The sequence below is a fragment of the Ensifer soli genome, assembly GCF_041928815.1.
Lineage (GTDB): Bacteria > Pseudomonadota > Alphaproteobacteria > Rhizobiales > Rhizobiaceae > JBHFEI01.
Window position 1 is genome coordinate 1 of the sequence record NZ_JBHFEI010000006.1, and the last position, 112347, is coordinate 112347.

The following is a 112347-nucleotide window of genomic DNA, read 5'->3' on the forward strand; positions in this document are numbered from 1 at the left end:
TCACCAGGACCAGTGAATCAGACAAGCCCGACCGCGTGAATCATCAATCCGACTCCGCGTTCATCGAAGACGCTCTAGTCCATCCGTAGTCAGGTCATCTGACGCCATCATCGCGCGGCAGGGTTAACGGACGGTTAACGCGATGGTGTCGTGACGAATGAAACGCATCGCTCCCGCTTGTGGATCGCCGTCGCGGATGCTTGACGGGTCGGGGGCGGCGGGTGTTCAACCGGGCATGGCCCTTCATCTCATCAAACTCTGCGTCGGCGCCGACTCGATCGAGGACCTGCGCGAATGGGTGGCGGAGCGCGCCCTGACGGCGATCGCGGCCGGCCTCGAACCGCATTCGGTACACACGACCCGCATGGTGCCGAAGCGTTGCGACGAACTGCTCGACGGCGGATCGCTCTACTGGGTGATCAAGGGTCAGGTGCAGGCGCGCCAGAGGCTGATATCGATCGAGCCCTTCACCGGCGGCGACGGCATCGGCCGCTGCCATCTGGTGCTCGGGCCGGAAGTGGTGGAAACCTTCCGCCAGCCCCGCCGTGCCTTCCAGGGCTGGCGCTATCTCATGGAGAAGGAGGCGCCGGCCGATCTCGGCGGCAGCGGCGGCGACGGCGAGATGCCGCCGGATCTGCGCCTCACCCTCGCCGAACTCGGGCTGCTCTGACCGGCGCGGTCTCAGCCGATATGCAGCCGGACGGGCAGGCGGCGGCCGGAGCAGGTGACATGGAGATGGATCGCCGCGCGCGGCTGGCCGTGGCGCCAGGCACGGGCGCCGTGGGCGAGCAGCATGACCACGAGATCGCGCGTCTTGGCACGCGGCCGGTTCAGGCCGATATCCGCGAGCCTCAGGGCGGCCTCGTGCAGCGGATGCAGGTGAAAGCGCGGCAATGGCAGCCGCGGCTCCGGCGGCGCCGGCGCGCCGGGCGCATTTTCATTCGTTGCCATGTCTGTCCCCGTGACGCAAAACAAACCGAGGGAGGGGCATCGACCGTCAGGCCGGTGCCGGAAGACGTTGAGAAAGTGGTCTTACCGAAAGGAAGGCGTGCGGGACCGATGCCGAAGGCACCGGCCACTTAAGGTCACTGCTGGGTCGCCCAGCAGGAAAAGCCGCGTTTTGTCAGGGCCTTGCAGGCCGTCGTCGCTTGGGACTGGCTGCCGAAGCCGCCGAAACGGGCGCGGTAGATGTCGCCGAAGGCAACCGCGAAGGGCTTTGCCTCGTTCAGCGTCCCGCCCGCCTTCTTCTGGGCGACGGCGAGCAGCGCCATGGCCTGTCCTTCGGTCGGCGTGGCGCCGATCTGGATCACCCAGCCGCCCACCGCACCGGACGGTGCCGCCTTCGCCACCGAATTGGTGATCTGCGCGTCGACGGAGGGCGCCATTGCCTCGATCGCTTCGTGCTGCGCATCGAGCGTGCCGGCGGGCGCGGGCTTGCGCTTCACCAGCGGATTTTCCGAGCGCGGCGCCGCCGAGGCATAGGCAACCTCGACCTCGGCGCTCTCGCCAACATAGCGGGCGCCCGGCACGGGGCCGTTTTCCGGCAGGGAGAAGCCGGCGACCGCTGCGGTCTCGGTTTCGACGATCTCCTCGACCGGAGCCTGCCGTGCGGACACCATCTCGACCGGCGGCGCCTGGATCTTGACGCCGGACTTGCCGCGCGTCGAGGCGGCCGGCATGTAGGTCGCGACCAGCTTGCGCATCTGCGCGTCGCGGGCACCGCCCGAGGTTCCGCCGAGCACGACCGCGACGATGCTGCGTCCGTCCGCTTCCGCCGAGGTGGCGAGGTTGAAGCCGGAGGCGCGGGTGTAGCCGGTCTTGATGCCGTCGACGCCGCGGACATTGCCGAGCAGACGGTTGTGGTTGCCGATCACGTTCTTGCCGAAGCGGAAGCTGCGGGTGGAGAAATAGTCGTAATATTGCGGGAAATGCTGGCGGAGCGCGAGCCCGAGGCGCGCCTGGTCGCGCGCGGTCGTCATCTGCGCCGGATCGGGAAGGCCGTTGGCGTTGCGGTAGGTGGTGCGCGTCATGCCGAGCGCGCGCGCCTTGTTGGTCATCATCCGGGCGAAGCGGGGTTCGGAGCCGCCGAGCATCTCGCCGAGCGCGGTGGCCGAATCATTGGCCGAGCGGGTGACGAGGGAGAGGATCGCCTCTTCGACCGTAATGGCCTTGCCCGCACCGACGCCGAGCTTGGAAGGCGGCTCGGAGGCTGCATGCTTCGAGAAGGGGACCTTCGTCGTCTTGCGGATCTTGCCGGCTTCGAGCGCCTCGAAGGTGAGGTAGAGCGTCATCATCTTCGTCAGCGAAGCGGGGTAGCGCAGCTCGTCGGCCGAATCGCCGTAGAGCACCTTGCCCGTCTTCGCATCGACGACGATGCCGGCATATTTCGGATTGGCGGCGGCGCCCGTGGCCGCCGTGACGGCGGCGATGCCGAGGAACCCGGCGATCACGAAGCGGCCAGCGACCTTTGCGATCGCGCGGCAGGACGAGGTAGCGGAGGGGAAGGGCATGGATGGGAACACTCTATTACTCTTCATGCTCACGTGAGGAGGGCCGTCCGGACGCCTCTCAAACGACCGTTGCTTCGAAACTAACCGGGATAGCGTTACCAATCGGTTTATGATGAACGGAAGGTTTCGCCCCCGGGGCATCTGACCTGCGTTCAACGGACGATCCTCGCCTCGACATAGGCAAGGATGGCGTCATCCATCGCTTTCCATTGTGGCAGCAATTGGCTGGAGAAACGGTAGAGCACGACGAGATCGTTGCCGGCATGCACGTCGCGCTGGCAGTCGGCGCTGGTGGAAAGCGCCGGCGCCTGCGGCAGCAGGCAGCGCACCGCGTAGGGCGCCTGACCCGGCCGGTCGGCGGTGAAAAAGGTTTCCCTGCCGTAACCGCTCGTCTCCTTCATCGCGTGGCGCCGCAGCCCCGAGGCGGTCGGCGCGCCCGCGTCGGCGAAGAGGTGCCGGTAGATCGGTTCGATCCGCCCGGACATGTCGCGCGACATGGTGCTTTGCGAGATCTGGACGAAGAGGAGGCGGTCGGGCCGGGAGACGTCGTTGAACGCCTCGCGCCCGTCGTCGGTATAGCCCTGCATGCCGGGCCAGGTGAAATAGAGGTCCACCCGCTCGGCGACACCGGTCGCGCGCTGCTCGGCGAAGCGGATGACGTTTCCCGGCAGCCGCAGATGGTCCTGACCGATGAAGATGTCGTGGGTCTCGGTGCTCGTCGAATGGCCGGCAAGGGCGAGCCGCTCGCCATACCAGCGGCCGGCGGCCGCGATGCCGGCGGTCGCCAGCGTCAGCGCCACCGCGATGCCGGTCAGTCTGGAGAAAAGCGCGCCGGAAAAGAACGGCGTCGAGCCGGACGTGTCGGCAAGGGCGGGCGTCGCGGACATGGTTTCCTCCGGTCGGAAGCGTCTTCGCGTGCCCCGGAACGGCACAGGGCCGAGCGGCACGGAAATTGCTCCGCGAATGACTGACAAAGAGTTACCGGATAAGGTTAATTTTTCGTGAACGACACGCTTGTGCTTGGCGCGCTTCTGGCGGGTTCGATCGTCCCATTCCTGGCACGTCTTCTCCTCTCCGCGCTCGGGGCGGAGGAGGCGATCGCGCTGACATTGCGCGGTGGCGCGCGCTTCGCACCGCTGCCGCTGCTTGCCGCCGTTCTCGCAGGCCCGGCGCTGCTCGTCGCGGCCGTCATCGGCGAGCGTCGGGCCGGCCGTCTGCCGGCGGTCGGGCTGCTGGTGTCGGTGGCGATCCTTGCGGGCTGGGCCGGATGCTACGGCATCCTCGTCCTCGAGGCGGCGGCATGGGCCGGCATCGTCACGGTGCCGCCGGGCTGACGGCAAAAAAAGGCCGGTTCCGGGGACAAGCGGAACCGGCCGACGGGCCACGATCATACGACGGGGACAAAGACAATCGGGCCTATACATCCGGCGGCCGCCGGTGGCGGCACGCCTGTTCTTGAAAGTTCGCTCCGGGCGCTTTTACTGCGACTGGACCGAACCGACGGCGCCAGCGCGGCCGTCCTGCAACTTCACCCAGCGCCCGGCATGTTCCGAAGACTGGCGCTTGATGAAGGTGTATTCCGTGTCCGACCACAGCAGCACCTTGGTGCGCATGTTGTCGAGAATGAAATCGCCCCGGTCGGTGCGCACCGTCAGCACGGCATGGCCGTCGCCGTTCGGCTGCAGCACCACGGTGATGAGCAGGTTGTTCGCCTTGAAGCCGCGCTCCATCAGGATCCTGCGCTTGAGGAGCACGTAATCCTCGCAGTCGCCGACATTGGTCGGATAGGCCCAGAGTTCCTCGACGCCGTAGATTTCCATGTCGGTCAACGGGGTGACGGTCTGGTTCACATCGTAGTTCACCTCTAGCATCGTCTTCCAGTCGTCGCGCGACAGGGCCATCGGGCCCGGATCGCTGCCGGTGCTGCGGCATTCGGATGTGTATTTCTTGCAGAATTCATAGTGCCCGATCGGCGGGTTGGTGCCGCCGGTGACCACCATGTTCGCCGGGAGGGCGAAGGCCGCCTGCATGCTTGCAAGTGACAGAAAGGCAGAGAGAATTCCGATCCTGCGTATCGATGCCGTCATCGTGTGCGTCCCCTGTGATGAGTTCACATTGCCACGAAGATTTTGACATGCCGCGAAATTCGATCGTAAAACTAAGTACAAAAAAGAACAGTTTAAGAATAAAACAAGAATAAAATTGAGCTTTCCTTTTAGTCGATTTTGACGCGCCTTTTCCTAAAATGCGAGCGATCGGCAGGCCCCGCACCGCCGGCGCGAACACCTGCCGTGACGTGATCCGGCTTGAAAAACAAGGGGATCCGACGGGGAGACGATCGGGCGACGAGGAGGTTCGTCCCTTTTCGGGACAGTCGCGCAGCCGACACTCCTGCGCCTGCCTCATCGTGAAACACTTTGCGCTACGCCGCTGCGTGCCCGTATCGAGACCGACCGCTGCAAAATAAATCTTTCGACACGTCCGAAAAACATGCCGCCGGATGGACGGATCGGACGGTCAGCGCAGGGTTTCGAGCACCCGGGTCGCCGTCTCCAGCTCGATCCAGCGCGCCTCGCGGCGCTCTGCCGCTTCTGCATCGACGCCCCAGTGCTCCGCCTGCCAGTCTTCGTCGACATGGGCGGCCTTCCAGATCTGCCCGGCGTCGAGGCGCCCCTCGGCATAGGCGAGCGCCAGGAGGGCGGAGCCCGTCAGCGTCGTGATCGTGTGCAGGCAGGCGAGCCCGAGCGGCGTCGCATAGCTGCGCAGCGCCTCGGCGAAGGCGGCGATCGCTTCGGGCGGCTGCGCCTGGTGGACGATGCCCTCCGTCACGAGGAAGCGGGCACCGAAGCGGTTTTCCGCAAAGCGCAGCACCGGGTTCCAGAAGGCGTTCTGCCGCTGGACGAGCCCTTCCGGGGCCTCGGCCCGGTAACAGACGAGGTCCGTTCCCGCAAATTTCAGGATGTCGTCGAAAACGCTGCGCACATCCTTCGCGACGCCGTCGAGCGCCGTGTTGACGATGCGGGTCGCCGGCATCCGCGCCGGATCGATCACATCGAGCTGGGCATTCCATTCGTTGGCCAGCAGATCGGCCAGCGCCCGGACGGGGACCGCGAAGGGCGTGCCCGCCGGGGTGCGCACGGTCTTGCCGTCGAGCAGCACGCGGTATCCGCCGCCCTCCGCCTCGCCGACGCTCGCCTCGGCATAGAAGCGCTTCGGCAGGGGTTTCAGCATCTGGATCTGGGCACGCCGCACGGGATCGCTATCGGTCAGGGCCGAGGTGAGGTCTTCGCGATGATCAGGCATGTTGCAACTCCAGCCAGTCGTGGATGTCCTGCGGCGTGCGGGCGATGTGGTCCGCGCCGGCCTCGACGAGGGCAGGGACGGGCGCATAGCCCCAGGCGACGCCGAGGGCAGCGGCACCCGCCGCCTTCGCCATCTGCATGTCGTAGACGGCGTCGCCGACGACCACCGTGTCGCGCGGCGCGATGCCGAGCCCCTCGCAGCATTCTATCACCATCGCCGGATGCGGCTTCGACGGGCAGTCGTCCGCGGTGCGCGAAATCGAGAACACCGTATCGAAGCCATGGCGGCCGGCGATCAGTTGAAGGCCGCGCCGCGACTTTCCCGTGACCGCGCCGATCTTCAGGCCGGGCCGCCGGGACAGCGCCGCAACCAGCGGACCGATGCCGGGAAAGAGCGCCTCCTCGAATCCCGGTTCCTGGCGCACGCCGGCGAAGATCGACTTGTAGTGGGCCGTCATCGCGAGCGCCCGGTCGTTGACATGCGGTTGCCCGAGCAGGCGGGCGATCGCGATGTCGAGCGTCAGTCCGATGATCGCCTTCGTCTCGGCGATCACCGGAGCAGCGAGATCGAAGGCGGCAAAGGTGCGGACCATCACTTCGTGGATGAGTGCGGCGCTGTCGACCAGCGTGCCGTCGCAATCGAAGAGCACGAGCCTCATGCGTCGTCCCCGCCGCCGGCGGCTTCCTCGCTGAAGCCGAGCAGGTTCCAGCTCTGCACCATGTGCGGCGGCAGCGGCGCGGTGACCTTCAGGCGTCCGCCGGACGGGTGGGGGATGTCGATATGGCGGGCATGCAGGTGCAGCCGGTTCTGCATCCCGCCGGGAAAGTTCCAGTTGATGTCGGCCTCGAAATATTTCGGATCGCCGATGATCGGATGACCGATATGGAGCGCATGGACGCGGAGCTGGTGGGTGCGTCCCGTATAGGGTTCCATCTCCAGCCAGGCGAGCGCCTGTCCCGCCTGTTCGACGATGCGGTAATAGGAGACGGCGTGGTCGGCACCGTCCTCTCCATGCCGGGCGACGCGGACGCGGTCGCCGTCCGGCGTCTGTTCCTTGACCAGCCAGGTGGAGATCTTGTCCTCGCGCTTGCGCGGCACGCCCTTCACCAGCGACCAGTAGGTCTTCTTCGTGTCGCGTTCGCGGAAGGCGGCGGTCAGCGCCTGTGCCGCGCCGCGCGTGCGGGCGACGACGAGCACGCCGGAGGTGTCGCGGTCGAGCCGATGCACGAGGCGGGGCTTTTCCCCCTTCGGGCTGGTCCAGGCCTCGAGCATCTTGTCGATATGGCGCGTCACGCCCGATCCGCCCTGCACGGCGATGCCGGCGGGCTTGTTCAGCACGATGACCTTGGCGTCCTCGTGCAGCAGCATGCGTGACAGAAGTTCGTGGTCCGGCGCGTGCTTCAGTTCATGGCCGGCGATCGCGCCGGTCGCGGGGCGCTTCGCATCGGTCTCGATCGGCGGAATGCGCACCACCTGGCCGGGCTGGACCCGCGTGTCCGATTTCGCCCGGCCGCCGTCGATGCGGATCTGGCCCGAACGCAAAAGCTTCTGCAGGGCGCCGAAGCCGAGGCCGGGGAAATGCAGCTTGAACCAGCGGTCGAGGCGCATGCCCGCTTCGTCGGCGTCAACCTGTCTGTGTTCTATTCCGGCCATCGTCCTGCAATCATCCTGTGCCTCAAAGCGGCAGGGTATTAGAGTATCGCGCGCGCAAGGGCCAGTCCGGCGAAGACGGCGGCGATCGAAACCGTGACGCTTGCCGCCACATAGGCGAAGGCCGTGGCAAGTTCGCCGCGCTCCGACAGGGCGACCGCATCGAGCGCAAAGGCGGAAAAGGTCGTGTAGCCGCCGAGGACGCCGGTGACGAGGAAGACCCGCACATCCATGGAGGCGTCGAAGGCGCGCGCGATCACTTCGACGAAAATGCCGATCATCAGCGATCCGGTCACGTTGACGAACAGCGTTCCCCAGGGAAAATGGGTGCCGAACAGCCGGAGGGCGACGATGCCGGCCTGATAGCGCAGCACCGATCCGATGGCACCACCCGCCGCGACCAACACGATCTGTTTCATGGCCCCGGCATAAACCAATGCGCGGCCGGTGAAAAGCCGACCTGCGCGTCCGGCACGCCGAAAACAACCATTCGTTAACGTGGCGGCACTAGGATTTGCCCCGGGACGGATGGATCTTCGGACGCGCGGGCATGACCAAACAGGCTATTCCTTACACGCATTACGATCTTCGCGAGCAGCGGGCCGGCGTGGCCGTCGAGATCACCCTGAGCGCCGTCGCCAATGTGCGGCTGATGACCGACGAGAATTTCAGCGCCTACAAGGAGGCGCAGAAGCATCATTTCATCGGCGGCATCGCCCGCAAGTCGCCGGTTCGTCTCGGCGTGCCGCACAGCGGCCGCTGGCATCTGGTCGTCGACATGGAAGGCCACCAGGGCGTCGCCCAGTCAAGCGTGCGCATCATCGAGCCGGTGACGGCGCCGCGCTTCCAGCCGACCTCGGGCGCCGCCTGATCGCTCTTGGCTTCAGCCGAGCCGCTCCGCGTGCCAGCGCAGGTGGTCGTTCATGAAGGTCGAGATGAAATAATAGGAGTGGTCGTAGCGTTCGTGCAGGCGCAGCGTCAGGCCGATCCCAGTGCCTTCGACGGCCTTTTCGAACAGCCAGGGTTTCAGGCCCGTCTCCAGGAAACTGTCGGCCTTGCCCTGGTCGATCAGGAATTCGGGGAAGCGCGCGCCGTCCTCGACCAGCGCGCAGGCGTCGTGCGCCCGCCAACGGGCCTCGTCGGGCCCGAGATATTTCTCGAAGGCGCCACGCGACCAGTCGGCCGAGGACGGGGCGACGATCGGCGCGAAGGCCGAGCAACTGCGGAACCGCTGCGGGTTCTTCAGCGCGATCGTCATCGCCCCGTGGCCACCCATCGAATGGCCGAAAATGCCCTGGCGTTCGGTATCGATGCGGAAATGCTCCCCGATCAGCGCCGGCAGCTCCTCGGTGACGTAGCTGTACATGCGGAAATGCGTGGCCCAGGGCATTTCCGTCGCATCGACATAGAAGCCCGCGCCCTTGCCCATCTGCCAGTTGGTGATCTCGTCCGGCACGTCGTTGCCGCGTGGGCTCGTGTCGGGGCAGACGATGATAAGGCCGAGTTCAGCGGCGAGCCGGCGGTATTCCCCCTTTTCCATCACGTTCGCATGGGTGCAGGTCAGGCCCGAAAGATACCAGAGCACCGGGCGCCGCTCTTGGATCGCCTGCGGCGGCACGAAGACGGCGAACGTCATCTCGCAGGCGCAGGCTTCCGAATCATGGGCGAACACGCCCTGCATGCCGCCGAAGGCGGTGTTCTGGGACAGAACCTTCATGAACAAAACTCCGTGATGGCTAACCGGCTAGCGACACCACGGCATTGACCGCGGCGGCGACCAGCACCGTGTTGAAGAAGAAGGACACGACCGCATGGGCGAGATTGACCCGGCGCATCGCCGTGGTGGTGAGCCCGGTGTCGGACGTCTGGGCCGTCATGCCGATGATGAACGAGAAGTAAAGGAAATCCCAGCCGCAGGGCTCCTGCGTGCCGGGAAAGTCGAGGCCGCCGGTCGGGCGCGCCGCTCCCGTCTCATCCGGGCGGTGGCGCCAAAAGCGGTGGGCATAGTGCATGGCGAACATCGTGTGCAGCGTCAGCCAGCCGCCGATCACCGAGGCGAAGGCGAGTGCGATTTCGGCAAGGTTCTGCCCGTGCGTCCGGTTCAGCGCGTTAAACAGGGCGGCGATCGCGGCCACGACGGTGAACAGCGTGACCAGAAGGATGGCGCGGGCCGGCTCGTCGTCGCGCTCAGGGCTCGCGCGCAGCCGCGCCGCCGTCAGGCCCGGGATACGCGCCGCCATCAGCGCCAGATAGGTGATGTAGAAAACGATTGCCGCGCTCTCGATCGCAAGATGCGGCACGAGAACCAGCATCACGGCGAAGCAGGGCAGGGCGGCGAGCGTCGCCATGTAGAACGGTCCGCGCCGGCGCTGCCGCCAGTTGCGAACCGTCGTCCCGCCGTGCAGGTTGTCGCGCTTCACCATCGCCGCCGGCCGTCACGAAGGCCTGACACGGCGGCAGAGCCGGTCGAGCGTCTCGAGGAATTTCGACCGGTCGCGCGGCGAGAAGGCGGCGTTGTATCCCTTGCTCTCCCCCGTCTCGCGCAGATGGGCGCCGAGATCGCGCATCGCCGTCGCCATGCCGATATTGGTGCGGTCGAAGACGCGTCCTGTCGGTCCCGTCACCTCGGCGCCGCGTTCGACGCAGCGCCCGGCGAGCGGCACGTCGGCCGTCACGACGATGTCGCCGGGACCGGCGCGCTCGGCGATCCAGTCGTCGGCGGCATCGAAGGCGCCGGGAACGATGACGTTCTTCACCCTCGGATCACGCGACGGGCGCAGGCCGGAATTGGCGACGAAGGTCACCTCGAGGCCGTGGCGTTCCGCGACCTTGAGGATTTCCGGCTTCACCGGGCAGGCATCGGCGTCGACGAAGATCATCAGTAGACGACGACGGACCGGATGCTCTTGCCTTCGTGCATCAGGTCGAAGCCCGTGTTGATGTCCTCGAGTGGCAGGAGATGGGTGATCATCGGGTCGATCTCGATCTTGCCCTCCATGTACCAGTCGACGATCTTCGGCACGTCGGTGCGGCCGCGGGCGCCGCCGAAGGCGGTGCCCATCCAGGTGCGGCCGGTGACGAGCTGGAAGGGACGGGTGGAGATCTCCTGGCCCGCCCCGGCGACGCCGATGATGACGGACTTGCCCCAGCCGCGATGGGACGATTCGAGCGCCTGGCGCATCACTTTCGTGTTGCCGGTGCAGTCGAAGGTGTAGTCGGCGCCGCCGATCTGGTCGGCGCCGCGCTTCGTCAGGTTGACGAGATAGGGAACGATGTCGCCTTCGACCTCCTTCGGGTTGACGAAATGCGTCATGCCGAAGCGCTCGCCCCAGGCCTTCTTCTCGTCGTTGAGGTCGACGCCGATGATCATGTCGGCGCCGGCAAGGCGCAGGCCCTGGATGACGTTGAGGCCGATGCCGCCGAGGCCGAAGACGATCGCGGTGGCGCCGATCTCGACCTTGGCCGTGTTGATCACCGCGCCGATCCCCGTCGTCACGCCGCAGCCGATGTAGCAGATCTTGTCGAAGGGCGCGTCAGGATTGACCTTGGCGAGCGCGATCTCGGGCAGCACCGTGTAGTTGGCGAAAGTCGAGCAGCCCATATAGTGGAAGATCTTGTCCTTGCCGATCGAGAAACGCGAGGTGCCGTCGGGCATCAGGCCCTGGCCCTGCGTGGCGCGGATGGCGGTGCAGAGGTTGGTCTTGCGCGACAGGCAGGATGGGCAGGAGCGGCATTCCGGCGTATAGAGCGGGATGACGTGATCGCCCTTCTTCAGCGAGGTGACGCCCGGACCCACATCGACGACGACGCCGGCGCCCTCATGGCCGAGAATGGCCGGGAACAGGCCTTCCGGATCGGCGCCGGACAGCGTGAACTCGTCGGTATGGCAGATGCCGGTCGCCTTGACCTCGACCAGCACCTCGCCGGCACGCGGGCCTTCAAGCTGCACGGTCATGACTTCGAGGGGTTTTCCTGCCTGAACGGCAACGGCGGCTCGGACGTCCATGGGTCTTGTGACTCCCTTGTCTTAGGATGCATTGTCTTGGAATGCTTCGTCTTCGGATGGTTCGTTCGGGCGGCACATTCGCAGAGCCGCACCCTGCGCTCAAGCGCAAATCGACGCCGGCATGGGCGCCGATGCTAGAGGCGCCGTGAGCCGGCTTCAGCCGTTTCGGGCGGCGGCGGCGATGGTTCCCGCGAGACCGGTCAGCCGCCCGTTTCCGCCAGGCGTGCGATCTCGACCTCCAGCGCGGCGATCGCCCTGCCGGTGGCGGCATGCATCCGGCGGACGTCCTCCAGAAGGTCGGCGAGGCGCGCCGTCCCGTCCTCTGCGGCAGCAGCGGGAGCCTCGCCATAGCCGGCGATCAGCCAGGCCGGCGTCACGCCGAGGACACCGGCGAGCACGAACAGCCGGCTGGTGCGCGGCTCGGACATGTCGCGCTCCCAGGCACTGATCGTCTCGACGCGAACGCCGAGCCTCTGCGCCAGATCCTTCGCCGACAGGCCGAGCGCGTCGCGCGCGCGCCAGATCCGGCCGCCGAGCGTGTCGCCATCGCTCTTCGGGCGAAGCCGGTCGATCATCTCGTCGGTGGAGTAGCGCATGGGAACCTCCTCGCTCGCTTCCGGGGATGGACGCGGCCGGGGCCGCCTTGCGCCACCTTAAGCCGCGTCGCACGAATTGACAGAGCGGCCTGCGTCAGATCCAGGTAAAAAACTGTCGCAATCCTGCCATCGGGGGCGGGCGGTGCCACCGCAGCTCCGGTTTGGCGTCCTTGTCGGGCATCTATGCCCCGGCCGCCGGAAACGCTAGTCTTCGTCGCCTTGCCACGACCGATTCACCCCCGCATACCGCCGAACCGCACCTCGCGCGGCGGCCGTGCCGACCCGCCCGGATAAAGCCCGTGACCCTGCCGTCCTCCGCCGCCCCGTCCTCGTCCAGCGTGATGGAAGGGATCGCGATCATGCTGTTCGCCATGCTGATCCTGCCCTGCATGGATGCGATCGCGAAGTATCTCGCCGTCTACCAGGGCATGTCTCCGGGGCAGGTGACGTTCTACCGCTTCTTCTTCCAGCTCGTCTCGACCCTGCCGCTGCTGATGGTCTCCGGCGGGCTTTCGGCACTGCGCGCGAGCCGGATCGGCTTCAACCTGCTGCGCGGGGTGCTTCTCGCGCTCTCCGCGCTGCTCTTCTTCATCTCGGTGAAATACATTCCGCTCGCCGACACGTTCGCGATCTATTTCGTCGAGCCCTTCATCCTCACCTGCCTGTCGGCGATCTTCCTTGGCGAGAAGGTCGGCTGGCGGCGCTGGCTTGCGATCGCCGTCGGCTTCGGCGGCGCGATGATCGTCATCCAGCCGAGCTTCGAGGCGTTCGGCGCGACATCCCTCCTGCCGCTGTTCTGCGCCTTCTTCTTCGCCTGCTACCTGCTGATGAACCGTGCGCTCGGCTCGGCCGACCGGCCGCTGACGATGCAGACCGTCGCCGGCATTGGCGGAACCCTGTTCATGACGGTGGTCATCATCGTCGCCGACGGCATCCTCGGCGCCGGCGACTTCGAGCCGTCGCTGCCCGTCAACCCGCTGAGCTGGGTGCTGGTGATCGCGCTCGGCACGATTTCCGGCTATGGCCATCTCTTGGTCGTGCGCGCCTTTCGCGCGGTCCCGGCCTCGCTTCTGGCGCCGTTCCACTATTTCGAGATCGTCTCGGCGACGGCGCTCGGCTATGCGATCTTCGGTGATTTCCCGACACCATCGAAATGGGTGGGCATCGCCATCATCGTCGCCTCCGGCCTGTTCATCATCTGGCGCGAGCGGCAGGTGCAGGCGGCGCTGGCGGCGAAGGAGGCGGGCAGGGCGCCTTAACCCTCCGCTTACCCTGCGGCTTTCCGGAAAAGAAACAGCTTCGTGCCACTCTCGGCCACGGTTTCATGAAGAAACGGAGAGAGAAAGATGGGCGAATTGCGTCTGTCTTATCCGGCATGTGTGATCGCCGGAAAGATGAAGCTGACGAGAGACGATATCGATATCCTGCGCGAGCATGTGTTTCCGAAAGGCCTGGCCTCGAGCGACGATGCCGCGACGCTTCTGGCGCTGAACACGGCCTGCCCGGAAAAATGCGCGCAATGGGCGGACTATTTCATCGGCGAGATGACCGCCTTCATCGTCCACCACTGTTTTCCGCAAGGGTCGATGGACGACATCAACACACGCTGGCTGATCGCGATGATCTCCCGTGACGGTGTCGTTTCGACACAGGTCGAGATCGAGCTGCTGCGCCGAATCATCGACGCCTCGAGATTCGTGCCCGTGGCGCTTTCCGTCTTCGCGCTGAAGCAGCTTGACGTCCCGCGGTCGGCCGCAGCCGGCACGGCGCGGCGCCGGCTGGCGACCAGCGTGATGCGGGCGCGCGGAAGCGCACTCACCGATCTCGAACGGCATCTGCTCGGACCCGTCCCGCGCCCCCGCGCCGGCGTCGACGCGCAGGGCGTCGCCGCCTGAGCCGCCGCCGCGCCATGGCGATCGAAACCGGATGGAGACGGCTGCTTTGACCCCTTATCTTTCCGTCATCCTCCTCGTCATCATCAATCTCGGCGTCATCTGGCTGCTGATCGCCATTCCCCTCGGCCACCGGACGCTGACGCTCTCGCGCCGGTTTCCGGCCGGCGTCGAGCGGGTCTGGCGGGCGGTCGATCCCGCTGGTCCGGCGGGTGACTGGCACCACGGCACGCTCGAAAGCCGCCGGATCGAGGGGGCGGAGGATCTCGTCGAACAGCGCTTCGTCCAGCCGGACCGCCACGGGGCGCCGACGCGCCGGATCCTGCGGCTCTCACCCGTCGTGGTCGCCGGTGGCCATGGCTACGAGGCGACGGTCGTCGAGGACAGCGCGCTCGACATCGGCTTCTGGCGTGCGTTCCGCGAGCGCCGCACCGTCACCGGTGACGATACCGGCGCGACCGTCACCGTCGAGCAGACCGACCGGTACAAGGGGCTCGCCGTGCTTATCCTCCGCTATTTCGCGCTGAGGCGCGAGTTGCGGGCGCTGGAGGCCTGGCTTGCCCATGGCGTGAGCACGCCCGAGCCGAACGGGCTGGAGCGCCCCGCCGCCCAGGTGGCGCTCGCCTCGGTCTCCACCCTTCTGCTCTGGCCGTTCTTCGGGATCAGCGTCGAGGGACTGACCCTTTCGGTGCTGCTGACGACCGTCATCGTGCTGCACGAGCTCGGCCATCTCGCCGCCTACCGGACCTTCGGACACCGCAGCGTGCGCATGCTGTTCATCCCGTTTCTCGGTGGCGTCGCCATCGGCGGGCGGCCTTACCATTCGCGCTTCGAGGTCGCGACCTGCGCGCTGATGGGCGCTGGCATGTCGGCCTTCCTCGTGCCGGCGACGATCGCCCTCAAGCACGCCGTGCCGCAGGCGGCGCTGGTGGCGCTGGTCTTCCTCATCATCCTCGGCGCGTTCAATCTCCTGAACCTGCTGCCGATGAACCGGTTCGACGGTGGCCAGGTGCTGGCGCAGGTGTTCGAGACCCGAAGCGCTCTCGTCGCTGCGAGCTTTGCCGTGACGCTCGCCATCCTCGCGATCGGCTGGCGCATCGGCCTGTCGACGCAGGCGCTGCTTTCGGGCCTCGCGGTCTTTTCCCTCGTCAGCCTGATGAACCGCAGCGGCGTCAAGCCGCGCGAACGACTGGTCGACATGAGCGGCTTCGAGCGGGTGCTCTGCGGCCTCGGCCTCTACGCCGCGCTCGGGCTGCACGGCTATGCGATCGTCTATGCCGCCGACCGGCTGTTTTCCGGCGGCTGAGGATCGTCGACGGTCGGGCCGAAGACCGCCTCGAACGCTTCGCGGATGCGCATGTCCACATCGGTCTCGCTGACCGGCAGGCCGAGATCCACGAGGCTCGTGACGCCGTAGTCGCGGATGCCGCAGGGCACGATGCCGCCGAAATGGTCGAGGTCAGGATCGACATTCAGCGAAAATCCGTGAAAACTCACCCACTTGCGCAGGCGGATGCCGATCGCGGCGATCTTGTCCTCGGCCGTGGCGCCGCCGGCGAGCGGCGGTTTTTCCGGCCGGCGCACCCAGACGCCGACGCGATCCTCGCGCCGCTCGCCGCGCACGTTCATCGAGGCGAGCGTCTCGATCACGACGCGCTCCAGCGCCGCGACGAAGGCGCGAACGTCCTGCCGCCGGCGCTTGAGGTCGAGCATGACATAGACGACGCGCTGGCCCGGACCGTGATAGGTATATTCGCCGCCCCGGCCGGTCGCATGCACGGGAAACCGGTCGGGGGCGATCAGGTCGGCGGGGTTGGCGCTGGTGCCGGCGGTGTAGAGCGGCGGATGCTCGACGAGCCAGGCGAGCTCTCCCGCCGTGCCGGCCGCGATCTCCGCCACCGTCGCCTCCATGACGGCGACGGCCTCGTCATAGCCGACGCGTTCCGGCGCGATCCGCCAGCGCACCGGAGGCGATCCCTCGACCGCCGGAAATCTGTCACTGAAGTCGTCGCGCTGCATGGGTAAGGCTCGCATCCGAAGCGATTGGTCGCCGCAGATATACGGTGTTGCCCGGCCGAAACCAAGGGAGAGAACCGAAGCCGCGAGCGTCATTCCGCACGCGGCGACGCGTTTCGTCGTGATTCTAAATATTCATATATTCCAGTATTTTAAGACCGCCTTTCAGCCGTTCTCCCGAAATCCTCGCTCATGCGTCAAATTTCTGTCGCGACGCCCTTGTGCACCGGAAGGGCTTTTGCTACATGCAGCCGCGCCGGAGCAATTCGGCGCCTACCACGATGCGGTCGTGGCGGAATTGGTAGACGCGCAGCGTTGAGGTCGCTGTGGGGCAACCCGTGGAAGTTCGAGTCTTCTCGACCGCACCAAGAAAACCCGCTTCGGCGGGTTTTTTCTTTTTTGCGCCGCAAAAGATCTTCGGCAGGGTGGACGCTGACGCATGGTATTCACGCGCCGGTCGCCCTAGATCTCGGGATGGGCCCGACATGGCCGTCACGCGTCGCGGTCATAAGGTTGAAGCACGCTGTCCGCGGCACGAACGGGGCGGACGGGAAACGGATTGGGACCGCGAGCACCACCGGACTGTCGGCGGGCGCCTGGCGGGGATCGAGGCGAATCGGAAAAAAGCGCGGGGTCGACGATCCACGCGGGAAAGGCGGCCCATGACCAACCCCGGCGACGACGTCCGCAACCGCGAGAAAATGTCCGGCGAAGGGTATGACGCCGCCGACATCTATGCCGAGGACGGCTCGATCCGCTCCGACTACCTGATGCATGTCGGCGCGGCCATCGCCGATCGCGACGTCCTGTTCCTGCGCCAGAACGTTGCCCGCCTGCACGCCTCCGAGCTCGGCGACCTGCTGGAGGCGATCCAGCCCGACCAGCGTCTCGGTCTCGTCCTGCTGCTCGGCGACGATTTCGACCTCTCCGCCCTGACGGAGGTCGACGAGACGATCCGCGTCGAGATCGTCGAGCACCTGCCGAACGACCGGATCGCCGCTGCGCTCGAGGACATGGATTCGGACGACGCGGTGTACATCCTCGAGGATCTCGATGCCGAGGACCAGGCCGAGATCCTCGCCAAGCTGCCCTTTACCGAGCGCGTGCGCCTGCGCCGCTCGCTCGATTATCCCGAATCGACGGCCGGGCGGCGCATGCAGACCGAGTTCGTCGCCGTGCCGCCGTTCTGGACGGTCGGCCAGACGATCGACTACATGCGCGACGACACCGATCTGCCCGACACCTTCTCTCAGATCTTCGTCATCGACCCGACCTTCCGCCTGGTCGGCGTTGTCGATCTCGACCGGATCCTGCGCACCAAGCGTTCGATCCGCATCGAAACGATCATGCGCGAGACCAACCATCCGATCCCGGCCGAGATGGACCAGGAGGAAGCCGCCCAGCTCTTCGAGCAGTACGACCTGCTGTCTGCCGCCGTCGTCGACGAGAACGGCCGCCTCGTCGGCGTGCTGACCATCGACGACGTCGTCGACGTCATCCAGGAAGAGGCGGAAGAGGACCTGATGCGCCTCGGCGGCGTCGGCGACGAGGAACTGTCGGATACGGTGCTCGGCGCGTCGCGCTCGCGCGTGCCCTGGCTCAGCGTCAACCTGATCACCGCCTTCCTCGCCGCCGCCGTGATCGGCCTGTTCGAGGCGACGATCCAGGAGATCGTCGCGCTCGCCGTGCTGATGCCGATCGTCGCCGGCATGGGCGGCAACGCGGCATCGCAGACGATGACGGTCACGGTGCGGGCGCTCGCCACACGCGACATCGACATTCACAACGCCTGGCGGGTCATCCGGCGCGAGGCGGGCGTCGGCCTGCTGAACGGCGTCATCTTCGGCCTGCTGATCGGCATCGTCGCCGGCTTCTGGTTCCAGGACGTCAATATCGGCGGCATCATCTGCGCCGCGATCCTGATCAACATGATCGCCGCCGCGCTCGGCGGCATTCTCATCCCGCTGCTGCTCGACCGTTTCGGTGCCGACCCCGCCGTGTCCTCGGCCGTGTTCGTCACCGCCGTGACCGACATCACCGGCTTCTTCGCGTTTCTGGGCCTTGCCACATGGTGGTTCGGCGGCCGCTGACCGTTTGACTTTGACGTCAAAGTCAAACAGCATGGACCGGACGGCGATAGGGCAGGGCACGTTGGACAAGTATTACACGATCACCGAACTGACGCGCGAATTCGGCGTCTCGACCCGCACACTGCGCTTCTACGAGGACGAGGGGCTGATCCAGCCCGAGCGGCGCGGGCGGACGCGTCTCTACCGCGCGATCGACCGCCGCCTGATCCAGGAAATCCTGCGCGGCCGGCGGATCGGCTTCACCGTCGCCGAGATCCGGGAGATCATCCAGGTCTATCGCGAGCCGCCGGGAGAGGCGGGGCAACTGCGCCTGATGATCCGCCGTGTCGAGGAGAAGCGCGAGGACCTGACGCGCAAGCGCAAGGATATCGAGGACACGCTTTCGGAACTCGACAATGTCGAGGAGGCCTGCCTGACCCGGCTTGCCGAACTCGGCGTCAACATCTGACGCGACCCGTTCAGATCCAGCGGCTGGTGCGCCGCGCATAGCGCTCGAACTCGAAGCCGAACCGGGCGAGCAGGTGCTGTTCCTCATGGCGCACCGCGATACCGGTCATCCAGACGACGAGGCCGATCGCCAGGACGAAGAACCACGGATTGAGCGTGATCAGCCCGAAACCGGCCATGACGAGGACGTAGCCGAGATAGATCGGATTGCGGGTGTAGCGATAGGGACCGCAGGTGACGAGATAGGACGAGCAGCGGTTGGGCAGGATGGCCGTGTGCTTGTCGACCAGCGTGCGCATCGCCCAGAGATCGAGGCAGACCGCGACGACGATCAGCGCGGATCCCGTGAACCACGCGGCAAGAGCCGTGTCGCGCGCGACGTCCAGGGGCACCTGCCGCTGGAAAAGGATCGCCGTCAGAAGGGCGGATGCATAAACGATCGGTGGCCAGGGGAAGGCCAGCGACCTGGCGCGGTATGCGTTCAAGGTCATTCCTCCGTTGCGTTCATGGTGCATTGTCGCGAGATCGCGCCGATGCGGTCGTCGCTTCCGACGTCGATCCGGCCGGCATTGAGGTCGTCGAAGAGGCTCTGTTGTTTCAGTGCGTCGAGCGTGCAGGCGCAGAAGCGGGCGCAGGACACGCCGTCGGGATTGGCGGAGCAGGCGGAGACGCAGGTCTGAAGATAGGTCGCCGACGGATCGGGCACCGGCGCCGGGTGGACGAGGCTGATGGCATAGACGGCGGCGAAGAGAACCGGCTGGTGAAGCAGATAGAAGGGCAGGCTCCAGCGCCCGAGCGTGGCGAGCCTGTCCTTCCAGGGGCGTCGAGGCTCGTTGAAGCGAGCGAGTGCCGCGACGAATCCGCGCGCGAGGCTGAGCCTGGCGGCAACCAGCCCGGCAAGGAACGGTGCGATCCACGGCAGGAGCGGCACGTAGTCGTTCGAGCGCGGCGGCGTTTCTGACAACCCGACCCACCAGAGCACCGGCATGTCGAAAAGCGGCGCGCGAAAGACGAGCGGCAGGAGGATGGCGGCGATCGCGGCAAGCGCCGCGACCGTCACCGGCAGGCGCAGGAAGGCGAGGCCAATCAGGCTGAAGGTCGCGATCGCATGCAGGATGCCGAAGAAGATCATGCCGTCCGGCATGGCGATCCAGGTGGCAAGCGTGATCACCGCGGCGGCGGCGGCGATCTTGGCGAATCGCAGCGCGAAGGCTCTCGGGTGGATCGAGGGAAGGCTCGCCAGCACCAGGCTGAAGCCGGCGACGAACAGGAAGCTGCCGGCAATGAGCCGGGCGTAAAGCCGGAACAGCCCCCGTCCCGTGGTGCCGGGATCGAGATAGCCGAAATATTCGAAATCCCAGGAAAGGTGATAGGTCGCCATGGCGATCAGCGCCAGCCCCCGTGCGACGTCGATCAGCGTCAGGCGGGGCGGCTTTTCCGGCGCGAGGGCGTCGGTCTCAAGGGCGCGGATGGGCTCGGCCATGGGCGTTCACGTTCCAGTTGAGGGGAAGACTAGGCGCAAAGGCTTGCGCGAGGCGCGCGCAAGAGTACCTATTTGAAGGAAAATCCGCGCGCCGGCTGTCGTTAACCCATGTCCCGCTAAACTGTGCAGCGGTTTTGCGGGACATGCGTCGAAACAGAGATCGAAAGCGTGGGGGCGGCTCTGAAAGATCGCGACACGCGTCAGGGGTCGGCGGATTCGATCAGCGCGGCCCGTGCCTCGGAGAAGAACTGGCGGCGGACGAGGACGAAGATGACGAGGCTCGACAGGGCGACGAAGACATAGGGGCTGACGAACCAGCCAAGATAGCCGATCGACAGGAAGATCGCCCTCAGGCCGGCATTGAAATGCTTGGCGGCGAGGATGTTCATCCGCGCGGCGCGATCGACGGCGCGCTCGGCATGGTCGCGGTCGCGCGCCGTTTCCGCCATCATCGGCACGCCGCCGAGCAGGATCGAGCAGTAGTTGAACAGGCGGTAGGACCAGCCGAACTTGAAGAAGGCGTAGCCGAAGATACAGGCGAGCCCGCCGACCTTCAGTTCGAGCGCGACGCGACCGCCATGGAAGACGAATGGCAGGTCGTTGAAGATGCGCTGGACCTGGTCGGACGAGCCGAGGAGGGCGAAGCAGCCGCCGAGCGCGAAGATCGTCGTCGAGGCGAAGAAGGCGGTGCCCGCCTGCAGCCCGGCGATGATCTGCGTGTCGATCATCTTCAGGTCGCGCGTCAGCGTGTTGCGCATCCAGGCGCGCCGTTGCCGGTTCATCAGCTGGGTCAGGCTGACGCGCCCGAGCATGCGCTCGCCGTCGGTCGCCCAGTTGAAACCGGTCCACAGCAGGGCGAAAATCGCCAGGGCAACATAATCCTCGATCGTCAGCATCGCGTCCTTCCCGTGTCGCGGGGCAAGATGGCAGGCGGTCCGGCAGTCGCGCAAGGGGCGATGTCGCATGCTAGGAACCCGATGTCGGGCGATCGCCGGAGGCCGCAGTTGCGATCGCCTAGTCTCATGTCCACATCATGACGGCGCGCCGTGCGGCCGCGCCGTCCGCATCCGGGAGCTTCACCATGTTTCTGTCCGTCTTCGACGTCTTCAAGATCGGCATCGGCCCGTCGAGCTCCCATACGATGGGCCCGATGTCGGCGGCGAACCGGTTTCTGGACCTGATCCTGTCGGACGAATGGCCGCGCCCGGCCGGTGCCTCGATCGCCGCGCTTAAGGTCAGCCTGCATGGTTCGCTCGCCCATACCGGCATCGGCCACGGCTCGGGCCGCGCCGTGATCCTCGGCCTGATGGGCGAGGAGCCGCACCGCGTCGATCCCGACCGGATGGATGCGATCGTCGAGGCGGTCGAGCGCACCGGCCGGGTGACGCCGGAAGGCCATCCTGGCTACGTCTTCCAGCCGAGGACGGATCTCGTCTTCGACAAGAAGGTGCCGCTGCCCGGCCATGCCAACGGCATGTCCTTTTCCGGCCTTGACCGCGACGGCCGGCTGCTCCTGAAGCGGATCTACTATTCGATCGGCGGCGGCTTCGTCGTCACCGATACGGAACTGGAGGCGATGAAGGCCGCCAAGACTAAGCCCGACGGCGTCAGGGTGCCGTTTCCCTTCGCCAATGCGAGGCAGATGCTGGAGATGGCGCAGCGTTCAGGCCTGACGATCGCGCAGATGAAGCGTGCCAACGAGGAATGCGCCCTCTCGCGCGAGGAGCTCGACGCCGGGCTCGACCGCATCTGGGCGGCGATGAAGAGCTGCATCGACCGCGGGCTCTCGCAGGAGGGCATCCTGCCGGGGGGCTTGAAGGTGCGCCGCCGCGCCCGCCAGATCCACGACAAGCTGCAGGACGAATGGCGGTCGAACAGGGTCAACCCGCTGCTCGCCAACGACTGGCTCAGCGTCTACGCCATGGCGGTCAACGAGGAGAACGCCGCCGGCGGTCGCGTCGTCACCTCGCCGACCAACGGGGCTGCCGGCGTCGTGCCGGCGACCATCCGCTACTACCTGCATTTCCATCCGGATGCCGATGAGGAGGGTATCCGCGATTACCTGCTGACGGCGGCGGCGATCGGCGGGATCATCAAGTTCAACGCCTCGATCTCCGGCGCCGAGGTCGGCTGTCAGGGCGAGGTCGGCTCGGCCGCCGCCATGGCCGCCGCCGGGCTCGCCGCCGTGATGGGCGGCACGCCGGAGCAGATCGAGAACGCCGCCGAGATCGCGCTCGAACACCATCTCGGCATGACCTGCGATCCGGTCGCCGGCCTCGTGCAGGTGCCCTGCATCGAACGCAACGCGCTCGGCGCGGTCAAGGCGGTGACGGCGGCCTCGCTCGCGGTCAAGGGCGACGGCCAGCACTTCGTGCCGCTCGACGCCTGCATCGAGACGATGCGCCAGACCGGCGTCGACATGAACGAGAAATACAAGGAGACGTCCACCGGCGGCCTCGCCGTCAACGTCGTCGAGTGCTGAGTGGCAGGTGCCGCCAGTGTCCCTGGGTGAGGTTCATGGAACGTTGTTGGTGAATCGCAACTCACCAAAGTTCTCTTAAATCCTGTTTTTTCGGAGTCATTCAGGATCCGACGCAATTCCCGCTTTGGCGGGAGTGCTGGCGCGATCGCCGATCCGCGTTATCCTTCGCCGCTCTCACGCAGCGTCAGCACCGCGACGGTGTCGCCGGCTTCCGCAGCCGGAGCCTCGGGTTTGCGCACGATCAGGCAATCCGCCTTGGCGAAGACCTGCATCATCGACGAATCCTGCCGGCCGAAGGGCAGGACGGCGCGGGAACCGTCCGCCAGACGCACATGCCGGGCGCGGACATAGTCCTGCCGGCGGTCGTTGGCGGCGAGTGGTGCTGCGAGGATCGAGGCACGCATCCGGTCGCGCGGCGGCAGATGCCCGAGCCTGCGGACGAGCGGCTCGAGGAAGAGCAGCGCGCAGACGAGGCTCGACACCGGATTGCCGGGAAGGCCGAGCACCTGCATGCCACCGAGCACGCCGACCATCAGCGGCTTGCCCGGACGCATGGCAATCCGCCAGAAATCGAGCGTCATGCCGATCCCGGTCAGCGCCGCCTGCACCAGATCGTGGTCGCCGACCGAGGCGCCGCCGAGCGTCACAAGCACGTCGGCGCCGGCCCCCCGCGCGCGCTGCGCCGCATCGGCGATGGCGTTCTCGTCGTCGCCGCAGATGCCGAGGTCGATGACATCGGCGCCGGCCTCGCGCGCGATCGCGGCGACGCCGTAGCTGTTGGAAGCGATGATCTGGTCGGCTCCGGGCAGGCTCCCCGGCGTGCGCAACTCGTCTCCGGTCGCAAGGATCGCGACGCGCGGCCGGCAAAACACCGGCAGGAGGGCGTGGTTCATCGCGGCGGCGACGGTCAGGCGCCCGGCGTCGAGAGCATCGCCGGCGGCAAGAACGACGTCCCCCTCGTGAAAATCCTGTCCGCTCGGGCGGATGTGGCGGCCTTTCTCGGGCACGAAGGTCGTGCGGATCCGCGCGCCGTCGAGGGGCTCGGCATCCTCTTGCATCAGCACCGTGTCGGCCCCTGCGGGCACAGGCGCGCCGGTGAAGATGCGCACGGCCTGACCCGGGCCGATCGTGCCCGCATAGGCATGCCCCGCCGCCGACTGTCCGATCACGGCGAGCTCCGCGCCTTCGGCCGCGATGTCCTGATGGCGGACCGCATAACCGTCCATCGCCGCATTGTCGAAGCCGGGATGGGTCCGGCGCGCCGCGAGATCGGCCGAGAGCACGCGGCCCTGCGCAGCGCCAAGCGGCAGCCATTCCTGTGCCTCGACCGGACGCGATGCCGAAAGCAGGCGCGCCAGCGCGTCCTCGACCGGCAGCAGTGCCATCAGACGTCTCCCACGGCGTCGCGGCGGAAATCGCCGGAGGCGCCGCCGGATTTCGAGACGAGCCGGATGCCGCCGATCTCCATCGTCCGGTCGGCAGCCTTCGCCATGTCGTAGACGGTGAGGCAGGCGACGCTGACCGCGGTCAGCGCCTCCATCTCGACGCCGGTGCGGCCGGTAAGCTTCGCCGTCGCCGTCACGCGCAGGCCGGGCAGGGCGGGGTCGGGGGCGATGTCGACCGCGACCTTGGTCAGCATCAGCGGATGGCAGAGCGGGATGAGGGTCGCCGTCTGCTTCGCCGCCATGATCCCGGCGAGCCGCGCCGTGCCGATCACGTCGCCCTTCTTTGCGTCTCCCGACAGGATCAGGTCGAGCGTTGCGGCCTGCATGCAGATCTCGCCCTCGGCGACCGCGACGCGCACCGTCTCGGCCTTGGCGCCGACATCGACCATGTTGGCGGCGCCGTCGGCGCCGATATGGGTGAGGGTCGTCATTCCGCCGCGAGCGCCGCGGTCGTGCCGGTCAGGAGCAGCCGCGTCGCCGCCGCGACGTCGTCCTGACGCATCAGGCTTTCGCCGACCAGAAAGGTTGTGATGCCGGATCCGGCGAGCCGGACGCAGTCGGCATGGGTGAAGATGCCGCTCTCGCCGACGAGCAGGCGATCGTCCGGCACCATCCGCGAGAGCCGTTCGGACACGGCAAGATCGACCTCGAAGGTGCGCAGGTTGCGGTTGTTGATGCCTAGAAGCGGCGAGGACAGCGACAGCGCCCGTTCCATCTCCGGCTCGTCATGGACCTCGACCAGCACGTCCATCCCAAGCGATAAAGCCTCCTCCTCCAGCCGGCGCGCATCGTCGTCGCTGAGCGAGGCCATGATCAGCAGGATGCAGTCCGCGCCCCAGGCGCGCGCCTCCTGCACCTGGTAGGTCTCGAACATAAAATCCTTGCGCAGCGCCGGCAGGGCGCAGGCGGCACGGGCGGCGGCAAGGAATTCCGGCGCACCCTGGAAGCTCGGCCGGTCTGTGAGCACCGAGAGGCAGGCGGCGCCACCGGCCTCGTAGGCGCCCGCGAGCGCCGGCGGATCGAAATCCGGACGGATGAGCCCCTTCGACGGGCTCGCCTTCTTGATCTCGGCGATTAGGCCGAAATGGCCCTCCGCCGCCTTGTTCCTCAGCGCGGCGAGGAAGCCGCGCGGCGCCGGCTGGTCGGCCGCCATCGCCTTGACCTCGGCGAGGGGAAGGGCCGCCTTGGCGGCGGCGATTTCCTCGCGCTTGTAGGCTTCGATCGTCCGCAGGATGTCCTTCATGACGCTTGCTCCTCGTTCGAGACGGTGACGAGCCGGTCGAGCACCGCCTTCGCCGCGCCGCTCTTCAGCGACCGGCGCCCCAGTTCCATGCCTTCCGCGACATCGGCGGCCTTGCCGGCGATGACCAGCGCGGCCGCCGCATTGGCCAGCGCCACGTCGCCATAGGGATTGTCCGCGCCCTCGAGCACGGCGGTGAGCGCGGCGGCATTGTGCGCGCCGTCGCCGCCCTTCAGCGCGTCGAGCGCCACGGTCTCAAGGCCGAAATCGGCGGGCGACAGGGTGAAGCGGCGGATCATGCCGTTTTCCAGCGCCGCCACCTCGGTGATTCCCGTCGTCGTGATCTCGTCGAGGCCCTGGCCGTGCACGACCCAGACGGTCTCGGAGCCGAGGTCGCGCATCACCTCTGCAAGCGGCTCCAGCCAGTGCGGCGAGAAGACGCCGAGCAACTGGCGCCGGACGCCGGCGGGATTGGAGAGCGGCCCGAGCAGGTTGAAGATCGTCCGCGTGCCGAGCTCGACGCGCGACGGACCGACATGGCGCATGGCCGGATGGTGCTGCTGGGCGAACATGAAGCCGAGCCCGGCCGTATCGACGCAGCGCGCGATCGCATCCGGGCCGATGTCGAGCTTCACGCCGAGACAGGACAGCGCGTCCGCCGTGCCGGATTTCGAGCTCAGCGCCCGGTTGCCGTGCTTGGCGACCCTGACGCCGGCGCCGGCCGTGATGATCGCGGCGAGCGTCGAGATGTTGTAGGTGCCGGCGCCGTCCCCGCCGGTGCCGACGATATCGATGGCGTCGGCCGGGGCCGCGACCGTCAGCATGCGCGCCCGCATCGACGAGACGGCGCCGGCGATCTCGTCGACGGTCTCGCCGCGCACCCGGAGCGCCATCAGGAAGCCGCCGATCTGCGAGGGAGTGGCGCCGCCGGACATGATGATCTCGAAGGCGGCGCGCGCATCCTCGCGGCCGAGCGCGGCGCCGGTGGCAACCTTGGCAAGGAAGGGTTTGAGGTCCGACATGGTTCGCCTCTCCGCCTCAGCGCGCCAGCGACAGCGCCGCGTCCGCCGCCTGCTGGTTGATGCGCACGCCATACCCGGCCTGCAGCTCCGACACCATCTGGTCGAGCATGTCGTCGCCGCTCGAGCGCGCGATCGCATCCACCTGCCGATCGGTGTTGTCGAGCACGTCGCCGCCGCCGGCCTCGTTGACCTCCGTCACCTTGAGGACGATCTGGCCTTCGCCATTGATTCCTTCCGCATGGGCGACGGTGCCTTCCGGACCGGAGAAGGCGGCGGTGACCGCCTCGGTGCTCAGAACCGGATCGCTGGCGGCGCGATTGAGGCCGGTCTTGGTCTCCACCGCGATGCCGAGTTCGGCGGCGATGGCGGCGAGCGTGCCGCCCTTTCGCACCGTTTCGGCCACCTCGGCGGCGCGTGCGTCGAGCGCGGTGCGCTGCTGCTCCGCCGTCCAGTCCGCCACCACCTTTTCGCGCACCTCGTCGAGCGTGCGGTCGCGCGCGGGGATGATCTCGTCCACGTCGAACCAGACATACCCATCGCGGCCGATCGAGATCGGCAGCGCATTGGCGCCGACATCGGTGCCGAAGGCCTCCCGGACGAGCGCCTGCGCCTCCGGTATGCCGCCGACCGTCTCCCCGTCCGGGCCCTCGCCCTTGGCGTCGATGGCCTCTACCGTCTGGTAGGAGAGCTTTGCCGTCGCCGCGATCTCTTTGAGGGGAATGCCGTCGGCGCGCTGCGCCTCGATGCGGTCGTGCAGGCCGAGGATATCCTCGCCCGCCGCGGCGATCGCAAGCTCCTTGCGGATCTCGTCCTTGACCTCGTCGAAGCCGCGGGTGGTGGCCGGAGCAACTTCGCTGACGCGCAGGATCACCGGTCCGAAACTGCCGGCGACCACGGGGCTGACGCCACCGGTCGCTGGCAGCGCAAAGGCGGCTTCGGCGAGCTTGGCGTCGGGAACCTGATCGCGCGTGAAGGTGCCGAGCAGGATGTCTGCCGGCGTCTTGCCTTCGCTGACGACGAGATCGTCGAAGGAGGTGCCGGCTGCAAGTTTCGCGGCGGCCGCGTCCGCGGCTGCCTGCGACGTGAAGGCGAGCTGCTCGACTTTCCGGGTCTCCGGCGTGCTGAAGCTCGAAAGGCGGCGCTCATAGTCGGCCCGCACCTGGTCCTCGGCGACCAGCGACGGATCGGCCATGTCCTCGGGCGTCAGCTTCACGTAGCTGATCTTGCGGAATTCCGGCGCGCGATAGGTCGCCTTGCGGCTTTCGAACCAGGGGGTGATGACGTCGTCGGCCGGTGCCTTAATCGGATCGATGTTGGCGTTCGACAGAAGGAGGTAGTCGATCGTGCGCGTCTCCCGCGCATAGTGCCGGAGCGCCTCCGACAGGGTCTTCGGCGGCGTATAGCCGTCGGACACCGCTTCGACGATCTGCGAACGCACGGCCACCTGGCTGCGGTTCTCGATATAGTCCTGCTCGCGCAGGCCCGCATTGCGCAGCACGGAAGAGAAGGTGTTGCGGTCGAACTGGCCGTTGACGCCGCGGAAGGCCGGATCGTCGGCGATGAGCTGCGCCAGCCTGTCCTTCGACAGGCCGAGATTCATGTCGGAGGCGAGCTGGTCGAGCGCGGCGCCGGCGACGAGCTGCGAATAGACCTGGGCCTCGGCGCCGAAGGCGCGGGCCTGTTCCGGCGTCAGCCGCGTGCCGAACTGGCGGGAAAGCTGGGCAAGCTCGCGCTCGTAGGCGAGGCGGAAATCGACGGCCGAGACCTCGACGTCGCCGACCGTGACGACCGCGCTCGAATGGGAGGTCACGATCGAGGTGGAGACGCCCCAGACGCCGAAGGAGACCACGAGAAGGATCAGCAGGCCTTTGGCGATCCAGGTCTGGGACGCCTTTCTCAGCAATTCAAGCATCGGTCTTTCACACCTCACCGCGGAAGTTGCCCGCCGCGCGGCCGGTCATTGCTGCCGGCGATGGCGTGAAGGCGGGCAAGGAACGTCGTGGACGTCCGGGAAGAGGGGCTGCGGCGGGTCGCCCGTCACGCTCCTCCGGCCGGACAGGATGTGTTGCATAGAACAAACCCGGCGCGAATAGAAGGGCATGCGGGCAAATTGCCCCGGATCAGCGGCCGGCTTGCGCAAGGTCGCTGCGCACGAAGGCGTCGAAACAGTCCGTAAGGCGGATGCGCGTGTGGTTTTTCTTCAGCATCGGCTGGTAGAGGTCGAGCAGCTTCTGCCGCGAGGTCGCCGGCGGGCAGGTCGGCAGAAGCGCCAGGTCGACGGCACCGACGGCGCCGGCGACCTGAGGGGTCGGCGGCGGCACGGCGCGGAACGGATCGGCGCCGATCGCGATGTATTTCGGCGCCTCGCGCTCCATCAGCCACGGCACGGGATTGGTGAAGTCGATGTTCATGATCGTGCGGAAATGCACGCCCTTCGCGCTCTCATAGGCGCGGATCGCGTCGATCGCCTTGTCAAGCGCCGTCAGCCAGATCACCTGGAAGTCGAAGTCGCTGAAGAGGAGGAAGGAGTGCAACTCGCCGCTGTGGGTCAGGTCCTCGTAGCTGTCGCGATGGGTCACGTAGTTCTGTTCCAGCCGGTCGGCGCGAAGCTGGATCAGCGGCCGGACGCTCGTCGCCCCCATGGTCTTCAGGTTGTGGCTTTCGATCGGCTGGTTGTTGACCGCGCCGATCCAGGCGCGGCCCGCCTTCTGCGTGACGGTGACCAGCGGAGGAAGGGCGGCGGCGAGCGCAAGGGCGAAGACGGCGATGGTGAGCGGGCGCGCGCCGCGACGCCGCCACTGATCGAGCACGATCCCGAGGAGCAGGGGCCAGAGGAAGATGAAGGCCTGGCTGCCGGTGTTCTGGCTTTCGAACAGGATGCCGGCGGCGAGGAAGGCGCCGAGCCACAGCGCCGGCCGGTCGAGCAGGCGGGAAAGGTCGGAGAGGCGGCGGCGCCGGACAAGGTCGGCGAACCGCGCGCGGATCTCGGGTATGTCGGCGACGAGGAGGACGACCGCCAGCACGACGGCGAAGAAGACGACGCCGAAATTGAGCGAGGCGGCCTGCAGGAGGCGCGGCAGCAGGCTGCCGTCGTTGACGGTCAAAAGCGCGAGGATGTCGGCGAGATAGGCCGAGGGAATGCCGGTCGACAGCTCCAGAAGCGCGATGGTCGCGAAGAACAGGATCCCTGCGACGAGCGCATGCCGCAGCGGCAGACGCCCGGTGGCGAAGGCCGCGAGGCAGAGAAGCGTGCCGGCCGCGACGCCGGTCACCTTGATGAAAAGCAGCGCCAGCATGGTCAGGACGACGATGGCCGTGCGCATGCTGCGCTGCTCGACGAAGAGCAGCCCGGCGGCGAGCACGTAGAGAAGCTGGCAGATCTGGCGGTTGTAGATGCCGAAGCCGTCGGAGCCCGGATAGGGATAGAAGTCGCCGCTGTTGAACGGCAGGATCGAGTAGAAGAGGAACGGAACGGCAAGGGCGACGGCAAGCGCCGCCGAGCGCGCCTGGACGTCGCGCACGACGAGCGCCATCAACGGCGCGCTGACGAGGAGCAGCGCCCAGCTCGACAGGAGCAGCGGATGGCCCTCGGGGAAGGCCGAGATCAGACCGTAGAAGAGATAATAGCCGAGCGGGCCGACGGGCGTGAAGAAATCGACGTTCGGGACTTGGCCCGTCGCGATCCGATTGGTCGCGTCGAGATAGATGTAGTGGTCCCAGAACATCGGGCCGATCGGCTGCGGGATCGTCACCGACAGGAGGAGCGGCAACACGGCGAGCATGACGAGAAAGGCCAGGAGCGGCACGGACCGGCCGGCGGCGGCCGGGCGGGTGAACGACGAAGGTGATGTATCGAATGCCGCCACGGCCGGCCTCCTCAAGACGGGAACGGGCCGTCACGCACGGCTCCGGGATGCTTATGCCACGCCGGCCGTTCCGGTCGCGTTAAGCCGATCGGTTCAATCTTCATCGAATGAACAAGGTTATGTTTCCTGCAACGGGTTGCTGCTAATGAAGGCCGCATGCGCCGGTCCGGCCGGCGGTGCTGCAAGCGGGAGCATGGGCGATGGAAAGACGGTGTCTGGCGGTGGTTCTGGCGGCGGGCGAAAGCTCGCGGATGAAGTCGCGGGTCTCGAAGGTGCTGCATCCGGTCGCCGGCCGGCCGATGATCGCCCATGTGATGCAGGCGCTTGCCGCGTCGGGCATCGCCGAAGCGGCGCTGGTGGTCGGCCGCGACGCCGAGGCCGTCGAGCGTGCGGCGGCGGGAACGGGCGTTTCGGCCCGCACCTTCCTCCAGACCGAGCGCCTCGGCACCGGCCATGCCGTGCTTGCCGCGCGCGCGGCGATCGCCGAGGGGTTCGACGACATCCTCGTCGTCTTCGGCGATACGCCGCTGATCACCGCAGCACCGCTGAAGGCCGCGCGCGAGGGGCTCGCCGCCGGCAACGACGTCGTCGTCATCGGCTTTCACGCCAGCGACCCGACCGGCTACGGCCGGCTGATCGTCAGGGACGGCGCCCTCGAGGCGATCCGCGAGCACAAGGATGCGAGCGAGGAGGAGCGACGCATCGCCTTCTGCAATGGCGGGCTGATGGCGATCAACGGCGCCCACGCGCTCGATCTCCTCGGCCGCATCGGCAACGCGAATGCGAAGGGCGAATATTATCTCACCGACATCGTCGAGATCGCCCGCGCCTCGGGCGGCCGGGCTATCGCCGTCGAGGCGCCGGAGGCCGAACTCACCGGCTGCAACACCCGCGCGGAACTCGCGGTGATCGAGCGGATCTGGCAGGAGAGGCGCCGGCGCGCGCTGATGCTCTCCGGCGTGTCGATGATCGCGCCGGAAACCGTGTTTCTCGCCTGGGACACCGAGATCGGCCCGGACGTGCTGATCGAGCCGAACGTGGTGTTCGGCCCGGGCGTCACCATCGAGAGCGGCGCGGTGATCCACGCCTTCTCACATATCGAGGGTGCGACGGTGAAGGCCGGCGCCACCGTCGGCCCCTTCGCGCGGCTGCGCCCCGGCGCGCGGCTGGCGGAAGGCGCGAAGGTCGGCAATTTCTGCGAGGTCAAGAACGCCGAGATCGGCGCCGACGCCAAGGTGAACCACCTCACCTATATCGGCGACGCCTTCGTCGGCGCCCGCAGCAATATCGGCGCCGGCACGATCACCTGCAACTATGACGGGGTGAACAAGCACGTGACCCGCATCGGCGCGGATGCCTTCATCGGCTCCAATTCCGCGCTGGTCGCCCCTGTCGCGATCGGCGACGGCGCGCTGGTCGCCTCCGGCAGCGTCATCACCGCGGATGTCCCGGACGATGCCGTCGCCTTCGGCCGGGCCCGGCAGGAGATAAAACCCGGTCGTGCCCGCCTGCTGAAGGAGCGCTACCTGGCGCAGAAGGCGGCGAAGAAGAAGACGTAAAGGCCGGAGAAGGCCGGTCCTATCGTTGCGGCAAGAACGGCGCCGGTTTTCGCGGCGGCTTCAACCCGGCCGAAAGGATTCCTGCATTACTCCTTGAAACCAAATGTGAGGCCGCGGACGATTGTGCGTCGCCGCGGATCGCTTAGGAAGCCTTGTGCCGTGCTTCTCAACCCGTCGGGGCCGGCAAAGATGCGGAGGCAGGAACATGTGCGGTATCGTGGGCATCGTCGGTGTCGAGCCGGTCTCGGAACGGCTGGTCGAGGCGCTGAAGCGGCTCGAATATCGCGGCTATGATTCGGCGGGGGTCGCCACCATCCATGACGGACGGCTCGACCGGCGCCGCGCCGAGGGAAAGCTCGTCAATCTCGACATCCGGCTGCGCGGCGAACCGCTGCCCGGGACGATCGGCATCGCCCATACCCGCTGGGCGACGCACGGCGCCCCGACGGAGAACAATGCGCACCCGCATTTCACCGACGGCGTCGCCGTCGTCCACAACGGCATCATCGAGAATTTTTCCGAGATCAAGGACGAGCTGATCGCGGATGGCGCAACCTTCGCCACCCAGACCGACACCGAGGTCGTCGCCCAGCTCCTGGCGAAGCTCATCCGCGAGGGCATGGACGAACGCGAAGCGATGCGGGCGATGCTGAAACGCGTCACCGGCGCCTATGCGCTCGCGGTCATGTTCCGCGAGAGGCCGGACATGATCATGGCGGCGCGCAGCGGCCCACCGCTCGCCGTCGGCCACGGACGCGGTGAGATGTTCCTCGGCTCGGACGCGATCGCGCTGTCACCCTTCACCAACGAGATCACCTATCTCGTGGACGGCGACTGGGCAATCCTGACGCCGGCGGGTGTCGAGATCCTCGGCCATGACGGCCATCCCGTGAAGCGCCAGCGGCAGGTGTCCCATGCCGCCGCCTACATGGTCGACAAGGGCAACCACCGCCATTTCATGGAGAAGGAAATCTACGAGCAGCCGGAGGTGATCTCCCACGCGCTCGGCCATTATGTCGATTTCCTCGACGGCCGCGTCAGCCTGCCGGACAGCGCCATCGACTTCTCCGCCATCCCGAGCCTCGCGATCTCCGCCTGCGGCACCGCCTATCTCGCCGGCCTGATCGGCAAGTACTGGTTCGAGCGCTACGCGCGGCTCCCGGTCGAGATCGACGTCGCCTCCGAATTCCGCTACCGCGAGATCCCGCTGTCGCCGAAGGCGGCCGCGCTCTTTATTTCCCAATCCGGTGAGACAGCCGACACGCTCGCCTCGCTGCGCTACTGCAAGGATCTCGGCCTGAAGATCGGCGCCGTCGTCAACGTCAGGGAATCGTCCATCGCCCGCGAGGCGGATGCCGTCTTCCCGATCCTTGCCGGTCCCGAGATCGGCGTCGCCTCGACCAAGGCATTCACCTGCCAGCTCGGTGTTCTCGCCGCGCTCGCGGTCGGGGCGGGAAGGGCGCGCGGCACGATCTCGGCGGAGGAGGAGAAGGCGCTGGTGCGCCACCTGATCGAGATGCCGCGCATCATGAGCCAGGTGCTGAACGCCATCCAGCCGGTGATGGAGACGCTCTCGCGCGACCTGTCGAAATGCCGCGACGTCCTCTATCTCGGGCGCGGCACCAGCTTCCCGCTCGCCATGGAGGGCGCGCTGAAGCTCAAGGAAATCTCCTACATCCATGCCGAGGGCTATGCGGCGGGCGAGCTGAAGCACGGGCCGATCGCACTGATCGACGAGAACATGCCGGTCATCGTCATCGCGCCGCATGACCGCTTCTTCGAGAAGACCATCTCCAACATGCAGGAGGTCGCCGCGCGCGGCGGGCGGATCATCTTCATCACCGACGAGGCGGGCGCCGCCGCCTCGAAACTCGAGACGATGGCGACGATCGTGCTGCCGAATGTCGACGAACTGATCGCGCCGATGATCTATTCGATCCCGATCCAGCTCCTCGCCTACCATACGGCCGTGTTCATGGGGACCGATGTCGACCAGCCGCGCAACCTGGCGAAATCGGTGACGGTCGAGTGATCGTCCGGGAGGAGCGGCCCGCCGACCGGAACGCGATCTACGTGCTGACGCGCGCCGCCTTCGCGGGCGCCCCGCACAGCGACGGAAGCGAACACCGGATCGTCGAGCGGCTGCGCGCGGCCGGCGCGCTGGTCCTCTCCCTCGTCTGCGAGGAGGACGGCGCGATCGTCGGCCATTCAGCCTTTTCCCCCGTGGCGATCGAACCGGCCGCCGACGGCTGGTTCGGCCTCGGCCCGATCTCCGTCCTGCCGGAGCGGCAGGGGCAGGGCCTCGGCCGCCGCCTCATGGAGGCCGGCATCGACGCGATGCGGCGGGCCGGGGCAAAGGGCATCGTCCTGCTCGGCGCGCCGGAATTCTACGGGAAATTCGGCTTCGCCAATATGCCCGACCTCGTGCTGCCGGATGTTGCGCCGCAGTATTTTTTGTGCCTGCCCTTGTCCGGCCCCCCTGCCTCCGGCATTGTCGCCTACCATCCGGCCTTTTACGGCGGTTAGCGGCGAAGCAGTGGACAGAGCATGACGGACAGGCCCCAGCGCGGTTTCCTCGCGACAAGGTTGCGGAACTATTTCCTGACCGGCCTGATCATCTGCGCGCCGCTGGCGATCACCGCCTGGCTGGTGCGCTCCTTCATCCAGTGGGCCGACGGCTGGGTCAAACCCTACCTTCCGACCTTCTACAATCCCGACAACTACCTGCCCTTCGCCGTGCCGGGCTTCGGTCTCCTCGTGGCGATCATCGTCATCACGCTGGTCGGATTCCTGACCGCGAACCTCGTCGGCCGCTCGATCGTCGCCTTCGGCGAATCGCTGCTGAACCGCACGCCGCTGGTGCGCACCATCTACAAGGCGCTGAAGCAGATCTTCCAGACCGTGCTGCAGGAACAGTCGACCTCGTTCAAGAAGGCGGGGCTGATCGAGTATCCGAGCCCCGGCCTGTGGTCGATCGTCTTCATCGCCAGCGACGCCAAGGGCAACATCGCCAGCAAGTTCGACGAGCGGGGGCTCGACATGGTCGCGGTCTTCCTGCCGCCGACCCCGGTGCCGACCGCAGGCTTCCTGCTCTTCGTCGAGCGGCACAAGATCGTCCTGCTCGACATGAGCGCCGAGGATGCGGCGAAACTGCTGATTTCCGGGGGGCTCGTCTATCCCGAGCCGCCGCCGCAGCGCCTGCCGAAACGCAAGGAAGCACCCGCCGAACCCGTCAGCCAGCCCTGAGGAAGCGGATCGCCTCGTCGCGCCGGTGCAGGTAGAGCAGCACGCGGATCGCCGCGCCGCGCTCCGAGGTGAGATCCGGATCGCGCTCGATCAGGTAGGCCGCATCCTTGCGCGCGGTTTCCAGCAGGTCGGCATGGTGTTCGAGGCTGGCGAAGCGGAAACCGGGCAGGCCGGACTGGCGCGTGCCGAGCAGTTCGCCCTCGCCGCGCAGCCTCAAATCCTCCTCCGCAATCAGAAACCCGTCCTCCGTCTCGCGCAGGATCGACAGCCGGGCGCGACCGTTCTCCGAGAGAGGCGGCTTGTAGATCAGCATGCAGGTCGAGGCCTCGTCGCCGCGCCCGACCCGGCCGCGCAGCTGATGGAGCTGGGCAAGGCCGAACCGTTCGGCATGCTCGATCACCATGATCGTCGCATCCGGCACGTCGACGCCGACCTCGACCACCGTCGTGGCGACGAGGAGGCGCATGTCGCCGGCCTTGAAGGCGGCCATCACCGCATCTTTCTCCGGGCCGTTCATCCGCCCGTGCACGAGGCCGACACGATCCCCGAAGACGCTCGCAAGCGTGGCGAATCGCTCCTCCGCCGAAGTGAGGTCGGTCTCCTCGGACTCCTCCACCAGCGGACAGATCCAGTAGGCCTTCTTTCCCTTCGCCAGCGCGGCGGCGAGGCGGTCGACGATCTCGTCGACCCGGTCGTTCTGGATCGTCACCGTCTGGATCGGCTTGCGCCCGGCCGGCTTTTCCGTCAGCCGCGACACGTCCATGTCGCCGAAGGCGGCAAGCACCAGCGTGCGCGGGATCGGGGTCGCCGTCATCACCAGCATGTGCGGCGAGATCCCCTTTGCCGTCAGCCGCAGCCGCTGGTGCACGCCGAAACGGTGCTGCTCGTCGACGACGGCGAGCATCAGGGAGCGGTAGGCGACGGCATCCTGGAACAGCGCATGGGTGCCGATCACCACCTGCGTCTCACCGCTTGCGATCCGTTCGAGGATCGCCTCGCGCTCGCGGCCCTTGGTGCGCCCGGTGAGCACGTCGATGGCGATGCCGGCCGGCGCCGCCATCGTCGAGAGCGTGGCGAAATGCTGGCGCGCGAGGATCTCGGTCGGCGCCATCAGCACCGCCTGGCCGCCGGCCTCGACCGCCGCCAGCATCGCCATCAGCGCCACCGCCGTCTTGCCGGAGCCGACATCGCCCTGCAGCAGCCGCAGCATCCGTTCCGTCCCCGCCATGTCGACGAGGATGTCGGCAACGGCCGCCTGCTGGCTGCCGGTCAGCGTGAAGGGCAGGGCGGCGCGCACGGGCCCGCTCAAGGCGCCGGTCGCCCGGACCGGGACGCCGGGCATGCGCCGCAGCCGCTGGCGCACCAGCGCCAGCGATACCTGGCCGGCGAGGAACTCGTCATAGGCCATGCGCGACCGCGCCGGCGCGCGCGGATCGAGGTCGAGCGCATCGCGCGGGTCGTGCAGCGCCAGGAGGCTGTCGCGGACGCTCGAAAAGCCGTGGCGTTGCATCACGCCCGGATCGATCCATTCGGGAAATTCCGGCACGCGTACCAGCGCCGCCTCGATCGAACGGCGCAGCACCTTCGCCGAAAGCCCGGCCGTCATCTCGTAGACCGGCTCGACCGGCGGCATCGCCTCGCCGTCGCCGGCCTTCACCATATGGTCGGGATGCACCATCGAGGGCCGGCCGGCGAACCAGTCGACCTTGCCGCTGACCGTGACCATCTCGTCCACCGGCAGCGCCTTTTCCAGCCAGTTGCCCTTCACCCGGAAGAAGGTGAGCGCCAGCTCGCCGCTGTCGTCCACGAGATAGACGCGGTAGGGCTGGCTCGCCGATCCGCCCGGCTGGTGGCGGTCGACGCGGGCGGTGATCGTCGAGATCTCGCCCTCGGGCGCGTCCATGATCGCCGGCTGGCGACGCCGATCGATGATCGAGCGCGGCACGTGGAAGACGAGGTCGACGACGCGGCAGTCCTCGATCGTCTCCTGGCCCAAGAGCTTCGCATAGAGCGCGCCGACCTTCGGGCCGACGCCCGGAAGCGCGGTCAGCGGCGAGAACAACGGGTCGAGCAGGGCAGGGCGCATGGTGCGGTAGGGTGATCCCCGTGGGCGCGGCCCGGGACCGCGTCGAGACAACAGGCTTGGACATCGCGACGAGTCGCGACGCGCCGCGATGCCGTTTGGCCTAGGTGAAACGGGAATTCGCCCGATGGCAAGGCTGACAATCCGCTTTCCAGCGTTTATAGAGCGCGTGCGCGGCGAAGCGCCCCGCCGCCGAAGGAACCATGCCGATGACGGGTATCTCACGCAGCAGCGCCGATCTCGACCCACGCCGCCGGCGCATCCTGTTCCGCGCCTGGCATCGCGGCATCCGCGAGATGGACCTCGTCTTCGGTCAGTTCGCTGAGGCCGAAGTCGCGTCCCTGAGCGATGCCGACCTCGACGCGCTGGAAGCGATCATGGCCGAGGAGGACAACGACCTCGTCAAATGGGTGACCGGCGAGAGGCCGGTCCCCGACCGGTTCAGGACACCGCTCTTTGCCCGCATCGCCGCCTACCGGCCCGATTTTTCTCCTCCTGCCGAAGACTGACACGCTGACGATGATCCCCGGTTTTCATGCTGCGTCCCTCGCCAAAGCCACGCGCGAGCTGACCATCGGCCCCGTGCCCGGCGGCGCCGAGCCGCTGGTGCTCGCGGAACTGGCGCGCGGCGCCGGACCCGTCGCCTACATCCTGTCCGACGGCCAGCGCATCGCCGATGTCGAACAGATGCTCGGTTTCGTCGCGCCCGACATCCCGGTGCTGAGCCTGCCCGGCTGGGACTGCCTGCCCTATGACCGCGTCTCGCCGAGCGCCGACGTTTCCGCCCGGCGCCTGTCGGCGATGACGGCGCTTGCCGCCTTTCGCAAGGCACCGCACCCGGCCATCCTCCTCGTCACCGTCAACGCCGCCCTGCAGAAGATGCCGCCGGTGGCGCTGATCGAGGCTCTCGGCTTTTCCGCCAAGGCCGGTCAGGTCGTGCGGATGGACGCCATCGCTGAGCGGCTGCAGCGCAACGGCTTCGAGCGGGTCGCGACGGTGCGCGAGGTCGGCGAATTCGCCGTGCGCGGCGGCATTCTCGACGTTTTCGTGCCCGGCGCGTCCGAACCCGTCCGCCTGGATTTCTTCGGCGATACGCTGGAAACGGTGCGCTCCTTCGATCCGGCGAGCCAGCGCACGACGGCGCAGCTCAAGGGCTTCAGCCTCAATCCGATGAGCGAGGTGTCGCTGACGCCGGAGACGATCAGCGCCTTTCGCCGGCACTATCTCGCCCTCTTCGGCGCGGCGACCCGCGACGACGCGCTCTATCAGGCGGTCTCCGAGGGACGGCGCTATGCCGGCATGGAGCACTGGCTGCCGCTCTTCTTCGAGGGGCTCGAAACGGTCTTCGACTATCTCGAGGGTTTTCGCATCGTCACCGACGGCGCGGCGCGCGAGGCGGCGTCGGAACGCTGGAAGCTGATCGAGGACTATTACGACGCACGCGCCTCGGCGCAGGCGCCGTCGAAGGCGCAAGGGTCGCAGGGCACGCCCTACAAGCCCGTGCCGCCGCAGCAGCTCTATCTGTCGGATGCCCAGTTCTCGGACGGGCTTTCAAAGGCGCATGCGATCCGCCTCTCGCCCTTCAGCGAGCAGGCCGGCGAGGTGCGCGACGTCGTCGCGCTCGACGCCCGGATGGGCGTGCGCTGGGCGAAGGCGGCGAGTGAAAACCGCAGCGAAGCCGAGCGCGTCAACGTCTTCGACCAAGCGGTGAAATACATCGCCGACCGGCGTTCGAAGGGGGCAAAGGTGCTGGTTTCGGGCTGGTCGGAAGGCTCGCTCGACCGGCTGCTGCAGGTGCTTGCCGAACACGGGCTCGGCAATGTCCGCACCGTCGCCTCGCTTGCCGAGGTGTTCAGGCTCAAGCCGGGCGAGGCCGCGGCGGGCGTGCTGTCGCTGGAAGCCGGCTTCGAGCTCGGCGACCTCGTCGTCGTCGGCGAGCAGGACATCCTCGGCGACCGCATGGTGCGGCGTTCGAAGCGGCGCAAGCGCGGCGCCGATTTCATCGCCGAGGTCGCCGGCCTTGACGAGGGCGCGATCGTCGTCCATGCCGAGCACGGCATCGGCCGCTTCGTCGGCCTCAGGACCATCGAGGCGGCCGGCGCACCGCATGCCTGCCTCGAACTCGTCTATGCCGGCGACGCGAAGCTGTTCCTGCCGGTCGAAAACATCGAACTCCTGTCGCGCTACGGGGCGGAGGGATCCGACGCCATCCTCGACAAGCTCGGCGGCGTCGCCTGGCAGGCGCGCAAGGCGAAGCTGAAGAAGCGGCTGCTCGACATGGCCGGCGGACTGATCCGCATCGCCGCCGAGCGGCTGACCCGGCACGCACCGGTGCTGACCACGCCGGAGGGCCTCTACGACGAATTCGCCGCCCGCTTCCCCTATGACGAGACCGAGGACCAGCTGACCTCGATCGAGGCCGTGCGCGACGATCTCGGCGCGGGGCGGCCGATGGACCGGCTCGTCTGCGGCGATGTCGGCTTCGGCAAGACGGAAGTGGCGCTGCGCGCCGCCTTCATCGCGGCGATGAACGGCGTGCAGGTCGCGGTCGTCGTGCCGACGACGCTGCTTGCCCGACAGCATTTCAAGAGCTTTTCCGAGCGCTTTCGCGGCCTGCCGATCCGGGTGGCGCAGGCCTCCCGCCTCGTCGGCTCGAAGGAACTGGCGCTGACGAAGAAGGAGGTCGCCGAGGGCAAGACCGACATCGTCGTCGGCACGCACGCGCTGCTCGGCAACGGCATCACCTTCGCCAATCTCGGTCTCCTGATCATCGACGAGGAGCAGCATTTCGGCGTCAAGCACAAGGAGCGGCTGAAGGAGCTGAAGAGCGACGTGCATGTGCTGACGCTCTCGGCGACGCCGATCCCGCGCACGCTGCAACTGGCGCTGACCGGCGTGCGCGAACTGTCGCTGATCACCACCCCGCCGGTCGACCGCATGGCGGTGCGCACCTTCATCTCGCCCTTCGACGCGCTGGTCATCCGCGAGACGCTGATGCGCGAGCACTATCGCGGCGGACAGAGTTTTTACGTCTGTCCGCGCCTCTCCGACCTTTCCGAGATCCAGGATTTCCTCGCTGCCAGCACGCCCGAACTCAAGGTGGCGGTCGCCCACGGACAGATGGCGGCGACCGAACTCGAGGACATCATGAACGCCTTCTACGAGGGCAGGTACGACGTTCTCCTTTCCACGACCATCGTCGAATCCGGCCTAGACGTGCCCTCGGCCAACACGCTGATCGTCCACCGCGCCGACATGTTCGGCCTCGCCCAGCTCTACCAGCTGCGCGGTCGCGTCGGCCGCTCCAAGGTGCGCGCCTTCGCGCTCTTCACCCTGCCGGTCAACAAGGTGTTGACGACGACGGCCGATCGCCGCCTCAAGGTGCTGCAGTCGCTCGACACGCTCGGTGCCGGCTTCCAGCTGGCGAGCCACGACCTCGACATCCGCGGCGCCGGCAACCTGCTCGGCGACGAACAGTCAGGCCATATCAAGGAGGTCGGCTTCGAGCTCTACCAGCAGATGCTCGAGGAAGCGGTCGCCGAACTGAAGGGCGAGGAGGAGATCCACGACAGCGGCTGGTCGCCGCAGATCTCCGTCGGTACGCCGGTGATGATCCCCGACGACTACGTGCCGGACCTGCACCTGCGCCTCGGCCTTTACCGCCGCCTTGGCGAGCTGACGGCGCTCTCCGAGATCGACGCCTTCGGCGCCGAGATGATCGACCGTTTCGGCCCGTTGCCGGTCGAGGTGCAGCACCTCCTGAAGATCGTCTACATCAAGTCGCTGTGCCGCACCGCCAATGTCGAAAAGCTCGATGCCGGGCCGAAGGGCATTGTCGTGCAGTTCCGCAACCGCGAATTCCCCAATCCGGGCAATCTCGTCGGCTACATCGCGAGGCAGGGCTCGATGGCGAAGATCCGGCCGGACCACAGCCTGTTCCTGTCGCGCGATTTCCCGACGCCGGAGAAGCGGTTGCAGGGTGCGGCGGTTGTGATGACGCAGCTCGCCGAACTGGCACGCTGACAAAAAGGGAAACGGATTCAGCCCGTTGCCCGGATCTCTCGCCATTCAGCCTCACGCACCTGACGCAAGGCGAGCCTTGCCTTGCGTCAGGGCCAGCGCACGGCCGGCGGCATCGACGAGAGGATCGACTCGACATTGCCGCCGGTCTTCAGCCCGAAGATCGTGCCGCGATCGTAGAGCAGATTGAACTCGACGTAGCGCCCGCGCCGGACAAGCTGTTCGTCGCGGTCGGCCTCGGTCCAGGGCGTGTTGAAATTCTGCCGGACGATCTTCGGGTAGACGAGGCTGAAGGCCTTGCCGACATCCTGGGTGAAGGCAAAGTCGGCATCCCAGCCCCCGGCCTCCTCCGACGAATGCAGCCAGTCGTAGAAGATGCCGCCGGTGCCGCGCGGCTCGTCGCGATGCTTCAGGAAGAAATACTCGTCGCACCAGGCCTTGAAGCGCGGATAGTCGGCGACCGCATGGCGGCCGCAGGTGATCTCCAGCGCCTTGTGGAAAAGCTGCGTGTCGGGATCGGCCTGGGTCCGGCGCCGGTCGAGCACGGGGGTGAGGTCGGCGCCGCCGCCGAACCAGCGCGATGTCGTCACCACCATCCGCGTGTTCATGTGAACGGCCGGAACGTTGGGATTAACGGGATGGGCGATCAGCGAGATGCCCGAGGCCCAGAAGCGCGGGTCCTCTTCCGCACCGGGGATCTGCGCGCGGAATTCCGGCGAGAATTCGCCGTGCACGGTCGAGGTATGAACACCCGCCTTCTCGAACACCCGGCCGGCGATCATCGACATGCGCCCGCCGCCGCCGTCCGGCCGCTCCCAGTCCTTGGCGACGAAGCGGCCCGGCGGCTCGTCCGCCATCAGGCCCGCCGCCTCGTCCTCCAGCGCTTCGAAAGCGGCGCAGATGCGGTCGCGCAGGCTCTCGAACCAGGCGCGCGCCTGCGCCTTCTTCTCCTCGATGTCGTCGGGCAGGCCGGGGGGCAGATGCGGTCGTTCCATTCTCTCAAGGTTCCCGTTGCGGCCGCCGGGGCGGCGAAAACTGACTCGCAAAACGTGTCCGCCGATCCTATCTTCAAGTGCCGCTGAATGACAGGGGCGAGCAGCGACGTGCCGGCAAGGGAGGCGAAGGATGGCAGGCAAAGTGTCGGCGAGACCGCCGGGCCCGCCGCTCGATGGTCTGAAACGGCAGATCGAGCGGCACCGGAAAGCTGCGGGCGAGGGCGCCTTCGTGCGCGAAACCTTCCGCCTCGACCGCCAGGCCGCGCGGCTGAAGGCGCGCGAATGGTTCGACCGGTGGCCGAAGGCCGCCTACTGGACCGAGGTGGAAAGCTGGCGCCCGCTCGAGGGCGACGCCATCGAGTTCACCATGCGACGACTGCCGGCGGCGGATTGAGAGGGTTTTCGCGGATCTCGCCGGATCGCCGAAAATGTCCCGGGCCTTTGTTCCTGCCGCATTGCCAGACGCCGAAGCAATGCCGTTTCGGCTGGAAATGCCCTGACGCGTGTCGCGCAAAGCTGTGCGGCGGTTTTGCGAGACACGCGTAAAAACAAAGACCTAAAGCGCATGAGCGAATCTGGAAGATCGCGACACGCTTCAGTCGCGTTCACCCGTCACGCGGATCGCCTCGCCGGCGATCATCGCGGCCGCCATCGCGACGTTGAGCGACCGCATGCCCTCCACCATCGGAACAAGAATGCGCATGTCGGCGCTGTTGTGAACATGGTCCGGCACGCCGGCACTTTCGCGGCCGAACAGCAGGATGTCATCTGCGCGGTAGTCGACCTCGGTATAGGGCATCGCCGCCTTCGTCGTGGCGAGGACGAGGCGTCGCCCCTCGCCGCCGCGCCACGCCTCGAAGCGGCTCCAGTCGATATGGCGCGTCAGCGCGACACGGGACAGGTAGTCCATGCCGGCGCGTTTCAGGTTGCGGTCGGAGACGTCGAAGCCGGCCGGCCCGATGATGTCGACGCCAAGGCCGAGGCAGGCGGCAAGGCGCAGGATCGTTCCGGTGTTTCCGGGAATGTCGGGCTGGTAGAGGGCGAGTCTCAGCATGCGGCTTCCGTTCAGCAGGTCGATCGGCCTGTGCCGAATCGGCAACAGGCGGGAGGTGAGGGCAGGGCATGTAGCTGCGTCAATCTGGCATTTGAAGCGCAAACGTCGTAAGAGCAGCCATCCGCAACGCGAATCAAAGGAGGCCCGGATGCATCATATCGCGATCTCTCGCCTCCCCGATGCCCACCGCATCCGAATGGCCTGACGCCTAGGCCCCTGCGTTTCGTTTCTTTTCCTCGATGATCTCGACATGGCCCGTGCCGCGCTGAAGGCGCACCGTCCCGTGTCGCATGCCCAACCGGGAGTGTCTCATGTTCGGCTGGTTTGAATCCCGCCTCAATCCCTATCCGCCGGAAATCCCGACGGCGCCGCCCTCCGGGCTTTTCGCCTTCTGCTGGCATTATTCGCGCCAGGCGCTGCCGTGGCTGATGATCATGTCGTTCTGCACCGTGCTGATCGCGGTCGGCGAGGTGGCGCTGTTCCAGTTCCTCGGCGACCTCGTCGACTGGCTGTCGGCGGCCGACCGGGCGACCTTCCTCGAAACGCAGGGGGCGACGCTCGTCTGGATGGGCGCGCTGATCCTCGTCGGCCTGCCGCTCGTCGTCGCGATCGATTCGCTGATGATGCACCAGGTGCTGCTCGGCAACTATCCGATGATCGCCCGCTGGCAGATGCACCGCTTCCTGCTGCGCCAGAGCGTCGGCTTCTTCGCCAACGAATTCGCGGGCCGGGTCGCGACGAAGGTGATGCAGACCTCGCTTGCCGTCCGCGAGACGGTGATGAAGATCCTCGACGTCTTCGTCTATGTCGTCAGTTATTTCATCTCGATGCTCGTCGTCGTCGCCGCGGCCGACTGGCGGCTGGTGACGCCGCTTGCCGTTTGGATCGTCGTCTATGTCGGGATCCTCGCCCATTACATCCCGAAACTGCGCCGGATCGCCAGCGAGCAGGCCGATGCCCGCTCGATGATGACTGGCCGGATCGTCGACAGCTACACCAACATCACGACGGTGAAGCTCTTTTCCCATGCCGGGCGGGAGGAGGCCTATGCCCGCTCGGGCATGCAGGAATTCCTCGACACCGTCCACCGGCAGATGCGCAAGGTAACGGCGCTGCATGTGCTCGTCTACCTCAACAACTGCGTCGCGCTCTTCGCCATCGCGGCGCTCGGCATCCATCTCTGGCTGACGAGCGCGGTGACGATCGGTGCGGTCGCGATCGCCACCGGCCTTGCCATGCGCATCAACGGCATGTCGCAATGGATCATGTGGGAAGTCTCGGCGCTCTTCGAGAACATCGGCACGGTCTATGACGGGATGGGAATGCTGACGAAGGAACACGACATCGTCGACGCGAAGGCGGCGCCGGCGCTTGCCGCGCCGAAGGGCGCGATCCGCTTCGAGAACGTCCGCTTCCACTACGGCAAGGCGAAGGGCGTCATCGACGATCTGACGCTTGACATCCGCCCCGGCGAGAAGATCGGTCTCGTCGGCCGCTCCGGCGCCGGCAAGACGACGCTGATGAACGTGCTGCTGCGCTTCTACAATCTGGAGGCCGGCCGCATCCTGATCGACGGCGTCGACATTGCGACCGTGACGCAGGACAGCCTGAGGGAGACCATCGGCGTCGTCACGCAGGACACCTCGCTGCTGCATCGTTCGATCCGCGACAACATCGCCTATGGCCGGCCGGAGGCGACCGACGCCGAGATCGAGGCGGCGGCCCGCAAGGCGAACGCCTGGGACTTCATCGTGACGCTGGAGGACAATCAGGGACGCACGGGCCTTGATGCCCAGGTCGGCGAACGCGGCGTCAAGCTCTCCGGCGGGCAGCGGCAGCGGATCGCGATCGCCCGGGTGTTCCTGAAGGATGCGCCGATCCTCGTTCTCGACGAGGCGACCTCGGCGCTCGATTCGGAAGTGGAAGCGGCGATCCAGGAAAACCTCTTCGCCCTGATGCAGGGCAAGACGGTGATCGCGATCGCCCACCGCCTGTCGACGCTGACGGAGATGGACCGGCTGGTGATCCTCGAGCGTGGGCGCATCGTCGAGAGCGGCTCGCATGGCGAGCTCGTCACGCGCGGCGGGCTCTATGCCGACCTCTGGTCACGCCAGTCCGGCGGCTTCATCGCCGACGACGCGGAGGCGGCGGCCGAGTAAGGATTTCGCCTGCGGCCCTTCGATGTCTGCGAAGCGTGTGGCAATCTTCCGGATTGGCCCTTACGCTTCAGATCTTCGTTTTCACGCATGTCCCGCAAAACCGCTGCACAGTTTTGCGGGACATGCTTTAAATCGTCTCCTCAGGCGGTGCCGTCCGACCGCCGGAGGTGTTCATTGCGGCAAGGCGCCGCAGCGTGCAGGAGAATACATCATGACGCGCCGCTACGCTCTCGACCATATGGCGCTGCTCGTCCGCGACGTCGAACGCAGCGTCGCCTTTTACCGCAACGTCCTCGGACTGGAGGAGGTCGACCGGAAAGCCGGAAGCGCGAATGTGCGCTGGATGGCACTCGGCAACGGCGACACGATCCATCTGATCGAACGGGACTTCGGCGCCACCCATGTGACGAAAGATACGCATCTGGCCCTTTCGACCCCCGATTTCGACGCGCTGGTCGCGGACCTGACCGGAAAGGGCATCGCGTTCGAGGACTGGCTCGGCGCCCGCGGCCAGGTCTACCTGCACCGGAACGGTTTTCGGCAGATCTACCTGCAGGATCCCGACGGTTACTGGATCGAGGTGAACGACAGGGTCGACGGGTGAGGAGGTGTTTGTGAGCTTTCCTATCCTGCAACAGAGACCCGTATACCGAAATGATTTCGACGCGTGATGGGATTTCAAAATCAGAGGAAATTCCGACGCGTCGTTGCGGCGAGATGACCGCGGCGGGTACTCAGGACGATGGCGACGAAGACAACGAATGCCGCTCAGATCCGGCAATTCTTTGCGCTGGCTTCAGCAGCGGCTTTTGAAATCGGGGTTTGCCAGTCAGACTTCCGCCTTCCGCCGGACTTTTCGAAAGTTCCATAATCTATCTTATGCGATTGGGATTGATAGCGATAAGCGAGCGCGATCTGCAGCTGATCAAAGTTTTGTCGAAGGTGGTCGCTGACCGTATGACTATGATAACGGCGGCACATTTGCTTGCCTTGAGTACGCGCCAGGTGCGTCGGTTGTTGACCCGGATGAGCATTGGTGGTGCCGCATCGATCCGCCACAAGGCGATCGGACGTCCGTCAAACAATCGGATCAGCGACGGCGTTCGGGATTACGCAGTGACGCTGGTCCAGGAAAGTTATGCAGACTTTGGCCCGACCCTAGCGTCTGAGATGCTGGCCGAGCGCGATAGATTGCGTGTGTCGCGCGAGACGTTGCGCCGTTGGATGATCGATTCCGGGATATGGTTGTAGCGCAAAAAACGCCGGACGTTTCATCAGCCATGGTTACGGCGCGAAGCTTATGGCGAGCTGGTGCAGATTGATGGCTCCGACCATCGCTGGTTCGAAGACCGTGGCGATCCCTGTTCGTTATTAGTGTTCATCGACGATGCGACCGGCAAGTTGATGCAATTGCGGTTTGTGCGATCGGAAAGTGCGTTTTCCTATTTTGAAGCTCTAGGGCTGTATTTGCGTGAGCACGGTGCCCCAATCGCGTTCTATTCAGACAAGCATTCGGTGTTCCGAGTGGCAAAGAAGGATGCCAAGGCCGGCCAGGCCATGACCCAGTTCGGGCGTGCGCTTTGCGAGTTAAACATCGAGATTCTCTGCGCAAATTCGAGCCAAGCAAAGGGTCGTGTCGAACGGATGAACCGGACATTGCAGGATCGATAACATGGAGGCTGTCAACGCGTTTCTGGCGAGTTCATGAGCCGGTATAATGCTCGATTTTCCATCGTTTTCATTTGAACGCAAGCGGATCATGCTGACGCAGACCGACGTGACGCGTGGTTTGGTTGGCCGCTATGTCGAGACCTACGCCTATGCGGATGGTCGCCTCGATGTGCGCTGGAAAGGATATTCCCTACCCTATACGGTGTTCGACAAGGACCAGCGGGTGACGCATGCGGCCATTACCGAGAACAAGCGGCTCGGTGATATTCTGGCTTACATCAAGGAGCGTCAGGACCAGCATGTGCCGCCGGTCGTCAAGACCAACAGCGAGAAGATCGGTTACCAGCCACGGAGTCGAAAGCCAGGACGGAGCACGGACTTCATGAACGATCCGGCGGTGATTGCCCGGCGCAAAAAGGCGCTGTTGGAGCAGCAAGCTGCGGAGTGAACTGAAGGTCGAATAGCCTCAAGCTAAAGCCGAAGAGGTGTGTATACCACCCGCCCCGATCTGATCTTGCAAGCGGGATCAGCCACTCAGATCGGGGCTGGTCGGTGTGCCGTATGGCGATCAGTCGGACATTTCTACTTTGCAAACCGGCGGACATTTCAACATCGCGGCCACATCCGCAGGATGCTTTGGCGAACTGGTTATTCATGGGACCAAGGCTTTTCCGCGGCTCGCCTTCTCAAGCACGGGCGCTTTCGTTCTATTCATGAGTCGGAGAAGGACCGAACGAGCGGACTGACGCAATTCGGAAGGGCGCTTTATGGGCGAAATTGACACCATCTGTGCCAACACCCCACAGGCCAAGGGCCGTGTGGAACGTGTCAACCAGATATTGCAGAATCGAGTCGTCAAGAAGATCGGCTTCCCGGCATCGAAACGATCGAGGCCGCCAATGCCTATGCGCCTAAGTTCATTGCGGATTTCAACGCACGTTTGGACAAGCAGCCTCGTAATCCGAAGGACATGCACCGGCCCTTGACCGAATTGGAGCCCTATTCAGCTTTGACACGGATGGGAGATTGTCGCCTCGAACCGCAAAGCACCATCCCTGCCCCCGAAAACCGCGACGCCAAGCCGGCTCGCGGTTCGTTAAATCGACGATCACAGGCCGGTGTTACCCGGCCTGTGACGCCATCTCCGTCAGGCGAAGAGGACGAAGTCGCGGGCCGTGACGCTCTCGACGTCGGCGAGCGTGACGATGGCGATGCGGCCTCCCGCGGCCGCGCCGTTCTTGTCGATCGAGAAGAGGCCGGTATCAGTGTCGAACAGAAACACCGGGCCGGTCCCGCGGGCGACCGGAACGTCGTCGACGATCAGCGTCGTCCCGTCGCGCAGGATGAAGTCGTCATCGAGGTTGAAACCGTCGCGGGAGATGCGGATCTTGTCGCGTTCAGCGGCGCTGAAATCCGTGATCGTGTCGCCGCGGTCCGCGATGTTCTCGAAGACGAAGAAGTCCGTCCCGTCGCCGCCCGTCAGCGTGTCGCGGCCCTTGCCCCCGGTGATGATATCGCGGCCGTCGCCGCCGTCGATCTCGTCATTGCCGACCTCGCCGTTCAGGATGTCCGCACCGCCGCGCCCTTCGAGCGTATCCGCGCCGCGACCGCCGAAGAACTGGTCTCGGAGATTGCCGCCGAAGGCGGAATCGGCGCCGGACGAGAACTGGAACCGTTCGATGCTGACGAAGGTATCGCCTTCCGCCTGGCCGCTGTTGTCGTCCGGGCTCAGCCGGTCGAGCGTCACCACCTTGGTGTAGAAGACGGTGTCGGTGCCCAGGCCGCCATTGATGCGGTCGGCACCATTGCTGCCGAGGATCGTGTCGTTGCCGCCGAGCCCGTTGATGATGTCGTCATCCGGGGTGCCCGCGATGCGCGGGTCGTTGCCGGGCGTGCCGAGGATGGGTTCGTCGACATTGGTCAGGCGCACGGTGATGTCGAGCGCGCCCGATGTCAGGCTGCCGTCGGTCGCGCGCACCTGCAGAGTCCGCGTCGCGCCCGCCTCGAAGTCGAGATTGGCGCCGTTGGCGACGACGAGCCGGTTTCCGCTGATCGCAAACAGCGAAGAGCCGCCGACGATCTCGAAGCCCGGCGCCGTCCCGTCCGGATCGACGGCCGAGAAGGTGCCGATCACGGTGCCGCCGGCGGAGTTTTCGGGGATCGGGTTGCCGGCGAAGCTCGGCGTTCCCGGCGCCTCGTTGACGTTGCCGATCTGCACCGTCACCGTCGTCGGGCCGGAGGAGGCGCCGGAAGAATCGATCGCCGAGACCTGGAAGGACCGGGTCGATCCCTGCTCGAAGTCGATATTGGCGTTCGGGTTGAGGATCAGCTGGTTGCCGGCGATCGAGAACAGCGCAAGCCCCGCGGCATCGAGCTGGAACGTCACGGGATTGCCGTCGGGATCAGCCGCTGCGAGCGTGCCCACGACCGTCCCTTGCGTCGCGTTTTCGGCAAGCGGACCGGCATTCAGCACCGGCAGCGCCGGCGGCGCGTTGAGCAGTGTCGCGGCCGAGCGGGTCTGGTCGGCGAAGACGAAGGTCTCGACCTGCGTGACCGTGTCCGTGCCGTCGAAGTTGGCGCCGCGCAGATCGACGAGCTGAAAGCCGGCGCCGGCCACGGTGATCTGGTAGTCGGACTTGTTGCCGGAGAGAACCAGCGTGTCCGCACCATTGCCGCCGTCGAAACTGTCGTTGCCGTTGCCGGCGATGAAGGTGTCGTTGCCGTCCCTGCCCTCGATCGTGTCGCGGCCGAGGCCGCCGTCGATGACGTTGTCGCCGTTGTTGCCCCTCAGGACGTCGCCGCGGCGGCTGCCGATGATATTCTCGACCTCCGAGAATGTGTCACCCGCCGCATCGCCGGTGTTCGATCCTGGGTTGAGCAGGTCGACGGTAACGCCGGTGACCGCGCCGGCCGCCGTGACGGCGGTGGAATAGGAGACCGTGTCGATGCCGAGGCCGCCGTTCAGCTGGTCGGCACCCGTGCCGCCCTCGAGGATGTCGTTGCCGTCGCCGCCGCTCAGCGTGTCGGCGCCGCCCCTGCCGAACAGGGTGTTGCTCTCGCCATTGCCGGTGATCACATTGGCGGAATCGGAACCGACGACGTTTTCGATGCTGATATAGGTGTCGCCCTGCGCGTCGCCGGTGTTGGCGGCATTGTTCTGCAGGTTGATGTTGCCGGTGCCGAAGCGGCGAAGCTCCACCGTGTCGATGCCCCCTCGCCCGTCGAACGTGTCGCCGGCGGCACCCGAGATGTTCAGGAACCGGTCGTCGAATTCGCCTCCGCGGATCTGGTCGGCAAAGACGGTGTCGATCGCCCAGATCGCCTCGACGCCGACGATCTGTGTTGTCAGCCCGTCGATGGTGACGAGCGTGGTCGGATCGACGCCATAATTGACGCCGCGGCCGACGAATTCGAAATCGATCACGGCCGTGTCGATGCCGGTTCCGCCGTCGATCAGCCGGTCCGCATCGAACCCCGTTCCGGCATAGATCGACTGCAGGCCGACCAGATAGCTTTCCGGCGCGTTTCCGGTGCGTTGGAAATGGCTGAAGAAATTGGTCGAAACGATGAAGTCGTTGCCGTCGCCGCCGTTCAGCGTGTCGACGCCGGAGCCACCGAAGACGAAATCGTCGCCGCCGCCGCCGTCCAGCGTGTCGCTGCCGCCCTCGCCGTAAAGCCGGTCGTTGGCCGCGCCGCCGGTGATCTGGTCTCCGGTCGCGACATTGCTGCCGCGGACCCAGACCTGCTCGACACTGTCGAAATTGATGTTCTCGCCCGGCAGGTTGAAGGTGGAGCCGCCGAGCGTGAACGTGACCGCGGTCGTGCGGTAGGAAAGGTCGAGCACGGCCGTGTCGAAGCCGTTGCCGCCCGAAATGCTGATATCGGCGACAGGCGTCGGGTTCGCGGCAATCGCCAGGCTCAGGGCATCGAACCATTCGTCGAGCAGGAACTGGCGGTCGCGCGGATCCTGGATCTGCGCGGCACCGCCGACGAAGTTCGCCGTGCCGTAGTTGAAATAGGCGAGGTCGACGGCTTCCGACGAATAGATCAGCACGTCGTCGCCGTCCTCGCCGGCAAGCGTGTCCGCGCCGCTTTCGCCGATGAGGAAGTCGTCTCCCGCCCCGCCCCGCAGGATATCGTTCCCGCCGAAGCCGAAGTACACGTCCGTATTGGGCGAACCGAACAGGTTTTCCACCGTGTTCGCGCCGAATTGTATGTCAACACCTGTCGTGAATTGAACCAGCGTGAAAGCTTTGGCCATGATTTTCCACCCCATACAGACGCGAATTGAAGGACAAGACGTTTGGAGCCAGACGGCATGATGCACTGCAAGGCGATTTTTATTGCATTGCAATATGACATGAATTTTAAAACATCGACTTAAATTAATTAATTCTTAGAATATACGCGATTTCGAATTTTTCAATCCGCTAACGTGCAGGCCCCCTAAAAAGGATCGCAGGCGTTTCTTCCCCGTCCGTGGCCGGGCGATGCTCCGGCGCCGGGTGCAATTTTTAGGAGGCTGGACGACGAAACTCTGATCCGCCGTTACCGTATATGCGTAGACGGCACGACAGAAACGCCGACGGTCAGGACGCATGAGATCAAGCACTTCCCCCGCCATCCTCTGGTTTCGCAAGGACCTCAGGCTTTGCGACAACGCCGCCCTGAGCCAGGCCTCGGCGGAAGGAAGGCCTGTCGTCGCGGTCTATATCCGCGAGCCGGCGGAGACCGGCAACGGTCCCCTCGGCGCGGCGCAGGCGTGGTGGCTGCATCATTCCCTGACGGCCCTTGCCGGGGCGCTGTCGAACAGAGGCAATGCGCTGATCCTGAGGTCGGGACCGGCGGCGAAGGTGATTGCGGAACTGATCCGTGAAACCGGGGCGACAGAGGTCTGCTGGAACCGCCGCTACGATCCGCACGGGATCGCCGTCGACGGGCCGCTGAAGCAGGCACTGTCGCGCGACGGCGTCACGGTCAGCAGCTTCTGCGGGCAGCTCCTCCACGAACCCTCGGTGCTCAAGACCGGATCGGGTGGCCCCTACAAGGTCTACTCGCCCTTCTGGCGCGCGCTTGCCGCCGGCGAGGAGCCGCCGACGCCTTTCGATCCGCCCCGGCGCATCGCGGCGCCCGAGTCGCTGCCGCCCTCCGAGACGCTTTCCGACTGGACGCTGCTGCCGAAAAAGCCGGACTGGGCGAAGGGTTTTTCGGATCTCTGGTGCCCCGGCGAGACGGGCGCGCTCGCGAGGCTCGCCGCCTTCGTCGACGACGGGCTCGACGGTTATGCGACCCGGCGCGATCTTCCGGGGGCGGACGGCACATCGATGCTGTCGCCGCATCTCGCCCTGGGTGAAATATCCCCTGCCCGGCTGTGGCACGCCGTATCGGCGCGTTCAGACGTCGCCGAGAATGACAGGCTCGTCTTTCGCAAGGAAGTCGTCTGGCGGGACTTTTCCTACCACCTGCTGTTCCACAATCCCGACATGGCCCGGCGGAACCTCGATGACCGCTTCGATGCATTTCCGTGGATTTCGGACGGCGCGAAACTGAAGCGCTGGCAAATGGGCCGGACCGGATACCCGATCGTCGACGCCGGCATGCGCCAGCTCTGGACGACCGGCTATATGCACAATCGTGTGCGCATGATCGCGGCCTCCTTCCTGATCAAGGATCTGATGATTGACTGGCGGCAGGGCGAGGCCTGGTTTCGCGACACCCTCGTCGACGCCGACCCCGCCTCGAATGCGGCCAGCTGGCAGTGGGTCGCCGGCTGCGGCGCCGACGCAGCGCCGTTTTTCCGCGTCTTCAACCCGATCCTTCAGGGCGAGAAATTCGATCCGGACGGCAGCTATGTGAAGACCCATGTCCCGGAACTGGCGAAGCTTCCGCCAAAATACCTGCACCGTCCTTTCGAGGCACCGAAACCGGTGCTGGAGGCGGCGGGCATCGTGCTCGGGGATACCTATCCGAGGCCCGTGGTCGATCATTTCGAGGCGCGTGACCGCGCGCTCGCCGCCTATCAAGCCGTCAAGGATGCCGCATGAACGCTCCCGTTCTACTTCGTCCCGCCACCTTCGCCCCGCGCCGGCTCAGGATCGCGGTGATCGGCTCGGGCATATCCGGCAGTGCCGCCGCCTGGGCGCTGGATCCTGTCCATGACGTTACTTTGTTCGAGAAGGATGCGCGTCCGGGCGGCCATACCGCGACCGTCGACGTCGATTATGACGGCTGCCGCATCGCCGTCGATACCGGGTTCATCGTCTATAACGAGACCAACTATCCGAACCTGACCGCGCTCTTTGCCGAACTCGGCATCGCCACCCATGCCAGCAATATGAGCTTCTCGCTGTCGCTCGACGGTGGCGTGATGGAGTGGAGCGGCGATACGCTGTCGACCATCTTCGCGCAGAAGCGCAACCTGCTGCGCCCGTCCTTCCTGTGGATGCTGCGCGAGATCCTGCGCTTCAACCGGCTCTGCCTTTCCGACCGGGATGCCGGGCTGCTGGGCAGCCTGTCGATCGGCGACTACCTGCTGATGCGCCGGTTTTCGCCCGGCTTCACGCAGAACTACCTGATCCCTATGGCGGCAGCGATCTGGTCGATGAGCGTCAGCCGGATGATGGAGTTTCCGGCCGAACACTTCGTCAATTTCTTCGACAATCACCGGCTCGTCCATCGCACGCCCCATCCCTGGCGGACCGTGACGGGCGGCGCGCGCACCTATCTCGACCGGCTGCTGCGGCCGCTCGGGCGGAAGGTCCGGCTCGGCTGCCCGGTCAGGGCGGTGCGGCGCGATCCGCTCGGCGTGATCCTCAGCCTGCCGGACGGCACGGAAGAACGCTTCGACAAGGTCGTCTTCGCCGCCCACAGCGACCAGACGCTCGCCATGCTTTCGGATGCGACGCCGGCTGAACGGCAGGCGCTTTCGACCGTGCCCTACCAGCCGAACCGCGTGATCCTCCATCGCGATCCGGGCCTGATGCCGAAGCGGCGCAAGGTCTGGGCCTCCTGGAACTATCTCCGCTCCAGCCGCGACGACGGCGAGCAGAACGTCGCGGTCACCTACTGGATGAACCGGCTTCAGGGCATCGATCCCGCCTTCCCGCTCTTCGTCACGCTCAACCCGGAGCGCGAGCCGCGCGACGACCGCGTCTTTGCCGAATTCCGCTACGATCATCCGCAGTTCGACGGCGGCTCGATGGCATCGCGCGGCCTGCTGGCGTCGCTCCAGGGCGTAAACCACGCCTATTTCGCCGGTGCCTGGACCGGCTATGGCTTCCACGAGGACGGGCTGACCTCGGGGCTCGCGGCGGCCGAGGCTCTCGGCGGCGTCATTCCCTGGCGCAGCCGCCTTCCCGTCTTCGCCGAGGCGGCCGAATGACGAAAACCGCGCCCGGAGCGGACATGGCGCGAAACGGCGCGCCTCCCGGCGCGGCGGCAGTCCTTTTCGATGGCATCGTGATGCACCAGCGGATGAAACCGGTCGGCCACCGCTTCCGCTACACCGTCTTTTCCCTGATGGTCGATATCGACCGCCTGGATGAAGCCGACCGCGCAAGCCGGCTTTTTTCGGTCAACCGCAACAATCTCATCGCTTTCTTCGAGACCGATCACACGCAGGGTCGGGCGCCCACCCTTCGCGCCCATGCGGACGCGCTGCTCGCCGAGGCCGGCATCGTCGATCCGGCGGCCCGTATCCTGCTCGTCTGCTATCCGCGGATTGCCGGATGGGTGTTCAATCCCCTCGCCGTATACCATGCCTATGACGCCCAAGGTTTGCTTCTGGCGATGATCTACGAGGTGCGCAACACTTTCGGGGAGCGCCACACCTATGTCTGTCCGGTCGTTCGCGGCGAATTGCGGCCATCGGGACTGCGCCAGACCTGCGCCAAGATCTTCCACGTGTCGCCCTTCATCGACATGGAGATGACCTACCATTTTCGCATGCTGCCGCCCGGCCGCGAGATCCGCTGGCGCATCCTCGAGACCGACCGCGAGGGACCGCTTCTCGCCGCCGCCTTTTCGGCGGTCGCGCGCCCTCTTTCGACCGGCACCATCCTGCGCCTCGTCGCGCGCATCCCGCACCTGACGTTGAAGATCGTCGCCGGCATCCACTGGGAGGCGTTGAAGATCTGGGTAAAGGGTGTTGCCTATCGGCCGCGTCCTGAACAAGGCCCGCCGACAAGCGTCTGGCGCGGGGGAAGAAGAGGCGAAATTCCGTGCGGGAACGAATCCTTGCGGGGCGATTTGAATATTGGCGAAGCCGCGGAATGACGTTATCGTTCCGTTGCGTGAGGCAATGATTGCTTGAGGGTGGAGCCTGATGAGTACAGCGGATCCGTGTCACTTCGATTTCAACAACGCCGAACCGCTTTCGGTCGAGAATATCGGCCGGGCGATTGCGGGACTGCCGGCGCGGATGCAGCTCATCATGAAAGGCCTCGTGCACATGCAGGCCGGCAAGCTGGCGATGACGCTGCCGGATGGCCGGACGCTGCTGATCGAGGGGCGCCAGCCGGGCCCCTGCGCCGCCGTGCGCCTGCACAACTGGAACCTTCCCCACCGCGCCCTGACGGGCGGCACCATCGCCGTTGCCGAAAGCTACATGGACGGCGACTGGGACAGCCCCGATGTCGGCGCCTTCCTCGAACTCTTCCTTGTCAACACGGAGATCGGCGAGAAATTCCCGAACGGCGCGCGCGGCATCCTGAGGCTGCTCGAGAAATTCCGCCACTGGATGAACGCCAATACCCGCACGGGATCGAAGCGGAACATCTCCGCCCATTACGATCTCGGCAATGCCTTCTACCGGGAGTGGCTCGACGAGACCATGACCTATTCGTCGGCGCTCTACGCGAACGGCGCGAACGACCTCGCCTCCGCCCAGACGGCGAAGTATCGGGCGCTCGCCGAGGCCGCAGGGATCGGACCGAAGGACCATGTGCTGGAGATTGGCTGCGGCTGGGGCGGCTTCGCCGAATTCGCCGCGGGCGAGATCGGCTGCAAGGTTACGGGGCTGACGATCAGCCGAGAACAGTTCGATTTCGCCACCGCGCGGATGAAGAAGGCGGGGCTCGGCGACCGGGTCGAGATCAAGTTCCAGGACTATCGCGACGAACGGGCGACCTACGACCGGATCATCTCGATCGAGATGTTCGAGGCGGTCGGCGAGAAATACTGGCCGACCTATTTCTCCAAGCTGCGCGAATGCCTGAAGCCCGGCGGACGCGCAGGCCTCCAGGTGATCACCATCAAGCCAGAGGCCTATCGCGAATACCGCTCGAATCCGGATTTCATCCAGAAATACGTCTTTCCCGGCGGCATGCTGCCGACCCGCGACCATCTGGCCGATCACGGCCGCGCCGCCGGGCTGCGGCTGACGCGGGATTTCGGCTTCGGTCTCGACTATGCCCGCACGCTGGCGGAATGGCGCGAGCGCTTCTGGGCGGTGTGGGACCGGATCCAGCCGCTCGGCTTCGACATCCGCTTCAAGCGTCTTTGGGAGTTTTACTTCTTCTATTGCGAAGCGGGCTTCCGCGCTCGCAACATCGACGTGCGCCAGGTCGTCTATGAATGACGGGAGAGCGGCCGGGAAGGCCACCGGCCGCATCCCGCTTCTTGCCTATGCCCTTCCGGCCGCGCCGCTCGCGGCCTTGGGGCTGCCCCTCTACGCGCTTGTTCCGACCTATTACACCGAGACGATCGGCCTCCCGATCGCGGCCGTCGGCTGGGTCCTGCTGGCGATCCGCCTGTTCGACGCGCTGACGGATCCGGCCACCGGCTATGTCGCCGACCGCATCGCACCGTCCTTCGGCCGGCGTCGGAGCCTTTTCGCGCTCTCGCTTCCGCTCTGCGCCCTTTCCGCCCTGATGCTCTACTGGCCGCCCGCCGATGCCGGGCTCGGCTATCTGGGCGGATGGGGGCTCGTTCTGTCGCTCGCCTTCACGCTTGCGACCGTGCCCTATTCGGCCTGGGGCGCCGAACTCCTTGCCGATTACCATGGTCGCACCGGCGTCACGGCGACGCGAGAGGCGCTGACGCTGCTCGGCACGCTGGTCGCGATCGCCCTCCCCTTCGCCATCGGTTTCGAGCAGCCCGGCTTCTCCGGACTGGCGATGCTGGGCCTGCTTATCGCGGTGCTGCTGCCGGTTTTCGGCCTGGTCGCGCTCTGGCGGGTACCCGAGCCCGCAAATGCCACGCGGGCGCCGCTGCCGCTCGGCGCCGCGCTTCGCGCGCTCGCCGCCAACCGGCCGTTCCTGCGCCTGATCGCCGCGTTCCTGCTGAACGGGCTGGCCAACGGCATCCCGGCGACGATGTTTCTCTATTTCGTTTCCGCGCGGCTTGCCCTTCCGGACTGGCGTGGGCCCCTCCTCTTTCTCTATTTCCTCTGCGGCGTCGCCGGCGTGCCGCTCGCGGTCTTCGTCGCTCGCCGTCTCGGCAAGCACCGCGCCTGGGCGCTGGCGATGATCGGCGCCTGCCTCGTCTTCGCGCTTTCGCCGCTGCTGGCACCCGGCAGCCTTGGCGGCTTCGCCGCGATCTGCGCCGTCACCGGCGTGTGTCTCGGCTTCGACCTCGCGCTCCCCGCCTCGATACAGGCCGACGTCATCGATGCGGACACGGCGGACTCCGGCGAACAGCGCAGCGGCTTCTATTTCGCCGCCTGGGGCCTTGCGACGAAGCTCGCCCTGGCGCTTTCCGCGGGGCTCGTCTTTCCCGTGCTGTCGGCAGCCGGTTTCGATCCCGCTCCTTCGGCGCAAAACGACGCGACGGCCCTTTTCTGGCTCGCCCTGCTCTACGCCTGGGTGCCGATCGCGCTGAAGGCGATGGCGATTGCGCTCATGTGGAATTTTCCTCTCGACGAGCGCGTCCAGGCGGCGCTGCGCGCCCGCATCGGCTGATCTTTACCGCGAAGAACGAAATCCCTATGAGGGAGCGTGCGCTCTCATCAAGGACGATCCCGCATGCCGAATGCCTGGGCCTATCTCGCGCTCGCCGTTGCGACAGAGGTCGCCGGGCTGACGGCGATGAAACTGTCGACGGAAAGCGGCGGCTATGCCGGCCATCTCGTCATGTATGCGGCGATCGCGCTCTCCTATGTCTTCCTGGCCCGCGCGGTGAAGACGATGTCTGTCGGCGTCGCCTATGCGATCTGGGAGGGGTCGGGGATCGCGCTCATCACGCTCGTCTCCGTGCTCGTCTTCGGCCATGTGCTGACACTGCGGGAAATGATCGGCCTTGCCATGGCCGTGGCCGGCATCCTTTGCGTCAATGCCGGCGAAATCCATGACGATGGCGCGGAAGCGGAGGCGGGCGATGGCCGGAACTGATGCCTATTTCGTCCTGGCGGTCGTCGCAGGCGTTCTCGATGTCGCCGCCAATCTCGCCTCCAGCAAATCGGACGGCTTCGCCCGTAAGGGCTGGGGCCTCGCCTCGATCGTGCTGGTGCTGGCCGCCTTCGCCTGTCTCTCGGCGGCCGTGCGCGGCATGGAACTGGCGATCGCCTATGCCGTGCTCGGCGCGACCGGAATCTTCGGCACGGCCCTCTCCGCCCGCCTTCTGTTCGGGCAGAAGTTGAGGCCGATCGGATGGTTCGGCCTCGCCCTGGTCTTCGGCGCCGTCCTCGTGCTTCATTCGGCCTGACGGTGTCCAGGATCCGGAGCGTGCCAAGCGAAGGGAGAGGCTTGCCCTGACGCGTGTCGCGATCCTTCAGATTCGCTCCTACGCTTTAAATCTATGTCTTTACGCGTGTCTTTTCGCAAAACCGCTGCACATTTTTGCGAGACAGGCTTTAGCTTCGGGCGTCCCGCGCCGGCCGCCGGTTCCAGCCGGTGGCGCGGGCGACGAGCGGGAAGTAAAGCCCGTAGGGCAGGAACCGCAGCAGCTTCAGCACGAAGGTGAAGCGGCGGGGAAAGGTGATCTCGAAGCCCGGTGCGGCCAGTCCCGCGACGATGCGGCGGGCCGCATCGGCCGGTGAGACCAGCGCCGGCATGGCGAAGCTGTTCTTCTCCGTGGCGGGCGTGTCGACGAAGCCCGGATTGACCACCTGCAGGCGGATGCCCATCCGGTCGAAATCGAACTTCAGGCTTTCGGCCATGTTGATGAGGGCGGCCTTCGTCGCGCCATAGGCGGCACTCGTCGGCAGGCCGCCATAGCCCGTGACCGAGGACACGATGGCGATCTGCCCCTTCCCGCGGGCTTTCATATGCGCCACCGCCGGTACAAGGCAATTGACCACCCCGCCGAGATTCACCGAAAACGTCGTCTCGAACGCGGTCCGATCAAGCGCCTCTCCGTCGACGGGAAGGTAGACACCGGCATTGAGCACGGCGAGCGCCAGAGAACCGTGCTCGTATTCGATCGCCGAGATCACCCGTTCCATGTCGCGCGCGTCGGTCACGTCGCCGTCGAGAACGATGATGCGCCCTGGCCCGGTCGCCTCCTGCTGAAGGGAGACGAGACGGTCGTGGCCGCGGGCCGTGACCACGACCGTGAAGCCCTCGGCCGCAAGCCGCAAAGCCAGCGCGCGGCCGATTCCGGAACTTGCCCCGGTCACCCATGCGACGCCGTGCTCCGGGCGGGCCGTGAAGCGTGTCATCGGCATGTCATCCGATCAGGTCGCCGAAGAGCTGGCGCAGCGAGCCCGTCAGGCGCAACGGCGCATCGACCACGGCGAAGGCGATGCAGGGTCGTTCGTCCTCCGCCACCGGCCGATGGTCGACCGCATCGTCGGCGACGGAAATGTCGCCGCGACCGTAGCGGCCGATGCCGTCGTTGAAGGCACCATCAAGGACGAGCGTCAGTTCGCACCCCCCATGAGTATGCTTCGGCACGGCGCGCCCGGCCCGGATCCAGATGAGGTTGACCTCGCAGCCATCCAAGGTGCCGACCTCGAATTCCTTGAAGCCCGGGATCTTGGTCTTCCACGGAACGGTGTCGAGGTCCATGCCAATGAAGGAACGGATTGCGTCCGGCAGCACGCCCGTTGCCACGGAAGCGGCGGCAGGAAGGCGAATCACGGGATCAGCCACCGCGGATGCTTTGAAGATCGCGTCGAGTTTCGCATCCCGCGCATGAAGTGCGGCCGGAGGCGTGTCCTCGAGCAACGCGCCGGCGAAGGTCTCGAGCCGCTCCACCAGGGGATGATGGGCGGCGCGGATCTGGAGATGCGCCTCCACCAGCACGCGGGCGGGCTCCGGCAGGAGGCCTGCGGCATAATACGCCATCAAAGCGTCGACGGTGTTCAGGTTGTCCCGCAATCCTCTAGTCCTCAGCCAAACGTGCACTACTTCTTCGGGGTCACGATGACTATACGCCACGTCCGCGAGGGCGGATCAATTTCTTTCCCGGATCTCCGGCTTTTTCCGCAAGACGGATATTTTTTGCCGGGCGGCGGCGGCGGGCGAAACCAAATCGCTTGTGTTTGCGACGATCAGGGCACAAAACGCACGGGTGTCGCGATCGAAGGCGCCCGCCGACGCTGCGATGCTCCGCTCGTGTCTTGTCCTTCGCATAAGGTGCCCGCCATGTCCGTCCATTCTTCCGTCATCGACGCGATCGGCAACACGCCGCTCATCCGCCTCAAGCGTGCGTCGGAGGCGACCGGCTGCACCATCCTCGGCAAGGCGGAATTCCTGAACCCCGGCCAGTCGGTCAAGGATCGCGCCGCGCTGTTCATGATCCGGGCAGCCGAGCGGGAGGGCCTCCTGAAGCCCGGCGGCGTCATCGTCGAGGGCACGGCGGGCAATACCGGCATCGGGCTGGCGCTGGTCGCGAGCGCGCTCGGCTACCGCACCGTCATCGTCATTCCGGAAACGCAGAGCCAGGAAAAGAAGGACGCCCTGAAGCTGCTCGGCGCCGAGCTTGTGGAAGTGCCGGCGGTTCCCTACCGCAACCCGAACAACTATGTGAAGCTCTCCGGCCGCCTTGCCGCCGAACTGGCTAAGACCGAGCCGAACGGCGCGATCTGGGCGAACCAGTTCGACAACACCGCCAACCGCGAGGCCCATGTCGAGACCACCGCGCCGGAGATCTGGCGCGACACCGGAGGCAAGGTCGACGGCTTCGTCTGCGCCGTCGGCTCGGGGGGAACGCTCGCGGGCGTCGCCGCCGGGCTGCGCGCGAAAAACCCGGACGTGAAGATCGCCATCGCCGATCCGGACGGCGCGGCGCTCTACAGCTACTACACGACGGGCGAATTCGCCTCGTCGGGCAATTCGATCACCGAAGGCATCGGCCAGGGTCGCGTCACCGCCAATCTCGAGGGGTTTACCCCGGACTTCGCCTACAATGTCCCCGACAGCGAGGCGCTGCCGATCGTCTTCGGTCTCGTCGCCGACGAAGGCCTCTGCGTCGGCGGCTCCTCCGGCATCAACGTGGCGGGCGCCATCCGCCTGGCACGCGATCTCGGTCCCGGACATACGATCGTGACGATCCTCTGCGACTATGGTAATCGCTACCAGTCGAAACTGTTCAACCCCGACTTCCTCGCCTCGAAGGGACTTCCCGTTCCGGCATGGCTGACGGCGAAGAGCAGGATCGTGCCGCCCTACGAATCCGCTGGATAAGCATGCCATGACCAAAGGCCCGACTGCCGCCCTCTTCCGCGACGACTTCTACCTGTCCACCGCGGAGGCCGGTGTCACGGCCCTCCACGACGACGGCACGATCGAACTCGACCAGACCTGCTTCTATGCGACCTCGGGCGGCCAGCCCGGCGACAGCGGCTTTTTCGAACGGGCCGACGGCAGCCGCATCGCGATCGCGACCACGCGGCACGGCGACAGCAAGGACGTCATCCTGCATGTGCCGGAGCCCGGCGCGCCGCCGCTTCTCCTCGGCGAACGGCTTGTGATCCATGTCGATTGGCCGCGCCGCTACCGCCTGATGCGGATGCACACGGCCTGCCACCTCCTCTCCGTCGTCTGTCCCTACCCGATCACGGGCGCGGCGGTCGGCGAGGAGGAGAGCCGCGTCGATTTCGACATGGGCGAGACGATCGACCGGCAGGCGGTGACGGCGGCGCTGATGGAGCTCGTCCACGCCAATCATCCCGTCTTCCTCACCTGGATCAGCGACGCGGATCTGGTCGCCCATCCCGACATCGTTAAGTCGAAGAACGTCCGTCCCCCGCTCGGCCTCGGACGCGTCAGCCTCGTCTGCATCGGCGAGAATTCCGCCATCGACAGCCAGCCCTGCGGCGGGACCCACGTCTCGGAGACGCAGGAAGTCGGCGCGATCCATATCGCGAAGATCGAGAAGAAGGGCAAGGAGAACCGGCGCTTCCGCATCCGCTTCGGAGCGCCGGACGGCGACTGACGGATCCGGCGTCTCGACATCGGGCCGCAACCCTCTGTTTTCACGATCGTCCCCCTACCCTTCCTTTAGGAGAGCCACTTGACCTCTACGGACACCGACAGCCGTTTCATCGTCTCGGCCGACTGGCTCGATAAGCGCCTCGGCGACGGCGCCCTGCGCATCGTCGACGCGTCCTGGTATCTGCCGGCCCAAGGGCGGGACGCCCGGGCGGAATTCGCCGCCGCCCACATCCCCGGCGCCGTCTTCTTCGACCAGGACAGGGTCGTGGATCCGGACAGCGCCCTGCCCCACACGATCCCGCCCGCCGCGCTTTTCGCCGCGGAAGCCGGGCGCCTCGGCCTCAGCGCCGACGTTCCGATCGTCGTCTATGACGGCCCGGGCTATTTCTCGGCACCCCGCGCCTGGTGGCTGTTCCGCACCATGGGTGCACGCCAGGTCTATGTCCTCGACGGCGGCTTCGACGGCTGGCGCGCCGAGGGACGTCCGGTGACGGATGCGGTTCCGGCGCCTGGTCCGGCCGTGTTCGAGGCCTCCTTCGACCACGGCGCCGTTGTCCGTTTCGAGGCGATGCGCGCCATCGTCGACGGCGGAACGCGCCAGATCGCCGATGCGCGCGGTCCCGGCCGCTTCACCGGCGCAGAGGCCGAACCACGCGCGGGCGTTCGCTCCGGCCACATGCCCGGCGCGCGCAACCTGCCCTACGCCGCCTTCTCGGAGAAGGGCCGTTTCAAGGACGCGGCACAGCTGCGCGCGGTGTTCGCCGAGGCCGGCATCGATCTCGAAAAGCCCATTGTCACCTCCTGCGGTTCGGGCGTCACCGCTGCCGTGATCACGCTGGCGCTGCAATCGCTCGGCCATACGGAAAACGGGCTCTATGACGGTTCCTGGTCGGAATGGGGTGGCCGCAGCGACACGCCCGTCGCGACGGGAACGGCATGAGCCGGGCCGTGACCAATCGCATGAGCGAGACCCCGATCGCCGTTCGCGTCACCGCGCTGGAGATGACGGCGCCGCCGAAGCAGACCCTGCCCCGGCCGGTCAACATCCAGACCGCAGTGCTGCGCGTGCCCGAGATCACACCCGCCTACTACCGCTTCCTCTACATGCAGGTCGGCCGCCGCTGGCACTGGACGGAACGGTTGCGGCTCGACGATGATGCGCTGGCGGCGCTGCTCCTCGACAAGAGGAACGACGTTACGGTGCTTTACGTCAACGGCGCGCCGGCGGGCTTCTTCGAGCTTCGCCAGGAGGACGACGGGGTGGTGGAGCTCAGCCATTTCGGCCTGATGGCCCATGCGCTGGGCCATGGCCTCGGCAAGTGGTTCCTGCTGCAGGCGCTGCTGGCCGGCTGGTCGCTGTCGCCGTCGAAAATGACGGTCACGACCAACACGCTCGACCATCCGCGCGCGCTGCAGCTTTACCAGCGATTCGGCTTTTCGCCCGTCTCGACGCGGGATGCCGAGATCGTGCCGCTCACCGATCAGGAATGGTTCGAGCTGGCACGGCGGTTGTGAGCCGCGTCGCGGTCCACGCCCGTCGTGGACCGTTTGCCTGAGCGCAGGGCTGATTCGAACGAGGCCGGGCGGCCAGCCTTCCGTCTCTCAGACCTGCCGCGTCGCGACATCGTCGGCAAAGAGCGCAGGACCACTCTGGTCGACGATCTGCCGGCCCTTGCGCAGTGCCGCGTCGGTCGCTTCCGTCTCGGACTGGAACACGTCGGCGCGGATGTAGTGGCGGGCGCGGACCGTGCCGCCGACATCCTTCTCGATGCTCCCGGCGAGGCGATACTGCCCGCCCTCGCGCATCGGCGTGGCGCGGATCACCACGTCGTTATAGGGTTCCGTTTTGCCGGACGCGGCTGCTTGCGCGCCGTCACCGCCTCCGAAGCCGAAAAGTTTCGCAAAGAATGAAGCCATGCCTTTCCTCTATCATGGCGCCGCGTGCTGTCAAAGCCTTGCGCCGCATGGACAGCCTTCCCTTCGCCGCGCCGGTAGGCTAACAACGCTTCGCCGGACGACTCGTGCCGGCGATGCGGACGTGGCGAAATCGGTAGACGCAGCAGACTTTGACTGAATTGGAGTGCCCGCGGGGAAATCCGCGGTGCAGAACCGCTCAAAGTCGGGGAACGCTAAAGGGGAGACCCAAGGCCGATCCCGAGCCAAGCCCCTTGAAGGGGAAGGTGTAGAGACTGGACGGGCGGCGCCTAAAGCCTCTTTTGGCCATGGCGAAGGGACAGTCCAGACCACGAACGCCGAACGGCGGCGGCGAAAGCCGAAGTGGTACGAAAATCTGCCTCTCTGAGAGAGTACGGGTTCGAGTCCCGTCGTCCGCACCATTTCCATTTTTAAGGTCTGTTTGACCCGTTAACGCCTTGAATGGCATGGCGATTTTCGGTGTTCTAGGACTCTGTTTCCGGCAGTATTCGATGCGGTCTGCGAAGGCCAGTCTGAGCACCTTGCTGCGTAGTGCGATATTGCCGGTTTTCCAGAGTTTCCAAGGGTTTGCGAGGAAGGTCAGGGCCGGTTCTAGCTGGTCCTCGAATTTCCCTTTCGGCTCGGCCTGATGGCCAAGCTTTTCGGCAAGCACGATCTTGCTGCGCTCCAATTCCGAGATTTTGGCCTCGTAGCTGCGGATGACGGTCGGGTTGGACGCGTCGAGGATTCGCGACAGCAGCGTCTCGATCTGCTTCTCGATGGCCGCGGCCTTGCGGCGGCAAACACGGCGCGCGTCACGGCGAACAAGATCTGCGTCGGCTGCAACCGTCAGACAAGGTCGCCGATATCGTGCTCCGGACGGTCTCGCGGGATCGATTTACGATAGCGGTTGCGGGTTTTGGTCCGGCAAGGATGATGAGCAAAACGCCTTCTGCGTCCCGTGCTCCACGGCGAGGGCAGCGGCACGCCGCAATCGGCGCAGGCGGACATGCCAAGCAGCGCAAAGTCGTCGACAATGTCGTTTCGGTGAAGCGCCTTTCCGCCTTCATCCGGGGAAAATAGAATTGGACGCCCAGTTCCTTGACGGCTTCATCGAGATCACGGTCCGCCTTAGCCGCGAATGTCTCCTTCAAGGCGCTTCACTCCCCGGTACTGGTCATCTTCAACCCGTCCAACAGTGGCTGTGACTGATGCGAGAAGGCAGGGCGGACGTTGACCTTGCTGTCATTCGGGTAAGGGTGCCAACCGCCTTGGCATTCCTCCGGTGCCAGTGAATTCTTTTGCGTCGGCGGCATCGTCTCGCGTGCCACAGGCTTCCCGTGCATCGGGTTCATCGTCTCGGGGTGCGGACCGGAACGATAGCGGACTTTACACCCCGTCGCTCAGAAGGCTTCGAGATTGATGCCGACGGTGATGGCGCCGATCGGCTGGCCGGTTTCGGGATCGGTGATGGTCAGGCTCGCCTGGACCTGATTGGCATTGGTCGAATCGTCGCGCTGCGGCTCGTCGATGAACACCGCGCCGGCGCCGACGAGATAGGTCTTCTGCCATTTCGGCTCGTCGCCCTGCCAGTAGTCGGAAGTCGGCTCGCTGACGCCGGCATTCAGCCCGCGCGCATCCATGACAATGATCTCGGTGATGAAGCCGTTCGCGTCCGCCTGCCGCTCTGCGAGAAACTGCGAGAGCGGATTGTTGCGGATGGAATCGATCAGCGGCTTCGGCCGGCCGGTGAATTCCAGCCGCCAGCGCGCATCGAGTTCATCGATGTCCGGAAAGGTCAGGTAGGAATTGCGCAGGTTGAGCGTCTTCAGCGTCGAGACGATCAGCGGATCCTCGATCCAGGGACGCACATGCGTCTCGATATAGGCGCCGACCGGAGCGACATGCGCGTCGTTGGCGCAGGCGGGAAGCGCGCTCGTGCCGGCCAGCATCAGGGGAAGCAGAAGACCCTTGAGCAGATGTCCCGGCATCCATCCCACCCCGATTGCGTGTCGGCCCCGTCCTTTCGTGTCAGCCGCGCGTGCCCTTGGCGATCGGTTCCTGATAGGTGAAGCCCATGTCCCAGGGGAAATAGATCCAGGTGTCCTGGCTGACCTCCGTCACGAAGGTATCGACGAGCGGCCGGCCCTTCGGCTTTGCGTAGACCGCGGCGAAATGGGCCTTCGGCAGGAGTTCGCGCACCTTGGCGGCGGTCTTGCCCGTGTCGGTCAGGTCGTCGATGATCAGCACGCCGACGCCGCCGTCCCGGGTGAGGTCCTCGGAAATGCCCTTCAGCACGAAGAGGTCGCCTTGCGAGACATAGTCGTGGTAGGAGGCGATACAGACCGTCTCGATCAGCCGGATGTTGAGCTCGCGGCAGATGATGGCCGCCGGCACCAAGCCGCCGCGGGTGATGCAGACCATCGCCTTCCATTCCTGGCCGTTGTCGGCCAGCCGCCAGGCAAGCGCGCGGGCATCGCGGTGGAACTGGTCCCAGGACACGGGGAAGGCTTTTTCGGGAAGAGACATGCGACCGGCTCCGGCAAGGCATCGACGACACGGGGATGAGCGCCGGTGTACAATGGTTTTCATGCGGCGACCAGTGCCCCCGCCGTTCGCCGAAGGGCGTGTCTCGTCGCCGGAGGCATCGGTCGAGGGATGTCGCCGGGTGATATTGCCGAGGCGCGCCGGGCGCGCTAGGCTCGTCCCGATGGTTCCGGGCTCCAGAAGCCGAGTCCGGATGAAAAGGGAACATGGTGCGGACGACCCTCAACGGGGCCAAGACCATGGCTGCCCCCGCAACTGTGAGCGGTGAACGACGTCCAATGGCCACTGGCAATAAAGCCGGGAAGGCGGACCGAGTGACGAACCGCGAGCCAGGAGACCTGCCATCGCGCACCGGCGGCAACGCCTTTTCTGGATCCGACCGCGCGGTGGGCGCGGACTTGGGAGTTGAAATCATGCATATCGAACCGGGCGTCGTCGACGGCGCCAAAATCGTCCTGAGCTATGCCACGGCCGCGGCCGCCTTGGGGCTGACCGCCAAGATGGCCTATGACGGCGTGCGCGACAATGGCGGCACAGGCGCGCTTCTCCTGCGCAGCGCTGTTGCGAGCGCGCTCGTCTTCTGCTTCTTCGAGGTGTTCCCGCACCATCCCGTCGGCGTTTCCGAGGTGCATCTCATCCTCGGCTCGACGCTTCTCCTGATGTTCGGCGCCGGGGCGGCGGCGATCGGTCTTGCCGCCGGCCTGCTGCTGCAGGGCCTGTTCTTCGCGCCCTTCGACCTGCCGCAATACGGCATGAACGTCACCACGCTCCTCGTGCCGCTCTGGGGCATCAGCCTCCTGGCGAAGCGGATCATCCCGGCGGGAACGGCCTATGTCGACATCGGCTATCGCCAGGCGCTGGCGCTGTCGACGGCCTATCAGGGCGGAATCGTCGCCTGGGTGGCGTTCTGGGCGCTCTATGGCCACGGCCTCGCCGCCGACAATCTCGCCTCCATCGGCTCGTTCGGCCTTGCCTATATGAGCGTGATCCTGCTGGAGCCGCTGGTCGACCTCGCCGTGCTCGCCGCCGCCAAGACGTTCGGCCGCGCGAGCCGCGGGCCGCTCTTCACCGCCCGCCTGCACCAGCCGGCCTGACCGGCAGGTGAACGCCGGGACCGGTCCTGTCGCGTTGGCCGGTCCTGTCGCCTTTTCCGGTCCGGGCGAGAATATTGCGCGTCAGGCCGTGCCATCCTCTGGCGGGCCCGGCGCTTTCCTCCTATATTATTCTCGCGGTCTGCGCTTCCCGACAGGAACCACAATCCCTGGGGCCATACTCGATCCAACGGGAGCTGTCCCTGACCAGGCCCGTGGGCCTGGACATATGGCGCCCACCTACGTTTGTAGGCACCCAGGATCGTAACTCTCCATCGGTTGCGTGGATCGCACTCCCGACATGCCGGGCGGCCGGAGTTTGGCGCACGGAGGCTGGTGTTTCCTCAAGCCTCTGTGGCGTCGCCGGATCTGTCGTTCCCGTACAGACGATTTCCTGCTGGTGCCGTCGACGTGAGCAACTGGCGCGGAGCGTCATTTCTAATCCAGGCGATGATTGCCGGAACGGAAGCAAGCACCTCCGGGCATTTTTTGGTGAGATGGTCGTAGTTCGTCGCAATCCGTCGTCCGTTCTTTCATGTGCGGAACACGCGTTTCATCTTCGTCGTCAGACCACCGCGTGAACGGCCGATGGCCTGACAGGACTCCCCCTTCTGGACTGTTTCCATGCAGGCGGACACCGATGATCGTGCCGTCGACAAGCGCGCAATTCGAGGTCTTGATCGCCCGACAGGCCATGGAGAATCCGCTCGAACAGGCTCTTTTTCGCTCGAGGGCGGAACACCGAGTTCCAGAGACCGAATTCATCCGGACGATCGCGCCAGTGGGCCCCGACACGCAGCTTCCACATCATGGCCTCGAAAAGCAGGCGATCGTCAAAAAGCCATACGGCGGGGATCGCCGCCCCGGTGGGGCAGGAGCCGGCTCAGCCGCTTCCTTTGTTGCTCGTCCAACACGAAAGACGCAAGGCGCCTCCTCTGCAAAAGGACGAGGACACCTCGGATCCGGCGTCTGGCCCGATCTTGCTTCGATCAACGGGCGATCGGTGACGCTCCATCCTGGAGTTTTCATCCACAAGAACGTGTAAAGTTTTCCCTCCCTCGACAGCGTTTTCACGGGCTCCCGCGGCCAACCGATTGAATCTGCTTGCGTCGTGTCTTCCCCGTTTTCCACAGGCCAGACCACAATATCTGGTAGGAGAAGTCGGAGGCGGAAACCATGGCTTGACCGACTCGGGCGACGGCGCGTTAATGACGCCGTAACCGTGAGAGAACGAGGCGTGCGGCCCCGGCAGCGCGCCGTCTTGCGGGCAGAGCGCGGTTGTCGTGAAGCGGCGTCCCTTCGCAAAGATGTTGAAAAATGATGGGAACGAAATCTTCACTCTCGCGTTCCATCGGCAATGACACTATATATAGTGATCTCTGCCGACATTAACACAAGATAAAGGGTCATGATGGCCCGATCCCCCGCGCGTCAGGCAGCCATTCCTCCCGGTTGCCCGGAAGCGACATGTGCCGCGCTCTCCTGCGCGCTTGACCACGAAGACGAAGGACTGAGCCGATGCATATCGAACGTCGTTTCACCAAGGCGGGACAGCCGGCCTATGCGGAGATCGAATTCCGCAAGGCGACCAGCGAGATCCGCAATCCGGACGGCTCGATCGTCTTCCGTCTGGAAAACATCGACGTCCCGGCCCAGTTCAGCCAGGTCGCGGCCGATATCCTGGCGCAGAAGTATTTCCGCAAGGCCGGCGTTCCGGCGCGTCTGAAGCGTGTCGAGGAGAACGACGTTCCCGCCTTCCTCTGGCGCTCGGTGCCGGACGAGAAGGCGCTGAAAGAGCTTCCCGAGAACGAGCGCACCGGTTCGGAGACCGATGCCCGCCAAGTCTTCGACCGGCTTGCCGGCACCTGGACCTACTGGGGCTGGAAGGGCAAGTATTTCGCCTCGGAAGAGGACGCGGCCGCCTTCCGCGACGAGATCGCCTATATGCTCGCCACCCAGCGCGTCGCGCCGAACAGCCCGCAATGGTTCAACACTGGCCTGCACTGGGCCTATGGCATCGACGGTCCCGGCCAGGGACATTTTTATGTCGATCCCTTCACGGGCAAGCTGGTGAAGTCGAAGTCGGCCTATGAGCATCCGCAGCCGCATGCCTGCTTCATCCAGTCGGTCCAGGACGATCTCGTCAACGAGGGCGGCATCATGGACCTCTGGGTGCGCGAGGCGCGCCTGTTCAAATACGGCTCTGGCACCGGCTCCAACTTTTCCCATGTGCGCGGCGAAGGCGAGAAGCTTTCGGGCGGCGGCCGTTCGTCCGGCCTGATGAGCTTCCTGAAGATCGGCGACCGGGCCGCCGGCGCGATCAAGTCCGGCGGCACGACACGCCGCGCGGCGAAGATGGTCGTCGTCGACATGGACCATCCCGACATCGAGGCCTATATCGGCTGGAAGGTGAAGGAAGAGCAGAAGGTGGCAAGCCTCGTCACCGGCTCGAAGATCGTTTCCCAGCACCTGAAGGCGATCATGAAGGCCTGCGTCAACTGCGCGGCCGACGGCGACAAATGCTATGATCCGGCGGAAAACCCGGCGCTGAAGCGCGAGATCCGCGCTGCGAAAAAAGCGATGGTGCCGGAAAACTACGTCAAGCGCGTCATCCAGTTCGCCAAGCAGGGCTATACCGACCTCGACTTCAAGACCTATGACACCGACTGGGATTCGGAAGCCTACCTGACGGTCTCCGGCCAGAACTCCAACAACTCCGTCTCGATCAAGGACGATTTTCTGCGCGCGGTCGAAAGCGACGCGGACTGGAACCTGACCGCCCGCAAGGACGGCCGCACCGTCAAGACGCTGAAGGCCCGCGACCTCTGGGAGCAGATTTCCTATGCCGCCTGGGCCTCGGCCGATCCGGGGGTGCATTTCAACACGACGATGAACGACTGGCACACCTCGCCGGCCGCCGGTCCGATCCGAGCCTCCAACCCGTGCTCGGAATACATGTTCCTCGACGACACGGCCTGCAACCTCGCCTCGCTGAACCTGCTGCAGTTCAAGGATCCGGCGACGAAGAACATCGACATCGCCGATTACGAGCATGCCGTCCGGCTCTGGACGCTGGTGCTCGAGATCTCGGTGATGATGGCACAGTTCCCGTCGCGCGAGATCGCCGAACTCTCCTACGAGTATCGCACCCTTGGCCTCGGCTATGCCAATATCGGCGGCCTGCTGATGTCGTCGGGTATCCCTTACGATTCGAAGGAAGGCCGCGCCATCGCCGGCGCGCTGACCGCGATCATGACCGGTGTGGCCTATGCGACCTCGGCCGAGATCGCCCAGAAGCTCGGCCCCTTCCCCGGCTTCAAGCCGAACCGGGAAAGCATGCTGCGCGTCATGCGCAACCATCGCCGCGCCGCGTTCGGGGAGACGTCGGGCTATGAAGGCCTGTCGGTCAACCCGGTCGCGCTGATCCATGGCGACTGCCCGGACCAGGCCCTGATCGCCCATGCCAAGGAGGCCTGGGACAAGGCGGTCTCGCTCGGCGAATGGCACGGCTACCGCAATGCGCAGGTCTCCGTCATCGCGCCGACCGGCACGATCGGCCTCGTCATGGATTGCGACACGACCGGCATCGAGCCCGATTTCGCGCTGGTGAAGTTCAAGAAGCTCGCCGGCGGCGGCTATTTCAAGATCATCAACCGCGCCGTGCCGGAGGCCTTGCGGACGCTCGGCTATTCGGAGAGCCAGATCGCCGAGATCGAGGCCTATGCCGTCGGCCACGGCAACATCAACCAGGCGCCCGGCATCAATCCGGGCTCACTCAGGGCAAAGGGCTTCTCCGACGAGAAGGTCGCCGCGATCAACGCCGCCGCCAAGGCCGCCTTCGATATCAAGTTCGTCTTCAACCAGTGGACGCTCGGCGCCGACTTCCTCAAGGGAACGCTGAAGGTCACCGACGAGCAGCTCGCGGACATCGGCTTCAACCTGCTCGCCCATATCGGCTTCTCGAAGAAGGACATCGAGGCGGCGAACATCCATGTCTGCGGCGCGATGACGCTGGAGGGCGCGCCGTTCCTGAAGAACGAGCATCTGCCGGTCTTCGACTGCGCCAACCCGTGCGGCAAGATCGGCAAGCGCTATCTTTCGGTCGAAAGCCACATCCGCATGATGGCCGCCGCCCAGCCCTTCATCTCGGGCGCGATCTCCAAGACGATCAACATGCCGAACGAGGCGACCGTCGAGGATTGCAAGAACGCCTACATGCTGTCGTGGAAGCTCGGCCTCAAGGCGAATGCGCTCTATCGCGACGGCTCGAAACTGTCGCAGCCGCTGAACGCCTCGCTGATCGAGGACGACGAGGACGAGGATGCGCTGGAGGAACTGATTCAGGCTCCGGCCGCCGCGCAAGCCGTCACCGTCACCGAGAAGATCATCGAGCGGGTGATCGAGCGGGTCGTGCGCGATCGGGAAAAGCTGCCGAACCGCCGCCAGGGCTATACCCAAAAGGCGATCGTCGGCGGCCATAAGGTCTACCTGCGCACCGGCGAGTTCGGCGATGGCCGCCTCGGCGAGATCTTCATCGACATGCACAAGGAAGGCGCCGCCTTCCGGGCGATGATGAACAATTTCGCCATCGCCATCTCGCTCGGCCTGCAATATGGCGTGCCGCTCGAGGAATATGTCGAGGCCTTCACCTTCACCAAGTTCGAGCCGGCCGGGATGGTGCAGGGCAACGACGCGATCAAGAACGCCACCTCGATCCTCGACTATGTGTTCCGGGAACTCGCCGTCTCCTATCTCGGCCGCAACGATCTCGCCCATGTCGACACCTCCGATTTCGGCAATACGGCGCTCGGCAAGGGCATCCAGGAAGGCAAGACCAACCTCATCTCGACGGGCTGGACGCGTGGCCACAAGCCGACGCTGGTCGCCGGCGGCCCGCTGCCGGCCTCGGAGGCCAAGGGGGCCGCGACCGCTGCGCCTGCCAAGGCGTCCGGCGGCTCGAACGTCACGGCCTTTGCCGGCAACGCGGCGCGCAAGCTGGAACCGGCGGTGGCGATCTCCACGTCCGAGGTCGTCTCCTTCAAGCGCGACTACGAGGAGCGGGCAAAGGAACTCACCGAGGAGATCGCCGAGGACGCCGAAGCGGCAAGCGAGGAAAGCCCTTCGGTCACCGCCCTCTTCAGCGACAAGGCGCAGGCCGACGCGGCCGCCGCCAAGGCGGATGCCAAGAAGGTGGAGAACGAGCGCCGCATGCGCTCGATTGCTCAGGGTTACACCGGCAACATGTGCTCCGAATGCCAGAACTTCACGATGGTCCGCAACGGCACCTGCGAGAAGTGCGACACCTGCGGAAGCACGAGCGGCTGCTCCTGAGCGGCAATTTTGAAACAACCTCGTAACGATCATGCCGGGCGCCGAAGGGCGCCCGGATACGTTCGGGAAAGTCTGCAACGCGCTGTGTCGCTGTGATGGGCATCATCAAGGGGCACTGCGCTGGAGAGCAGTGCGGGCGGCGACAGCCGGCAATGTCGTAGCAGGGCGCCGATGGTTTCGCGTCGATGTCATGGCAATGTGATCAAAGCTCTCTACGCCGGCAGCGCATGGTCTTTGACGGCCATCTGGATGTGTGACCCGTGCACCCGTCCCGTGCCGCAGGTGGCCCGGATTCTAGAGCATTTCCAGCCGAAGCGTGATCGCTTCGGCGCCGGAGAATGCCGCAAAAAGAACGACTTGGAGCATTGAAGGTGATCCCGTGATCACCGGAAATGCTCTAAGTCCCGCGATCAAAACCGGAAAAGAGGCCCGCACCGATGTCCTCCCCGCCTGTTCAGACCATCCGGCCAGAGGGGACGACGGGCGAGGTTTTTCGCGCGTTTCTCAAACTCGGCCTCACCTCCTTCGGCGGGCCGATCGCCCATCTCGGCTATTTTCGCGACGAACTGGTGACGCGGCGTCGATGGATCGACGACGCGGGCTATGCCGATCTCGTCGCGCTCTGCCAGTTTCTTCCCGGGCCTGCCTCCAGCCAGGTCGGCTTCGCCCTCGGCCTGCTTCGGGCCGGCCTTCCGGGTGCGCTGGCGGCCTGGTCGGCCTTCACCCTGCCCTCCGCGATGCTGCTGGTCCTTTTCGCCGCCGCCACCCGCCTTGCCGGCGGCCCGCTTCTGACGGGCGCTGTCCACGGGCTGAAGCTCGTCGCCGTCGCCGTCGTCGCCCAGGCGGTCTTCGGGATGGCGCGCAGCCTCGCCCCGGACCGGCAGCGCGCCGGCATCGCGCTCGGCGCCCTCCTCGCCGCCATCTTCATAAGCGGCGCGATCGGGCAATTGGGGGCGATCCTCGCGGGCGCGGCAGCCGGCCTCGTCCTCTGCCGCGACCAGGCCCATCTGCCGCGAGCCGTCGGCCCCACCTTTCCCCTGCCGAGGCGGGCGGGTGCGGCCTGCCTCGCGCTCTTCCTGGTTCTTCTCCTGGTGATGCCGGTGTTGACCGCGGTGACGGGCGCGCCCGCGCTTTCGCTTTTCGATGCCTTCTACCGTGCCGGCGCGCTCGTCTTCGGCGGCGGCCATGTCGTGCTGCCGCTTCTTGACGAGGCGATGGTCGGAAGCGGCCGGGTGACGGCCGAAGCCTTCGTTTCCGGCTACGGCGCGGCGCAGGCCGTCCCCGGTCCGCTTTTCACCTTCGCCGCCTATCTCGGCGCGGTCTCCGGAAGCGCGCCGAACGGCATCGCCGGCGCGGCCATTGCCCTTGTGGCGATCTTCCTTCCGGGTCTCCTGCTCGTTGCCGGCGCGCTGCCCTTCTGGAACCGCCTGCGGGACGGCCGCGCCACCCCGGCCGCGATGCGCGGGGCGAACGCCGCCGTCGTCGGCATCCTTGCCGCCGCCCTCTACGATCCGGTGTTCACGAGCGCGGTCGGCAGCACGGCGGATTTCGCCCTGGCTGCGACCGGTTTCGTGCTGCTCACCGCATGGGCGACCCCACCGTTTGTCGTCGTGCTCCTCGGCGTCGCTGGCGGGATCGCGATGACGCTTGCGTGACGACGCGGCAATTCCGGACCTTTCGAAAAGGGAGGATCCGGCCATGCGCGTTCCGCATGGGTGTCGAGCGCGGAAAGCGCCGCGCAAAAAGAGCCGATTCTCGGCAGAATCGGCTCTTTCCTCCGTGATTCGCCGCGCTATTCTCAAGGCTTGTCGCCCCGGAGACCGCGCCATGAACCGATATGCGAAGACCGTCGCCAGCCTCGCCCTGCTCTCCCTCGCCTTCTCGATCCCGGCATTCGCCGAGGAACCCGTCAATGCTGCCCGTGGCGTGATCCAGCGGCAGATCGAGGCCTTCCTCGCCGACGACGCCACGACCGCCTATTCCTTTGCCTCGCCGCAGATCCGCAGCCGCTTCCCGACCGAGGCGGCGTTCTTCGACATGGTGAAGCGCGGCTACACGCCGGTCTACAGGCCCGGCAACTTCGCCTTTGGCCGCGCGAAGGCCGAAGGGATCCAGGTGGTGCAGGAGGTGCTGATCTCCGCGCCGGACGGCACCGACTGGACGGCGCTCTATTTCCTCGTCCGCCAGGGCGACGGCAGCTACAAGATCAACGGGGTGCAGATGCTGAAATCGACGCCCGGGCCGCAGATCTGACCCGGAAAACCGGGTCAGTGAGCGATATCGGAAAGACGGGCCTCAGCGCGATTGACGGCCCCCATGCCACGCAATAGAGATGGAGCCTGCCTGGGCTTCTCCATCTGACTGCGAGGAATGCGCGTGACTCTGTCGCTGCAAAAAGTGTGTGACATCCACGATTTTTTTCATCCGGATATCGATGACATCATCCGCGGCGAATTGAAGTCGACGCCCTTCGGCTCCCGGCGGGCCTGGGAATTCGCAATGATCTACCGGGCCCTGTCGCAGAAGGGGATGCTGCGTCCCGACGCCCATGCGCTGGCGATGGGCGCGGGAACCGAAAAGCTGATCTACGCCATCGTGCCGCGTGTCGCCAAGACGATGGTCACGGATCTTTACCTGCCGGACAGCGGCTGGGTCGGCGTGCGCACGGAAAACCCGCGCGACCTCGTGCTGAAGAAGGCACCCTGGCCGATCGAGGACGCCAAGGTCGACGCGATGGCCATGGACATGCGCGACCTGAAGTTCCCCGACGAGAGCTACGACTTCTGCTGGTCGACCGGCTCCTTCGAGCATATCGGCACGGACGAGGACTTCCTGCGCCACTTCCGCGAGGTCGAACGGGTGCTGAAGCCCGGCGGCGTCTACGCCTTCACCACCGCCGTCACCTTCGGCGGCGTCACCGAGCCGATCCCGCACAATTACTATTTCGACCCGAACCATCTCGTCGACCTGATCCATGCCTCGCCGCTGCATGGCGAGCCAGTCTTCGACTGCACCGTGGTCGACCACCTCTTCAACCGCCCCCATCCCGAGCGCTTCCAGGATTACGGTTTCGCCTCGGGCAACAAGATCTCGAAGACGGTCGTTTCGTTCCGCCGCGGCATCATCCTGACCGCCAATGTCATGGTGCTGACCAAGGATCGTGGCCGCGAAAAGGTCCGGCCGCGCGTCGTCGGGCTGGAAAAGACCCGCCAGCGCCTGCGCGCCCATGCGGACTCCTACGTCAACGAGCTGTGGTCGTCCTACCAGTATCTCGACATGGGGATCGAGAAGAAGGACCTGACGGCACAGCCGCAGGTCTTCGGAAACGGCGCCGCGCTGGTCGACGTCATCCTGCCGCCGGGCTCGCCGACAAGCCTGACCTGGACGGTGAAGCAGCGGCCGATCTCGTCGGTCTACACCTGGGAATCGGCGGCGAGCGGCAAGATCACCCCGACCGCCTCGACCTTCACCTTCCCGACGCGGCGCGACTATCTCTACTCGATCAAGCTGACGGCCGCCGGCAGCGGCGATCTGAAGCGGATCGTCGTGAAGGCCAAGGCCGCCTGAAGGCGGCGCGAAAGGCGAAGGACCGGGCCGGCGCGTGACGCTGGCCCGGTCCCATCCATCAAGACGGTGCTGCGCAGCCCACCCGCCGGCATTATCGCGCGTGGTGCATCAGAGCGGCGCGAGATCGCCCCGGCGCCATTCCTCCAGCGTCTCTTCCATGAAGGCGGTGAAACGGCCTTGCGCGATCGCCGCGCGGATGCCCTTCATCAGGTCCTGGTAATAGGCGAGATTGTTCCAGCTGAGCAGCATGCCGCCCAGCGCCTCGTTGGAGCGGACGAGATGGTGCAGATAGGCGCGCGAATAATCCCGCGCCGCCGGGCAGTCCGAGGCCTCGTCGAGCGGCCGCAGGTCCTCGGCGTGGCGGGCATTGCGGATATTGACCCGGCCGCGCCTGGTGAAAGCGAGGCCATGCCGGCCCGAACGGGTCGGCATCACGCAGTCGAACATGTCGATGCCGCGCGCGACCGAGAGCAGGATATCCTCTGGCGTGCCGACGCCCATCAGGTAACGCGGCTTCTCGAAGGGAAGCGCCGGGCAGGTCGCTTCCAGCATCTCAAGCATCACGGCCTGCGGCTCGCCGACGGCGAGCCCGCCGATCGCATAGCCCTTGAGATCGAGCGCGGAGAGGGCGGCGGCGGAGCGCAGCCGCAGCGAGGGAATGTCGCCGCCCTGGACGATGCCGAACATCGCCTTGCCCGGCTGGTCGCCGAAGGCCGACTTGCAGCGTTCGGCCCAGCGTAGCGACAGTTCCATCGCCCGTTCGATCTCGCCCGCCGTGGTCGGCAGTGCCACGCATTCGTCGAGCTGCATCTGGATGTCGCTGCCGAGCAGCCCCTGGATCTCGATCGAGCGCTCCGGCGACATATGGTGCAGCGCCCCGTCGATATGCGACTTGAAGGTGACGCCCTCTTCGTCGAGCTTGCGCAGGCCCGAAAGCGACATCACCTGGAAACCGCCGGAATCGGTCAGGATCGGATGCGGCCAGCGGATAAGAGTGTGCAGGCCGCCGAGACGGGCGACCCGCTCCGGGCCCGGCCTCAGCATCAGGTGATAGGTATTGCCGAGGATGATGTCGGCGCCGAGAGCGCGCACCTGGTCGAGATACATCGCCTTGACCGTGCCGACCGTGCCGACGGGCATGAAGGCCGGTGTGCGGATCTCGCCGCGCGGCATGGACACGGTGCCGAGACGGGCATGGCCGTCCGTCGCCTTCAGGGTGAACTCAAACCTCTCGCTCATGCGTCCTTCCGGAAAAGCAGGCTGCTGTCGCCATAGGAATAGAACCGGTATCCGGAGGCGACGGCATGGGCATAGGCGCCCCGCATCGTCTCCAGTCCGGCAAAGGCCGAGACCAGCATGAACAGCGTCGATTTCGGCAGGTGGAAATTGGTCATCAGCAGATCGACGGCGCGAAAACGGTAGCCGGGCGTGATGAAGATGCCGGTCGGCCCGGCAAAGGGACGGATGGTGCCGTCGGCATCCGCAGCGCTTTCGAGGAGGCGCAGCGACGTCGTGCCGACGGAGACGATGCGCCCTCCCCGCGCCCTGACCGCGTTCAGCCGATCGGCGACCGCAGCGTCGACATGGCCGATCTCCTGGTGCATCACGTGATCGTCCGTATCGTCCGCCTTGACCGGCAGGAAGGTGCCTGCCCCGACATGCAGCGTGACGAAGTGTTTTTCAACGCCGATCGCGTCCAGCGCGGACAACAGCCGGTCGGTGAAATGCAGCCCGGCCGTCGGTGCCGCGACCGCGCCGTCCGCGCGGGCATAGACCGTCTGGTAGTCGACGCCGTCGCGCGCATCCTCCGGCCGTTTCGAGGCGATATAGGGCGGAAGCGGAATATGACCGACCTCGGCGATCGCGGCATCGAGCGCCGGCCCGGACAGATCGAAGACGAGCGTGATGTCGCCGGCCTCGCCTTTCGCCTCCACCGTCGCGTCGAGAGCGCCGGCAAGGCAGGCATTCGACTGATGGCCGAAACGGATGCGGTCGCCGACCTTGATCCGCTTGCCGGGGCGGGCGAAGGCCTGCCAGCGATCGGGCGCGACGCGCATGTGCAGCGTCGCGGAGATCATGAGACCGCCCGCTCCTTCGCGATGGCGCTCGCCGTGGAGCTGGGCCGGGATCACCCGCGTGTCGTTGAACACCATGGCGTCGCCGGGCCGCAGGAACGACGGCAGGTCGAGCACGCCGCGGTCCTCGAGGGCGACCGGCGCGCCGGGCCGGACGACGAGCAGACGCGCGCTGTCGCGCGGCGCAGCCGGCCGCAGCGCGATCGCGTTTTCCGGGAGATCGAAATCGAAGAGATCGACACGCATCGTGCGATCACAGCAGCCGGATCATCACCGCGCCGGTGACGAGCAGCAGCGCGCCCGCGAGCCGACCGAGCGAGATCTCGTGCAGCGGCACGCCGAGAAAGCCGATCTGGTCGATGATGAGGCCGGCGAGAAGCTGGCCGGTCACGGCGAAGGCCATGACGGCGGCCGCGCCGATCCTCGGCGTCAGAAGGATCGCGGTCGTCACATAGACCGTGCCGAGCAGGCCGCCGGCGACATAGAGCCAGGGTGCCGGCGCGCGCCAGTCCGGCATGCGGCCCTCGACCTTCGCCATGACCAGCGTCGCGGTGGCGAGAAGCACCGCGCCGGCGACGAAGGAGACACCGGCCGCGGCGAAGGGCATGCCGAGGCCGCGGCCGAGCTGGGCGTTGATCGGCGCCTGGATGGCGATGCAGGCTCCGGCCGCCACCGCCAGCAATCCCCACAAGAACGCTGCCATCGTCACACCTCCGAAAAAACGAAAACCGCCCCCGCGACGATCTCACGGGGGCGGCGATCTCGGACCTGTCTCTATCAGGCCGTGATGTCAGCGGCAACCTTGGCCGAGACGATCACGTCGGGATCCTTGACCGGCTCGCCGCGCTTGATCTGGTCGATATTGTCCATGCCCTCGATCACCTGACCCCAGACCGTGTACTGGCGGTTGAGCCAGGGCGCATCGGTGAAGCAGATGAAGAACTGCGAGTTCGCCGAGTTCGGCATCTGGCTGCGCGCCATCGAGCAGGTGCCGCGCACATGGCTGACGTTGGAGAATTCCGCCTTCAGGTCCGGCTTGTCGGAGCCGCCCATGCCGGCGCGGGCGGGATTGAAGTCCTTGCCGCCGGTCTTGCCGAACTTGACGTCGCCCGTCTGGGCCATGAAGTCCTCGATGACGCGATGGAAGACGACACCGTCATAGGCCCCTTCCCGCGCCAGTTCCTTGATGCGGCTGACGTGGCCCGGCGCCAGGTTCGGCATGAGCTCGATCACGACCTTGCCCTTGGTGGTTTCGAGCACCAGCGTGTTTTCCGGATCCTTGATCTCGGCCATGGTCTTCTCCTTGTCTTGGACGTCCTGCCTCGAACGTCGTGGATGGGTTTCCGCTGAGAACCGGAAACGGTTACTTGCCGACCTTGACGCTGATCATGCGGTCGGGGTCGCTGACCTCGCCGTTCCCGCCCGAGCCGCGCTTGATCTTGTCGACATTCTCCATGCCCTCGACCACTTCGCCGACCACCGTGTACTGGCCGTTGAGGAAGTCGCCGGGCGCGAACATGATGAAGAACTGCGAGTTCGCCGAGTTCGGATCCTGCGAGCGCGCCATGCCGACGGTGCCGCGGGCAAAGGGCACGTCGGAGAACTCGGCGGGGATATCGGGCTTGGTCGAGCCGCCCATGCCCGCCATCGACGGCTGGTAGCCGTTTTCGAGATCGCCATACTGCACGTCGCCGGTCTGGGCCATGAAACCGTCGATGACGCGATGGAAGGCGACATTGTCGTATTCGCCGGCCTTGGCGAGCGCCTCGATCTGGGCGACATGCTTCGGCGCGATGTCGGGGCGCAGCCTGATCACCACCGGCCCGTCCTTGAGCTGGATCGTGAGGAACTGGTCGGCGGCCCGGGCCGGCAGGCCCGAAAGCAGCGCGGCGGCGAGAACGGCGCCTGCAAGGGCCCGGCGTGTCATGGTCATCGGATCACTCTCCCTAAGGACGATCGACGCGGCGATCGGTTTTATCTGTCCTGTCACGGACGCTGCCTGGCCGCAAGCGCTGCCAGCACCGGTGGCGGGACGAAGGCACGGACGTCTCCGCCCATGGCCGCGATCTGGCGGACCAATGTGGCGGTAATGGGCCGGGATGCGGGCGCGGCCGGAAGGAACACCGTCTGGATGTCGGGGGCCATCTGTCGGTTCATTCCGGCCATCTGCATCTCGTAGTCGAGATCCGTGCCGTCGCGCAGGCCCCGGATCAGGAGCGTTGCGCCTTCGGCACGCGCGGCGTCGACGGCGAGGCCGGCAAAGGCCGTCACCGTCAGACGGGCGGCCCCTTCGGGAAAGGCTTGCGCGACGGAAGCGCGGATCAGTCCGGCCCGCTCCTCGAAAGAGAAGAGCGGCGCCTTGCCGGGATGGACGCCGATCGCGACCACGACCCGCGCGGCCACCGCGAGCGCCTGGCCGAGAATGTCGAGATGACCGTTGGTCATCGGGTCGAAGGACCCGGGATAGAATGCCGTCGTCATCACGCCCTGCCCCGTTTGCGACGCCTTTTGTCACGGACGGCGCGCAACCGCAAGGGAGCACTCCGGAATGCGCCTGTTTCCCAGGGAACATCGGCCGGGCGCGCAACGGCATAAAGCTGAAACACGGATCTGGGAGAGATCGCAGCAAAGGCGGGCCGAAATCGCGGACGAGGCCGCCCAACGCACAACAACGCGGCGCCGGGAACTTTTTTTGTGCCGCATCGTTCTTTCGCTACACGACAAGGATCAAGACGATGGCCCTGACAGTACTTTCGATCACGATGTTCTTCAGCCTGCTCTTCGCCACCGTCAAGGCGCTGCGCGCCGAGCAGCTCGAAGATGCCAACAAAGACGTCTTCAAGACCGGCAGGGAGGTTTACGCATGGCCGCGGCAATGATGATCGCATCGTCGATCATCTGCATCGTGTTCCTCGTCGACTTCACCAAGATGATCTTCGAACTGCAGAACGACCGCAACGCACAGCGTCGCAACTCCGTGGACGGCGGCTTCAACGTCTGAGGCGGCGCGGAGCGGACCACAGAAATCTTCCACGCGGCTCATCTCCTCCTCCAGTCGCTGCATGGAACGTCGGCCGGACAGGTTCCCCTCCCTGTCCGGCCGTTTTTTTTCGCAAAGAATGACATGCGCGGCTCAGTCGGCGGCGGCAGTGCCGCCATCGGGCGCGACATCACCGACATCGTCCTCCCCGTCCGGTTCGTTGATGCGCTCGACCGACACCACCTTTTCGTCCCTGGCGGTTGAAAAGATCGTGACGCCCTTCGTGGCGCGGCTTGCCAGGCGAATGCCGCCGACCGGAACCCGGATGAGCTGCCCGCCGTCCGACACCAGCATGATCTGGTCCTTGTCCTCCACGGGGAAGGCCGCGACGAGTTCGCCGATTTCGGCCGTCTTCGATGTGTCGGTGGCGCGAATGCCCTTGCCGCCGCGCCCCGAGGTGCGGAAATCATAGGTCGAAGAGCGCTTGCCGAAGCCCTTTTCCGAGACGGTCAGCACGAATTCCTCGCGCGCCTTCAGTTCCTCGTAGCGCGCATCGTCGAGCTGGCCCTCTTCGGCCACCTCTTCCCCGATAAGGGTGATGTCCTCCTCCTCGCCGGTCGCGACCCGCCGCTCGGCGGCCGCGCGCTTGAGATAGGCGGCGCGTTCCCAGGGCTCGGCATCGACATGGCCGACGATGGTCATCGAGATGATGCGATCGCCCTCGCCGAGCGAGATGCCGCGCACGCCGATGGAATTGCGCCCGGCAAAGACACGCACATCGTCGACGGGGAAGCGGATGCACTGGCCGAGCGCCGTGGTCAGAAGCACATCGTCACGCTCGGTGCAGGTCTCGACGGAGAGGATCTCGTCGCCGTCCTCCTCGAGCTTCATCGCGATCTTGCCGTTGCGGTTGACCTGGACGAAGTCGGAGAGCTTGTTGCGCCGGACCGTGCCGCGCGTCGTCGAGAACATCACGTCGAGGTTTTCCCAGCTCGTCTCGTCCTCGGGCAGCGGCATGATCGTGGTGATGCGTTCGCCGTTTTCCAGCGGCAGCAGGTTGATCAGCGCCTTGCCGCGCGACTGCGGCGTGCCGATCGGCAGGCGCCAGACCTTTTCCTTGTAGACGATGCCGCGCGAGGAGAAGAACAGCACCGGCGTGTGGGTGTTGGAGACGAAAAGCCGGGTAACGAAATCCTCGTCGCGCGTCGCCATGCCGGATCGGCCCTTGCCGCCTCGCCTTTGCGCCCGGTAGGTGGCGAGCGGCACGCGCTTGATGTAGCCGAGATGGGAGACGGTGACGACCATGTCCTCGCGGGCGATGAGGTCCTCGTCCTCCATGTCCGGCCCGCCCTCGACGATCTCGGAGCGGCGCGGCGTGCCGAACTCGTCGCGGATCGCGGCAAGCTCTTCCTTGACGATCGTCATGATGCGCAGGCGCGAGGAGAGAATATCGAGGTAATCGGCGATCTCCAGGCCGATCGTGTTCAGTTCGTCGCCGATCTCGTCGCGGCCGAGCGCGGTCAGCCGGGCAAGGCGCAGCTCCAGGATGGCGCGGGCCTGCTCTTCGGAAAGATTGTAGGTGCCGTCCTCGTTGATCCGGTGGCGCGGATCGTCGATCAGCAGGATCAGGCTTTCGACGTCCACCGCCGGCCAGCGCCGCGTCATCAGTTCCTCGCGCGCCGACTGCGGATCGGGCGCGGTGCGGATGACGCGGATCACCTCGTCGATGTTGGCGACGGCGATGGCGAGGCCGACCAGCACATGCGCCCGCTCGCGCGCCTTGCGCAGAAGATATTTCGTTCTCCGGCTAACAACCTCCTCGCGGAAGGCGACGAAGGCGCGCAGCATGTCGAGGAGCGCCAGCTGTTCCGGCTTGCCGCCGTTGAGCGCCACCATGTTGCAGCCGAACGAGGTCTGCAGCGGCGTGTAGCGGTAGAGCTGGTTGAGGATCACCTCGGCATTGGCATCGCGTTTCAGCTCGATGACGACGCGGTAGCCCTGCCGGTCGCTTTCGTCGCGCAGGTCCGAGATGCCCTCGATACGCTTCTCGCGCACGAGTTCCGCCATCTTCTCGATCATCGACGCCTTGTTGACCTGGTAGGGAACCTCGGTGACGATGATCTGCTCGCGGTCGCCGCGCATCGGCTCGATATGGGCCCGGCCGCGCATGATCACCGAGCCGCGGCCGGTTTCGTAGGCCGAGCGGATGCCGGCGCGGCCGAGGATCAGCGCGCCGGTCGGGAAATCGGGACCCGGAATGATCTGCATCAGTTCCGGCAGCTCGATCGCCGGATTGTCGATCAGCGCGATGCAGCCGTCGATCACCTCGGCGAGGTTGTGCGGCGGAATGTTCGTCGCCATGCCGACGGCGATGCCGCCCGCGCCGTTGACGAGAAGGTTCGGGAATTTCGCCGGCAGGACCTTCGGCTCCGTGTCGGAGCCGTCATAGTTCTCCTGGAAATCGACCGTGTCCTTGTCGATGTCCTCCATGATCTCGTGGGCGGCCTTGGTCAGGCGCGCCTCGGTGTAGCGCATCGCCGCCGGCGGATCGCCGTCGATCGAACCGAAATTGCCCTGGCCGTCGACGAGCGGCACGCGCATCGACCAGTCCTGCGCCATGCGCACGAGGGCATCGTAGATCGAGGCATCGCCATGGGGATGGTACTTACCCATCACGTCGGAGACGGGACGGGCCGACTTCACGTATTTCCGGTTCCAGTGATAGCCGCTTTCGTGGCTCGCATAGAGGATGCGCCGATGGACCGGCTTCAACCCGTCGCGCACATCCGGCAGCGCGCGGCTGACGATGACGCTCATCGCGTAATCGAGATAGGAACGCTGCATTTCCTCGACGATCGAAATCGGTTCGATGCCGGGTGTCTTGCCGCCGCCGGTCGTGGATTGGTCAGTCAAGGTCTGTCACGATCTCTGTTCGGAATCATTGAAGGACGGGTATAGCCGAAGGGCACGGCAATCGCCAATTTCAGCCGACGGTTTTAAACAGTTTTGCCCGGTTTGAGAACGGTTTGCGGCGCTTTTCCGGTCTTTTGCTTCGTCTTTGCCGCCCGTGACCCGGTTTTTCAAGGGATGGCGCGCCTCGGATGCCTTGGCAAGCCGGGCCGGGGCATGGCTAAATCGGGGAAATGCCGAAACCCAGGGTCGAAACCCCGCGCCAAAGGACGACATGCCGCATGTTCAATCCCGATCTGCTGATCAATGCGCTGACGACGATCCTGGTCACCATCGATCCGCCCGGCCTCGCGCCGATCTTCCTCAGCCTCACCGTCGGCATGACGCGCGAACAGCGCCGGCAGGTGGCGGCGCGCGGCACGCTGATCGCCTTCGGCATCCTCGCCGCCTTCGCGCTGTTCGGCGACAGCATCCTCGGCCTGCTCGGCATCTCGATCGGCGCGTTCCGCATCGCCGGCGGCCTGCTCCTGTTCTGGATCGCCTTCGAGATGATCTTCGAGAAACGCAACGAGAGGAAGGAGAAGACCGGCGAGACGGCGATCTCGATCGACCATCTGCACAATATCGCGGTGTTTCCGCTGGCCCTGCCGCTGATCGCCGGGCCGGGGGCGATCTCGGCGACGATCCTGCTCGCCGGCGCCTTTCCGACCCCGGTCGAACGGGTGGAACTGATCGCCGTCATCGCCGGCTGCTTCGCGCTGCTCTATGCCGCGCTGATCATCGCCGAGCGGCTCGACCGCTTCCTCGGCGTGACGGGCCGCGCGATCCTCACCCGGCTTCTCGGTGTCATCCTGGCGGCCCTTGCCGTGCAGTTCGTCGTCGACGGCGTCAAGGCCGTGTTCCTCAGCTGAGGCAAATGCGGAAAGGCCCGGCTCGCCTCTCGCCAGCCGGGCCTTTTTCCGGGGGTCGCACCGGGACGTCAGAGAACGGGAAGCTCCGGGCGCTGCGCCAGCGCCGCCTCGATGATGGCGGCGACGCGGGCGCGCTCGGCGCCCGACAGCGCCAGGCGCGGCGCGCGGACGCGGTCGTTGCTGTCGATGGCGAAGACCTCGGCGAGCTTGATGTTCTGGACGAGATTGGTCGACACGTCGAGATCGAGCAACGGGCGGAACCAGCGATAGATCGCCCGCGCCTCGTCGAGCCGGCCGGCCTGGACGAGCTTCCAGATCGCCACCGTCTCCTTCGGGAAGGCGACGACGAGGCCAGCGACCCAGCCATGGGCGCCCATCAGCAGGCTTTCGAGCGCCAGATTGTCGACGCCGGTGAAGCAGTCGAAACGCGCGCCGAACCGGGTCAGCACGTCGGTGACGCGGCGGATGTCGTCGGTCGATTCCTTCATCGCGACGACGAGGTCGTTCTTCGCCAGTTCATCGAACATCGAGAGCGTGACGTCGACGCCGTAGGCGATCGGGTTGTTGTAGACCATGACCGGCAGCCCCGCGGCGGCGGCCACGGCACCGATATGGCCGAGCGTTTCGGCCGGCGCGGACTTGTAGGGCACGCCGGGCAGGATCATCAGCCCGTCGGCGCCCGCCTTCGCCGCGGCCCGGGCGGCATTTCCGGCACGGCGCGTCGCGCTTTCGCAGACCGTCATCAGCACGGGCTTGCCGCCGGACACGGATCTCGCGATCGACAGGACCTCCAGCTTCTCCTCCGGCTCCAGCGCCATGTTCTCGCCGAGCGAGCCGCAGACGATCATGCCGTCGACGCCCGCCTCGAACTGCAGGGCGAAGCAGCGCTCCATCTCGGCCCTGTCAAGCGCCCCGTCCTCGGTGAATTTCGTCGTCACTGCCGGAAACACGCCACGCCACATGTTGACCTCCATCGGTTCTGATATATCACAATGGATGCCATGACTTTCCTCGCCTGTCAAGGTGTGATATATCAGCTTTCTCGTCAATCGGATGCCACCATGTCGTCGGACTCCCAGGCCCACCTCGCCTATCTCGCGCTCGAGCAGCACATCGTGACCCTGAAGCTCGCGCCGGGCGCCCTGGTGACGGAAAAGCAGCTGATCGACCTGACCGGCCAGGGACGCACGCCGGTGCGCGAGGCGATCCAGAAGCTCGCCTGGGAGGGGCTGATCGCCGTTCGGCCGCGTGTCGGGCTGCAGATCGCCGCGATCGGTCCCGCCGACCACGCCCATATCATGGCGACCCGCGCGGTCCTGGAGCCGATGGCGGCGGGGCTCGTCGCCACCCATGCCACGGAGGACGCGCGCGAGCGGATGATCGGGCTGGCGCAGGAGATGACGGCCGCCTCGATCCGCAGCGACCGCGAAGGCTTCCTCGTCGCCGACAAGGCCTTCGACGAGGCGCTCGACGCCGCCTGCCCCAACCGCTTCCTGATGACGGCGCTGCAGCCGCTGCAAAGCCATGCGCGCCGCCTCTGGTTCGCCGGCGCGGAACCCGGCCGCATGGACGGATCGGTGATGATGCATGTGCGGGTGATCCGCGCCATCCACCGGGGCGATGCCGCCGCCGCGACAGGCGAGATGGCGGCGCTGATGCGCTACCTGGCCGAGGAGCCGCGCCGCCCGTCACCCTGACGCGCGATGACCAGGACTGATATACCAATCCTCAGATGACGAGGTTAGACAGGATATCGTTGTAGGTGATGTCCTGATAGGTCAGGTTCGCGGCATCGAAGGCATCCTTGAGCCGGCGAAAATTCTCCGGCCGCACCGTCTCGATGCCGATCAGCACCGAGCCGAAATTGCGCGCCGATTTCTTCAGATATTCGAAGCGGGCGATGTCGTCCTCCTCGCCGAGCATGGCGAGGAAATCCTTGAGCGCGCCGGGACGCTGCGCCATCCGGACGATGAAGTATTTCTTCAGCCCGGCATGGCGCATGGCGCGTTCCTTGACGTCGGGCAAGCGCTCGAAATCGAAATTGCCGCCGGAGACGACGGCGACGATCGTCTTGCCCTCGACCGCGTCGGGCGCAAGCGCGTCGAGCGCGGTGATCGCGAGCGCGCCGGCCGGTTCCAGCACGATGCCCTCGACGTTCAGCATGTGGATGATCGTGACGCAGATGGCGTTTTCCGGCACGACGATCACCTGGCCGGCGGCAAAGCGCCGGAGGGCTTCGAAATTGAGGTCGCCGATGCGCGCGACCGCAGCGCCGTCGACGAAATTGTCGACGCTGTCGAGCGTGACGACGCGCCCCTCCTCAAGGCTCGCGCGCAGGCTCGGCGCGCCGAGCGGCTCGCAGAAGCGGAACGCCTCCGGCGGCAGCACGCCGTCGAGATAGGCGGTCATACCGGCCGAAAGCCCGCCGCCACCGACGGGCATCAGCACGAGGTCGGGCGTTTCGCCGTCCGGCAGCTGCGCGACGATCTCGGCCGCCACCGTTCCCTGCCCCTCGATCACGTCCGGATCGTCGAAGGGCGGCACCATGAGCGCGCCGCTCGTCTCGGCATGGTCGCGCGCGGCCCGGTAGCAGACGTCGAAGAAATCGCCGACGAGCCGGATGGTGATGAAATCGCCGCCGAAGGCTCTGGTCTTGTCGATCTTCTGCTGCGGCGTCGTCACCGGCATGAACACGACGCCCTCGACGCCGAAATGGCGGCAGACGAAGGCAAAACCCTGCGCGTGGTTTCCGGCGGAAGCGCAGACGAAACGGCTGGGCGCGCCCTCGGTCGCGAGGATCTTGCGGAAAAAATTGAACGCGCCGCGGATCTTGTAGGAGCGCACCGGCGAGAGATCCTCGCGCTTCAGGTGGATGCGCGCACCGTAGCGGGCCGAAAGATGCTCGCTGAACTGCAGCGGCGTCGGTGGAAAGAGCGCGCGCAGTGCGTCCGCCGCGGTGTCGATGGCCTGTTTCATCGGACGCTCCCTTCGCCGTTTGCGTGATCGAACGCCTATCGCATATCGCCGCGGCGGATACCAGTTTGTATTTGTCCGTACATGTCGTTTGACGCACTGCGAGACGACGGCGCCCGCCCGAATTTGGTTTGCGTCGATGGCCTTGACTCCCCTCCGCCAAATGCACAAGCTCCGTCCCGCGATCCGGCGTATGGGGTGGACGAGATGGCGAGACGGGGCTGGATGATCGGAAACAGGAGCCTGGGCGCGATCCGCGCCACCGTCCTTGCCATGGGTCTGGCGACAGGGTTTGCCGTAACCGGCCTCTGCCTTCCGGCGAAGGCCGGCAGCCTCGTCGATGCGGCGAGCAAGGCCGAGAGCCTCGCCGCGTCGGGCGACGCGCTCGGCGCCCGCGACGTCATGCGCCAGGCGCTCAGCGATTTTTCCCAGTCTCTGCCCTTCGTCATCGGCAAGGCCGTGTTCGTTACCGCCCCGCCTGCCGGCTATGCGATGTATGCCCCGAAGGACAAGCCCGAATTCAAGGCGGGCGAGCCGCTCGTCTCCTATGTCGAGCCTTCCGGCCTGACCTGGAAGCCGTCGGCGACCGACGGCAAGATCGAAACGCACTTCACCGTCGATTTCGACATTCTCAATCCCGGCGGCGATATCCTCGCCAGCCAGAAATCCTTTGGCGACTTCACCTTCACCGGCTATGTCCGCAATCTCGAGATCTATTCGACGCTGACGATCGACGTCACCGGCGCGCCGGCCGGCGACTATGTGCTGCGCTTCCATTTCAACGACGTCAACGGCAACCGCAGCGCCAGCGTCGACCAGCCCTTCAAGATCGTCGGCCCCTGATCCGGCGATGGCGCTGACGACGATCGCCTTCGATGCCGACGACACGCTGTGGCAGAACGAGCAGTTCTACCGCTTTACCCAGGCGCGCTTCGCCGAATTGCTCGCGCCTTACGCCGAGGCCGCCGATCTCGATGCGCGGCTGCTCGCCGCCGAGCGGCGCAATCTCGGGCTCTACGGCTTCGGCATCAAGGGTTTTACCTTGTCGATGATCGAGACGGCGCTGGAGGTGACGGAAGGCAAAGCACCGGGCGCGGTCGTCTCCGGCATTCTCGCCGCCGGCCGCGAGATGCTTGCCCATCCGGTCGAAACCCTTCCCGGCGTGCGCGAGACGCTGGAGGCGCTGGCGCCGCGCTACCGGCTGCTGATGATCACCAAGGGCGATCTCTTCGACCAGGAGCGCAAGCTCGCGGCTTCCGGCCTCGGCGACCTCTTCGCCGCGGTCGAGATCGTCAGCGACAAGACGGTCGCCACCTATGAGCGTATCTTCGCCCGCCATGGCGACGGGGCCGGGCGTGCGCTGATGGTCGGCAACTCCCTGAAGTCCGACATCCTGCCCGCGATCGCGGCGGGCAGCTTCGGCGTCTACGTTCCGCATGACCTGACCTGGGTGCACGAGCATGCGGAAAAGCCGGCTAATCATCCACGCTTTCGCGAGCTGGATACCATCGACGGGCTTCTCAGGCTTTTGGATACAATCGAATCTTAGGCGGATCTCGTCGCCGCGATTGTATCCAGCATTGCGCGCACCGCGTTTTCCGCCGCGTCGAGCGTGCCCGCATCACGGGCGCGGATGACGATGTCGGTGGAAAAATTCCGGCCGACGAATTTCGGATAGGAGCCGATGCTTGTCTCGGGATGCGCCTTCTGCACCTCAGCCAGTGGTCCGCCGATATCCCCTTCCCCGAAGGGCGAGAGCACGGAGCGGGACTGGACCGGCGTGCCGGTCTGCAACTGCGGGATCAGCGCGTCGACCATCGCCTGGAACACCTGCGGCACGCCCGCCATCACATGGACATTGCCGATGATGAAGCCGGGCGCCGTCGAGACGGCGTTCGGAATGTGGCGCGCGCCTTGCGGCATCCGCGCCATGCGCTGGCGCGCCTCGGTGAAGTCCAGCCCGCGCCGCTCGTACATGGCGCCGAGAAGCGCCATCGCCTCGTCGTCATGGATGCAGGCGACGCCGAAGGCGCGCGACACGGCGTCGGCCGTGATGTCGTCATGGGTCGGCCCGATCCCGCCCGAGGTGAAGACATAGGTGTAGCGCGCCCGCAGCGCATTCAGCGCCGCGACGATCTCCTCCTCGTCATCCGGCACGATGCGCACCTCCTTCAGGTCGATGCCGACAAGCGTCAGCACCTGCGCCAGATGGCCGATGTTCTTGTCCTTCGTCCGGCCGGAGAGGAGTTCGTCGCCGATGGCGAGAATGGCGGCCGTGACGATCGTCGCGTCTGTCATGGGGCAATCCTGTTGGATAAGGTCGTTCAATATCTGCTCGTCACTGTCAACGAAAACTGAACGCTCTGTCGATGATGAAGGTTCTGGCTCTGGGGTCTCAAACTGTTAAGTCCTACGTCTATCGGCAGGCAAGTGGATTTGCCGGCGACACGAAGGAGACGAACGATGGCGAAGGTACTGGTTCTCTACTATTCGGCCTACGGGCATATCGAGACGATGGCGAAGGCCGTCGCGGAAGGCGTCACCTCCGCCGGTGGCGACGTCACCATCAAGCGCGTCCCGGAGCTGGTCTCCGAGGAGGTCGCCAAGGCGTCCTACTACAAGCTCGACCAGGAAGCCCCGATCGCCTCGCCCTCCGAACTCGACCAGTATGACGCGATCATCTTCGGCGCCGGCACCCGCTATGGCACGGTCGCCTCGCAGATGCGCAACTTCATCGACCAGACCGGCGGCCTCTGGGCCAAGGGCGCCCTAGTCGGAAAGGTCGGCTCGGTGTTCACCTCGTCCGCCACCCAGCACGGCGGCCAGGAAACGACGATCCTCGGCTTCATCCCGACGCTCCTGCATCACGGCATGGTCGTCGTCGGCCTTCCCTACGCCTTCCAGGGCCAGATGGGCCTCGAGGAAGTCAAGGGCGGCTCACCCTATGGCGCCTCGACGATCACCGGCGGCGACGGTTCGCGCCAGCCCTCCGAGATCGAGCTCGAGGCCGCCCGCTACCAGGGCGCCCATGTGACGAAGATCGCCGCCAAGCTGTTCGGCTGATCCACGCCATGGGTCCGGCCCCTCGAGGGCCGGATTCTCCTGCTGAAAACCGCGATCCGGCAGCGGCCGCGCCGATTTTCCTGTCGCGCCTAGCCGGATCATCGGCTAAAGACGGCCGGACGAAAGAGCTCTGCGGGCCGGTGCCGAAGGCATGTCCGGTCCGACGCCAACCGGACGGCTGCCGATGACGATTTCCAATACCCGCCCCATCACCCCCGAGCTGATCGCCGCGCACGGGCTGAAGCCCGATGAATACGAGCGTATCCTCGGCCTGATCGGCCGCGAGCCGACCTTCACCGAACTCGGCATCTTCTCGGCGATGTGGAACGAGCACTGCTCGTACAAATCCTCGAAGAAATGGCTGAAGACGCTGCCGACCACGGGCGATGTCGTCATCCAGGGCCCCGGCGAGAATGCCGGCGTCGTCGACATCGGCGACGGCGACTGCGTCGTCTTCAAGATGGAAAGCCACAACCACCCCTCCTTCATCGAGCCCTATCAGGGCGCGGCGACCGGCGTCGGCGGCATCCTACGCGACGTCTTCACCATGGGCGCCCGGCCGATCGCCGCGATGAACGCGCTGCGCTTTGGCGCGCCGGACCATCCGAAGACCCGCCATCTCGTCTCCGGCGTCGTCGCCGGCGTCGGCGGCTACGGCAATTCCTTCGGCGTGCCGACGGTCGGCGGCGAGGTCGAATTCGACGCCCGCTACAACGGCAACATCCTCGTCAACGCCTTTGCCGCCGGCCTCGCCAGGACCGACGCGATCTTCTACTCGAAGGCGGAAGGCGTCGGCCTGCCCGTCGTCTATCTCGGCGCCAAGACCGGCCGCGACGGCGTCGGCGGCGCGACCATGGCGTCCGCCGAATTCGACGAGACCATCGAGGAGAAGCGCCCGACCGTTCAGGTCGGCGATCCCTTCACCGAAAAATGCCTGCTCGAAGCCTGCCTCGAACTGATGCAGACCGGCGCGGTCATCGCCATCCAGGACATGGGAGCTGCCGGCCTCACCTGCTCGGCCGTCGAGATGGGCGCCAAGGGCGACCTCGGCATCGAGCTCGATCTCGACACCGTCCCGGTGCGCGAGGAGCGCATGACGGCCTACGAGATGATGCTGTCGGAAAGCCAGGAGCGCATGCTCATGGTCTTGAAGCCGGAGAAGGAAGAGGAAGCCAAGGCGATCTTCGTCAAATGGGGCCTCGACTTCGCCATCGTCGGCAAGACGACCGACGACCTGCGCTTCCGTATCCTGCACCAGGGCGAGGAAGTCGCCAACCTGCCGATCAAGGAACTCGGCGACGAGGCGCCGGAATACGACCGGCCCTGGACCCCGGCGAAGACCCCCTCGCCGCTTGGCCCCAGCGACATTCCGCAGGCGGATATTGCCGATGCGCTGCTCGCGCTTGTCGGTTCGGCGAACGAATCCTCCCGCCGCTGGGTCTTCGAGCAATATGACACGCTGATCCAGGGCAATTCGTTGCAGCTTCCGGGCGGCGATGCCGGCGTCGTGCGCGTCGAGGGTCATGAGACCAAGGCGCTCGCCTTCTCCTCCGACGTCACGCCGCGCTATGTCGAGGCCGATCCCTTCGAGGGCGGCAAGCAGGCGGTGGCCGAATGCTGGCGCAACATCACCGCGACGGGTGCCCTGCCGCTCGCCGCCACCGACAACCTCAATTTCGGCAATCCGGAAAAGCCGGAAATCATGAGCCAGCTCGTCCATGCCATCAAGGGCATCGGCGAGGCCTGCCGGGCGCTCGATTTCCCGATCGTCTCGGGCAATGTCTCGCTTTACAACGAGACCCACGGCCAGGCGATCCTGCCGACCCCGACGATCGCCGGCGTCGGCCTGCTTTCGGACTGGTCGGCGATGGCGCGCATCCGCTTCGCGGCGGAAGGCGAGGCGATCCTGCTCGCCGGGGCGCCCGGAAGCTGGGGCACCCATCTCGGCCAGTCGATCTATCTGCGCGACCTGCATGGCCGCAGCGACGGCGCGCCGCCGCCGGTCGATCTGGCGCATGAGAAGACGGTCGGCGATTTCGTCCGCGGGCTCATCCGCAAGGGGATCGCCACCGCCGTCCACGATCTCTCCTCCGGCGGCCTGGCGCTCGGCCTTGCCGAAATGGCGATGGCGTCCGGCATCGGCGCGACGGTCAACCAGCTGAACGACGTCGATCCGATCCCGGTCTTCTTCGGCGAGGACCAGGGCCGCTACCTCGTGACGGTCAGCGAGGACGATCTCGACGCGGTCTTCGAGGCCGCCCGGGACGTGGGCATCTTCTGCCCGTGGATCGGGCGGACCGGCGGCGATGCGGTGGTGCTCGGCGAAGCGCGCCCGGTCCCGGTCGCGGCGCTGAAGGAAGCGCATGAGGGCTGGTTCCCCGCCTTCATGGACGGCGGCAAAGCGGCGTGAGATTTGACCGGCGCCGCGGCGATTGCGCGCGGCGCCGGATTGACCTTGGCCCCGCTTCGCCCCTATCCTTGCTGAAAAAGCAACGGAATCGGAGACCAGTGCCGTGGCCATGCATGCGCGCGATATCGAAAAGCTGATCAAGGATGGCATTCCCGGCGCGCAGGTGACGATCCGCGACCTCGCCGGCGACGGCGACCACTATGCGGCGGAAGTCGTGGCGGAAGCCTTTCGCGGCAAGAGCCGTGTCCAGCAGCACAAGATGGTCTACGATGCGCTGCAGGGCAATATGGGCGGCGTGCTTCACGCCCTGGCGCTTCAGACCTCCGCGCCGGAGTAAACCGCCATGGCCGACCTGATGAAGGAACTGGTGACCGGCATCGTCGACAACGTGCTGAAGGAAATCCTCAAGAAGGCAGGCGCGAAGACCGTCACCAAGCGCAAGAAGCGCAAGACCCGCTCGTCCCCGGCGCGCTCGGCCACGACGGGCCGCTTCACCCGCGCCAAGCCCGCGCGCGCGAAGGCGGCGGCGAAAAAACAGGTCAGCCGCCGCCGCACCGCTGCGGCGCGCAGCCGTTCGAAGCGGGCCTGACCGCGGCAGCGACCGATCGGCCACGGCCGGGTTTTATTGTGGCCCATCATTAAATTTCGTGGTGTTTCGCTGGTGAAAATCAGCGCGATGCATGTTATCTATCGTCGCAGGAAGGGCGGTGCATCGGCCGGCCCGACGCTGCTTCGATATCATGATCAATTCCTTGCACGCCCTCAGGGTCGGCAAGGTTCGGACGGACCCGGTCCTTGAAACCGGAGAGAAAGGCCAAGTGCAATGAGCGGTATCAGCGATTTCATCGCCAACGAAGTCCAGTCGAACGACGTCGTGCTTTTCATGAAGGGCACGCCGCAGTTCCCGCAATGCGGGTTTTCCGGCAAGGTCGCGCAGATCCTCGACTATGTCGGCGTCAGCTACAAGGGCATCAACGTGCTCGCCGATGCGGACCTGCGTCAGGGCATCAAGGATTTCTCCAGCTGGCCGACCATTCCGCAGCTCTATGTCAAGGGCGAATTCGTCGGCGGTTGTGACATCGTGACGGAAATGTTCCAGGCGGGCGAGCTTCAGGCGCTTTTCGAGGAACAGGGGATTTCGGTCAAGGGCGCCGCCTGAGCGGACGCCCGATACGACCGTCGGGCGCCCATCGCGGCACCCGCCCGTCTTCCACCACGAGAGCGGACAAAGGCGGCAGGGTCCGCCTTTTCCGGTTTGCGCTTTCCATGAAGTCTTTCTAAAATTCCGGCCCGCGTTTCGCGCGCCCGCTTTGTCCGCGCCGCCTCAAGGCGACCGGACGCCCCGTGCGCCGCACGGCATCCATCTCCCACACCGGCATCCGTGCCGACCGATATTTCACGAGCCCGGCGCCGCGCCGGTGTCACTTCGGCGTTTCGCGACGCCGGTCAGGACAAAGTCATGCATGCCCCCGCCCCGGCACCGGCCGGGATTCCCGGCCTGTCGAAGACGGCCTTCGTCTCGCTGATGGCCATGCTGATGGCGATCAACGCCATCTCGATCGACATCATGCTGCCGGGACTGCAGGAAATCGGCGCCAGCCTCGGCGTCGCCGACGAGAATCAGCGCCAGCTGGTCCTGTCGAGCTACATGCTCGGCACCGGCGTCACCCAGCTCTTCTTCGGCCCCCTGTCGGATCGTTTCGGCCGCAAGGGCGCGCTGCTCGGTGGCCTGTTCGTCTATACGGCCTGCGCCTTCGCCATCGCCTTCGTGCCCACCTTCTCCGCGCTGCTGATCCTGCGCTTCGTGCAGGGCGCGGGTGCGGCCGCGACCCGCGTCGTCACCGTTTCCATCGTCCGCGACGTCTATGGCGGGCGGCAGATGGCCGAGATCATGTCGCTGGTCTTCATGGTGTTCATGCTCGTGCCGGTGATCGCGCCGAGCATCGGCCAGTTGATCATGCTGTTCGGCGAGTGGCACCTGATCTTCCTCGTCGTCGCCGCCTTCGGCCTCTTCGTCGCCGCGAACGTCTTCTTTCGCCTGCCGGAAACGCTGAAGCCCGAGAACCGCCGCGATTTCACCTTCCGCGTCATCGCCGACGGCTTCCGCATCGTGCTGACCAACCGCATGGCGCTGTTCTATTCGCTGGCGACCTCGGTCCTCTTCGGGTCGCTGTTCGGCTTCGTCAATTCCTCGCAGCAGGTCTTCGACGGCGTTTACGGCCTCGGCGTCTGGTTCCCGCTCGCCTTTGCCGCCTTTGCCGGGACGATGGCGCTCGCTTCCTTCGTCAATTCCCGCCTCGTCAAGCGTTTCGGCATGCGCCACCTGTCGCAGACGGCGCTGCTCGGCTTCACCGTGTCGAGCTTCCTCTGGATGGTCGCGTCGCTGTCCGGCTTCCTGCCGCTCTGGCTGTTCGCCATCCTCTATGGCGCGACGATCTTCCAGTTCGGCCTGATCGTCTCGAACTTCAATGCGATGGCGATGGAGCCGCTCGGCCATGTCGCCGGCACCGCCTCCTCCGTCCTCGGCTTCACCCAGACGATCCTCGGCGCCGTCATCGGCGCCTCGATCGGCCAGGCCTTCGACGGGACGGTGACGCCGCTGGCCGTCAGCTTCTTCGCCATCGCCCTGGTCGCCATCCTGTTGGTGCTGGTCGCCGAAGGCGGGCGGCTGTTCCGCACCTGACTTTTCAAAGAATCACAGACACTCGAAAGCACCTCCATGTCCGCTCAACCGACCTCCACGCCGAATGGTGCCGCCCGCATTGGCATGGGCATCGGCGAATTCATCGTCACCATCGCCCTGATGACGGCGAGCATCGCACTCGCCATCGACATCATGCTGCCGGCCCTGCCCCGCATCGGCGAGGCGCTCGCCGTCGAGAACATGAACGACACGCAGCTGATCATCGGTGTGTTCTTCCTCGGCTTCGGCTGTTCGCAGATCCTGTTCGGCTCGATTTCCGATGCGTTCGGCCGCCGCCGCGTGCTGCTCGGCGGGCTTGCCTTCTTCACCGTCACCACCTTTGCCGCCGCCTGGACGACGAGCTTCGAGATGCTGCTGGTGCTGCGCTTCCTGCAAGGCGTCGGAGGTGCTGCGGTGCGCATCACCACGATGGCGGTCGTGCGCGACTGCTTCGGCGGCCGCGACATGGCGCGCGTCATGTCCTATGTGATGATCGTCTTCATGCTGGTGCCGATCATCGCGCCCTCGGCCGGACAGGCGATCGTCGCGGTTGCGCCCTGGTACTGGATTTTCATCGCGCTCGGTGTCGCGGGCGCGGTGCTCTTTGCCTGGGCCTCGACGCGCATGGCCGAATCGCTGCCGCGGGAGGAGCGCATTCCGCTCTCCTTCGCCGCCGTCGGCCAGGGTTTCGCGGCGGTGCTGACCAACCGCATCACCTGCGGCTACATGATCGGCCTGACCTTGTTCACGGCGGTGATCTGCGCCTATGTCGTCAGCGTGCCGCAGATCTTCGGCGAGGTCTACGGCCTCGGCGACTGGCTGCCGCTCGCCTTCGCCGGGACGGCGGGCGGCATCGCGGTGGCGAATTTCGCCAACGGCGCCTTCGTCCGCCGCTTCGGCATGCGGCGCATCTCCCATGTCGGCATGATCCTGTTCACGCTGGTCGCCGCGCTCGGCTTCGCGGTCGCGCTCGCCGGCAAGCCCTCTTTCGTGTTCACCTATGCCGCTTTTACCGCGCTTTTGATGATGTTCGCGGTGATCGCGACCAACTTCACCGCGATCAGCCTCGAACCGATGGGCCATATCGCCGGAACCGCGACGGCAGTCACCGGCTTCGTCTCGACGACGGGCGGCGCGCTGATCGGCGGCGCGGTCGGGCAGATGTTCGACGGAACCGTGGTGCCGCTCTTCGGTGGCTATGCGCTCTTCGGCCTGCTGTCGATCGCCTCGACGCTCTGGGCTGAGGGCGGCAAGCTCTTCACCCATCCGGGCGATGCGCCCACCGCGGAGATCGCCGGCGGCCATTTCTGAGGCGCATGTGAAAAGGCCCGCGCCGTCGCCGGCGCGGGCCTTTTCAGGGGTCGTGTCGCGAAAGGTCCGTCAGACGACGAAGACGTCGCGGCGCAGCGCCTGCCAGCTGTCCTTGTCGGTCGCGATCAGAAGGCCGCCGTCGAACGTGTGCGGCAGGTAGCGCGAGCCGTCGAAACGCGCGACATGGGCGCCAGCCTCCTCGGCGATCAGCGAACCGGCCAGGTGATCCCAGGGCATCAGCTTCTGGTACATCATGAAATGCAGGTGCCCGTCGGCGAAGGTGCGGTATTCGTGCGCGGCGCAGCGATAGCTGGTCGCCATGCGCACTTCCGCCAGATTCCCCATGACGATGCGGCGCTGCTCGATCGGATAGAAGCCGACCGAGGCGATGCCGGTCATCGCCGGCAGCGCCACGGGGGCGGCGATCGACAGGCGGCGCCGCGCGCCGTCCGGCTTGACGATGAAGGCGCCGGCGCCCTTCTCGGCGATGGCCCAGTCCTTGCCGATCGGATCGTAGATGATGCCGGCAACGGTCTCGCCCTTCGAGACGACGCTCGCCATGACGCCGAACAGCGGCATGCCGGCGGCGAAGTTGAACGTGCCGTCGATCGGATCGATGACAAGCGCAAGGTCGGCATCCTTCAGCCGGTAGAGGAGGTCGGGATCGGCCGCGACCGATTCCTCGCCGATAAAGACCACATCGGGCGCGAGCTCGGCGATCTTCGCCTTGATCAGCCGCTCCGCCGCCTCGTCCGCCTCGGTGACGAGATCGATCGCCTCGGTCTTGATCCGGACGTCGTCGGTGCCGAGATTGCGGAAGCGCGGCATGATCTCGACGCGGGCCGCCTCCTCGAGCAGCGAGGAGAGCAGGGCGACGTCTAGGCTGGTGGTCATTCTTTCGGCTCCGGAACGAGGGTTTTGAAATCGAAAAGGCTCGGATCGAGCAGATGCGACGGGTTCACATGGCCGAGCGCGCGCAGCATCGCATCCTTCCGGCCGGGCATGCGGGCCTCGATGGAGGCAAGCATCGCCTTCATCGCATTGCGCTCCAGCCCATCCTGCGAGCCGCAGAGGTCGCAGGGAATGATCGGGAACGCCATCCCGGCGGCAAACTTCGCCAGATCGTCCTCCGCCGCATAGGCGAGCGGCCGGAGCACGAGAAGGTCGCCCTCGTCGTTGACGAGCTTCGCCGGCATCGCCGCCAGCCGGCCGCCGTGGAACAGGTTCATGAAGAAGGTCTCGAGGATATCCTCGCGGTGATGGCCGAGCACCAGCGCGTCGCAGCCCTCCTCGCGGGCGATCCGGTAGAGATTGCCGCGCCGCAGCCGCGAACAGAGCGCGCAATAGGTGGCGCCCTCCGGCACCTTCTCCTTCACGATGGAATAGGTGTCGCGGTATTCGATGCGGTGCCGCACACCGATCGAGGCGAGATAATCCGGCAGCACATGCTTCGGAAAGTTCGGCTGGCCCTGGTCGAGGTTGCAGGCGACGAGTTCGACCGGGAGCAGCCCGCGCCACTGGAGATCGAGGAGCAGGGCGAGCAGGCTGTAGCTGTCCTTGCCGCCGGAAACGCCGACCAGCCAGCGCTTCGGCGGGCCGGCAAGCATGCCGAAATCCTCGATCGCCTGGCGCACCTGCCGCAGCAGCCGTTTGCGCAGCTTGTTGAACGACACCGATTGCGGCATGGCGCGGAAGACGGCGGGCAGGTCGCCCGTGCCGGCGGCATCGCCGGAATGAGCGTCGGCGTCGAAGGCATCGGGTGAAGCGGCAGCGGTCACGGGCAAGCGGTCCGGAAACGATCGGGCGAAACGGCCATCGGGCGGCAAGGTTGCTGAACCTCGCCCTGCACTTGCCCCGTCACGCCCGCAAGATCAAGCGAAATACCCGTGACGGCGCGTTTTTATCCGGTCACTCAGCCGGAAAACACCGACCAGCCGGTGCGCTGCGCCAGCATTTCGAGCGCCAGCGATCCGAGCGCGGAATTGCCGTTGCTGTTCAGCCCCGGCGACCACACCGCAATGGAGGCCCTGCCCGGCGCGATCGCCAGGATGCCGCCGCCGACGCCGCTCTTGCCCGGCAGGCCGACGCGATAGGCGAAGTCACCGGATCCGTCATAATGCCCGCAGGTGAGCATCACGGCATTGATCCGCCGCGCGCGCTGTTCGGAGACGACCGTGTGCCCGGAGAGCGGATTCCTGCCGTTGCAGGCGAGGTAAAGGCCGGCATGGGCCAGCTGCGCGCAGCTCATCGCGATGGCGCACTGGTGAAAATAGACGCCCAGGACATAGTCGACCGGATGGTCGAGCCTGCCGAAGGAGCGCATGAAATGGGCAAGGGCGAGATTCCGGTTGCCGGTCGCCGCTTCCGAGCGGGCGACGTCCCGGTCGACATGGATGTCGTCGTCATTGGCGAGATGGCGGACGAAGCGCAGGATCTCGCCGATCTCCTCCTTCGGCGTGTGGCCGGAAAGAATGAGGTCGCTGATGGTGATCGCGCCGGCATTGATGAAGGGGTTGCGGGGGATGCCACCCTCGTGCTCGAGCTGGACGATCGAGTTGAAGGCCGATCCGGAGGGCTCGCGCCCGACGCGTTTCCAGACGTTTTCGCCATACTTACCGAGGGCGATCGTCAGGGTGAACACTTTCGAGATGCTCTGGATGGAGAAGGCAACGTCCGCGTCGCCGCAGCGCAGCACCCTGCCGTCCGCCATGACGACCGCCATGCCGAAATGCTTCGGGTCGACGCGGGCGAGCTGGGGAATGTAATCGGCAACCTTCCCCTCGCCGAAACGGGATTTGAGCGTCGCGTGGATCTCGTCGATGATTGCCTGCAGGTCGGCTGGTCTGTCTGTTCTCATGGAATCCGGTCCGCATTCCTTGCAGGGTTCGAGGAGATCCGTTGGTCGACCCTTCCATGCAAGGGGAATGCCGAACGGGTCTCACGCCTCCAACAAAAAGACCTCCGGACATTTCGCCGGAGGTCTTCTGCAATCCTTACAAAGGGAAGGCGCGGTTACTGCTGCTTGGCGGCCTTCTGCGCGTCTTCGAGCTTCTTGCGGGCGTCTTCGGCCTTCTTCTGCATTTCTTCCTGCAGCAGGCGTTGGCGCTCCTCGAGCTTGGACTGCTCGATCGGCTCGCCGTCGAAGGCGCCGGTGAAGCCTTCCAGCGAGATCTTGATCGGGTTCGGGGCACGCTGGAAGTTGACGGAGGTGAACACGACCTCGCCGCCCTTCTTCAGGCTGGCGATCATGCCGTCCGTCAGCGGAACCTCGGCGATGCACTTATCGGGCATGCAGACGGCATAGTCGAGCTTCGCGGCCTTGCCGCCGTCGATCTGCATCTGGATGCCGGTCGGGATCAGCCGCGCCGACGGCACCGAAACCTGCATCAGCTTGCGGTTGGTCTTGCCCTGCACGGTGATCAGGCCGATGGCGGTGACCAGCTGGCCGTTGCTGGCGGTCAGCAGGTTCTGCACGATGCAGACGTCGTTGTCTTCCTGCTTGGTGCAGACCTTGAACCAGCCCTGCGGGGTCCGGCCGCCGCCGGCCTGAGCCTGCTGGGCCGACGCCGTCGCCGGCATCGCGGCGGCTGCCATCGAAAGTCCGAGAGCCGATACCGCCATCCTGGCTGCGAAAGTCGATGTGAAGCTCATAAGATGTCCGTCTCCTGAAGTTCGGTCGCTCGAGCCGCAGACCGCGGTCGCGATCCCATGCGCCCTGGATCGCCCGCTCTCCTCCTTGCCAAATAAGGCAAATGAATGGCCCCTGTCCTCACTCCGTCTACATCGCAGCGCGCGGTTTATCCAGCCTCCCGCCAGAATTTTTGATCACGATTGATCGACCGATTCGGCCCTTCATTGGAAATCCGAGGCGCCATGCTAGGTTAGGCCGAGTCGCCGGAACGGACGACACGAGGGAGACGGACAGTGCGTGGTCTGATACTGGGTTTGACATCGCTTCTCGCTGCGCTCGCGGCGGCGCTGCCCGCGTGGGCCGAGCCGGTGCACGGGATCGCGATGCACGGGTCGCCGGCGCTCGGGCCCGACTTCCCGCATTTTCCCTATGTCAATCCGGACGCAAAGAAGGGCGGCCGCATCGCCTATGGCGTCGTCGGCACCTTCGACAGCCTCAATCCCTTCATCCTGAAGAGCATGCGCACCACCGCGCGCGGCATGTGGGATCCGGAGATGGGCAATCTCGTCTACGAGTCGCTGATGCAGCGCTCGCGCGACGAGGCCTTCAGCCTCTACGGGCTTTTGGCGCAATCGGTCGAATGGGACGAGGACCGCACCTTCATCCAGTTCAACCTAAACCCGGCCGCGCGCTGGGCCGACGGCCAGCCGGTGACGGCCGACGACGTCATCTTCACCTTCGAGCTGATGCGCGACAAGGGCCGCGTTCCCTTCTCCACCCGGCTCGCCAAGGTCGAGACGATGGAGAAGGTCGGCACGAACGGCGTGCGCTTCACGTTCAAGGCCGGCACCGACCGCGAGTTCCCGCTGCTGCTCGCTTTGTCGCCGGTGCTGCCGAAACATGCGACGGACCCGGCCACCTTTGACCAGACGACGCTGAAGGCGCCGATGGGCTCCGGACCCTATGCGATCGACCACGTCTCCGCCGGGGAGAAGATCGTCTTCAAGCGCAATCCGGACTACTGGGGCAAGGACCTGCCCTCGAAGGTCGGCTTCGACAATTACGACACGATCTCGATCGAGTATTTCCTGCAGGACAGCACGCTGTTCGAGGCCTTCAAGAAGGGCGAGGTCGATGTGTACATGGAAGGCAGCCCGACGAAGTGGTCGCGCGGCTACAATTTTCCCGCCGTCGTCACCGGCGACGTGATCAAGGACACCTTCACGCCGAAGACGCCGTCGGGCATGCTCGGCTTCGTCTTCAACACCCGCCGGCCCGTCTTCGACAACCTGAAACTGCGCCAGGGCCTCGCCCTCGTCTTCGATTTCGAATGGGTGAACCGCAACCTCTTCGACGGCGCCTATACCCGCACCCAGAGCTACTGGCAGAACTCCAGCCTCTCCTATCTCGATACGCCGGCCGACGACCGGGAACTCGGGCTGATCGGCGCCGCGCGCGACCGCATCCTGCCGTCGGTTCTCGACGGGAGCTACCGCCTGCCGGTGACCGATGCGTCGGGGCGCGACCGTAACGTGCTGCGCGAGGCGGTCAACCTGATGCGCGAGGCCGGCTACACGATCAAGAACGGCAAGATGAGCAACGAGGGCGGCGTTCCGCTCGCCTTCGAGATCATGACGCAGAACGAGGGACAGGAGAAAGTGGCGCTCTCCTACCAGCGCTCGCTCGCCGCCCTCGGCATCAGCGCCTCCGTCCGCACCGTCGACGATTCCCAGTACCAGAAGCGCAGCCAGACCTTCGACTACGACGTCATCGTCAAGGCCTATGCCTCCTCGCTCTCACCGGGCATCGAGCAGATCTCCTACTGGGGCTCGGTGTCGCGCGACCGGCAGGGCAGCTCGAACTTCGCCGGCGTCGCCGACAAGGAGGTCGACCGCCTGATCGACAATATCCTCCAGGCCCGCAGCGTCGAGGATTTCGTCGCCGCCGTCCGGGCGCATGACCGTTTTCTGGTGTCGAATTCCTATCTGGTGCCGCTCTATCATGTCGGCGCCCAGTGGATCGGGCGGCGCAAGCATATCGGAAGGCCGAACACCGTGCCGCTCTACGGCTACCAGCTGCCGACCTGGTGGGACGAGAACGCCCAGTGATCGGTCCGGACGCCGCCTTCCCCGCGGCGCACCTTGTTGAAACAGCGCGACGGGCAGGCCTCGGCGCGCCGTGTCGCCGTTCATTTCCCGCATCGCCTGAAAGGACCATGATGAAAACACTCTCGATCGATGTCGTGTCCGACGTCGTCTGCCCCTGGTGCTATCTGGGCAAAGCGCGGCTCGACAGGGCCGTCGCCGCGCTTTCGGGCGAGGTCGACGTGCGTATCAACTGGCATCCCTACCAGCTCGATCCGGACCTGCCGCCGGAGGGCGTCGACCACAAGGCCCATCTCGCCGCCAAGCTCGGCGGGACGCAAGCGGTCGACCGCGCCCATGCCATGCTCCAGGAACTCGGCCGCGCCGATGGCATCGCCTTCGATTTCGACGCGGTGCGCATCAGCCCGAACACGCTCGACGCGCACAGGCTGATCCGCTGGGCCGCGACCGGTGGCCCGGAAGCGCAGGACAGGGTCGTCTCGCTGCTGTTCAAGGCCAATTTTGAGGAAGGCCGCAATGTCGGCGACCGGACCGTCCTGCTCGACATCGCCGAAACGGCCGGCCTGGAGCGTCAGGTGATCGAGACGCTGCTCCTCTCCGAAGCCGACAAGGCCGACATTCTGGCCGAGATCGACGCGGCGCGGCAAATGGGGGTCACCGGCGTCCCCTGCTTCATCCTCGACCGGCGCTTCGCGGTCATGGGAGCACAGTCCACGGAGGTGTTGGTCGAGGCGATCCACGATGCGGCAAACGGTCCGTCGGACGACGCCGGCTGACGCGGCGACGTCGAGCGCAAGACGCTTGCGCCGGGTCAAAGCCCTGACGCTGCGTCAGGTGCCTCCCGTTACCGAAGCCGGCGGGGGACAACCCCGCCGGCTTCCGACGTTTCAGTGGCTTACTGCGGCAGCTTGTCGTCGACGCCGTCGACGTAGAAGTTGAGGCCGAGCAGGGTGCCGTCGTCGGCGCTGGCGCCGGCGGCGAGCCATTCGCTGCCGTCCTGCTTCTTCAGCGGGCCGGTAAACGGCTTCAGCTCGCCCGACTTGATCTTCGCCTCGGTTTCCTCGGCGAGCGCCTTCACGTCGTCCGGCATGTTGGTGTAGGGCGCCATCTGCAGGATGCCGTCCTTGAGGCCGTCCCAGCTCGATGCGGTCTCCCACTTGCCGTCGAGGAAGAGCTGGGTACGCTTGATGTAATAGGGACCCCAGGTGTCCTTGATCGCCGTCAGCTGCGTCTGCGGGCCGGCGGCGATCATGTCGGAGGCCTGGCCGAAGGCCTTGATGCCGCGCTCGGCGGCAACCTGCATCGGCGCGGTCGTGTCGGTGTGCTGGGTGAGGATATCCACGCCCTGGTCGATCAGCGCCTTGGCGGCATCGGCTTCCTTGCCCGGATCGAACCAGGTGTTGGCCCAGACGACCTTGATCTTGAAGTCCGGATTGATCGTACGCGCGCCGATGACGAAGGAATTGATGCCCTGCACGACTTCCGGGATCGGGAAGGAGGCGATGTAGCCGGCGAGCCCCTTCTGCGACATCTTCGCGGCGATCACGCCCTGGATGTAGCGGCCCTCATAGAAGCGGCTGTTGTAGGTCGCGACGTTCGGCGCGTTCTTGTAGCCGGTCGCGTGTTCGAACTTCACGTCCGGGAACTTGGCGGCGACCTTGATCGTCGCGTCCATGAAGCCGAAGGAGGTCGTGAAGATCAGGCCGCAGCCCGAGCGGGCGAGGCGCTCGATGGCGCGCTCGGCGTCCGGGCCCTCCGGAACGTTTTCGAGGAACTGCGTCTCGATCTTGTCGGCGAGCGCCTTTTCGAGTTCCTGACGGCCGATGTCGTGCGCCTGGGTCCAGCCGCCGTCGGTCTTCGAGCCGACATAGACGAAGCAGACCTTCGCCTTGTCCTGCGCGTGGGCGCTCGCGGCAAAGCCGATGACGGCGGCCGTCGAGGCGAGAGCGAGTAAGAGTTTCTTCATGGGGGACCTCCGTCAGTATGAAGAGAGAGACGTTCCGATCCTCACCGGTCCGGAACGAAGGATTTTCCGAGCGATGCCGGCGTGTTGATCAGCGTCATGCGCCGGTTGCGCGAGATGATGACCAGCACGACGATCGTCGCGACATAGGGCAGCGCCGAGAGGAACTGCGACGGCACGCCGATGCCGAAGGCCTGTGCGTGCAGCTGGCTGATCGAGACCGCGCCGAAGAGATAGCCGCCGGCGACGACCCGCCACGGCCGCCAGGAGGCGAAGACGACCAGCGCCAGCGCGATCCAGCCGCGCCCCGCCGTCATGTTCTCCACCCATTGCGGCGTATAGACGAGCGAGAGCTGCGCGCCTGCCAGCCCGGCGCAGGCGCCGCCGAACATCACCGCAAGGTAGCGCGTGCGGATGACGTTGACGCCGAGCGCGTGCGCCGAGGCGTGGCTGTCGCCGACGGCACGCAGTTTGAGGCCGGACCGGCTCTTGAACAAGAACCAGTTGACGCCGAGGACGAGCAGGATCGAGAGGTAGAAGATCGCGTCCTGCCGGAAGAGGAGCGGACCGATCAGCGGGATGTCGCCGAGGATCGGAATGTCGATCGGCATCAGCTTGATGCCCGGCTGGCCGACAAAACTCTCGCCGAGCATGCCGGAGACGCCGAGGCCGAGGATGGTCAGCGCCAGGCCGGTCGCCACCTGGTTGGCGACGAGCGTCAGCGTCAGGACGCCGAACAGCAACGAGAACAGGGCGCCGCTGGCGATCCCGGCGAGAATGCCGAGGGAGGGCGACCCGGTGGAGGTGGTGACGATGAAGGCGAGCACCGCGCCCATCACCATCATGCCCTCGACGCCGAGATTGAGCACGCCCGAGCGCTCCGCCACCAGTTCGCCGCAGGCGGCGATGACGAGCGGCGTCGAAGCGGTGATGACGCTGAGCAGGATCGCTTCGATGATGGTCATGCCCGGCCTCCCTCGGCGGCGCCCGCCGTGATCAGGCGGATGCGGTAGTGGATCAGCGTGTCGCAGGAGAGCACGAAGAACAGCAGCAACCCCTGGAAGACCCGCACGACCTTGTCGGAGATCTCGAGCGACACCTGCGCCGCCTCGCCGCCGAGATAGGTGAGGCCGAGCAGGAGGCCCGAAATGATGACGCCGAGCGGATTGAGACGGCCGAGGAAAGCGACGATGATCGCGGTGAAGCCGTAGCCGGGCGAGATCACCGGCTGCAGCTTGCCGATCGCGCCGGACACCTCGGAGATGCCGGCAAGGCCGGCAAGCGCGCCGGAAAGCAACATCGAGAACCAGATCATGCGCTTCGACGAGAAGCCGGCGAAGCGCCCTGCCCTCTCCGACTGGCCGAGCACGATGATCTCGAAGCCCTTCAGCGTGAAGCGCATCAGGAACCACAGCGCCACGGCCGCGACGATCGCGAAGACGAAGCCGTAATTCGCCCTACCCGACGACGAGATCACCTCCGGCAGGATGGCGTTGGCGGCGAATTCCCGCGTCACCGGAAAATTGAAGCCGCCCGGATCGCGCCAGGGCCCGCGCACCAGCCAGTCGAGGAAGAGCTGGGCGACATAGACGAGCATCAGGCTGGTCAGGATCTCGTTCGTGTTCATCCGCGCCTTGAGGAAGGCGGGGATGCCGGCATAGAGCGCGCCGCCGACCATGCCGAAGAGCAGCATCAGCGGCAGCACGACCGGCGAGGTCCATTCCGGAAAGAGCACCGGCAGGATCGAACCGGCGATCGCGCCGATGATGAACTGGCCCTCGGCGCCGATGTTCCAGTTGTTCGAGCGGTAGCAGATGGTCAGCCCCGCGCCGATCAGGATCAGCGGTGCCGCCTTGATCGCCAGTTCGTGCAACGACCATGTTTCCAGCAGCGGCTCAACGAAGAAGGAGTAGAGCGCGGTCGCCGGATTCTTGCCGAGAAACGTGAAGAGGATGGCGCCGACGACGACGGTCAGACCGAGCGCGATGATCGGCGAGAGGATGGAGAAGAGCGGCGAGACGCCGCCGCGCTTTTCGAGCTCAATGCGCATGGGCCGCTCCGCCGTCGCCGTGCATGCCGCCCATCAGGAGGCCGATCTTTTCGCGCGTCAGGTCGCCGGCCGGATAGGCGGGCGACAGCCTGCCCTCGCTGATCACGGCGATGTCGGTCGCAACCTCGAAGATCTCGTCGAGGTCCTGGCTGATGACCAGCACGGCAGAGCCCGATTTCGCAAGGTCCACCAGCGCCTGGCGGATGCGGCTCGCAGCACCCGCATCGACCCCCCAAGTCGGCTGGTTTACGATCAGCACGGTCGGCTGGCGGTCGAGTTCGCGTCCGACGATGAATTTCTGCAGGTTGCCGCCCGACAGCGAGCCCGCCGCCGGGTCCTCGCCGCTCTTGCGCACGTCCATCGCGGCGCAGATGCGTTTCGAAGCGCTTTTTACCGCCTGCTGGCGGATCAGCCCGAGGACGCCGCCGCCGATGAAGGCCTTGCGGTCGGACTGACAGCGCGCGAGCACGAGATTGTCGGAGAGCGGCAGGGCGGAGACGGCGGCGTGGCCATGGCGCTCCTCCGGCACGAAGCCGGCGCCCATCAGCCGCCGGGCGGTGATGCCTGCGCGCCCGGACGGCTTGCGGCGGATCCGCACCGCCTCGTCGTCGACGACGGGAAACTCGCCGGAGAGCGCATCGAACAATTCGCTCTGGCCGTTGCCGGCGACACCGGCGATCGCCAGGACCTCGCCGGCGCGCACCGTGAGGTTGACCCCCTTCAGCGACACGGCAAACGGCGTGCGCGCGGCAACCGTCAGGTTGCGCGCCTCGAGTTCCACCTCGCCCTTCGCGCCCGTACCGGCATTCGTCACCGCCGCGACGTCGCTGCCGACCATCATGCGGGCAAGCGAGGCGGGCGTTTCGCGGCGCGGATCGCAGGCGCCCGTCACCTTGCCGTGGCGAAGCACGGTGGCGCGGTCGCAGATGCGCTGTACCTCCTCCAGCCGGTGGCTGATGTAGAGCACGGACCGCCCCTCGCTCTTCAGCTTCTCCAGCGTCTCGAACAGCCGGTCGGCCTCCTGCGGCGTCAAGACCGAGGTCGGCTCGTCGAGGATGATCAGGCGCGGGTTCTGCAGGAGCGCGCGGACGATCTCGATCCGCTGGCGTTCGCCGACGGAGAGGTCGGCGACATGGGAGTTCGGGTCGAGCGGCAGGCCGTAGGCGCGCGACAGCTCGGCCGCCTCGTCGGCGATCTTCGACAGCGACACGGTCGGATCCATCGACAGCGCGATGTTCTCCGCCACCGTCAGCGCCTCGAACAGGGAGAAATGCTGGAACACCATGCCGATGCCCAGCCGGCGCGCGGCGTTGGGGCTCGGGATGGACACCGGCTTTCCCTGCCAGAAGATCTGGCCCGAGGTCGGCGCCAGGACGCCGAAGAGCATTTTGACGAGTGTCGATTTGCCGGCGCCGTTTTCGCCGAGAAGGGCGTGGATTTCACCGGGCATGATGCTGAGGTCGATGGCGTTGCAGGCCGCGAAGGACCCGAACATCTTCGTCAGCTTGCCGACAGCCAGTAACGGACTGCCGGCGGTTGCTTCGTCAACCGGCACGCGACCCCCATACCATCTGACGCCGACGCCCCGTGCCCTTGTCAGGCTTGTCTCATGGGATCAGCAGCGTTGTTCCACTCGTTTTTCGTGCTTCCAGATCCGCATGCGCACGAGCGGCCTCGGCGAGCGGATAGGTCTGGGCCGTATTGATACGCACTTTGTTGCTGCGCACAACATCAAAGAGAGAATTCGCACATGCTTCAAGCGCCGGCCGGGTGGCGATATGGGTGAAGAGGGTCGGCCGCGTGGCGAAGAGCGACCCCTTCTGCGCGAGGATGCCCATGCTGAAGGCGTCGACGGGCCCGGAGGAGTTGCCGAAGCTCACCCAGAGCCCGCGCGGACTGATGCAGTCGAGCGAGGCGGGGAACGTGTCGCGGCCGACCGAATCATAGACGACGTCGACGCCGCGCCCGCGCGTGATCTCCTTGACGCGGCTGACGAAATCCTCGGTCCGGTAATTGATGACGTGGTCGTAGCCGTTCTCGAGCGCGAGGGCCGCCTTTTCCGCCGAGCCGACCGTTCCGATCACCGTCGCCCCCAGCGCCTTCGCCCATTGTCCGGCGATCAGGCCGACGCCGCCGGCGGCCGCGTGGAAGAGCAGCGTCGTCTCGGGCCCGACCTTATACGTCTGGTGCAGGAGATATTGCGCCGTCATGCCCTTCAGCATCATCGCGCCGGCCGTTTCGAGGCGGATGCCGTCCGGCACCTTGACGAGCGCCGAGGCCTCGATGTTGCGCTCGTTGGCATAGGCGCCGTCCGATGAGGCATAGGCGACGCGGTCGCCGATGGCGAAAAGCCCGACGCCGTCGCCGACCATGGTGACGACGCCCGCGCCTTCCTTGCCGGGAACGAAGGGCAGGCCGCCCGCCTGCTTGTAGAGGCCGGTGCGGAAATAGACGTCGATATAGTTGAGGCCGATGCCGATCTGGCGAATCTGCACCTCGCCCGGCCCCGGCGGCGGCAGCGTCACCCCTTCGAGCTTCAGCACCTCGGGACCGCCGAGTTCACGCACGACGATGGCCTGCGCCATGATGGATCTCCTCAAGAACGTCCTAGATTGGGAAAGATCTGAAGCACGAAACCGATGACATAAAGGTAAATGCCGGTCGCGACCGCGCCCCAGACGACCCATGGCGGCGATTCGAAATGCAGGAGCAGCGCGTAGCCGCCGAACAGGCACCAAAGCGCGAAGACGGCGAGATTGACGATGCGCAGCCGCTCGACCCTGACGGGATGCAGGAAGTTGATCGGGAGGAAGGTGAGCAACACCGAGACGCCGACGACGATCGAGGCCGTCAACTCGCTCGCCTCGATGACGAAGAGCGAGAAGACCACCATGTTCCAGACGACCGGAAAGCCGGAGAAGAAATACTCGTCCGTCTTCATGCCCATGTCGGCATAGTAGATCGCGCTCGACATGACGATGGCGCCGGCGGCAAAGAAGGACCATGGCTCGCCGATCATGCCGCTCTGGTAAAGCGCGAAGGCCGGCAAAAGCACATAGGTGACGTAGTCGATGATGTTGTCGAGCGTGTCGCCGGACCAGTTGGGCAGGACTTCCTTGACCCGCACGCGCCGCGCGATCGGCCCGTCGATCCCGTCGACCGCCAAAGCCAGCCCGAGCCACCAGAACATGTCGACGAAGCGCTGCTCCGCGGCGGCGACAACCCCGAGAAAGGCGAGAAACGAGCCGGACGCCGTCAGGATATGGACGGAGAAGGCGCGGATCTCCGCATAGGGGACACGCCTGTACCTGAAGATCTTCATCGCAATCGGTTGCCTGTCCGTAACTCTTGATCGGTTTGCCGGCCGGCGCCGGACGCCCGCCATCGCCGCCGCGTCCGCCCGGAGATGGCGCGGTACTATGCATCCTTTGCCGGTGATCGCCAGCAAAAATCGCCCGGACGCCGCCGCTGCTGCCGCTCCCGGCGCCATGCCTGCGCCGATCGGCCCCATGGATTTTCCGTCCGAACGGGCCTAGATCACCGTATATGGGCAGATTTGAAAAACGGAGAGCCGCCATGGAGGAATACGATATCGCGGTCGTCGGCGCAGCGCTCGCCGGATCGCTCGCGGCCGTCGCGCTCGCCGATTCGGGCTATCGCGTCGCGCTTGTCGGGCCGGTGTCGCCGCATCCGGACCGGCGCACCACCGCGCTGATGCAGCCGGCGCTCGACATGCTGGCCCGCCTCGGTCTCGAAGAGGCGCTTTTCCCGATCGCCGAGCCGCTCAGCGCCATACGCATCATCGATGGCACGAACCGGCTGCTGCGCGCGCCGACGGTCACCTTCCGCGCCGCCGAGATCGGCCTTAACGCCTTCGGCAGCAACCTGCCGAATGCGGCGCTGCTTTCCGTCCTCGACGGGGCGATCGCGGCGCGCTCGGCGATCACGCGGATCGAGGCAAGTCTGGCGGGGCTCGACATGTCGGACGAGGGTGCCACCCTTGACCTCGACACCGGCGGCAGGATTTCGGCGGGGCTCGTCGTCGGGGCCGATGGCCGCGCCTCCGCCGTGCGCGCCGCTGCCGGCATCCCGACGCATCGCTGGTCGTATCCGCAGACCGCGGTGGTGATGAATTTCGACCACGAGCGGCCGCACGAACAGATCTCCACCGAGTTCCATACCGAGGAAGGCCCCTTCACGCAGGTGCCGCTCGCAACGAACCGGTCCAGCCTCGTCTGGGTGCGGCGCCCGGAAAACGCCGCGACCACGGTGACACTGGCGCAGGATGTGCTTTGCCGTACGGTCGAGGCGCGCATGCAGTCGATGCTCGGCCGGGTCCGCGCGGTCGAGGGCGTGCAGAGTTTTCCCCTGTCCGGCATGACGGCGCGCCGCTTCGGCCGCGGCCGGGCCGTCCTCGTCGGCGAGGCGGGCCACGCCTTCCCGCCGATCGGCGCGCAGGGATTGAACCTCGGCCTGCGCGATGTCGCGACCCTCGTCGATCTCCTCGGCCCCGCCTCGGGCGCGGCGATCTCCGGATCGCTCGCGGAACGCTACGACCATGCGCGCCGTGCCGACGTGATCAGCCGCACCGTCAGCGTCGATCTGCTCAACCGTTCGCTGTTGTCGGGCTTCCTGCCGGTGCAGGCTGTGCGGAGCGCCGGCCTGCATCTTCTCTCCGCCGTC

104 protein-coding genes, 1 tRNA gene, 1 other RNA gene, 2 pseudogenes and 1 riboswitch (1 of these 109 only partly in view) are annotated in these 112347 nt (G+C 65.9%); of the genes and pseudogenes, 55 read left to right on the forward strand and 53 right to left on the reverse strand.

Going from position 1 to position 112347, the window contains the following annotated elements; translation table 11 throughout:
• Window positions 1-235: 235 nt before the first annotated feature.
• Window positions 236-670 carry a DUF1489 family protein gene (locus tag ACEVQ6_RS10385; protein ID WP_374888912.1) on the forward strand — a complete coding sequence of 145 codons (435 nt, stop codon included), beginning with the start codon at window positions 236-238 and terminating at the stop codon, window positions 668-670.
• 11 nt (window positions 671-681) lie between these two features.
• Here the strand turns inward: ACEVQ6_RS10385 and ACEVQ6_RS10390 are convergent, their stop codons facing one another.
• The 3 genes from ACEVQ6_RS10390 to ACEVQ6_RS10400 form a co-directional block, all read right to left on the reverse strand.
• Window positions 682-951, reverse strand: coding sequence for a hypothetical protein (locus tag ACEVQ6_RS10390; protein WP_374888913.1), 270 nt, complete (start codon window positions 949-951; stop codon window positions 682-684).
• Between the two features lie 134 nt (window positions 952-1085).
• Window positions 1086-2543 (reverse strand): SPOR domain-containing protein, encoded by a 1458-nt coding sequence (locus ACEVQ6_RS10395; RefSeq protein WP_374888914.1) that lies wholly within the window; start codon window positions 2541-2543, stop codon window positions 1086-1088.
• Window positions 2544-2662: 119 nt separating this feature from the next.
• Window positions 2663-3397 (reverse strand): hypothetical protein, encoded by a 735-nt coding sequence (locus ACEVQ6_RS10400; RefSeq protein ID WP_374888915.1) that lies wholly within the window; start codon window positions 3395-3397, stop codon window positions 2663-2665.
• Window positions 3398-3511: 114 nt separating this feature from the next.
• On the opposite strand from ACEVQ6_RS10400, the gene ACEVQ6_RS10405 reads away from it, so the two are divergent.
• Complete coding sequence (locus ACEVQ6_RS10405) at window positions 3512-3844, forward strand: hypothetical protein (RefSeq protein WP_374888916.1); 333 nt, start codon at window positions 3512-3514, stop codon at window positions 3842-3844.
• A 144-nt stretch (window positions 3845-3988) separates the two neighbouring features.
• Here ACEVQ6_RS10405 and ACEVQ6_RS10410 read toward each other — a convergent pair whose 3' ends face one another.
• The 5 genes from ACEVQ6_RS10410 to crcB form a co-directional block, all read right to left on the reverse strand.
• On the reverse strand, window positions 3989-4540 hold the full coding sequence (locus ACEVQ6_RS10410) for a transglutaminase-like cysteine peptidase (protein WP_374889190.1): 552 nt from the start codon (window positions 4538-4540) through the stop codon (window positions 3989-3991).
• A gap of 487 nt (window positions 4541-5027) precedes the next feature.
• Entirely contained in the window at window positions 5028-5813 is a 786-nt protein-coding gene (locus ACEVQ6_RS10415) for an ATP12 family chaperone protein (protein WP_374888917.1), read from the reverse strand.
• On the reverse strand, window positions 5806-6471 hold the full coding sequence (locus ACEVQ6_RS10420) for an HAD-IA family hydrolase (RefSeq protein ID WP_374888918.1): 666 nt from the start codon (window positions 6469-6471) through the stop codon (window positions 5806-5808). The genes ACEVQ6_RS10415 and ACEVQ6_RS10420 overlap by 8 nt, the downstream gene beginning before the upstream one ends.
• Window positions 6468-7466, reverse strand: coding sequence for an RluA family pseudouridine synthase (locus ACEVQ6_RS10425; protein ID WP_374888919.1), 999 nt, complete (start codon window positions 7464-7466; stop codon window positions 6468-6470). Before ACEVQ6_RS10425 ends, ACEVQ6_RS10420 begins: the two co-directional genes overlap by 4 nt.
• A 38-nt stretch (window positions 7467-7504) precedes the next feature.
• Window positions 7505-7882 carry a fluoride efflux transporter CrcB gene (gene crcB / locus ACEVQ6_RS10430; protein WP_374888920.1) on the reverse strand — a complete coding sequence of 126 codons (378 nt, stop codon included), beginning with the start codon at window positions 7880-7882 and terminating at the stop codon, window positions 7505-7507.
• A 131-nt stretch (window positions 7883-8013) separates the two neighbouring features.
• On the opposite strand from crcB, the gene ACEVQ6_RS10435 reads away from it, so the two are divergent.
• Window positions 8014-8334: a DUF1883 domain-containing protein gene (locus tag ACEVQ6_RS10435; RefSeq protein WP_374888921.1), complete on the forward strand. Its 321-nt coding sequence runs from the start codon at window positions 8014-8016 to the stop codon at window positions 8332-8334.
• A 12-nt stretch (window positions 8335-8346) separates the two neighbouring features.
• Here the strand turns inward: ACEVQ6_RS10435 and fghA are convergent, their stop codons facing one another.
• The 5 genes from fghA to ACEVQ6_RS10460 all read right to left on the reverse strand — a co-directional run bounded on the left by fghA (window position 8347) and on the right by ACEVQ6_RS10460 (window position 12065).
• On the reverse strand, window positions 8347-9180 hold the full coding sequence (gene fghA / locus ACEVQ6_RS10440; protein ID WP_374888922.1) for an S-formylglutathione hydrolase: 834 nt from the start codon (window positions 9178-9180) through the stop codon (window positions 8347-8349).
• Window positions 9181-9199: 19 nt separating this feature from the next.
• Window positions 9200-9886, reverse strand: a complete 687-nt coding sequence (locus tag ACEVQ6_RS10445) for a DUF1345 domain-containing protein (RefSeq protein WP_374888923.1) — start codon at window positions 9884-9886, stop codon at window positions 9200-9202.
• A gap of 12 nt (window positions 9887-9898) precedes the next feature.
• On the reverse strand, window positions 9899-10342 hold the full coding sequence (locus ACEVQ6_RS10450; protein WP_374888924.1) for a YaiI/YqxD family protein: 444 nt from the start codon (window positions 10340-10342) through the stop codon (window positions 9899-9901).
• A complete protein-coding gene (locus tag ACEVQ6_RS10455; protein ID WP_374888925.1) occupies window positions 10342-11469 on the reverse strand; it encodes an S-(hydroxymethyl)glutathione dehydrogenase/class III alcohol dehydrogenase in 1128 nt (375 codons plus the stop codon). Before ACEVQ6_RS10455 ends, ACEVQ6_RS10450 begins: the two co-directional genes overlap by 1 nt.
• Before the next feature lie 200 nt (window positions 11470-11669).
• On the reverse strand, window positions 11670-12065 hold the full coding sequence (locus ACEVQ6_RS10460; protein ID WP_374888926.1) for a helix-turn-helix domain-containing protein: 396 nt from the start codon (window positions 12063-12065) through the stop codon (window positions 11670-11672).
• Window positions 12066-12406: 341 nt separating this feature from the next.
• On the opposite strand from ACEVQ6_RS10460, the gene ACEVQ6_RS10465 reads away from it, so the two are divergent.
• The 3 genes from ACEVQ6_RS10465 to ACEVQ6_RS10475 all read left to right on the forward strand — a co-directional run bounded on the left by ACEVQ6_RS10465 (window position 12407) and on the right by ACEVQ6_RS10475 (window position 15263).
• A complete protein-coding gene (locus ACEVQ6_RS10465) occupies window positions 12407-13324 on the forward strand; it encodes a DMT family transporter (RefSeq protein ID WP_374889191.1) in 918 nt (305 codons plus the stop codon).
• A 135-nt stretch (window positions 13325-13459) separates the two neighbouring features.
• Window positions 13460-13960 carry a hypothetical protein gene (locus ACEVQ6_RS10470; protein WP_374888927.1) on the forward strand — a complete coding sequence of 167 codons (501 nt, stop codon included), beginning with the start codon at window positions 13460-13462 and terminating at the stop codon, window positions 13958-13960.
• Between the two features lie 46 nt (window positions 13961-14006).
• Complete coding sequence (locus tag ACEVQ6_RS10475) at window positions 14007-15263, forward strand: hypothetical protein (protein WP_374888928.1); 1257 nt, start codon at window positions 14007-14009, stop codon at window positions 15261-15263.
• On the opposite strand, the gene lipB is transcribed toward ACEVQ6_RS10475, so the two are convergent.
• Window positions 15230-15976, reverse strand: coding sequence for a lipoyl(octanoyl) transferase LipB (gene lipB / locus ACEVQ6_RS10480; RefSeq protein WP_374888929.1), 747 nt, complete (start codon window positions 15974-15976; stop codon window positions 15230-15232). The genes ACEVQ6_RS10475 and lipB overlap by 34 nt on opposite strands.
• A 280-nt stretch (window positions 15977-16256) precedes the next feature.
• Here lipB and ACEVQ6_RS10485 point away from each other — a divergent pair.
• The 3 genes from ACEVQ6_RS10485 to ACEVQ6_RS10495 all read left to right on the forward strand — a co-directional run bounded on the left by ACEVQ6_RS10485 (window position 16257) and on the right by ACEVQ6_RS10495 (window position 18511).
• Window positions 16257-16341, forward strand: a tRNA-Leu gene (locus tag ACEVQ6_RS10485).
• Window positions 16342-16635: 294 nt separating this feature from the next.
• On the forward strand, window positions 16636-18063 hold the full coding sequence (mgtE, locus tag ACEVQ6_RS10490; RefSeq protein ID WP_374888930.1) for a magnesium transporter: 1428 nt from the start codon (window positions 16636-16638) through the stop codon (window positions 18061-18063).
• A 61-nt stretch (window positions 18064-18124) separates the two neighbouring features.
• On the forward strand, window positions 18125-18511 hold the full coding sequence (locus ACEVQ6_RS10495) for a MerR family transcriptional regulator (protein WP_374888931.1): 387 nt from the start codon (window positions 18125-18127) through the stop codon (window positions 18509-18511).
• A 10-nt stretch (window positions 18512-18521) separates the two neighbouring features.
• Here the strand turns inward: ACEVQ6_RS10495 and ACEVQ6_RS10500 are convergent, their stop codons facing one another.
• The 3 genes from ACEVQ6_RS10500 to ACEVQ6_RS10510 form a co-directional block, all read right to left on the reverse strand.
• A complete protein-coding gene (locus tag ACEVQ6_RS10500; protein ID WP_374888932.1) occupies window positions 18522-19001 on the reverse strand; it encodes a methyltransferase family protein in 480 nt (159 codons plus the stop codon).
• The gene (locus tag ACEVQ6_RS10505) at window positions 18998-19993 is read right to left on the reverse strand and encodes a DUF1624 domain-containing protein (RefSeq protein WP_374888933.1); all 996 of its coding nucleotides are present in this window, start codon (window positions 19991-19993) and stop codon (window positions 18998-19000) included. The genes ACEVQ6_RS10500 and ACEVQ6_RS10505 overlap by 4 nt, the downstream gene beginning before the upstream one ends.
• Window positions 19994-20193: 200 nt before the next feature.
• Window positions 20194-20889, reverse strand: coding sequence for a DUF599 domain-containing protein (locus tag ACEVQ6_RS10510; protein ID WP_374888934.1), 696 nt, complete (start codon window positions 20887-20889; stop codon window positions 20194-20196).
• A gap of 185 nt (window positions 20890-21074) precedes the next feature.
• On the opposite strand from ACEVQ6_RS10510, the gene ACEVQ6_RS10515 reads away from it, so the two are divergent.
• A complete protein-coding gene (locus ACEVQ6_RS10515) occupies window positions 21075-22475 on the forward strand; it encodes an L-serine ammonia-lyase (protein WP_374888935.1) in 1401 nt (466 codons plus the stop codon).
• A 158-nt stretch (window positions 22476-22633) separates the two neighbouring features.
• Here ACEVQ6_RS10515 and ACEVQ6_RS10520 read toward each other — a convergent pair whose 3' ends face one another.
• The 6 genes from ACEVQ6_RS10520 to ACEVQ6_RS10545 form a co-directional block, all read right to left on the reverse strand.
• On the reverse strand, window positions 22634-23860 hold the full coding sequence (locus tag ACEVQ6_RS10520; RefSeq protein ID WP_374888936.1) for a molybdopterin molybdotransferase MoeA: 1227 nt from the start codon (window positions 23858-23860) through the stop codon (window positions 22634-22636).
• Window positions 23860-24351, reverse strand: coding sequence for a cyclic pyranopterin monophosphate synthase MoaC (gene moaC / locus ACEVQ6_RS10525; RefSeq protein WP_374888937.1), 492 nt, complete (start codon window positions 24349-24351; stop codon window positions 23860-23862). Before moaC ends, ACEVQ6_RS10520 begins: the two co-directional genes overlap by 1 nt.
• Window positions 24348-25163, reverse strand: a complete 816-nt coding sequence (trpC, locus tag ACEVQ6_RS10530) for an indole-3-glycerol phosphate synthase TrpC (RefSeq protein ID WP_374888938.1) — start codon at window positions 25161-25163, stop codon at window positions 24348-24350. Before trpC ends, moaC begins: the two co-directional genes overlap by 4 nt.
• Complete coding sequence (gene trpD / locus ACEVQ6_RS10535; RefSeq protein ID WP_374888939.1) at window positions 25160-26182, reverse strand: anthranilate phosphoribosyltransferase; 1023 nt, start codon at window positions 26180-26182, stop codon at window positions 25160-25162. Before trpD ends, trpC begins: the two co-directional genes overlap by 4 nt.
• 16 nt (window positions 26183-26198) lie before the next feature.
• Window positions 26199-28094, reverse strand: a complete 1896-nt coding sequence (locus ACEVQ6_RS10540) for a peptidylprolyl isomerase (protein WP_374888940.1) — start codon at window positions 28092-28094, stop codon at window positions 26199-26201.
• Window positions 28095-28302: 208 nt separating this feature from the next.
• On the reverse strand, window positions 28303-30048 hold the full coding sequence (locus ACEVQ6_RS10545) for a hypothetical protein (protein ID WP_374888941.1): 1746 nt from the start codon (window positions 30046-30048) through the stop codon (window positions 28303-28305).
• A 200-nt stretch (window positions 30049-30248) separates the two neighbouring features.
• Between ACEVQ6_RS10545 and glmU the strand changes: the two genes are divergently transcribed.
• The 4 genes from glmU (at window position 30249) to ACEVQ6_RS10565 (ending at window position 34853) form a co-directional block, all read left to right on the forward strand.
• Complete coding sequence (gene glmU / locus ACEVQ6_RS10550) at window positions 30249-31607, forward strand: bifunctional UDP-N-acetylglucosamine diphosphorylase/glucosamine-1-phosphate N-acetyltransferase GlmU (protein ID WP_374888942.1); 1359 nt, start codon at window positions 30249-30251, stop codon at window positions 31605-31607.
• Between the two features lie 205 nt (window positions 31608-31812).
• Window positions 31813-33639: a glutamine--fructose-6-phosphate transaminase (isomerizing) gene (gene glmS / locus ACEVQ6_RS10555; RefSeq protein WP_374888943.1), complete on the forward strand. Its 1827-nt coding sequence runs from the start codon at window positions 31813-31815 to the stop codon at window positions 33637-33639.
• Window positions 33636-34133, forward strand: coding sequence for a GNAT family N-acetyltransferase (locus ACEVQ6_RS10560; protein WP_374888944.1), 498 nt, complete (start codon window positions 33636-33638; stop codon window positions 34131-34133). Before glmS ends, ACEVQ6_RS10560 begins: the two co-directional genes overlap by 4 nt.
• Window positions 34134-34154: 21 nt before the next feature.
• The gene (locus ACEVQ6_RS10565; RefSeq protein WP_374888945.1) at window positions 34155-34853 is read left to right on the forward strand and encodes a DUF502 domain-containing protein; all 699 of its coding nucleotides are present in this window, start codon (window positions 34155-34157) and stop codon (window positions 34851-34853) included.
• Here the strand turns inward: ACEVQ6_RS10565 and recG are convergent.
• Window positions 34840-36939, reverse strand: coding sequence for an ATP-dependent DNA helicase RecG (gene recG, locus ACEVQ6_RS10570; protein WP_374888946.1), 2100 nt, complete (start codon window positions 36937-36939; stop codon window positions 34840-34842). The genes ACEVQ6_RS10565 and recG overlap by 14 nt on opposite strands.
• A 206-nt stretch (window positions 36940-37145) precedes the next feature.
• Here recG and ACEVQ6_RS10575 point away from each other — a divergent pair, with 206 nt between their 5' ends.
• Both ACEVQ6_RS10575 and mfd read left to right on the forward strand, forming a co-directional pair.
• The gene (locus ACEVQ6_RS10575) at window positions 37146-37445 is read left to right on the forward strand and encodes an FAD assembly factor SdhE (RefSeq protein ID WP_374888947.1); all 300 of its coding nucleotides are present in this window, start codon (window positions 37146-37148) and stop codon (window positions 37443-37445) included.
• Window positions 37446-37449: 4 nt separating this feature from the next.
• Window positions 37450-40959, forward strand: a complete 3510-nt coding sequence (mfd, locus tag ACEVQ6_RS10580) for a transcription-repair coupling factor (RefSeq protein ID WP_374889192.1) — start codon at window positions 37450-37452, stop codon at window positions 40957-40959.
• Window positions 40960-41045: 86 nt separating this feature from the next.
• Here mfd and hemF read toward each other — a convergent pair whose 3' ends face one another.
• The gene (hemF, locus tag ACEVQ6_RS10585) at window positions 41046-41951 is read right to left on the reverse strand and encodes an oxygen-dependent coproporphyrinogen oxidase (RefSeq protein WP_374888948.1); all 906 of its coding nucleotides are present in this window, start codon (window positions 41949-41951) and stop codon (window positions 41046-41048) included.
• Window positions 41952-42081: 130 nt separating this feature from the next.
• Here hemF and ACEVQ6_RS10590 point away from each other — a divergent pair, with 130 nt between their 5' ends.
• Window positions 42082-42345, forward strand: a complete 264-nt coding sequence (locus tag ACEVQ6_RS10590) for a hypothetical protein (RefSeq protein WP_374888949.1) — start codon at window positions 42082-42084, stop codon at window positions 42343-42345.
• A gap of 201 nt (window positions 42346-42546) precedes the next feature.
• Here ACEVQ6_RS10590 and ACEVQ6_RS10595 read toward each other — a convergent pair whose 3' ends face one another.
• Complete coding sequence (locus ACEVQ6_RS10595) at window positions 42547-43005, reverse strand: tRNA (cytidine(34)-2'-O)-methyltransferase (protein ID WP_374888950.1); 459 nt, start codon at window positions 43003-43005, stop codon at window positions 42547-42549.
• Between the two features lie 311 nt (window positions 43006-43316).
• Between ACEVQ6_RS10595 and ACEVQ6_RS10600 the strand changes: the two genes are divergently transcribed.
• The 4 genes and pseudogenes from ACEVQ6_RS10600 to ACEVQ6_RS10615 form a co-directional block, all read left to right on the forward strand.
• Window positions 43317-45164: an ABC transporter ATP-binding protein gene (locus ACEVQ6_RS10600; RefSeq protein ID WP_374888951.1), complete on the forward strand. Its 1848-nt coding sequence runs from the start codon at window positions 43317-43319 to the stop codon at window positions 45162-45164.
• A gap of 211 nt (window positions 45165-45375) precedes the next feature.
• Window positions 45376-45768: a VOC family protein gene (locus ACEVQ6_RS10605; RefSeq protein ID WP_374888952.1), complete on the forward strand. Its 393-nt coding sequence runs from the start codon at window positions 45376-45378 to the stop codon at window positions 45766-45768.
• Between the two features lie 281 nt (window positions 45769-46049).
• Window positions 46050-47283: pseudogene (locus ACEVQ6_RS10610) on the forward strand (ISNCY family transposase).
• A gap of 240 nt (window positions 47284-47523) precedes the next feature.
• Window positions 47524-47832 (forward strand): annotated as a pseudogene (locus ACEVQ6_RS10615) (ISNCY family transposase); the annotation flags it as partial.
• 150 nt (window positions 47833-47982) lie between these two features.
• Here ACEVQ6_RS10615 and ACEVQ6_RS10620 read toward each other — a convergent pair.
• On the reverse strand, window positions 47983-51096 hold the full coding sequence (locus tag ACEVQ6_RS10620; protein WP_374888953.1) for a hypothetical protein: 3114 nt from the start codon (window positions 51094-51096) through the stop codon (window positions 47983-47985).
• Window positions 51097-51433: 337 nt separating this feature from the next.
• On the opposite strand from ACEVQ6_RS10620, the gene ACEVQ6_RS10625 reads away from it, so the two are divergent.
• The 7 genes from ACEVQ6_RS10625 to ACEVQ6_RS10655 all read left to right on the forward strand — a co-directional run bounded on the left by ACEVQ6_RS10625 (window position 51434) and on the right by ACEVQ6_RS10655 (window position 58475).
• A complete protein-coding gene (locus ACEVQ6_RS10625; RefSeq protein WP_374888954.1) occupies window positions 51434-52879 on the forward strand; it encodes a cryptochrome/photolyase family protein in 1446 nt (481 codons plus the stop codon).
• On the forward strand, window positions 52876-54216 hold the full coding sequence (locus ACEVQ6_RS10630; RefSeq protein WP_374888955.1) for an NAD(P)/FAD-dependent oxidoreductase: 1341 nt from the start codon (window positions 52876-52878) through the stop codon (window positions 54214-54216). Before ACEVQ6_RS10625 ends, ACEVQ6_RS10630 begins: the two co-directional genes overlap by 4 nt.
• On the forward strand, window positions 54213-55109 hold the full coding sequence (locus tag ACEVQ6_RS10635; RefSeq protein ID WP_374888956.1) for a DUF1365 domain-containing protein: 897 nt from the start codon (window positions 54213-54215) through the stop codon (window positions 55107-55109). The genes ACEVQ6_RS10630 and ACEVQ6_RS10635 overlap by 4 nt, the downstream gene beginning before the upstream one ends.
• A gap of 49 nt (window positions 55110-55158) precedes the next feature.
• Entirely contained in the window at window positions 55159-56412 is a 1254-nt protein-coding gene (locus tag ACEVQ6_RS10640) for a class I SAM-dependent methyltransferase (protein WP_374888957.1), read from the forward strand.
• Entirely contained in the window at window positions 56405-57733 is a 1329-nt protein-coding gene (locus ACEVQ6_RS10645) for an MFS transporter (RefSeq protein ID WP_374888958.1), read from the forward strand. The genes ACEVQ6_RS10640 and ACEVQ6_RS10645 overlap by 8 nt, the downstream gene beginning before the upstream one ends.
• Window positions 57734-57796: 63 nt before the next feature.
• Window positions 57797-58162, forward strand: a complete 366-nt coding sequence (locus ACEVQ6_RS10650) for an SMR family transporter (RefSeq protein ID WP_374888959.1) — start codon at window positions 57797-57799, stop codon at window positions 58160-58162.
• On the forward strand, window positions 58149-58475 hold the full coding sequence (locus ACEVQ6_RS10655) for an SMR family transporter (RefSeq protein ID WP_374888960.1): 327 nt from the start codon (window positions 58149-58151) through the stop codon (window positions 58473-58475). The genes ACEVQ6_RS10650 and ACEVQ6_RS10655 overlap by 14 nt, the downstream gene beginning before the upstream one ends.
• A 148-nt stretch (window positions 58476-58623) precedes the next feature.
• Here ACEVQ6_RS10655 and ACEVQ6_RS10660 read toward each other — a convergent pair whose 3' ends face one another.
• Window positions 58624-59430, reverse strand: coding sequence for an SDR family NAD(P)-dependent oxidoreductase (locus ACEVQ6_RS10660; RefSeq protein ID WP_374888961.1), 807 nt, complete (start codon window positions 59428-59430; stop codon window positions 58624-58626).
• A 7-nt stretch (window positions 59431-59437) separates the two neighbouring features.
• Window positions 59438-60058, reverse strand: a complete 621-nt coding sequence (locus ACEVQ6_RS10665) for a ChrR family anti-sigma-E factor (RefSeq protein ID WP_374889193.1) — start codon at window positions 60056-60058, stop codon at window positions 59438-59440.
• Window positions 60059-60358: 300 nt separating this feature from the next.
• Here ACEVQ6_RS10665 and ACEVQ6_RS10670 point away from each other — a divergent pair, with 300 nt between their 5' ends.
• From ACEVQ6_RS10670 to ACEVQ6_RS10685, 4 genes are all read left to right on the forward strand, one after another.
• Window positions 60359-61399, forward strand: coding sequence for a cysteine synthase A (locus ACEVQ6_RS10670; RefSeq protein WP_374888962.1), 1041 nt, complete (start codon window positions 60359-60361; stop codon window positions 61397-61399).
• A gap of 7 nt (window positions 61400-61406) precedes the next feature.
• Window positions 61407-62150, forward strand: a complete 744-nt coding sequence (locus tag ACEVQ6_RS10675) for an alanyl-tRNA editing protein (protein WP_374888963.1) — start codon at window positions 61407-61409, stop codon at window positions 62148-62150.
• 78 nt (window positions 62151-62228) lie between these two features.
• Window positions 62229-63089 carry a 3-mercaptopyruvate sulfurtransferase gene (gene sseA / locus ACEVQ6_RS10680; RefSeq protein ID WP_374888964.1) on the forward strand — a complete coding sequence of 287 codons (861 nt, stop codon included), beginning with the start codon at window positions 62229-62231 and terminating at the stop codon, window positions 63087-63089.
• A gap of 20 nt (window positions 63090-63109) precedes the next feature.
• Window positions 63110-63664 (forward strand): GNAT family N-acetyltransferase, encoded by a 555-nt coding sequence (locus tag ACEVQ6_RS10685; protein ID WP_374888965.1) that lies wholly within the window; start codon window positions 63110-63112, stop codon window positions 63662-63664.
• A gap of 87 nt (window positions 63665-63751) precedes the next feature.
• On the opposite strand, the gene ACEVQ6_RS10690 is transcribed toward ACEVQ6_RS10685, so the two are convergent.
• The 4 genes from ACEVQ6_RS10690 to gpt all read right to left on the reverse strand — a co-directional run bounded on the left by ACEVQ6_RS10690 (window position 63752) and on the right by gpt (window position 66592).
• Window positions 63752-64066, reverse strand: coding sequence for an HlyU family transcriptional regulator (locus tag ACEVQ6_RS10690; RefSeq protein ID WP_374888966.1), 315 nt, complete (start codon window positions 64064-64066; stop codon window positions 63752-63754).
• Window positions 64067-64262: 196 nt separating this feature from the next.
• Complete coding sequence (locus tag ACEVQ6_RS10695) at window positions 64263-64754, reverse strand: hypothetical protein (protein WP_374888967.1); 492 nt, start codon at window positions 64752-64754, stop codon at window positions 64263-64265.
• A 712-nt stretch (window positions 64755-65466) separates the two neighbouring features.
• Entirely contained in the window at window positions 65467-66054 is a 588-nt protein-coding gene (locus tag ACEVQ6_RS10700) for a PDC sensor domain-containing protein (protein WP_374888968.1), read from the reverse strand.
• 40 nt (window positions 66055-66094) lie between these two features.
• Window positions 66095-66592 carry a xanthine phosphoribosyltransferase gene (gene gpt, locus ACEVQ6_RS10705; protein ID WP_374888969.1) on the reverse strand — a complete coding sequence of 166 codons (498 nt, stop codon included), beginning with the start codon at window positions 66590-66592 and terminating at the stop codon, window positions 66095-66097.
• 179 nt (window positions 66593-66771) lie between these two features.
• Window positions 66772-66957, forward strand: a riboswitch (cobalamin riboswitch).
• Window positions 66958-67023: 66 nt separating this feature from the next.
• Here gpt and ACEVQ6_RS10710 point away from each other — a divergent pair.
• The 7 genes from ACEVQ6_RS10710 (at window position 67024) to ACEVQ6_RS10740 (ending at window position 76599) form a co-directional block, all read left to right on the forward strand.
• Complete coding sequence (locus tag ACEVQ6_RS10710; RefSeq protein ID WP_374888970.1) at window positions 67024-67704, forward strand: energy-coupling factor ABC transporter permease; 681 nt, start codon at window positions 67024-67026, stop codon at window positions 67702-67704.
• A gap of 133 nt (window positions 67705-67837) precedes the next feature.
• A non-coding RNA gene (gene ssrS / locus ACEVQ6_RS10715) (6S RNA) lies at window positions 67838-67995 on the forward strand.
• Between the two features lie 346 nt (window positions 67996-68341).
• Window positions 68342-68746: a hypothetical protein gene (locus ACEVQ6_RS10720; RefSeq protein WP_374888971.1), complete on the forward strand. Its 405-nt coding sequence runs from the start codon at window positions 68342-68344 to the stop codon at window positions 68744-68746.
• Between the two features lie 473 nt (window positions 68747-69219).
• Window positions 69220-73032, forward strand: a complete 3813-nt coding sequence (locus ACEVQ6_RS10725) for a vitamin B12-dependent ribonucleotide reductase (protein ID WP_374888972.1) — start codon at window positions 69220-69222, stop codon at window positions 73030-73032.
• Between the two features lie 437 nt (window positions 73033-73469).
• Window positions 73470-74687 carry a chromate efflux transporter gene (gene chrA, locus ACEVQ6_RS10730; protein ID WP_374888973.1) on the forward strand — a complete coding sequence of 406 codons (1218 nt, stop codon included), beginning with the start codon at window positions 73470-73472 and terminating at the stop codon, window positions 74685-74687.
• A 172-nt stretch (window positions 74688-74859) separates the two neighbouring features.
• The gene (locus ACEVQ6_RS10735) at window positions 74860-75285 is read left to right on the forward strand and encodes a DUF4864 domain-containing protein (RefSeq protein WP_374888974.1); all 426 of its coding nucleotides are present in this window, start codon (window positions 74860-74862) and stop codon (window positions 75283-75285) included.
• Between the two features lie 246 nt (window positions 75286-75531).
• A complete protein-coding gene (locus ACEVQ6_RS10740; RefSeq protein ID WP_374888975.1) occupies window positions 75532-76599 on the forward strand; it encodes a class I SAM-dependent methyltransferase in 1068 nt (355 codons plus the stop codon).
• 108 nt (window positions 76600-76707) lie between these two features.
• Here ACEVQ6_RS10740 and tgt read toward each other — a convergent pair whose 3' ends face one another.
• From tgt to coaD, 6 genes are all read right to left on the reverse strand, one after another.
• The gene (gene tgt, locus ACEVQ6_RS10745) at window positions 76708-77838 is read right to left on the reverse strand and encodes a tRNA guanosine(34) transglycosylase Tgt (RefSeq protein ID WP_374888976.1); all 1131 of its coding nucleotides are present in this window, start codon (window positions 77836-77838) and stop codon (window positions 76708-76710) included.
• Window positions 77835-78920 carry a tRNA preQ1(34) S-adenosylmethionine ribosyltransferase-isomerase QueA gene (queA, locus tag ACEVQ6_RS10750; RefSeq protein ID WP_374888977.1) on the reverse strand — a complete coding sequence of 362 codons (1086 nt, stop codon included), beginning with the start codon at window positions 78918-78920 and terminating at the stop codon, window positions 77835-77837. The genes tgt and queA overlap by 4 nt, the downstream gene beginning before the upstream one ends.
• Before the next feature lie 7 nt (window positions 78921-78927).
• Window positions 78928-79377 carry a DMT family transporter gene (locus ACEVQ6_RS10755; protein WP_374888978.1) on the reverse strand — a complete coding sequence of 150 codons (450 nt, stop codon included), beginning with the start codon at window positions 79375-79377 and terminating at the stop codon, window positions 78928-78930.
• A gap of 74 nt (window positions 79378-79451) precedes the next feature.
• Window positions 79452-79967, reverse strand: coding sequence for a peptidylprolyl isomerase (locus ACEVQ6_RS10760; protein ID WP_374888979.1), 516 nt, complete (start codon window positions 79965-79967; stop codon window positions 79452-79454).
• A 70-nt stretch (window positions 79968-80037) separates the two neighbouring features.
• Window positions 80038-80607, reverse strand: coding sequence for a peptidylprolyl isomerase (locus ACEVQ6_RS10765; RefSeq protein ID WP_374888980.1), 570 nt, complete (start codon window positions 80605-80607; stop codon window positions 80038-80040).
• Between the two features lie 53 nt (window positions 80608-80660).
• Window positions 80661-81155 (reverse strand): pantetheine-phosphate adenylyltransferase, encoded by a 495-nt coding sequence (gene coaD, locus ACEVQ6_RS10770; RefSeq protein WP_374888981.1) that lies wholly within the window; start codon window positions 81153-81155, stop codon window positions 80661-80663.
• A gap of 254 nt (window positions 81156-81409) precedes the next feature.
• On the opposite strand from coaD, the gene ACEVQ6_RS10775 reads away from it, so the two are divergent.
• On the forward strand, window positions 81410-81553 hold the full coding sequence (locus ACEVQ6_RS10775) for a hypothetical protein (RefSeq protein ID WP_374888982.1): 144 nt from the start codon (window positions 81410-81412) through the stop codon (window positions 81551-81553).
• A complete protein-coding gene (locus ACEVQ6_RS10780; RefSeq protein WP_374888983.1) occupies window positions 81538-81675 on the forward strand; it encodes a hypothetical protein in 138 nt (45 codons plus the stop codon). The genes ACEVQ6_RS10775 and ACEVQ6_RS10780 overlap by 16 nt, the downstream gene beginning before the upstream one ends.
• 132 nt (window positions 81676-81807) lie before the next feature.
• On the opposite strand, the gene gyrA is transcribed toward ACEVQ6_RS10780, so the two are convergent.
• Window positions 81808-84567: a DNA gyrase subunit A gene (gene gyrA, locus ACEVQ6_RS10785; protein WP_374888984.1), complete on the reverse strand. Its 2760-nt coding sequence runs from the start codon at window positions 84565-84567 to the stop codon at window positions 81808-81810.
• A gap of 278 nt (window positions 84568-84845) precedes the next feature.
• Here gyrA and ACEVQ6_RS10790 point away from each other — a divergent pair, with 278 nt between their 5' ends.
• Entirely contained in the window at window positions 84846-85475 is a 630-nt protein-coding gene (locus ACEVQ6_RS10790) for a MarC family protein (RefSeq protein WP_374888985.1), read from the forward strand.
• A 68-nt stretch (window positions 85476-85543) separates the two neighbouring features.
• Here the strand turns inward: ACEVQ6_RS10790 and ACEVQ6_RS10795 are convergent, their stop codons facing one another.
• Complete coding sequence (locus ACEVQ6_RS10795; RefSeq protein ID WP_374888986.1) at window positions 85544-86437, reverse strand: dihydrodipicolinate synthase family protein; 894 nt, start codon at window positions 86435-86437, stop codon at window positions 85544-85546.
• Window positions 86438-86536: 99 nt separating this feature from the next.
• On the opposite strand from ACEVQ6_RS10795, the gene ACEVQ6_RS10800 reads away from it, so the two are divergent.
• The gene (locus tag ACEVQ6_RS10800) at window positions 86537-87172 is read left to right on the forward strand and encodes a GntR family transcriptional regulator (protein ID WP_374888987.1); all 636 of its coding nucleotides are present in this window, start codon (window positions 86537-86539) and stop codon (window positions 87170-87172) included.
• A gap of 31 nt (window positions 87173-87203) precedes the next feature.
• Here the strand turns inward: ACEVQ6_RS10800 and ilvA are convergent, their stop codons facing one another.
• Window positions 87204-88451: a threonine ammonia-lyase gene (ilvA, locus tag ACEVQ6_RS10805; RefSeq protein WP_374888988.1), complete on the reverse strand. Its 1248-nt coding sequence runs from the start codon at window positions 88449-88451 to the stop codon at window positions 87204-87206.
• Window positions 88452-88721: 270 nt separating this feature from the next.
• On the opposite strand from ilvA, the gene ACEVQ6_RS10810 reads away from it, so the two are divergent.
• A complete protein-coding gene (locus ACEVQ6_RS10810; protein WP_374889194.1) occupies window positions 88722-89291 on the forward strand; it encodes a hypothetical protein in 570 nt (189 codons plus the stop codon).
• Between the two features lie 7 nt (window positions 89292-89298).
• The gene (locus ACEVQ6_RS10815) at window positions 89299-89997 is read left to right on the forward strand and encodes an HAD family hydrolase (protein WP_374888989.1); all 699 of its coding nucleotides are present in this window, start codon (window positions 89299-89301) and stop codon (window positions 89995-89997) included.
• On the opposite strand, the gene ACEVQ6_RS10820 is transcribed toward ACEVQ6_RS10815, so the two are convergent.
• Window positions 89994-90746, reverse strand: coding sequence for a competence/damage-inducible protein A (locus ACEVQ6_RS10820; RefSeq protein WP_374888990.1), 753 nt, complete (start codon window positions 90744-90746; stop codon window positions 89994-89996). The two genes, ACEVQ6_RS10815 and ACEVQ6_RS10820, sit on opposite strands and share 4 nt — an antisense overlap.
• Window positions 90747-90911: 165 nt before the next feature.
• Here ACEVQ6_RS10820 and wrbA point away from each other — a divergent pair, with 165 nt between their 5' ends.
• The 7 genes from wrbA (at window position 90912) to ACEVQ6_RS10855 (ending at window position 97915) form a co-directional block, all read left to right on the forward strand.
• A complete protein-coding gene (gene wrbA, locus ACEVQ6_RS10825) occupies window positions 90912-91511 on the forward strand; it encodes an NAD(P)H:quinone oxidoreductase type IV (protein WP_374888991.1) in 600 nt (199 codons plus the stop codon).
• Window positions 91512-91695: 184 nt separating this feature from the next.
• Window positions 91696-93921 (forward strand): phosphoribosylformylglycinamidine synthase subunit PurL, encoded by a 2226-nt coding sequence (gene purL, locus ACEVQ6_RS10830; RefSeq protein ID WP_374888992.1) that lies wholly within the window; start codon window positions 91696-91698, stop codon window positions 93919-93921.
• A gap of 103 nt (window positions 93922-94024) precedes the next feature.
• A complete protein-coding gene (locus ACEVQ6_RS10835) occupies window positions 94025-94258 on the forward strand; it encodes a BolA/IbaG family iron-sulfur metabolism protein (protein ID WP_374888993.1) in 234 nt (77 codons plus the stop codon).
• 6 nt (window positions 94259-94264) lie between these two features.
• Complete coding sequence (locus ACEVQ6_RS10840) at window positions 94265-94510, forward strand: hypothetical protein (RefSeq protein ID WP_374888994.1); 246 nt, start codon at window positions 94265-94267, stop codon at window positions 94508-94510.
• A gap of 234 nt (window positions 94511-94744) precedes the next feature.
• The gene (gene grxD / locus ACEVQ6_RS10845; RefSeq protein ID WP_374888995.1) at window positions 94745-95080 is read left to right on the forward strand and encodes a Grx4 family monothiol glutaredoxin; all 336 of its coding nucleotides are present in this window, start codon (window positions 94745-94747) and stop codon (window positions 95078-95080) included.
• Window positions 95081-95380: 300 nt separating this feature from the next.
• Entirely contained in the window at window positions 95381-96604 is a 1224-nt protein-coding gene (locus ACEVQ6_RS10850; RefSeq protein ID WP_374888996.1) for a multidrug effflux MFS transporter, read from the forward strand.
• A gap of 36 nt (window positions 96605-96640) precedes the next feature.
• The gene (locus ACEVQ6_RS10855; protein WP_374888997.1) at window positions 96641-97915 is read left to right on the forward strand and encodes a multidrug effflux MFS transporter; all 1275 of its coding nucleotides are present in this window, start codon (window positions 96641-96643) and stop codon (window positions 97913-97915) included.
• Window positions 97916-97984: 69 nt separating this feature from the next.
• On the opposite strand, the gene ACEVQ6_RS10860 is transcribed toward ACEVQ6_RS10855, so the two are convergent.
• From ACEVQ6_RS10860 to ACEVQ6_RS10875, 4 genes are all read right to left on the reverse strand, one after another.
• Window positions 97985-98809: an inositol monophosphatase family protein gene (locus tag ACEVQ6_RS10860; RefSeq protein ID WP_374888998.1), complete on the reverse strand. Its 825-nt coding sequence runs from the start codon at window positions 98807-98809 to the stop codon at window positions 97985-97987.
• The gene (ttcA, locus tag ACEVQ6_RS10865) at window positions 98806-99693 is read right to left on the reverse strand and encodes a tRNA 2-thiocytidine(32) synthetase TtcA (protein WP_374888999.1); all 888 of its coding nucleotides are present in this window, start codon (window positions 99691-99693) and stop codon (window positions 98806-98808) included. Before ttcA ends, ACEVQ6_RS10860 begins: the two co-directional genes overlap by 4 nt.
• A gap of 134 nt (window positions 99694-99827) precedes the next feature.
• Window positions 99828-100772: a glutaminase gene (locus ACEVQ6_RS10870; protein ID WP_374889000.1), complete on the reverse strand. Its 945-nt coding sequence runs from the start codon at window positions 100770-100772 to the stop codon at window positions 99828-99830.
• Between the two features lie 155 nt (window positions 100773-100927).
• A complete protein-coding gene (locus ACEVQ6_RS10875; protein ID WP_374889001.1) occupies window positions 100928-101566 on the reverse strand; it encodes an invasion associated locus B family protein in 639 nt (212 codons plus the stop codon).
• Window positions 101567-101851: 285 nt separating this feature from the next.
• Between ACEVQ6_RS10875 and ACEVQ6_RS10880 the strand changes: the two genes are divergently transcribed.
• Both ACEVQ6_RS10880 and ACEVQ6_RS10885 read left to right on the forward strand, forming a co-directional pair.
• Complete coding sequence (locus ACEVQ6_RS10880) at window positions 101852-103654, forward strand: extracellular solute-binding protein (protein ID WP_374889195.1); 1803 nt, start codon at window positions 101852-101854, stop codon at window positions 103652-103654.
• Window positions 103655-103764: 110 nt separating this feature from the next.
• The gene (locus ACEVQ6_RS10885; protein ID WP_374889196.1) at window positions 103765-104427 is read left to right on the forward strand and encodes a DsbA family oxidoreductase; all 663 of its coding nucleotides are present in this window, start codon (window positions 103765-103767) and stop codon (window positions 104425-104427) included.
• A 119-nt stretch (window positions 104428-104546) separates the two neighbouring features.
• Here ACEVQ6_RS10885 and ACEVQ6_RS10890 read toward each other — a convergent pair whose 3' ends face one another.
• The 6 genes from ACEVQ6_RS10890 to pcsA form a co-directional block, all read right to left on the reverse strand.
• Entirely contained in the window at window positions 104547-105617 is a 1071-nt protein-coding gene (locus ACEVQ6_RS10890; protein WP_374889002.1) for a BMP family ABC transporter substrate-binding protein, read from the reverse strand.
• A 41-nt stretch (window positions 105618-105658) separates the two neighbouring features.
• Window positions 105659-106579, reverse strand: a complete 921-nt coding sequence (locus ACEVQ6_RS10895; RefSeq protein ID WP_374889003.1) for an ABC transporter permease — start codon at window positions 106577-106579, stop codon at window positions 105659-105661.
• Window positions 106576-107664 carry an ABC transporter permease gene (locus tag ACEVQ6_RS10900; protein WP_374889004.1) on the reverse strand — a complete coding sequence of 363 codons (1089 nt, stop codon included), beginning with the start codon at window positions 107662-107664 and terminating at the stop codon, window positions 106576-106578. The genes ACEVQ6_RS10895 and ACEVQ6_RS10900 overlap by 4 nt, the downstream gene beginning before the upstream one ends.
• On the reverse strand, window positions 107654-109159 hold the full coding sequence (locus tag ACEVQ6_RS10905) for an ABC transporter ATP-binding protein (RefSeq protein WP_374889197.1): 1506 nt from the start codon (window positions 109157-109159) through the stop codon (window positions 107654-107656). The genes ACEVQ6_RS10900 and ACEVQ6_RS10905 overlap by 11 nt, the downstream gene beginning before the upstream one ends.
• Window positions 109160-109271: 112 nt before the next feature.
• A complete protein-coding gene (locus ACEVQ6_RS10910) occupies window positions 109272-110249 on the reverse strand; it encodes a quinone oxidoreductase family protein (protein ID WP_374889005.1) in 978 nt (325 codons plus the stop codon).
• An 11-nt stretch (window positions 110250-110260) separates the two neighbouring features.
• A complete protein-coding gene (gene pcsA / locus ACEVQ6_RS10915) occupies window positions 110261-110986 on the reverse strand; it encodes a phosphatidylcholine synthase (RefSeq protein ID WP_374889006.1) in 726 nt (241 codons plus the stop codon).
• A gap of 254 nt (window positions 110987-111240) precedes the next feature.
• Here pcsA and ACEVQ6_RS10920 point away from each other — a divergent pair, with 254 nt between their 5' ends.
• Window positions 111241-112347, forward strand: the 5' portion of a protein-coding gene (locus ACEVQ6_RS10920) for a UbiH/UbiF family hydroxylase (RefSeq protein WP_374889007.1). The gene runs 105 nt beyond the window's last position; 1107 of the gene's 1212 nt are visible here — the first part of the coding sequence; it begins with the start codon at window positions 111241-111243; its stop codon lies off the right edge, out of view.

Coding starts and splice junctions, on each gene's coding strand:
- ACEVQ6_RS10605 (WP_374888952.1), top strand. CDS start 45,376: ATGACGCGCCGCTACGCTCTCGACCATATGGCGCTGCTCGTCCGCGAC.
- ACEVQ6_RS10870 (WP_374889000.1), bottom strand. CDS start 100,772: ATGAGAACAGACAGACCAGCCGACCTGCAGGCAATCATCGACGAGATC.
- glmU (WP_374888942.1), top strand. CDS start 30,249: ATGGAAAGACGGTGTCTGGCGGTGGTTCTGGCGGCGGGCGAAAGCTCG.
- ACEVQ6_RS10675 (WP_374888963.1), top strand. CDS start 61,407: ATGACCAAAGGCCCGACTGCCGCCCTCTTCCGCGACGACTTCTACCTG.
- ACEVQ6_RS10765 (WP_374888980.1), bottom strand. CDS start 80,607: ATGACCATGACACGCCGGGCCCTTGCAGGCGCCGTTCTCGCCGCCGCG.
- ACEVQ6_RS10860 (WP_374888998.1), bottom strand. CDS start 98,809: ATGACCACCAGCCTAGACGTCGCCCTGCTCTCCTCGCTGCTCGAGGAG.
- moaC (WP_374888937.1), bottom strand. CDS start 24,351: ATGACGACCCTCACCCATATCGGCGCCGACGGCGCCGCCAACATGGTC.
- ACEVQ6_RS10710 (WP_374888970.1), top strand. CDS start 67,024: ATGCATATCGAACCGGGCGTCGTCGACGGCGCCAAAATCGTCCTGAGC.
- trpD (WP_374888939.1), bottom strand. CDS start 26,182: ATGTCGGACCTCAAACCCTTCCTTGCCAAGGTTGCCACCGGCGCCGCG.
- ACEVQ6_RS10595 (WP_374888950.1), bottom strand. CDS start 43,005: ATGCTGAGACTCGCCCTCTACCAGCCCGACATTCCCGGAAACACCGGA.
- ACEVQ6_RS10510 (WP_374888934.1), bottom strand. CDS start 20,889: ATGCTGACGATCGAGGATTATGTTGCCCTGGCGATTTTCGCCCTGCTG.
- lipB (WP_374888929.1), bottom strand. CDS start 15,976: ATGCAGCGCGACGACTTCAGTGACAGATTTCCGGCGGTCGAGGGATCG.
- ACEVQ6_RS10515 (WP_374888935.1), top strand. CDS start 21,075: ATGTTTCTGTCCGTCTTCGACGTCTTCAAGATCGGCATCGGCCCGTCG.
- ACEVQ6_RS10455 (WP_374888925.1), bottom strand. CDS start 11,469: ATGGACGTCCGAGCCGCCGTTGCCGTTCAGGCAGGAAAACCCCTCGAA.
- ACEVQ6_RS10720 (WP_374888971.1), top strand. CDS start 68,342: ATGATCGTGCCGTCGACAAGCGCGCAATTCGAGGTCTTGATCGCCCGA.
- ACEVQ6_RS10790 (WP_374888985.1), top strand. CDS start 84,846: ATGTTCAATCCCGATCTGCTGATCAATGCGCTGACGACGATCCTGGTC.
- ACEVQ6_RS10410 (WP_374889190.1), bottom strand. CDS start 4,540: ATGCAGGCGGCCTTCGCCCTCCCGGCGAACATGGTGGTCACCGGCGGC.
- ACEVQ6_RS10645 (WP_374888958.1), top strand. CDS start 56,405: ATGAATGACGGGAGAGCGGCCGGGAAGGCCACCGGCCGCATCCCGCTT.
- ACEVQ6_RS10625 (WP_374888954.1), top strand. CDS start 51,434: ATGAGATCAAGCACTTCCCCCGCCATCCTCTGGTTTCGCAAGGACCTC.
- ACEVQ6_RS10660 (WP_374888961.1), bottom strand. CDS start 59,430: ATGACACGCTTCACGGCCCGCCCGGAGCACGGCGTCGCATGGGTGACC.
- ACEVQ6_RS10775 (WP_374888982.1), top strand. CDS start 81,410: ATGGCCCTGACAGTACTTTCGATCACGATGTTCTTCAGCCTGCTCTTC.
- ACEVQ6_RS10890 (WP_374889002.1), bottom strand. CDS start 105,617: ATGAAGAAACTCTTACTCGCTCTCGCCTCGACGGCCGCCGTCATCGGC.
- purL (WP_374888992.1), top strand. CDS start 91,696: ATGACGATTTCCAATACCCGCCCCATCACCCCCGAGCTGATCGCCGCG.
- ACEVQ6_RS10850 (WP_374888996.1), top strand. CDS start 95,381: ATGCATGCCCCCGCCCCGGCACCGGCCGGGATTCCCGGCCTGTCGAAG.
- ACEVQ6_RS10650 (WP_374888959.1), top strand. CDS start 57,797: ATGCCGAATGCCTGGGCCTATCTCGCGCTCGCCGTTGCGACAGAGGTC.
- ACEVQ6_RS10655 (WP_374888960.1), top strand. CDS start 58,149: ATGGCCGGAACTGATGCCTATTTCGTCCTGGCGGTCGTCGCAGGCGTT.
- ACEVQ6_RS10780 (WP_374888983.1), top strand. CDS start 81,538: ATGGCCGCGGCAATGATGATCGCATCGTCGATCATCTGCATCGTGTTC.
- ACEVQ6_RS10445 (WP_374888923.1), bottom strand. CDS start 9,886: ATGGTGAAGCGCGACAACCTGCACGGCGGGACGACGGTTCGCAACTGG.
- ACEVQ6_RS10425 (WP_374888919.1), bottom strand. CDS start 7,466: ATGGCCGGAATAGAACACAGACAGGTTGACGCCGACGAAGCGGGCATG.
- ACEVQ6_RS10665 (WP_374889193.1), bottom strand. CDS start 60,058: ATGGCGTATTATGCCGCAGGCCTCCTGCCGGAGCCCGCCCGCGTGCTG.
- ACEVQ6_RS10755 (WP_374888978.1), bottom strand. CDS start 79,377: ATGGCAGCGTTCTTGTGGGGATTGCTGGCGGTGGCGGCCGGAGCCTGC.
- ACEVQ6_RS10540 (WP_374888940.1), bottom strand. CDS start 28,094: ATGCTTGAATTGCTGAGAAAGGCGTCCCAGACCTGGATCGCCAAAGGC.
- grxD (WP_374888995.1), top strand. CDS start 94,745: ATGAGCGGTATCAGCGATTTCATCGCCAACGAAGTCCAGTCGAACGAC.
- ACEVQ6_RS10450 (WP_374888924.1), bottom strand. CDS start 10,342: ATGATCTTCGTCGACGCCGATGCCTGCCCGGTGAAGCCGGAAATCCTC.
- ACEVQ6_RS10620 (WP_374888953.1), bottom strand. CDS start 51,096: ATGGCCAAAGCTTTCACGCTGGTTCAATTCACGACAGGTGTTGACATA.
- ACEVQ6_RS10885 (WP_374889196.1), top strand. CDS start 103,765: ATGAAAACACTCTCGATCGATGTCGTGTCCGACGTCGTCTGCCCCTGG.
- chrA (WP_374888973.1), top strand. CDS start 73,470: ATGTCCTCCCCGCCTGTTCAGACCATCCGGCCAGAGGGGACGACGGGC.
- queA (WP_374888977.1), bottom strand. CDS start 78,920: ATGCGTGTCGATCTCTTCGATTTCGATCTCCCGGAAAACGCGATCGCG.
- ACEVQ6_RS10520 (WP_374888936.1), bottom strand. CDS start 23,860: ATGGCACTGCTGCCGGTCGAGGACGCGCTGGCGCGCCTGCTTTCGGCA.
- ACEVQ6_RS10810 (WP_374889194.1), top strand. CDS start 88,722: ATGGGTCTGGCGACAGGGTTTGCCGTAACCGGCCTCTGCCTTCCGGCG.
- ACEVQ6_RS10760 (WP_374888979.1), bottom strand. CDS start 79,967: ATGGCCGAGATCAAGGATCCGGAAAACACGCTGGTGCTCGAAACCACC.
- ACEVQ6_RS10460 (WP_374888926.1), bottom strand. CDS start 12,065: ATGCGCTACTCCACCGACGAGATGATCGACCGGCTTCGCCCGAAGAGC.
- ACEVQ6_RS10575 (WP_374888947.1), top strand. CDS start 37,146: ATGACGGGTATCTCACGCAGCAGCGCCGATCTCGACCCACGCCGCCGG.
- ACEVQ6_RS10910 (WP_374889005.1), bottom strand. CDS start 110,249: ATGGCGCAGGCCATCGTCGTGCGTGAACTCGGCGGTCCCGAGGTGCTG.
- ACEVQ6_RS10905 (WP_374889197.1), bottom strand. CDS start 109,159: ATGTTCGGGTCCTTCGCGGCCTGCAACGCCATCGACCTCAGCATCATG.
- ACEVQ6_RS10390 (WP_374888913.1), bottom strand. CDS start 951: ATGGCAACGAATGAAAATGCGCCCGGCGCGCCGGCGCCGCCGGAGCCG.
- ACEVQ6_RS10630 (WP_374888955.1), top strand. CDS start 52,876: ATGAACGCTCCCGTTCTACTTCGTCCCGCCACCTTCGCCCCGCGCCGG.
- ACEVQ6_RS10700 (WP_374888968.1), bottom strand. CDS start 66,054: ATGCCGGGACATCTGCTCAAGGGTCTTCTGCTTCCCCTGATGCTGGCC.
- mgtE (WP_374888930.1), top strand. CDS start 16,636: ATGACCAACCCCGGCGACGACGTCCGCAACCGCGAGAAAATGTCCGGC.
- ilvA (WP_374888988.1), bottom strand. CDS start 88,451: ATGAAACAGGCCATCGACACCGCGGCGGACGCACTGCGCGCGCTCTTT.
- fghA (WP_374888922.1), bottom strand. CDS start 9,180: ATGAAGGTTCTGTCCCAGAACACCGCCTTCGGCGGCATGCAGGGCGTG.
- ACEVQ6_RS10815 (WP_374888989.1), top strand. CDS start 89,299: ATGGCGCTGACGACGATCGCCTTCGATGCCGACGACACGCTGTGGCAG.
- ACEVQ6_RS10640 (WP_374888957.1), top strand. CDS start 55,159: ATGAGTACAGCGGATCCGTGTCACTTCGATTTCAACAACGCCGAACCG.
- ACEVQ6_RS10400 (WP_374888915.1), bottom strand. CDS start 3,397: ATGTCCGCGACGCCCGCCCTTGCCGACACGTCCGGCTCGACGCCGTTC.
- ACEVQ6_RS10740 (WP_374888975.1), top strand. CDS start 75,532: ATGATCTACCGGGCCCTGTCGCAGAAGGGGATGCTGCGTCCCGACGCC.
- ACEVQ6_RS10435 (WP_374888921.1), top strand. CDS start 8,014: ATGACCAAACAGGCTATTCCTTACACGCATTACGATCTTCGCGAGCAG.
- ACEVQ6_RS10590 (WP_374888949.1), top strand. CDS start 42,082: ATGGCAGGCAAAGTGTCGGCGAGACCGCCGGGCCCGCCGCTCGATGGT.
- ACEVQ6_RS10670 (WP_374888962.1), top strand. CDS start 60,359: ATGTCCGTCCATTCTTCCGTCATCGACGCGATCGGCAACACGCCGCTC.
- tgt (WP_374888976.1), bottom strand. CDS start 77,838: ATGAGCGAGAGGTTTGAGTTCACCCTGAAGGCGACGGACGGCCATGCC.
- ACEVQ6_RS10415 (WP_374888917.1), bottom strand. CDS start 5,813: ATGCCTGATCATCGCGAAGACCTCACCTCGGCCCTGACCGATAGCGAT.
- ACEVQ6_RS10600 (WP_374888951.1), top strand. CDS start 43,317: ATGTTCGGCTGGTTTGAATCCCGCCTCAATCCCTATCCGCCGGAAATC.
- ACEVQ6_RS10900 (WP_374889004.1), bottom strand. CDS start 107,664: ATGCGCATTGAGCTCGAAAAGCGCGGCGGCGTCTCGCCGCTCTTCTCC.
- ACEVQ6_RS10500 (WP_374888932.1), bottom strand. CDS start 19,001: ATGACCTTGAACGCATACCGCGCCAGGTCGCTGGCCTTCCCCTGGCCA.
- gpt (WP_374888969.1), bottom strand. CDS start 66,592: ATGTCTCTTCCCGAAAAAGCCTTCCCCGTGTCCTGGGACCAGTTCCAC.
- ACEVQ6_RS10385 (WP_374888912.1), top strand. CDS start 236: ATGGCCCTTCATCTCATCAAACTCTGCGTCGGCGCCGACTCGATCGAG.
- ACEVQ6_RS10840 (WP_374888994.1), top strand. CDS start 94,265: ATGGCCGACCTGATGAAGGAACTGGTGACCGGCATCGTCGACAACGTG.
- ACEVQ6_RS10505 (WP_374888933.1), bottom strand. CDS start 19,993: ATGGCCGAGCCCATCCGCGCCCTTGAGACCGACGCCCTCGCGCCGGAA.
- ACEVQ6_RS10690 (WP_374888966.1), bottom strand. CDS start 64,066: ATGGCTTCATTCTTTGCGAAACTTTTCGGCTTCGGAGGCGGTGACGGC.
- ACEVQ6_RS10465 (WP_374889191.1), top strand. CDS start 12,407: ATGGAAGGGATCGCGATCATGCTGTTCGCCATGCTGATCCTGCCCTGC.
- wrbA (WP_374888991.1), top strand. CDS start 90,912: ATGGCGAAGGTACTGGTTCTCTACTATTCGGCCTACGGGCATATCGAG.
- trpC (WP_374888938.1), bottom strand. CDS start 25,163: ATGAAGGACATCCTGCGGACGATCGAAGCCTACAAGCGCGAGGAAATC.
- coaD (WP_374888981.1), bottom strand. CDS start 81,155: ATGACGACGGCATTCTATCCCGGGTCCTTCGACCCGATGACCAACGGT.
- ACEVQ6_RS10795 (WP_374888986.1), bottom strand. CDS start 86,437: ATGTGGCGTGGCGTGTTTCCGGCAGTGACGACGAAATTCACCGAGGAC.
- ACEVQ6_RS10685 (WP_374888965.1), top strand. CDS start 63,110: ATGAGCGAGACCCCGATCGCCGTTCGCGTCACCGCGCTGGAGATGACG.
- ACEVQ6_RS10800 (WP_374888987.1), top strand. CDS start 86,537: ATGTCGTCGGACTCCCAGGCCCACCTCGCCTATCTCGCGCTCGAGCAG.
- ACEVQ6_RS10635 (WP_374888956.1), top strand. CDS start 54,213: ATGACGAAAACCGCGCCCGGAGCGGACATGGCGCGAAACGGCGCGCCT.
- ACEVQ6_RS10470 (WP_374888927.1), top strand. CDS start 13,460: ATGAAGCTGACGAGAGACGATATCGATATCCTGCGCGAGCATGTGTTT.
- ACEVQ6_RS10420 (WP_374888918.1), bottom strand. CDS start 6,471: ATGAGGCTCGTGCTCTTCGATTGCGACGGCACGCTGGTCGACAGCGCC.
- ACEVQ6_RS10735 (WP_374888974.1), top strand. CDS start 74,860: ATGAACCGATATGCGAAGACCGTCGCCAGCCTCGCCCTGCTCTCCCTC.
- ACEVQ6_RS10895 (WP_374889003.1), bottom strand. CDS start 106,579: ATGACCATCATCGAAGCGATCCTGCTCAGCGTCATCACCGCTTCGACG.
- recG (WP_374888946.1), bottom strand. CDS start 36,939: ATGCGCCCTGCCCTGCTCGACCCGTTGTTCTCGCCGCTGACCGCGCTT.
- ACEVQ6_RS10820 (WP_374888990.1), bottom strand. CDS start 90,746: ATGACAGACGCGACGATCGTCACGGCCGCCATTCTCGCCATCGGCGAC.
- hemF (WP_374888948.1), bottom strand. CDS start 41,951: ATGGAACGACCGCATCTGCCCCCCGGCCTGCCCGACGACATCGAGGAG.
- crcB (WP_374888920.1), bottom strand. CDS start 7,882: ATGAAACAGATCGTGTTGGTCGCGGCGGGTGGTGCCATCGGATCGGTG.
- ACEVQ6_RS10725 (WP_374888972.1), top strand. CDS start 69,220: ATGCATATCGAACGTCGTTTCACCAAGGCGGGACAGCCGGCCTATGCG.
- glmS (WP_374888943.1), top strand. CDS start 31,813: ATGTGCGGTATCGTGGGCATCGTCGGTGTCGAGCCGGTCTCGGAACGG.
- ACEVQ6_RS10855 (WP_374888997.1), top strand. CDS start 96,641: ATGTCCGCTCAACCGACCTCCACGCCGAATGGTGCCGCCCGCATTGGC.
- pcsA (WP_374889006.1), bottom strand. CDS start 110,986: ATGAAGATCTTCAGGTACAGGCGTGTCCCCTATGCGGAGATCCGCGCC.
- ACEVQ6_RS10875 (WP_374889001.1), bottom strand. CDS start 101,566: ATGAGCTTCACATCGACTTTCGCAGCCAGGATGGCGGTATCGGCTCTC.
- ACEVQ6_RS10565 (WP_374888945.1), top strand. CDS start 34,155: ATGACGGACAGGCCCCAGCGCGGTTTCCTCGCGACAAGGTTGCGGAAC.